General features: G+C 60.6%; 119 protein-coding genes and 1 pseudogene (2 of these 120 cut by a window edge). 58 read left to right on the plus strand and 62 right to left on the minus strand.

Annotated features, from left to right (window positions below):
- The 5 genes from MRBLRC7O_RS10020 to uppW all read right to left on the minus strand — a co-directional run.
- Window positions 1-242 carry the 5' portion of an ABC transporter permease gene (locus MRBLRC7O_RS10020; protein ID WP_003509452.1) on the minus strand. It extends 448 nt beyond the left edge of the window, so 242 of the gene's 690 nt are visible here — the first part of the coding sequence; the start codon lies at window positions 240-242; its stop codon lies beyond the left edge, outside the window.
- 12 nt (window positions 243-254) lie between these two features.
- Entirely contained in the window at window positions 255-977 is a 723-nt protein-coding gene (locus MRBLRC7O_RS10025; protein ID WP_080866384.1) for an ABC transporter permease, read from the minus strand.
- Window positions 978-999: 22 nt separating this feature from the next.
- Window positions 1,000-1,770, minus strand: coding sequence for a transporter substrate-binding domain-containing protein (locus tag MRBLRC7O_RS10030; protein ID WP_003509438.1), 771 nt, complete (start codon window positions 1,768-1,770; stop codon window positions 1,000-1,002).
- A gap of 40 nt (window positions 1,771-1,810) precedes the next feature.
- Entirely contained in the window at window positions 1,811-2,590 is a 780-nt protein-coding gene (locus MRBLRC7O_RS10035) for an ABC transporter ATP-binding protein (RefSeq protein ID WP_060725219.1), read from the minus strand.
- 174 nt (window positions 2,591-2,764) lie between these two features.
- Window positions 2,765-4,123 (minus strand): Wzy-type polysaccharide biosynthesis protein UppW, encoded by a 1,359-nt coding sequence (uppW, locus tag MRBLRC7O_RS10040; RefSeq protein WP_003509433.1) that lies wholly within the window; start codon window positions 4,121-4,123, stop codon window positions 2,765-2,767.
- Between the two features lie 544 nt (window positions 4,124-4,667).
- Here uppW and MRBLRC7O_RS10045 point away from each other — a divergent pair.
- Window positions 4,668-5,738, plus strand: a complete 1,071-nt coding sequence (locus MRBLRC7O_RS10045; protein WP_162690868.1) for a GNAT family N-acetyltransferase — start codon at window positions 4,668-4,670, stop codon at window positions 5,736-5,738.
- 48 nt (window positions 5,739-5,786) lie between these two features.
- Here MRBLRC7O_RS10045 and uppG read toward each other — a convergent pair whose 3' ends face one another.
- Together uppG and uppI are read right to left on the minus strand one after the other, a co-directional pair.
- The gene (gene uppG, locus MRBLRC7O_RS10050) at window positions 5,787-6,860 is read right to left on the minus strand and encodes a polysaccharide biosynthesis glycosyltransferase UppG (protein ID WP_060725221.1); all 1,074 of its coding nucleotides are present in this window, start codon (window positions 6,858-6,860) and stop codon (window positions 5,787-5,789) included.
- A 2-nt stretch (window positions 6,861-6,862) separates the two neighbouring features.
- Entirely contained in the window at window positions 6,863-7,933 is a 1,071-nt protein-coding gene (gene uppI, locus MRBLRC7O_RS10055) for a polysaccharide biosynthesis UDP-hexose transferase UppI (protein ID WP_003509427.1), read from the minus strand.
- A gap of 212 nt (window positions 7,934-8,145) precedes the next feature.
- Between uppI and uppH the strand changes: the two genes are divergently transcribed.
- Together uppH and uppJ are read left to right on the plus strand one after the other, a co-directional pair.
- Complete coding sequence (gene uppH / locus MRBLRC7O_RS10060) at window positions 8,146-9,057, plus strand: polysaccharide biosynthesis endo-1,4-beta-xylanase UppH (protein ID WP_236762497.1); 912 nt, start codon at window positions 8,146-8,148, stop codon at window positions 9,055-9,057.
- Window positions 9,058-9,065: 8 nt separating this feature from the next.
- A complete protein-coding gene (gene uppJ / locus MRBLRC7O_RS10065) occupies window positions 9,066-10,010 on the plus strand; it encodes a polysaccharide biosynthesis UDP-hexose transferase UppJ (RefSeq protein WP_080866387.1) in 945 nt (314 codons plus the stop codon).
- Window positions 10,011-10,032: 22 nt separating this feature from the next.
- On the opposite strand, the gene MRBLRC7O_RS10070 is transcribed toward uppJ, so the two are convergent.
- A complete protein-coding gene (locus tag MRBLRC7O_RS10070) occupies window positions 10,033-10,281 on the minus strand; it encodes a hypothetical protein (protein WP_060725224.1) in 249 nt (82 codons plus the stop codon).
- A 154-nt stretch (window positions 10,282-10,435) separates the two neighbouring features.
- Window positions 10,436-11,236 (minus strand): polysaccharide biosynthesis UDP-hexose transferase UppL, encoded by an 801-nt coding sequence (uppL, locus tag MRBLRC7O_RS10075; protein ID WP_031233874.1) that lies wholly within the window; start codon window positions 11,234-11,236, stop codon window positions 10,436-10,438.
- Window positions 11,237-11,481: 245 nt separating this feature from the next.
- On the opposite strand from uppL, the gene MRBLRC7O_RS10080 reads away from it, so the two are divergent.
- Window positions 11,482-11,691 (plus strand): hypothetical protein, encoded by a 210-nt coding sequence (locus MRBLRC7O_RS10080; protein WP_003509414.1) that lies wholly within the window; start codon window positions 11,482-11,484, stop codon window positions 11,689-11,691.
- A gap of 23 nt (window positions 11,692-11,714) precedes the next feature.
- On the opposite strand, the gene uppM is transcribed toward MRBLRC7O_RS10080, so the two are convergent.
- Window positions 11,715-13,337 (minus strand): polysaccharide biosynthesis protein UppM, encoded by a 1,623-nt coding sequence (uppM, locus tag MRBLRC7O_RS10085; protein ID WP_162690865.1) that lies wholly within the window; start codon window positions 13,335-13,337, stop codon window positions 11,715-11,717.
- A gap of 260 nt (window positions 13,338-13,597) precedes the next feature.
- Between uppM and uppO the strand changes: the two genes are divergently transcribed.
- The 5 genes from uppO (at window position 13,598) to MRBLRC7O_RS10110 (ending at window position 16,599) form a co-directional block, all read left to right on the plus strand.
- Entirely contained in the window at window positions 13,598-15,013 is a 1,416-nt protein-coding gene (gene uppO / locus MRBLRC7O_RS10090; protein WP_111821147.1) for a polysaccharide biosynthesis phosphomannomutase UppO, read from the plus strand.
- Between the two features lie 38 nt (window positions 15,014-15,051).
- Window positions 15,052-15,348 (plus strand): nucleotidyltransferase family protein, encoded by a 297-nt coding sequence (locus MRBLRC7O_RS10095; protein ID WP_035213477.1) that lies wholly within the window; start codon window positions 15,052-15,054, stop codon window positions 15,346-15,348.
- Window positions 15,348-15,701 carry a HepT-like ribonuclease domain-containing protein gene (locus MRBLRC7O_RS10100; protein ID WP_003509406.1) on the plus strand — a complete coding sequence of 118 codons (354 nt, stop codon included), beginning with the start codon at window positions 15,348-15,350 and terminating at the stop codon, window positions 15,699-15,701. Before MRBLRC7O_RS10095 ends, MRBLRC7O_RS10100 begins: the two co-directional genes overlap by 1 nt.
- 104 nt (window positions 15,702-15,805) lie before the next feature.
- Window positions 15,806-16,207, plus strand: coding sequence for a globin domain-containing protein (locus MRBLRC7O_RS10105; protein ID WP_060725227.1), 402 nt, complete (start codon window positions 15,806-15,808; stop codon window positions 16,205-16,207).
- Window positions 16,204-16,599, plus strand: coding sequence for a DUF423 domain-containing protein (locus tag MRBLRC7O_RS10110; protein ID WP_060725228.1), 396 nt, complete (start codon window positions 16,204-16,206; stop codon window positions 16,597-16,599). The genes MRBLRC7O_RS10105 and MRBLRC7O_RS10110 overlap by 4 nt, the downstream gene beginning before the upstream one ends.
- A gap of 9 nt (window positions 16,600-16,608) precedes the next feature.
- Here MRBLRC7O_RS10110 and MRBLRC7O_RS10115 read toward each other — a convergent pair whose 3' ends face one another.
- From MRBLRC7O_RS10115 to rutR, 3 genes and pseudogenes are all read right to left on the minus strand, one after another.
- Window positions 16,609-16,896, minus strand: coding sequence for a hypothetical protein (locus MRBLRC7O_RS10115; RefSeq protein WP_060725229.1), 288 nt, complete (start codon window positions 16,894-16,896; stop codon window positions 16,609-16,611).
- Window positions 16,877-17,200: pseudogene (locus MRBLRC7O_RS10120) on the minus strand (DUF2325 domain-containing protein); the annotation flags it as partial. The gene MRBLRC7O_RS10115 and the pseudogene MRBLRC7O_RS10120, both read right to left, overlap by 20 nt.
- 254 nt (window positions 17,201-17,454) lie before the next feature.
- Entirely contained in the window at window positions 17,455-18,096 is a 642-nt protein-coding gene (rutR, locus tag MRBLRC7O_RS10125; RefSeq protein WP_003509395.1) for an HTH-type transcriptional regulator RutR, read from the minus strand.
- Window positions 18,097-18,356: 260 nt separating this feature from the next.
- Between rutR and MRBLRC7O_RS10130 the strand changes: the two genes are divergently transcribed.
- From MRBLRC7O_RS10130 to MRBLRC7O_RS10175, 10 genes are all read left to right on the plus strand, one after another.
- A complete protein-coding gene (locus MRBLRC7O_RS10130) occupies window positions 18,357-19,604 on the plus strand; it encodes a Zn-dependent hydrolase (protein ID WP_162690866.1) in 1,248 nt (415 codons plus the stop codon).
- Entirely contained in the window at window positions 19,601-21,058 is a 1,458-nt protein-coding gene (gene hydA / locus MRBLRC7O_RS10135) for a dihydropyrimidinase (RefSeq protein ID WP_080866389.1), read from the plus strand. Before MRBLRC7O_RS10130 ends, hydA begins: the two co-directional genes overlap by 4 nt.
- Entirely contained in the window at window positions 21,055-21,498 is a 444-nt protein-coding gene (locus MRBLRC7O_RS10140) for an NUDIX hydrolase (RefSeq protein WP_162690867.1), read from the plus strand. The genes hydA and MRBLRC7O_RS10140 overlap by 4 nt, the downstream gene beginning before the upstream one ends.
- Window positions 21,495-22,289 carry an ABC transporter ATP-binding protein gene (locus MRBLRC7O_RS10145; RefSeq protein ID WP_020011573.1) on the plus strand — a complete coding sequence of 265 codons (795 nt, stop codon included), beginning with the start codon at window positions 21,495-21,497 and terminating at the stop codon, window positions 22,287-22,289. The genes MRBLRC7O_RS10140 and MRBLRC7O_RS10145 overlap by 4 nt, the downstream gene beginning before the upstream one ends.
- Window positions 22,290-22,511: 222 nt before the next feature.
- Window positions 22,512-23,387: an ABC transporter permease gene (locus MRBLRC7O_RS10150; RefSeq protein WP_367727420.1), complete on the plus strand. Its 876-nt coding sequence runs from the start codon at window positions 22,512-22,514 to the stop codon at window positions 23,385-23,387.
- Window positions 23,384-24,256: an ABC transporter permease gene (locus MRBLRC7O_RS10155; RefSeq protein WP_111821099.1), complete on the plus strand. Its 873-nt coding sequence runs from the start codon at window positions 23,384-23,386 to the stop codon at window positions 24,254-24,256. The genes MRBLRC7O_RS10150 and MRBLRC7O_RS10155 overlap by 4 nt, the downstream gene beginning before the upstream one ends.
- Before the next feature lie 21 nt (window positions 24,257-24,277).
- Entirely contained in the window at window positions 24,278-25,270 is a 993-nt protein-coding gene (locus tag MRBLRC7O_RS10160; RefSeq protein WP_080866391.1) for an ABC transporter substrate-binding protein, read from the plus strand.
- A 360-nt stretch (window positions 25,271-25,630) separates the two neighbouring features.
- A complete protein-coding gene (locus tag MRBLRC7O_RS10165; RefSeq protein ID WP_003510119.1) occupies window positions 25,631-26,824 on the plus strand; it encodes an efflux RND transporter periplasmic adaptor subunit in 1,194 nt (397 codons plus the stop codon).
- 13 nt (window positions 26,825-26,837) lie between these two features.
- Window positions 26,838-30,158, plus strand: coding sequence for an efflux RND transporter permease subunit (locus MRBLRC7O_RS10170; RefSeq protein WP_060725235.1), 3,321 nt, complete (start codon window positions 26,838-26,840; stop codon window positions 30,156-30,158).
- 382 nt (window positions 30,159-30,540) lie between these two features.
- A complete protein-coding gene (locus MRBLRC7O_RS10175; protein WP_003510124.1) occupies window positions 30,541-31,230 on the plus strand; it encodes a Crp/Fnr family transcriptional regulator in 690 nt (229 codons plus the stop codon).
- A gap of 72 nt (window positions 31,231-31,302) precedes the next feature.
- Here MRBLRC7O_RS10175 and aidB read toward each other — a convergent pair whose 3' ends face one another.
- From aidB to MRBLRC7O_RS10285, 22 genes are all read right to left on the minus strand, one after another.
- Window positions 31,303-32,127, minus strand: a complete 825-nt coding sequence (gene aidB / locus MRBLRC7O_RS10180) for an AidB family quorum-quenching N-acyl homoserine lactonase (protein WP_080866392.1) — start codon at window positions 32,125-32,127, stop codon at window positions 31,303-31,305.
- Window positions 32,128-32,130: 3 nt separating this feature from the next.
- Entirely contained in the window at window positions 32,131-32,742 is a 612-nt protein-coding gene (gene ureG / locus MRBLRC7O_RS10185; RefSeq protein WP_020813394.1) for an urease accessory protein UreG, read from the minus strand.
- A 148-nt stretch (window positions 32,743-32,890) separates the two neighbouring features.
- The gene (locus MRBLRC7O_RS10190; RefSeq protein WP_020813393.1) at window positions 32,891-33,562 is read right to left on the minus strand and encodes an urease accessory protein UreF; all 672 of its coding nucleotides are present in this window, start codon (window positions 33,560-33,562) and stop codon (window positions 32,891-32,893) included.
- 3 nt (window positions 33,563-33,565) lie between these two features.
- On the minus strand, window positions 33,566-34,051 hold the full coding sequence (gene ureE / locus MRBLRC7O_RS10195; protein ID WP_031234548.1) for an urease accessory protein UreE: 486 nt from the start codon (window positions 34,049-34,051) through the stop codon (window positions 33,566-33,568).
- 272 nt (window positions 34,052-34,323) lie between these two features.
- A complete protein-coding gene (locus tag MRBLRC7O_RS10200; protein ID WP_003510133.1) occupies window positions 34,324-34,860 on the minus strand; it encodes a peroxiredoxin in 537 nt (178 codons plus the stop codon).
- Window positions 34,861-35,003: 143 nt separating this feature from the next.
- Window positions 35,004-35,675, minus strand: a complete 672-nt coding sequence (locus MRBLRC7O_RS10205; RefSeq protein WP_020813391.1) for a TIGR02117 family protein — start codon at window positions 35,673-35,675, stop codon at window positions 35,004-35,006.
- A 9-nt stretch (window positions 35,676-35,684) separates the two neighbouring features.
- Window positions 35,685-37,394 (minus strand): urease subunit alpha, encoded by a 1,710-nt coding sequence (ureC, locus tag MRBLRC7O_RS10210; protein ID WP_020813390.1) that lies wholly within the window; start codon window positions 37,392-37,394, stop codon window positions 35,685-35,687.
- A gap of 4 nt (window positions 37,395-37,398) precedes the next feature.
- Entirely contained in the window at window positions 37,399-38,043 is a 645-nt protein-coding gene (locus tag MRBLRC7O_RS10215; RefSeq protein WP_080866394.1) for a Urease operon accessory protein, read from the minus strand.
- A 4-nt stretch (window positions 38,044-38,047) separates the two neighbouring features.
- Window positions 38,048-38,470, minus strand: a complete 423-nt coding sequence (locus tag MRBLRC7O_RS10220) for a lysozyme inhibitor LprI family protein (protein ID WP_080866395.1) — start codon at window positions 38,468-38,470, stop codon at window positions 38,048-38,050.
- Window positions 38,471-38,473: 3 nt separating this feature from the next.
- Window positions 38,474-38,830 (minus strand): GFA family protein, encoded by a 357-nt coding sequence (locus tag MRBLRC7O_RS10225; protein ID WP_080866396.1) that lies wholly within the window; start codon window positions 38,828-38,830, stop codon window positions 38,474-38,476.
- 1 nt (window position 38,831) lies between these two features.
- On the minus strand, window positions 38,832-39,137 hold the full coding sequence (locus MRBLRC7O_RS10230) for an urease subunit beta (RefSeq protein WP_003510142.1): 306 nt from the start codon (window positions 39,135-39,137) through the stop codon (window positions 38,832-38,834).
- A gap of 19 nt (window positions 39,138-39,156) precedes the next feature.
- Complete coding sequence (locus MRBLRC7O_RS10235) at window positions 39,157-39,414, minus strand: DUF1272 domain-containing protein (protein ID WP_003510145.1); 258 nt, start codon at window positions 39,412-39,414, stop codon at window positions 39,157-39,159.
- Between the two features lie 9 nt (window positions 39,415-39,423).
- Window positions 39,424-39,726, minus strand: a complete 303-nt coding sequence (locus MRBLRC7O_RS10240; protein WP_003510146.1) for an urease subunit gamma — start codon at window positions 39,724-39,726, stop codon at window positions 39,424-39,426.
- Window positions 39,727-39,835: 109 nt separating this feature from the next.
- Window positions 39,836-40,687, minus strand: a complete 852-nt coding sequence (locus tag MRBLRC7O_RS10245) for an urease accessory protein UreD (RefSeq protein ID WP_003510148.1) — start codon at window positions 40,685-40,687, stop codon at window positions 39,836-39,838.
- Window positions 40,594-41,847 carry a CE1 family esterase gene (locus tag MRBLRC7O_RS10250; protein WP_080866397.1) on the minus strand — a complete coding sequence of 418 codons (1,254 nt, stop codon included), beginning with the start codon at window positions 41,845-41,847 and terminating at the stop codon, window positions 40,594-40,596. Before MRBLRC7O_RS10250 ends, MRBLRC7O_RS10245 begins: the two co-directional genes overlap by 94 nt.
- Window positions 41,848-42,089: 242 nt before the next feature.
- Window positions 42,090-42,785 carry an urea ABC transporter ATP-binding subunit UrtE gene (urtE, locus tag MRBLRC7O_RS10255; RefSeq protein ID WP_003510152.1) on the minus strand — a complete coding sequence of 232 codons (696 nt, stop codon included), beginning with the start codon at window positions 42,783-42,785 and terminating at the stop codon, window positions 42,090-42,092.
- Between the two features lie 14 nt (window positions 42,786-42,799).
- Window positions 42,800-43,318: a hypothetical protein gene (locus MRBLRC7O_RS10260; protein ID WP_060725242.1), complete on the minus strand. Its 519-nt coding sequence runs from the start codon at window positions 43,316-43,318 to the stop codon at window positions 42,800-42,802.
- Window positions 43,319-43,394: 76 nt separating this feature from the next.
- The gene (gene urtD / locus MRBLRC7O_RS10265) at window positions 43,395-44,156 is read right to left on the minus strand and encodes an urea ABC transporter ATP-binding protein UrtD (protein WP_020011597.1); all 762 of its coding nucleotides are present in this window, start codon (window positions 44,154-44,156) and stop codon (window positions 43,395-43,397) included.
- Window positions 44,157-44,160: 4 nt separating this feature from the next.
- Window positions 44,161-45,333: an urea ABC transporter permease subunit UrtC gene (gene urtC / locus MRBLRC7O_RS10270; RefSeq protein ID WP_080866398.1), complete on the minus strand. Its 1,173-nt coding sequence runs from the start codon at window positions 45,331-45,333 to the stop codon at window positions 44,161-44,163.
- A complete protein-coding gene (gene urtB, locus MRBLRC7O_RS10275) occupies window positions 45,330-46,943 on the minus strand; it encodes an urea ABC transporter permease subunit UrtB (protein ID WP_080866399.1) in 1,614 nt (537 codons plus the stop codon). The genes urtC and urtB overlap by 4 nt, the downstream gene beginning before the upstream one ends.
- Before the next feature lie 157 nt (window positions 46,944-47,100).
- Window positions 47,101-48,390, minus strand: coding sequence for an urea ABC transporter substrate-binding protein (gene urtA, locus MRBLRC7O_RS10280; RefSeq protein ID WP_003510158.1), 1,290 nt, complete (start codon window positions 48,388-48,390; stop codon window positions 47,101-47,103).
- A 360-nt stretch (window positions 48,391-48,750) separates the two neighbouring features.
- Entirely contained in the window at window positions 48,751-48,957 is a 207-nt protein-coding gene (locus MRBLRC7O_RS10285) for a DUF2735 domain-containing protein (RefSeq protein WP_003510163.1), read from the minus strand.
- Between the two features lie 481 nt (window positions 48,958-49,438).
- On the opposite strand from MRBLRC7O_RS10285, the gene MRBLRC7O_RS10290 reads away from it, so the two are divergent.
- From MRBLRC7O_RS10290 to MRBLRC7O_RS10310, 5 genes are all read left to right on the plus strand, one after another.
- On the plus strand, window positions 49,439-50,473 hold the full coding sequence (locus MRBLRC7O_RS10290; protein ID WP_003510168.1) for a glutamine synthetase beta-grasp domain-containing protein: 1,035 nt from the start codon (window positions 49,439-49,441) through the stop codon (window positions 50,471-50,473).
- Window positions 50,474-50,689: 216 nt separating this feature from the next.
- Window positions 50,690-51,460 (plus strand): SDR family oxidoreductase, encoded by a 771-nt coding sequence (locus tag MRBLRC7O_RS10295; protein WP_080866400.1) that lies wholly within the window; start codon window positions 50,690-50,692, stop codon window positions 51,458-51,460.
- A gap of 97 nt (window positions 51,461-51,557) precedes the next feature.
- A complete protein-coding gene (locus MRBLRC7O_RS10300) occupies window positions 51,558-54,953 on the plus strand; it encodes a hybrid sensor histidine kinase/response regulator (protein ID WP_080866401.1) in 3,396 nt (1,131 codons plus the stop codon).
- Window positions 54,950-55,879 carry a response regulator gene (locus MRBLRC7O_RS10305; RefSeq protein ID WP_003510174.1) on the plus strand — a complete coding sequence of 310 codons (930 nt, stop codon included), beginning with the start codon at window positions 54,950-54,952 and terminating at the stop codon, window positions 55,877-55,879. The genes MRBLRC7O_RS10300 and MRBLRC7O_RS10305 overlap by 4 nt, the downstream gene beginning before the upstream one ends.
- A 283-nt stretch (window positions 55,880-56,162) precedes the next feature.
- Window positions 56,163-56,687, plus strand: a complete 525-nt coding sequence (locus MRBLRC7O_RS10310; protein WP_004430069.1) for an AAA family ATPase — start codon at window positions 56,163-56,165, stop codon at window positions 56,685-56,687.
- A 26-nt stretch (window positions 56,688-56,713) separates the two neighbouring features.
- Here the strand turns inward: MRBLRC7O_RS10310 and MRBLRC7O_RS10315 are convergent, their stop codons facing one another.
- The 7 genes from MRBLRC7O_RS10315 to MRBLRC7O_RS10345 form a co-directional block, all read right to left on the minus strand.
- Window positions 56,714-57,421, minus strand: a complete 708-nt coding sequence (locus tag MRBLRC7O_RS10315; protein ID WP_004430067.1) for a polysaccharide deacetylase family protein — start codon at window positions 57,419-57,421, stop codon at window positions 56,714-56,716.
- 131 nt (window positions 57,422-57,552) lie between these two features.
- The gene (locus MRBLRC7O_RS10320) at window positions 57,553-58,671 is read right to left on the minus strand and encodes a branched-chain amino acid ABC transporter substrate-binding protein (RefSeq protein ID WP_004430064.1); all 1,119 of its coding nucleotides are present in this window, start codon (window positions 58,669-58,671) and stop codon (window positions 57,553-57,555) included.
- Between the two features lie 119 nt (window positions 58,672-58,790).
- Entirely contained in the window at window positions 58,791-59,144 is a 354-nt protein-coding gene (locus tag MRBLRC7O_RS10325; RefSeq protein ID WP_004430061.1) for a DUF6867 family protein, read from the minus strand.
- A gap of 181 nt (window positions 59,145-59,325) precedes the next feature.
- Window positions 59,326-60,054: an ABC transporter ATP-binding protein gene (locus tag MRBLRC7O_RS10330; RefSeq protein WP_004430059.1), complete on the minus strand. Its 729-nt coding sequence runs from the start codon at window positions 60,052-60,054 to the stop codon at window positions 59,326-59,328.
- On the minus strand, window positions 60,054-60,932 hold the full coding sequence (locus MRBLRC7O_RS10335; RefSeq protein WP_004430053.1) for an ABC transporter ATP-binding protein: 879 nt from the start codon (window positions 60,930-60,932) through the stop codon (window positions 60,054-60,056). The genes MRBLRC7O_RS10330 and MRBLRC7O_RS10335 overlap by 1 nt, the downstream gene beginning before the upstream one ends.
- A complete protein-coding gene (livM, locus tag MRBLRC7O_RS10340; RefSeq protein ID WP_004430051.1) occupies window positions 60,932-62,329 on the minus strand; it encodes a high-affinity branched-chain amino acid ABC transporter permease LivM in 1,398 nt (465 codons plus the stop codon). The genes MRBLRC7O_RS10335 and livM overlap by 1 nt, the downstream gene beginning before the upstream one ends.
- A 4-nt stretch (window positions 62,330-62,333) precedes the next feature.
- Window positions 62,334-63,236 (minus strand): branched-chain amino acid ABC transporter permease, encoded by a 903-nt coding sequence (locus MRBLRC7O_RS10345; RefSeq protein WP_004430050.1) that lies wholly within the window; start codon window positions 63,234-63,236, stop codon window positions 62,334-62,336.
- 335 nt (window positions 63,237-63,571) lie between these two features.
- Here MRBLRC7O_RS10345 and cysQ point away from each other — a divergent pair, with 335 nt between their 5' ends.
- From cysQ to MRBLRC7O_RS10365, 4 genes are all read left to right on the plus strand, one after another.
- Entirely contained in the window at window positions 63,572-64,360 is a 789-nt protein-coding gene (cysQ, locus tag MRBLRC7O_RS10350) for a 3'(2'),5'-bisphosphate nucleotidase CysQ (RefSeq protein WP_080866402.1), read from the plus strand.
- 310 nt (window positions 64,361-64,670) lie between these two features.
- Complete coding sequence (locus tag MRBLRC7O_RS10355; RefSeq protein WP_080866403.1) at window positions 64,671-65,711, plus strand: DUF2793 domain-containing protein; 1,041 nt, start codon at window positions 64,671-64,673, stop codon at window positions 65,709-65,711.
- 191 nt (window positions 65,712-65,902) lie between these two features.
- On the plus strand, window positions 65,903-66,178 hold the full coding sequence (sciP, locus tag MRBLRC7O_RS10360; RefSeq protein ID WP_004430042.1) for a CtrA inhibitor SciP: 276 nt from the start codon (window positions 65,903-65,905) through the stop codon (window positions 66,176-66,178).
- A 222-nt stretch (window positions 66,179-66,400) separates the two neighbouring features.
- Window positions 66,401-66,682 carry a GNAT family N-acetyltransferase gene (locus tag MRBLRC7O_RS10365; RefSeq protein ID WP_003522924.1) on the plus strand — a complete coding sequence of 94 codons (282 nt, stop codon included), beginning with the start codon at window positions 66,401-66,403 and terminating at the stop codon, window positions 66,680-66,682.
- Window positions 66,683-66,892: 210 nt separating this feature from the next.
- On the opposite strand, the gene MRBLRC7O_RS10370 is transcribed toward MRBLRC7O_RS10365, so the two are convergent.
- On the minus strand, window positions 66,893-67,096 hold the full coding sequence (locus MRBLRC7O_RS10370) for a DUF1059 domain-containing protein (protein WP_004430026.1): 204 nt from the start codon (window positions 67,094-67,096) through the stop codon (window positions 66,893-66,895).
- A gap of 287 nt (window positions 67,097-67,383) precedes the next feature.
- Window positions 67,384-67,734, minus strand: coding sequence for a flagellar export protein FliJ (locus MRBLRC7O_RS10375; protein ID WP_003491821.1), 351 nt, complete (start codon window positions 67,732-67,734; stop codon window positions 67,384-67,386).
- A gap of 479 nt (window positions 67,735-68,213) precedes the next feature.
- On the opposite strand from MRBLRC7O_RS10375, the gene ctrA reads away from it, so the two are divergent.
- Together ctrA and MRBLRC7O_RS10385 are read left to right on the plus strand one after the other, a co-directional pair.
- Window positions 68,214-68,918, plus strand: coding sequence for a response regulator transcription factor CtrA (ctrA, locus tag MRBLRC7O_RS10380; protein WP_003522926.1), 705 nt, complete (start codon window positions 68,214-68,216; stop codon window positions 68,916-68,918).
- A 227-nt stretch (window positions 68,919-69,145) separates the two neighbouring features.
- Window positions 69,146-69,661 (plus strand): GNAT family N-acetyltransferase, encoded by a 516-nt coding sequence (locus MRBLRC7O_RS10385; protein WP_112540198.1) that lies wholly within the window; start codon window positions 69,146-69,148, stop codon window positions 69,659-69,661.
- A gap of 52 nt (window positions 69,662-69,713) precedes the next feature.
- On the opposite strand, the gene MRBLRC7O_RS10390 is transcribed toward MRBLRC7O_RS10385, so the two are convergent.
- From MRBLRC7O_RS10390 to chpT, 3 genes are all read right to left on the minus strand, one after another.
- Entirely contained in the window at window positions 69,714-70,760 is a 1,047-nt protein-coding gene (locus tag MRBLRC7O_RS10390) for an alpha/beta hydrolase family protein (RefSeq protein ID WP_004430005.1), read from the minus strand.
- A gap of 137 nt (window positions 70,761-70,897) precedes the next feature.
- Entirely contained in the window at window positions 70,898-71,425 is a 528-nt protein-coding gene (locus MRBLRC7O_RS10395; protein WP_004430003.1) for a GNAT family N-acetyltransferase, read from the minus strand.
- Between the two features lie 86 nt (window positions 71,426-71,511).
- Complete coding sequence (gene chpT / locus MRBLRC7O_RS10400; protein ID WP_004430002.1) at window positions 71,512-72,159, minus strand: histidine phosphotransferase ChpT; 648 nt, start codon at window positions 72,157-72,159, stop codon at window positions 71,512-71,514.
- Window positions 72,160-72,411: 252 nt separating this feature from the next.
- On the opposite strand from chpT, the gene MRBLRC7O_RS10405 reads away from it, so the two are divergent.
- Window positions 72,412-73,008 carry a DUF1134 domain-containing protein gene (locus MRBLRC7O_RS10405; RefSeq protein WP_020011624.1) on the plus strand — a complete coding sequence of 199 codons (597 nt, stop codon included), beginning with the start codon at window positions 72,412-72,414 and terminating at the stop codon, window positions 73,006-73,008.
- A gap of 143 nt (window positions 73,009-73,151) precedes the next feature.
- Window positions 73,152-74,381, plus strand: coding sequence for a coiled-coil domain-containing protein (locus MRBLRC7O_RS10410; RefSeq protein WP_004429998.1), 1,230 nt, complete (start codon window positions 73,152-73,154; stop codon window positions 74,379-74,381).
- 234 nt (window positions 74,382-74,615) lie between these two features.
- Here the strand turns inward: MRBLRC7O_RS10410 and MRBLRC7O_RS10415 are convergent, their stop codons facing one another.
- A complete protein-coding gene (locus MRBLRC7O_RS10415; RefSeq protein ID WP_004429996.1) occupies window positions 74,616-75,470 on the minus strand; it encodes a TrmH family RNA methyltransferase in 855 nt (284 codons plus the stop codon).
- Window positions 75,460-75,852: a hypothetical protein gene (locus tag MRBLRC7O_RS10420; protein WP_004429994.1), complete on the minus strand. Its 393-nt coding sequence runs from the start codon at window positions 75,850-75,852 to the stop codon at window positions 75,460-75,462. Before MRBLRC7O_RS10420 ends, MRBLRC7O_RS10415 begins: the two co-directional genes overlap by 11 nt.
- A 38-nt stretch (window positions 75,853-75,890) precedes the next feature.
- Between MRBLRC7O_RS10420 and MRBLRC7O_RS10425 the strand changes: the two genes are divergently transcribed.
- The 3 genes from MRBLRC7O_RS10425 (at window position 75,891) to rpoH (ending at window position 79,094) form a co-directional block, all read left to right on the plus strand.
- Entirely contained in the window at window positions 75,891-76,913 is a 1,023-nt protein-coding gene (locus MRBLRC7O_RS10425) for an RluA family pseudouridine synthase (RefSeq protein WP_080866404.1), read from the plus strand.
- Window positions 76,914-77,200: 287 nt separating this feature from the next.
- On the plus strand, window positions 77,201-78,025 hold the full coding sequence (locus tag MRBLRC7O_RS10430; protein WP_020811946.1) for a class I SAM-dependent methyltransferase: 825 nt from the start codon (window positions 77,201-77,203) through the stop codon (window positions 78,023-78,025).
- 166 nt (window positions 78,026-78,191) lie between these two features.
- Window positions 78,192-79,094: an RNA polymerase sigma factor RpoH gene (gene rpoH / locus MRBLRC7O_RS10435; protein ID WP_003491840.1), complete on the plus strand. Its 903-nt coding sequence runs from the start codon at window positions 78,192-78,194 to the stop codon at window positions 79,092-79,094.
- Between the two features lie 348 nt (window positions 79,095-79,442).
- Here rpoH and MRBLRC7O_RS10440 read toward each other — a convergent pair whose 3' ends face one another.
- Window positions 79,443-81,740, minus strand: a complete 2,298-nt coding sequence (locus MRBLRC7O_RS10440; RefSeq protein WP_367727422.1) for a hypothetical protein — start codon at window positions 81,738-81,740, stop codon at window positions 79,443-79,445.
- 70 nt (window positions 81,741-81,810) lie between these two features.
- A complete protein-coding gene (locus tag MRBLRC7O_RS10445) occupies window positions 81,811-83,109 on the minus strand; it encodes an adenylosuccinate synthase (RefSeq protein ID WP_004429984.1) in 1,299 nt (432 codons plus the stop codon).
- Window positions 83,110-83,350: 241 nt separating this feature from the next.
- Here MRBLRC7O_RS10445 and MRBLRC7O_RS10450 point away from each other — a divergent pair, with 241 nt between their 5' ends.
- Window positions 83,351-84,238: a DMT family transporter gene (locus MRBLRC7O_RS10450; protein WP_004429981.1), complete on the plus strand. Its 888-nt coding sequence runs from the start codon at window positions 83,351-83,353 to the stop codon at window positions 84,236-84,238.
- A 92-nt stretch (window positions 84,239-84,330) separates the two neighbouring features.
- Here MRBLRC7O_RS10450 and MRBLRC7O_RS10455 read toward each other — a convergent pair whose 3' ends face one another.
- On the minus strand, window positions 84,331-84,864 hold the full coding sequence (locus MRBLRC7O_RS10455) for a transglutaminase-like cysteine peptidase (protein ID WP_004429979.1): 534 nt from the start codon (window positions 84,862-84,864) through the stop codon (window positions 84,331-84,333).
- Between the two features lie 664 nt (window positions 84,865-85,528).
- Here MRBLRC7O_RS10455 and MRBLRC7O_RS10460 point away from each other — a divergent pair.
- Window positions 85,529-86,113 (plus strand): transglycosylase SLT domain-containing protein, encoded by a 585-nt coding sequence (locus tag MRBLRC7O_RS10460; protein WP_004429977.1) that lies wholly within the window; start codon window positions 85,529-85,531, stop codon window positions 86,111-86,113.
- 169 nt (window positions 86,114-86,282) lie between these two features.
- Here MRBLRC7O_RS10460 and MRBLRC7O_RS10465 read toward each other — a convergent pair whose 3' ends face one another.
- The 5 genes from MRBLRC7O_RS10465 to MRBLRC7O_RS10485 form a co-directional block, all read right to left on the minus strand.
- Window positions 86,283-86,897 carry an alpha/beta hydrolase gene (locus MRBLRC7O_RS10465; RefSeq protein ID WP_080866407.1) on the minus strand — a complete coding sequence of 205 codons (615 nt, stop codon included), beginning with the start codon at window positions 86,895-86,897 and terminating at the stop codon, window positions 86,283-86,285.
- Window positions 86,898-87,153: 256 nt separating this feature from the next.
- On the minus strand, window positions 87,154-88,098 hold the full coding sequence (locus tag MRBLRC7O_RS10470; RefSeq protein ID WP_004429973.1) for a VOC family protein: 945 nt from the start codon (window positions 88,096-88,098) through the stop codon (window positions 87,154-87,156).
- A gap of 163 nt (window positions 88,099-88,261) precedes the next feature.
- A complete protein-coding gene (locus MRBLRC7O_RS10475) occupies window positions 88,262-89,338 on the minus strand; it encodes a siderophore-interacting protein (RefSeq protein ID WP_080866408.1) in 1,077 nt (358 codons plus the stop codon).
- A gap of 71 nt (window positions 89,339-89,409) precedes the next feature.
- Window positions 89,410-90,123: a uracil-DNA glycosylase gene (gene ung, locus MRBLRC7O_RS10480; RefSeq protein WP_004429969.1), complete on the minus strand. Its 714-nt coding sequence runs from the start codon at window positions 90,121-90,123 to the stop codon at window positions 89,410-89,412.
- 18 nt (window positions 90,124-90,141) lie between these two features.
- Window positions 90,142-90,537, minus strand: coding sequence for a VOC family protein (locus MRBLRC7O_RS10485; RefSeq protein WP_004429967.1), 396 nt, complete (start codon window positions 90,535-90,537; stop codon window positions 90,142-90,144).
- Window positions 90,538-90,790: 253 nt separating this feature from the next.
- On the opposite strand from MRBLRC7O_RS10485, the gene MRBLRC7O_RS10490 reads away from it, so the two are divergent.
- Window positions 90,791-91,147 (plus strand): YbaN family protein, encoded by a 357-nt coding sequence (locus tag MRBLRC7O_RS10490; RefSeq protein ID WP_020809365.1) that lies wholly within the window; start codon window positions 90,791-90,793, stop codon window positions 91,145-91,147.
- A gap of 8 nt (window positions 91,148-91,155) precedes the next feature.
- On the opposite strand, the gene MRBLRC7O_RS10495 is transcribed toward MRBLRC7O_RS10490, so the two are convergent.
- From MRBLRC7O_RS10495 to MRBLRC7O_RS10505, 3 genes are read right to left on the minus strand one after another with little or no spacing between them, the layout of a single operon-like run.
- On the minus strand, window positions 91,156-91,938 hold the full coding sequence (locus MRBLRC7O_RS10495; protein WP_080866409.1) for a heme ABC transporter ATP-binding protein: 783 nt from the start codon (window positions 91,936-91,938) through the stop codon (window positions 91,156-91,158).
- On the minus strand, window positions 91,935-93,023 hold the full coding sequence (locus tag MRBLRC7O_RS10500) for a FecCD family ABC transporter permease (RefSeq protein WP_060723669.1): 1,089 nt from the start codon (window positions 93,021-93,023) through the stop codon (window positions 91,935-91,937). The genes MRBLRC7O_RS10495 and MRBLRC7O_RS10500 overlap by 4 nt, the downstream gene beginning before the upstream one ends.
- Window positions 93,020-93,913 (minus strand): heme/hemin ABC transporter substrate-binding protein, encoded by an 894-nt coding sequence (locus tag MRBLRC7O_RS10505; RefSeq protein WP_004429960.1) that lies wholly within the window; start codon window positions 93,911-93,913, stop codon window positions 93,020-93,022. The genes MRBLRC7O_RS10500 and MRBLRC7O_RS10505 overlap by 4 nt, the downstream gene beginning before the upstream one ends.
- A 186-nt stretch (window positions 93,914-94,099) precedes the next feature.
- Here MRBLRC7O_RS10505 and hmuQ point away from each other — a divergent pair, with 186 nt between their 5' ends.
- The 9 genes from hmuQ to MRBLRC7O_RS10550 all read left to right on the plus strand — a co-directional run bounded on the left by hmuQ (window position 94,100) and on the right by MRBLRC7O_RS10550 (window position 99,111).
- Window positions 94,100-94,447 carry a heme-degrading protein HmuQ gene (gene hmuQ, locus MRBLRC7O_RS10510; protein ID WP_020809369.1) on the plus strand — a complete coding sequence of 116 codons (348 nt, stop codon included), beginning with the start codon at window positions 94,100-94,102 and terminating at the stop codon, window positions 94,445-94,447.
- Between the two features lie 9 nt (window positions 94,448-94,456).
- Window positions 94,457-94,981 carry a heme utilization cystosolic carrier protein HutX gene (gene hutX, locus MRBLRC7O_RS10515; protein ID WP_020809370.1) on the plus strand — a complete coding sequence of 175 codons (525 nt, stop codon included), beginning with the start codon at window positions 94,457-94,459 and terminating at the stop codon, window positions 94,979-94,981.
- A gap of 184 nt (window positions 94,982-95,165) precedes the next feature.
- Window positions 95,166-95,555 (plus strand): hypothetical protein, encoded by a 390-nt coding sequence (locus MRBLRC7O_RS10520; RefSeq protein ID WP_233282764.1) that lies wholly within the window; start codon window positions 95,166-95,168, stop codon window positions 95,553-95,555.
- A gap of 151 nt (window positions 95,556-95,706) precedes the next feature.
- Window positions 95,707-96,246, plus strand: a complete 540-nt coding sequence (locus MRBLRC7O_RS10525) for a DUF2975 domain-containing protein (protein ID WP_004429935.1) — start codon at window positions 95,707-95,709, stop codon at window positions 96,244-96,246.
- 9 nt (window positions 96,247-96,255) lie between these two features.
- Window positions 96,256-96,498, plus strand: a complete 243-nt coding sequence (locus MRBLRC7O_RS10530; protein ID WP_080866411.1) for a helix-turn-helix domain-containing protein — start codon at window positions 96,256-96,258, stop codon at window positions 96,496-96,498.
- A 93-nt stretch (window positions 96,499-96,591) separates the two neighbouring features.
- Window positions 96,592-97,368 carry a YbaY family lipoprotein gene (locus MRBLRC7O_RS10535; protein WP_080866412.1) on the plus strand — a complete coding sequence of 259 codons (777 nt, stop codon included), beginning with the start codon at window positions 96,592-96,594 and terminating at the stop codon, window positions 97,366-97,368.
- 206 nt (window positions 97,369-97,574) lie between these two features.
- The gene (purU, locus tag MRBLRC7O_RS10540) at window positions 97,575-98,459 is read left to right on the plus strand and encodes a formyltetrahydrofolate deformylase (protein ID WP_004429922.1); all 885 of its coding nucleotides are present in this window, start codon (window positions 97,575-97,577) and stop codon (window positions 98,457-98,459) included.
- A 45-nt stretch (window positions 98,460-98,504) separates the two neighbouring features.
- Window positions 98,505-98,801, plus strand: coding sequence for a type II toxin-antitoxin system RelE/ParE family toxin (locus tag MRBLRC7O_RS10545; RefSeq protein ID WP_020011654.1), 297 nt, complete (start codon window positions 98,505-98,507; stop codon window positions 98,799-98,801).
- 4 nt (window positions 98,802-98,805) lie between these two features.
- The gene (locus MRBLRC7O_RS10550; protein ID WP_060723677.1) at window positions 98,806-99,111 is read left to right on the plus strand and encodes an addiction module antidote protein; all 306 of its coding nucleotides are present in this window, start codon (window positions 98,806-98,808) and stop codon (window positions 99,109-99,111) included.
- Between the two features lie 13 nt (window positions 99,112-99,124).
- Here MRBLRC7O_RS10550 and MRBLRC7O_RS10555 read toward each other — a convergent pair whose 3' ends face one another.
- On the minus strand, window positions 99,125-100,519 hold the full coding sequence (locus tag MRBLRC7O_RS10555; protein WP_080866413.1) for a sensor histidine kinase: 1,395 nt from the start codon (window positions 100,517-100,519) through the stop codon (window positions 99,125-99,127).
- On the minus strand, window positions 100,516-101,196 hold the full coding sequence (locus tag MRBLRC7O_RS10560; protein WP_003491888.1) for a response regulator: 681 nt from the start codon (window positions 101,194-101,196) through the stop codon (window positions 100,516-100,518). The genes MRBLRC7O_RS10555 and MRBLRC7O_RS10560 overlap by 4 nt, the downstream gene beginning before the upstream one ends.
- A gap of 51 nt (window positions 101,197-101,247) precedes the next feature.
- On the opposite strand from MRBLRC7O_RS10560, the gene MRBLRC7O_RS10565 reads away from it, so the two are divergent.
- The 11 genes from MRBLRC7O_RS10565 to MRBLRC7O_RS10615 all read left to right on the plus strand — a co-directional run.
- Window positions 101,248-102,345 (plus strand): ABC transporter substrate-binding protein, encoded by a 1,098-nt coding sequence (locus MRBLRC7O_RS10565; RefSeq protein WP_371412712.1) that lies wholly within the window; start codon window positions 101,248-101,250, stop codon window positions 102,343-102,345.
- A gap of 492 nt (window positions 102,346-102,837) precedes the next feature.
- Complete coding sequence (locus MRBLRC7O_RS10570; RefSeq protein ID WP_153315970.1) at window positions 102,838-103,746, plus strand: Bug family tripartite tricarboxylate transporter substrate binding protein; 909 nt, start codon at window positions 102,838-102,840, stop codon at window positions 103,744-103,746.
- Window positions 103,743-104,237: a tripartite tricarboxylate transporter TctB family protein gene (locus MRBLRC7O_RS10575; RefSeq protein WP_080866415.1), complete on the plus strand. Its 495-nt coding sequence runs from the start codon at window positions 103,743-103,745 to the stop codon at window positions 104,235-104,237. The genes MRBLRC7O_RS10570 and MRBLRC7O_RS10575 overlap by 4 nt, the downstream gene beginning before the upstream one ends.
- Window positions 104,238-104,331: 94 nt before the next feature.
- Complete coding sequence (locus MRBLRC7O_RS10580; RefSeq protein WP_080866416.1) at window positions 104,332-105,849, plus strand: tripartite tricarboxylate transporter permease; 1,518 nt, start codon at window positions 104,332-104,334, stop codon at window positions 105,847-105,849.
- 128 nt (window positions 105,850-105,977) lie between these two features.
- Complete coding sequence (locus MRBLRC7O_RS10585; protein ID WP_004429904.1) at window positions 105,978-106,238, plus strand: hypothetical protein; 261 nt, start codon at window positions 105,978-105,980, stop codon at window positions 106,236-106,238.
- Between the two features lie 292 nt (window positions 106,239-106,530).
- Window positions 106,531-107,469, plus strand: a complete 939-nt coding sequence (locus MRBLRC7O_RS10590) for a siderophore ABC transporter substrate-binding protein (RefSeq protein WP_004429902.1) — start codon at window positions 106,531-106,533, stop codon at window positions 107,467-107,469.
- 149 nt (window positions 107,470-107,618) lie between these two features.
- Window positions 107,619-108,584: an ABC transporter permease gene (locus MRBLRC7O_RS10595; RefSeq protein ID WP_004429900.1), complete on the plus strand. Its 966-nt coding sequence runs from the start codon at window positions 107,619-107,621 to the stop codon at window positions 108,582-108,584.
- A complete protein-coding gene (locus MRBLRC7O_RS10600) occupies window positions 108,577-109,545 on the plus strand; it encodes an iron chelate uptake ABC transporter family permease subunit (RefSeq protein ID WP_004429898.1) in 969 nt (322 codons plus the stop codon). Before MRBLRC7O_RS10595 ends, MRBLRC7O_RS10600 begins: the two co-directional genes overlap by 8 nt.
- Window positions 109,542-110,300 (plus strand): iron ABC transporter ATP-binding protein, encoded by a 759-nt coding sequence (locus tag MRBLRC7O_RS10605; protein ID WP_004429896.1) that lies wholly within the window; start codon window positions 109,542-109,544, stop codon window positions 110,298-110,300. Before MRBLRC7O_RS10600 ends, MRBLRC7O_RS10605 begins: the two co-directional genes overlap by 4 nt.
- Before the next feature lie 122 nt (window positions 110,301-110,422).
- Window positions 110,423-110,911 (plus strand): DNA starvation/stationary phase protection protein Dps, encoded by a 489-nt coding sequence (dps, locus tag MRBLRC7O_RS10610; RefSeq protein ID WP_004429894.1) that lies wholly within the window; start codon window positions 110,423-110,425, stop codon window positions 110,909-110,911.
- Window positions 110,912-110,948: 37 nt separating this feature from the next.
- Window positions 110,949-111,206, plus strand: the 5' portion of a protein-coding gene (locus MRBLRC7O_RS10615; RefSeq protein WP_174014737.1) for a hypothetical protein. 12 nt of this gene lie beyond the right edge of the window; 258 of the gene's 270 nt are visible here — the first part of the coding sequence; it begins with the start codon at window positions 110,949-110,951; the stop codon falls past the right edge of the window.

Here is a 111,206-nt window from a genome sequence, read left to right on the forward strand (position 1 = left end):
GGCAGAAGCGAGCCGACGCCATAATAAAGCAGCCAGAGCTGGATGAGCAGTGGCGTGCCCCGGAAGAAGGTGCAATAGGCCCGCGCCAGGATTTTCGTCATCCGCCCGCCGCTCACCTGTGCGAAGGCGAGCCCGATGGCCAGAAGAAACCCGATGCTGACGGAGATGACGAGCAGCGCCACCGTCTGCCATGCACCCGAAAGAAGAAGCGGCCAATATTTCGCGACCCATGAAAAATCCATGCCGTCCCCTCCTCAGGCCAGGGCCGGCTGGCCGCGCCGCACGCGGCGTTCGACCAGCAAAAAAACGAGGTTCGAAACGAGCGTGATGGCAAGGTAAAGCAGGGCGGCGGCAAGGAAGAACAGGAAATATTGCTTGGTGCTGGCCCCGGCCAGCCGCGTCGCGAGCGCCAGCTCCTGATAACCGACGACCGCCACCAATGCGCTGTCCTTGGTCACCGCAAGCCAGAGATTGCCAAGCCCCGGCAAGGCGTTGGGCAAAAGCGCCGGCAAGACCACCCGGCGGAACCGCAAGGCGGGTGACATGCCGAAGGCGCGCGCCGCCTCGATCTGCCCGCTCGGAATGGCAAGAATCGCACCGCGCAGCACCTCGGTCATATAGGCGCCCTGCACGAAACCCAGAACCGCAACGGCGGCAACGAAACCGTTGACCTCCAGCGGCGGCATACCAGCCAGCAGCAGCAGCCGGTTGAGACCGTCAGTACCGGCATAATAAAGCCCGACGATGAGGATCAGCTCGGGAACTGCGCGGATCGCGGTGGTGTAGAGGCTGAGCAGCAGGCCAAGCGGCCTGTTGCCCGAAAGCTTGCCGAGCGCCCCCGCCATGCCGATGGCAAGGCCGATCAGATAGGCGCCGGCGGAAATGGCAAGCGTCGATGCCGCACCCTTCAACAGGGTGCCGCCCCATCCCGGAGGATAGGGAGACAGAAGTTGCAACGTGGTTTCAAGGCTTGCCATATGCGTGACCGATCAGATCGAATTACTGCCCGTAAATATTGAAGCTGAAGTACTTCTTGCTGATCTCGTCATATTTGCCGCTGGCGCGTACGGCGGCGATTGCCGCATTCAGCTTGGCCTTGAGTTCGGTGTCTTCCTTACGCAGGCCGCCCGAAACGCCGAGACCGAGGATTTCCTTGTCGTCGGCGACATCGCCCATGTCGGCGCAGCAATCCTTGCCCGCATCACTCTTCACGAAAGCGTCGAGGACGATGGAATCGCCGAAGACATAGTCGATACGGCCAGCCGCGAGATCCTGAAACGCCTCGTCCAGCGTCTGGTAGGTCTTCTCATCGGCGACACCGGCGAAATATTTCTTGTAATATTCGGACTGGATCGTCGCCACCTGAATGCCGATGGTCTTGCCCTTGACGTCCTCGGCCGTCGCACCCGCCTTTTCACCCTTGGCGCCAATCAGCTTGCTCGGCGTGTTGTAATATTTGTCGGTGAAATCGATGATCTTCTGACGCTCTTCCGTGTTCGACATGGAGGACCAGATGACGTCGAATTTCTTCGTCTGCAGCGCCGGGATGAGACCATCCCAGGACAGTTCCACGATCGAGCATTTTTCCTTCATTTCGGCGCAGACGGCGTCCATGAGGTCGATTTCCCAGCCCTGCCACTTGCCGCTGGCATCCTTGGCGAAGAAGGGCGGATAGGCTTCGTTCATGATGCCGAAACGCACGTCGGCGCTGGCCGTGAAGGCGGAAAACGCAAATGCCGTTCCGGCAAGCAGCGTGGCGAAAAATTTCATTCAAGTCTCTCCTGTTAAAACGGACTGTCAGGCAAAAGGGTCAATTGGCCAGCGCGCCGGTGAATTCCCGGCAACGGGCGCTCGTGGGGTTGCCGAACACCTGCGCCGGCGGGCCCGCCTCCTCCACCCGGCCCTGATGCAAAAACACGACCTGGGAGGACACATCGCGCGCAAAGCGCATCTCGTGGGTGACGAGCAGCATGGTGCGGCCTTCCTCGGCCAGATCGCGGATGACCTTCAGAACCTCTCCCACCAGTTCCGGATCAAGCGCCGAGGTGGGTTCGTCGAACAGCATCACCGCCGGTTCCATGCAGAGAGCACGCGCAATGGCGGCGCGCTGCTGCTGTCCGCCGGACAGGAATGCCGGATAGGCGTTTTTCTTGTCGTAGAGCCCGACCTTGTTCAGCAGGGCTTCGGCCTTTTCAACCGCCTCCTGCCGCTTGACGCCGAGAACATGAACGGGCGCCTCGATGACGTTTTCCAGAACGGTGCGATGGGCCCAGAGATTGAAATTCTGGAACACCATGCCGAGACCGGTGCGCAATTTTTCCACCTGCCGCCAGCTTTTCGGCACGGCCTTGCCGTCGCGGCCGGTTTTTGTGGCGATTTCCTCGCCATTGATGATGACACGGCCGCGATCCGGCGTTTCGAGAAAATTCATGCAGCGCAGAAAGGTGCTTTTGCCGGAACCGGAAGACCCGATGATCGAGATGACATCGCCCTTATGGGCCTGCAACGAAACGCCCTTCAAAACTTCATGCGTGCCGAAGCTCTTGTGGATGTCATCCGCTTCGAGCGCGCAGGCGCCTGTATCTGCCATCGATTGACCTAGCCGATCCGTTTTTTAGTGCCGCCGCGTCGATACCCCCGGGGGTTGCGATGCGACTTGCACAATAACAAAGACTTGAGCCGCGCATGTTTAGCGAAAATAGCTGCAGACGCGCGCAACAATCGGCTCTTTTACATATTCGCAACGAAAAATCATTTCAAAATATCACCTGGAACGAACAACCGGGGAAACCTGCCGCCGTTGGGGTATCGGGGCCGCCCCAGTTCTGTCCGGTTCCCCCTCCGCCTCGTCCTCCACGAGGCTGGCATTGGCCTGCAGATGCAGGCCCATCACCGCCACGATGAGGAAGAACCAGACGAACCCGGTGCTGAGGAAAAACAGCGTTTCCAGAAAGCCGTAGAGCAGCACGTAAAGCCATACACCGACATAAAGCCGCGTCAGCGGACTGTTGCGCGTGGCGTCATTCATTTTGCCGAGATACTGCAGCGGCAGGAGATAGATCCACACCATCACCAGCATCAGACCCGGCACGCCGCCGGCCAGCAGAAGGTCGAAATAACCATTGTGCGAATCCGGCGCGGTCGTCGCCCAGGTATTGTTCTCGGTAAAACTCGACATCAGGGTGTCGCTGCGCCAGAAGGCCTGATAGCCATATCCGAGGAGCGGGCTTTGCCTGATATAGTCGATGGCGACGGTCCAGATATCCCTTCTGCCGGTAAAGCTGGCATCAAGCCCCAGCTTCGTCAGCATCTGCGAAAAGACAGGATCAACCGTGGTGCCGACGGTCACCAGCGCGAAGACCGCCAGAAACAGGGTTACGACCGGGTAGCGCCAGCGGGGCCAGCGCAGGATGAACCAGCCTGTCGCAATGATGATCGGCATCAGCCCAAGCGCGGTCTTGCCGCCGGACTTGACCAGAAAGACCAGCGACAGCAACAGCACCGACAGCCCGCCGATGAAAGACCAGCGCTTGCTGAGATAAATGCCGACGATGATCAACACCGCCATGACCGAGGCGGCCTCGTTCTTGTGGCGGAAAACCCCGCGCCAGTCTCCCGCCAGAAGCGGTTCCAGCGCATCGCTTGCCTGGTGGATCGAGCGCGAGGGCAGCACGGTGATTCCGAAATAGCACAGGAACAATATGATCAGCGCGCATGTGGCGAGCAGCGTCGTGAAATGCCGCTCCGTGCGCGGCAATTGCAGGAAACCGCCGGCAAGCACACAGATAATGGCGCACATGACAAGCCGCCTGAGCGAAAACAGCGGCGCTTCGCCCGCCACCGAAGTCAGGACAAACCAGCCGAAAATCGCCGCCATCAGCAGGCGCGGCATGAAGAGGATGGAAAACGACCGCTCCTTCGCCATGAAGGCCAGGAAACTGAAAAACAGGATGATCGCCGTCAACTGATTGAGCAGGTTGGACCCGGCCGCCATGGCGGAGCCCTGATAGGTCGATGAGAGCGAGATATAGGGCGAAAAGCCGACCGTGAAATACAGGAAAGTCACGTAAAACAACGCGTCCCGCCAATAGCCCCGCCGCTGTTCTTCATGCGCTGCATCCATAAGGGGTTTTTCTCTCCCTCTTTCCTGAAGCAACCCGCATTAAAACTCGTGCTTCTCATATTCGATAATACGAATATCCCCCGCAAATCCTATTTTTTAGTTATCCGTGATGCACGGGCAAATAGCACCGCGATCGTCCGCTTTTTTCTCAGGAAACCGAAAGCGGGAGGCAAAGGACAAGACAGTCATTTTTAAAAGTTAAACTTCAAAACCCAAAAAAGCGTCCGCGAAAATTGGTCCATATTTCATCCTTAGGTTGCTTAACTAAGTATATTTTGTTAACCTCAAATGAGGCAGGGCCAGCAAAGTAACAGGCTGATATAATAACATTTTATCTTAATACGAACATTTCCGGACCAAGTGGATTGCCGGTTTTATATCTATATTAATACATTCAAATATACGCTTCCTATGGTTGATTTCATCAATGCGCGAAAGCTGGAGGCCGAGGGTGGACGTTCCGATACACACCAATATGGGCGATGGCGATAGTGGGCAGTCGCCACAACGCCCGGTTCAGCCAGGTGTCTCCGGTGTTCGCCCCATGCGCAGGGACGACGTTCCCGCAGTCGAGGCCGTGCTCAACAGCGCTTTCAAGAAGAACGGGCAAGAACGGAACTTCAATTTCCGCTCCTATATCGAGAAACTGTTTTTCGGCAGTCCCGCCTTCAGCCCGGAGAACGGCAGCGTTGTCTACGACGCCGGGGAGAACAGGGTCACAAGCGTCATCCTCGCCGTGCCCATGCGTTTCGTCGCGAACGGGAAAACCATTACCGCAAGGCTGCTCTGCGCCTTCGCATCTGATGGGAAACAGGGTGCGCTCGGCGCGGCGCGCCTGTCTCGGGGCATGCGGGCATCCAAACACGACATGCTGTTCTCGGACACGGCTTCACCCGTTAGCGCCGATCACTGGGTGGCGACCGGGGGCAACATGTTGCCGATTGAAAGCCTGCAATGGCACAAGGCGCTCAAGCCCTTCTGCACCATTGCCCTGCGCATGCCGCGCCGTTCCAAACTGGCCAAAACCACACTTGCCCTGACCATGCTCGGTTTCGTGGATGGAATCCTCAGACGCTGGAAAAAGGGTCTGAGACCGCAGGAGGCGGCCGGCGCCACGGTAAAAACCGTTGACTACGAAACCTTCCGCCGCAGGGCGCTCACGATGATCGAGCGTTTTTCCATTCGCCCGGAATGGTCTCACGAGGAATTCCACTGGCTGATAGAGATGAGCAGGGCCAATGAAAGCCTCGGTGAACTGAAGGGCGTGATGATCGAGAATGCCGAAGGCCATGCCATGGGCGCCGCGCTGTTTTTCGGCCAGCGGGGACGAACGGCCTATGTGCTCAATCTCGTCTGCGATGCCGGCTGCGAAAACGATGTGCTCAACACCCTGTTCCGCCATTTCGATGACGAGAACTATGCCCATGTCACCGGCATGTCGCAGCCGTTTCTCATCAACGCGCTTTACCGCCAGAACCACATGAGCTTCCGCCATGACGGTTATTTCTGCATGGCGACCCGGGATGACGAGCTGAGGGAAAAAGCGCTGGCCGGCGATATCTATATTGGCGGGCTGTGCTCTGAAAGCTGGAGCAAGCTCATAACAGACTACTGAGGCCTCCACCCGGCAACGGGACGGAGCGCCGACTGGGCACCCTCAAGCCTAGCTGAACCGCCCGACGTTGGCCGAGATGAGATGGCGCAGCGCTTTCGCATAACGTTTGGAGCGCGTCTTGGCAGCCAGCGCGCTGGTCCAGTCCACCATCGATCCGTTGATATCGAAATCGCCGAGCTGTCCCTCGGGAATATCGCCCTTTTCGATGCGCTCGACGATGGACGCGAGTGCCGCATAAAATTCCGGCGAGCGATAGGGCGGATGCAGCGAATACATGCCCTTGCCCGTGCCGAGAAAATCGAGCCGGTGGACGCCGCTGCGCATCATGTTGGTGCTCAGCACTTCCTCGGCGGGCATGGAGACCGGCTGCTGGTTATAGGCATAGGAGCGGATGCGCCGTTTGACATCGGGCCGCAGCAACTCCAGCGAACCGATCCGCTTCGCAAAACGATCCATGTCGATCAAGAAAAGGCGGGTGGACACCGTGGCGAAACGCCAGGTGGGAATGCGTGACGGCAACTTGCGCGGCTCAGGGATGTTCTTCACGCCGGGCATGCCGACATGGCGGGAAATATCGAGATCGCCACGCACCGTCGGCGGCCCCGAAAAGGGCGTGATGCACAGCGCATCCGGATTGGCCTTCTGCAGCGCGATCGCCTCGGCGAACCAGCTCTGACTGCCGCCGCCGAACATCATGTCGCTGTCCATATGCAGCACATAACGGGCATTGGCGCGTTTGATACCATGGAAATAGACATGGAAGGGCCCGCCGTCGAAAGCCTTGGCGGGATAGGGAATGGGTGAGCGGGAAAAGAAGGTCTGCGTCACCGCGCTGCGCGCCGCATCGCTGTAATCGACGATATCCACATGCAGATGCGGATAGTTGGTCTGCATTTCCTCCAGCATGTCGAAGAGACGCTGGCGCGCCGCATCAAAACCGTTGCCCTTGTAGCGGCCTGCCCCCACCTGGCCCGTATCGACGGTCAGGAGAATGCGATCCACCTGTCCGCCCCAGACCCTGAGCTGATGCGGCAGGGTCAGGGCCGCATGCGGAGCATCGAAGGGATGGAGGTTGATTTGCAGCGCCTTTTGCACGGGAGGAAGCGGCATTTCAGCATTCATAGTCATGCACCACGGTTCCGGAATTCATTGATGACGGCCATCATGGGTTTTTCGTTGAAACTCCAGTCGAGCGGCAGCGGCCGGTTGGCGGTGCCGTCGCGGCGCGGATAGGCCCAGCGGATCCAGCTATATTGATCCGAAATGCCCCATGTGGTGATGGAGGAAAGCGGGCCGCCTGCAGAAGCTGCTTCCAGAAACTCGCGGACCTGGCCGGTGATCAGCATGTCGCGCTCGGCCTCCGGCGCCGGCAGCGTCTGGTCCATCACGTCAAGTTCCGTCACCAGAACGGCAAGACCGTAACTGCGCATTTCCGTCGTGAAGGCGGCAAGCTCGTCCTTGGCGATCGGCCAGCCGCCGCGCAAATGCCCCTGGAGGCCGATCGCGTTGATCGGCGCGCCCTTTTCGAGCAGTTCGAGGATGAGATTGCGGAAAGCGGCGCGTTTGGCCGGCGATTTCTCGGCGGCAAATTCGACGTCATATTCGTTGAGCACGAGCTGCGCCTTCGGATCGACCGCATGGGCGATCTCGAAAGCCTTCTTGATGGCATCAGGCCCCGCGCCATAATACCAGGCATCACGCCGCGCACGCACATTGCCCGGCACGTCGGGGATCGGTTCGTTGACCACGTCCCAGCTGTGGATCACGTCCTTGTATCGCTCCATCACGGTAACGATATGGGTCTCCATCAGCTTTTCGACCTTCATGCCGCCGCCGATGCTCGCAAGCCAGGGCGCGTTGGAGGCATACCAGATCAGCGGATGGCCATGCATGGAAAGCTTGTGCTGACGCGCGAAGTTGGCGATTGCATCCGCAGCGGTGAAATCGAACGCTTCAGCCGAAGGCCGCAGAACCTCCCATTTCATTTCGGTGACGGGGGTGATGCGCGAGCAATATTTCACCACCGCCTCGCCGATGCGGCTATCGGCGGTGAGGTCAGGCAGGTAGACGGCCGCGCCATAGGGGGCGGTTTTGATCGTGGCTTTCTTCTGCGCGGCAAAGGCCGGGCCGGCCACGGCATGCAGCAGGCCAGCGCTTGCCGCACCACCCAGAAAATTCCGCCGCCCGATCCGCATCAACCCGCCTCCGCAACCCCGGCGCATCGGCGTCCGGAAGGACGCACCGCGCTTTCATTCTCAAAACATAACATTCCAATCATGCCAAAAGGATATTAAAGATTTGCAAGGTTAACCGACGCTATACCACGTCATAATTGGTGAGCCCCGCTTAATGCGGTAGTAACTTCACTGTGAGAATGCTTGGGCCGCCCCTCATGGAGTTGAAAAGCTTGGTCTCCGTTTCGATTGTCATTCCCGTTCGCAATGGCGAGCGTTACATCGTGGAAGCGATCGAAAGCGTGTTGCTGCAGGGCGAGACCATCCGCGAAGTGCTTGTTGTCGATGACGGCTCCACCGACACCACCGCGCAAAAGGTGGAAGGTTTTTCCGATCCGCGCGTGAAACTTCTGGCCCGGCCGCAGGGAAGGCAGGGCGTTTCCGCCGTGCGCAATTTCGGCCTGTCGCAGGCGCGCGGCGAATGGACGATGTTTCTCGATGCCGACGACCGTCTGAAACCGGGCGCCATCGCAGCGCTTTGCGCCGGCATTTCCGGCCCTGAAGTCGTCGCCGTCTATGGCGATTACGAGCGCATCGATGAAAACGGCGTCAAGATCGGCCGGCGCAATCTCATTCGCCGCCGGGAAAAGCCTGACGGTTTTATTCTCCAGCCGCTGCTCGGCGGAAACTTCATCGTCAACGGCGGCATCATGCTGGTCAGGACCCGCATCTTTCAGGACTTTGGCGGTTTTGACGAGACCTTGCGTTATGCGGAAGACTGGTACGGCTGGTGCAGGCTCGCCGCCGCCGGCCGTTTTGCCTATCTGCCCGGCCGCCATGTGCTCGACTACCGGGTGCACAGGACGAGCGTGATGATGAACAGGCTTTTGACCTTCCGGGATTGTGAACCGGCCATCGAAGCCGTGTTTTCCGATCCCGCCATCATCGCAGCCGTCTCCCCGCAGGAACTGCGACGGCTTCGCCGCAAGTCGGAAAACCACATGAATGCCTATACCGTGGCGCAGGCCTTTCGCGCCCGCCGCTACCGCGAGGCCTTTTCGGCGCTTGCCGATACCTTCCTCAACCGCCCGCGCCAGAGCCTCAGGGCCGTCGTTTTTTCCGCCGCCGCACTTGCCGGAATTTAGGAGTTTCCATGTCCGAGATCATGCCGGAAGCGGTGGTGTGCATACCGAGTTTCCGCCGGCCGGAAGGCCTGAAGAAGACGCTCGCATCGCTCGCAGCCCAGAAGGTCGATTTTCCCTTCGCCGTCGTCGTTGTCGATAATGATGGCGCGGGCCAGCAGGGTCTCGCCGTCGCACGCGCCTTTTTCGCCGAGAGCGGCATGGCCGGTCAGGCGCTGGTGGAACCGACACAGGGCAATTGTTACGCCATCAACACGGCCTTCCGCACAGCCCGGCAAAGTTATGCTTCGGCCGAGTGGTTGCTGATGATCGATGACGACGAGGCCGCCTCCCCCCAATGGCTTGCCGAAATGGTTTCAGCGGCAAAGTCCTTCGGCGTCGATATCGTCGGCGGACCGGTCAACCGCGAATTCGACGCCCCGGCTTCGAAGGCGGTTTTATCCCATCCGCTGTTCGGCTCCATCGAGGCGCCGACCGGCCGGGTCGAGCAAATCCACGGATCGGGCAATTGCCTGATCTCCCGGCGGGTGTTCGAAACCCTGCCGAAACCGGAATTCGACGTGCAGTTCAACTTCCTCGGCGGCGGCGACATGGACTTCTTTACCCGCTGCCGCAAGGCCGGCTTTAAATTCGCCTGGAATGCGCAGGCCGTCATCATCGAATATGTGCCGGAAAGCCGCATGGCGCCGCGCTGGATCATGGAGCGCTCGCTCCGCACCGGTATCATCAATTACAGCATCGACCGCGCCCGCCGCCCCGGCCTGAAGGGCGGACTGCTGCTTGCCGCCAAAAACGCCGTCAGCCTGTGCCTATCGCTGGTCCGCGCCATTTCCGCAGGCTTGAAAACCGGCGCATTGCTGCCCGCCACCCATCCGCCGCTGATGTCCATCGGCCGCGTGATGGCGAGCCTCGGCATAACGCTGACGCCTTACAAGGCGCCGGCGAAGAAGACCTGAAGTCCAATCACTCCAGCCATGGTTAGCTCAGGGTCTTTTCCCTGCCGAGCGAGATTGTATTTATGAGCCGTTTCTGCAAACCGAACGACGAAAAGGCCGTCGCAAGGACGAGCAGCGGCACGAGCACCGGCCAGAAGAAACAAAGGACAATGCCGGTTACCCGATAAAAATCCCAGCTCTTATCGCGGCGGGCGCCTTCGATATAGGTCATGGCGAGAGAGGTAACGGTGCCAATTCCATATATGAAAAGAGAAATGGACGTAATCACCATTGGTGGCCTCGAAATATCTCTGATTCGAATAAATTTATAATATTTGTGCAGTGTAGCGCACCCGTTCGCAGTTGCAACGGGTTTCGGCGGCGAAGCGCATCGATTCAATATGTTAGAGAAATCTCAAATTATCGGGCGGGAGAGGCGCGATGCTCTAGCGATTTTGCCCCGACGCCCCGAAGCGGTACTTCAGCAGCGAATATATCGCAATCGGATTGGTCAGCAGGTAACGTTTTCCAAGACGCTTCGGCTCAAGCATCGCCCGGTAGAGCCATTCCAGCCCCATGTCCTGCATCCATTGCGGCGCCCGGCTGTTCTTGCCGGCGATGAAATCGAAAAGGCCGCCGCAGGTCTTGATGACAGCGATGCCGGAAAGCCTGTCCAGATTGCGCGAAACGAAACGCTGCTCCAGCGGTATGCCGAAACCAACCCAGAGAATATCGGTCCCGGACGCGGCGATATCCGCGAGGATCGTCTCTTCCTCGGCCCGGCTGAAATAACCGTTGCGCCGCCCGGAAAAGACGAGGCGCGGATAAAGTCTCTGCATTTCCTCGACCGCCGCACGGTTCACCTCTTCGGAGCCGCCGAGGAAATAAAACCGGCTGCCCGTCTCTTCGGCGCGCTTCGCCACCGCATGGACGAGATCAGTTGTCGCGACCCGTTCCCTCAATGCCCTAGGGCAGAATTTGCGGGAGAAGATAACCAGCGACATGCCATCGGCGTGAATCTGGTCCGCCTGCCGCAGCATGGCGTCGAATTCCCGATCGTGATGGCAGAGCGCAATGACCTGACCGTTTGCCGACGTCGAATAAAACGGTCTTGCACCGGCGGCGCGCGCCGTCGTCGCACGCAGGATGAAATCCCGCGCCGTTTCATCGATGGTCGCGTCAGTGATGGGTAACGCCGCAAGCGGAATAACCGGCCAGACCTGACCAGTCCCCTCCGCATCCGGCATCTCTCTCCCTGTCATGATCTGTCCGGTGTCCAAGATAGGCATCGTTTCATTGTTATATTCACGCTTATGCATAGGGTATAAGGCTTCAAACACTACGAAGAACTATCATTAATATTTTTATAAATCCCCGTATGCAGCAGGCATTTTACACGCCTGAAGGTTGTGCGCCACATTTTCTGCCTATTCCGGTTTTCCAGCCGATGGGTTAAGGGACGCGGAAATCAAACCACGGAAGGGCTCCGGCCATGGAAACAATCTCGATCGACAATCGCGGCGATTTCGGCCTCTGGGCGATAGAACGGGCAAAAGAAATCGTGGCCAACGAGGCCTCCGATCTTGCGATTTCGGTTCGCGACGGTGACGAGGCCGGCATTCGCGACGCCGGCAATGCGCTGGGTGCTGCCATCGCCGCCGCCCTGCTCGAAGTTTATGACGGTCTTATCTCGGAAGAATAACTCGGCACGAGCCGCCTTACGGCTTAACGCGCTGCGGCTTCCGCATGATCGTCCCGGCGCAGATAACCCCAGAGGCCGAGAGCCACGGCAATTCCGAGACCGAGGAACAGACCCCCGACGCCACCGGCAATCAGGAAGGTCAGCTTGCCGGGCGGCCAGCTTCTGGAATTGGGTGCGACCGGCTGCGAAATCACCCGCACATTGGTGGAATCGATCGATTGCTGTTCGGCCAGCTGGCGCGAGCGGGTCAGATAGGTCTCGTAGATCGCCGCGGCCGAGCGGGCGTCGCGATCAAGATCACGCAGCCGCACCTGAGCGTCATTGTCGGTAAAGACATTGGCGCGTTCCGCCACGGCCTTCAGCCTCAGCGCATCCAGCGAGGAGCGCGCTTCGGCGACATTGATCTTGGCCGCCTGCAGGATGCGGCGCGCCTCGTCCGCCATGCCGCGTTCCAGCATTGCCCGCTCCGCACCTGCGGTTGCAAGACGCGGATGGCGGGCGCCATAGGTCAGCGTCATCGCGCCGATCTGCTGCTGCAGGGTGCTGTATTGCGCGCGGATGGTGTTCATGGTCTGGCTGTCGAAGATGGCGTCGCTCTGGGTGCGGTTCTGGGCAATCGCCGCCTCCATCTGCTTGAGACGCGATTCTTCCTGAATGAGGCGCTGCTGGGTCGCAAGCACCTGCGCATTCAGCTCGCCGGATGCGAGATTGCTGACGAGCTGGCCGTTATTTTCCTGCAGGCCGTTCTCGCGGCGGAAATCGGCCACGCGCTTTTCGGCGATGGTGACATTCTCGCGCATTTCCTCGAGCCGCTTCTTGAGATCGTCGACGACGCGCTGGCTGCTGTCGGAGGTCGTCTGGAACAACTCGCTTTCGAAGGCCTTCACGATGGCCTTGGAAACCGTCACGGATTTTTCCGCATCATTGGTCCAGACCGAAAGCGTCACGACAAAGGAACGCGGGTCGCGTTCCGCCGCCACCCGGTCGCCGAGCGAACGAAGCGCACCGACCCGGTTGTCGCCATCGTCAGGCGCGGAAGAGAACATCGCCTTCAACCGGGCAAGCAGCGGTGGCGTTATGAATTCACGGTCCTGATCGAGCTTCAACTCGTCCACCACCCGCGCCAGCACGTTGCGTGAGGTGATGGTGCGCAGCTTGCTTTCCACCTCGAGGATCTGCGTGTCGCGCTGCTGGTTCGGTGAAAACACCCCGTCATTGACGACATTCAGATTGGAGGGATTAACGACGATATCCGTATAGGCCTTGTAGCGCGGCGGCGTCATATAGGCGTAGGTGAGTGCGCCGGCGACGCAGAAAACAATCGCCAGCACGATCCAGATGATGCCTTTGCGAAGCCAGAGGATGACGTCATCCACACCGATCCTGTCGATATGTTTCAGGCCAGGCAGCGCAGCCGCCAGACTGCCGCTCGGCGAAGCCGTCTTCACCGGCGTCTCGGCCGGAGCCGGCTCGGCAGCAGTCGCCGCCGGTTTCGGCTCAAGATGCTCCTTCAGCACCGTGCGCTCGAAAACCTCGTCCTCATCCACCAGATCGTCCAGCAGGGAACCATGGGGTTTCGCGGCGGGCGCCGTTTTTTCATCGAGCGGACGTGCCTGCTTATGTCCCGCCTTTTGAAGCCTGTACATCAGCCAATCCAACTCGAACGAACCACAAAAAAGGCTGGCAACACATGGTTCTCATCGTCGCCAGAGCCGCTATCGATGGATAAGTTTAAATATGACGGGTGAATTTTAGGTTACCCGCATTTGTTTGCACCATCATCGCCTATTCGCGGCCGCCATGAAAGGGATGATTGACTTGAATGGATCGATACGGTTCTTTCAGGCGTTATATTTTTACATTATCCATTTGACCCTCAAAAGATTTTATCGAAACGGAGTTTGGCATGAGCCTGAAATTTGGAACGAGCGGCCTTCGCGGCCTCTCTGTCGATCTGAAAGGAAAAGCCTCGGCCGTCTACGCCACGGCATTTGCAAGGCACCTTCTCACATCGGGTCAGGCAAAGGCGGGCGATCCCATTCTCGTCGGCCGCGATTTCCGCGATTCGAGCCCGGATGTTTCCGCCACCTGCATCGCCGCGCTGAAAAAAGCCGGCCTGACCCCGTTCGATTGCGGCACCGTGCCGACACCGGCGCTGGCGCTTTATGGCCTTTCGCTGAAGGCGGCAGCGCTGATGATAACAGGCTCACATATCCCGGCCGACCGCAACGGCATCAAGTTCTACCGCCCGGACGGCGAAATCGACAAGCAGGACGAGACGGCGATTGCCGCTCTCGCTGCTGAAATCGAGGCGGAGGGCGTAAGCGCCGAGGCGGCGACGTCGGAGGACCATTCCGCCATCGCAGCCGAACTATTCTACGAGCGCAACATCGCGCTGCTGCCTGAAAAAGCGCTCGCCGGCCTCAAGATCGGCGTTTATCAACACAGTACCGTGGCGCGCGATCTCTTTGTCGATGTGCTTGCCCACTATGGTGCGGATGTCGTTCCGCTCGGCCGCTCCGAAACCTTCATCCCCGTCGATACCGAAGCGGTTTCGCCGGAAACGCTGGCGCTTCTCAAAAAATGGTCGCCGGAGCACGGTCTCGACGCCATCGTTTCCGCAGACGGCGACGGCGACCGCCCGCTGCTGACCGATGAAAACGGCGTGCCGCTGCGCGGCGACCTCATCGGCCTGATCACCGCCAATTTCCTCGATGCCGGCGTGGTCGTCACCCCCGTGACCTCCAATTCGGGCATCGAGGCAAGCGGCTCCTTCGAGGTCATCCGCACCAAAGTCGGCTCGCCTTTCGTCATCGCCGGCATGACTGAGGCGCTCGCCGCCGGCAGGAACGGCGTCATGGGTTTTGAAGCCAATGGCGGCCTGCTGACGGCCTCGGCCTTCACACTCAACGGCAGGCCGCTTTCACCATTACCGACGCGGGACAGCTTCCTGCCGATCCTCGCCGTGCTGCTTCTCTCGGCCGAACAGAAAAAGCCGCTGTCGCAGATCGCCGCCGCCTATAATCTGCCGGTGGCCGCCGCCGACCGTCTTGAAAATTTCGCCCAGGAAAAAAGCGCCGCCCTGATGACGCATCTGCGCGCCTCACGGACCAATCTCGACGCTTTCCTCGCACCGGTCGGCACCGTCAAGGCGCTGAGCGACATTGACGGCCTGCGCGTGGCGTTGACCGATGGCAGCACCATCCATTTCCGCCCTTCCGGCAACGCGCCGGAAATGCGCTGCTACGTCGAAGCCGCCAATCAGGATGAGGCCGAAACGCTTCTGAACAAGGGGCTCGATCTCATCCGTAATTTCGGGTGAGAGTGGATGCCGCATGCGCGATGGTGTAAGCTGCGCGCATGAAGAGAATGGACGCCATCAGGAAACTCAAGCAACACGCCCATGCGGTGAAAAGCATGGGCGTGACGTCGCTTTATCTTTTTGGCTCGACGGCCCGCGATGAAGCCTTTGCGACAAGCGATCTGGATATCTTCATCGACTATGATCCGGGCCGCCGTTTCTCGTTGCTCGATCTCGTCGGCATCAAGCAGTTTCTGGAAGAGGAATTGGCGGTGGAAGTGGACGTGACGACACGTAACAGCCTCCACCCGCTGCTCCGGAATGACATCGAACAATCCGCTGTACGGATATTTTGATGGTCGGACGCAGGGTCGAGCCGGTTCTCGCCGAAATTCTGGAAGCCATAAACGGCATTGAAACCCACACCGCGGGTCTGTCACTTGCTGATTTCCAGCAAAATTGGCTCCTCAAACTCGCTGTGCAGCGCGCTCTGGAAATCGTTTCCGAGGCATCCCGCCACCTCCCCGAAGACTTGCTTGAGCTTACGCCTGATGTCCCGTGGAAACAGATTCGCGGTATCGGTAATATTCTGCGCCATGAGTACCACAAGATCGCCGACGACATCGTTTGGGCGGTTGTCACCGAACATTTAGCGCCACTCAAAATTGCAATTGAGACTATTCAACGCTCCGTCGAAAGTGAAACCTGAGCGCTTTGTCAGAATGGTGTCGCAAATGTCGCACCCCGCCAGTGCCCTGTTGCTCTTCCGGCTCTGCGGAGCGATAAGAACCGGAGGGCCACAAGAGGCGGATTATGAGCGGCGAGACCATTACCCTTTATGAAGCGATCGGTGGCGATGCGACCGTCAGGGCGCTCACCCGGCGCTTCTACGAATTGATGGATACCCTGCCGGAGGCAGCGCGCTGCCGCGCCATCCACCCTGCCGATCTCTCCGGCAGCGAGGCGAAGTTCTACGATTATCTGACGGGATATCTTGGCGGACCGCCCGTCTATGTCGAGAAACACGGCCATCCGATGTTGCGGCGACGCCATTTCGTCGCCCCCATCGGCCCCGCCGAGCGGGATGAATGGTTGCTCTGCTTCCGCCGCGCCATGGACGAAACCATCGAGAACGTGAAGCTGCGCGAGATCATCTGGACGCCGGTGGAACGGCTGGCCTTTCACATGCAGAACCAGGAGGCAGACAGCCAATGACCACGCAGAGCGCGACCATCGCAAGCGTTCCCCGTGAAAGATTGCGGGCCTTCATTCTGTTGCTGGGCGGCCTGCTGGGCGCGGCCGGGGTCATGCTTGCAGCCGCAGCCACCCATACCGGCGAAACCTATATGCTCGGCAATGCCTCGGCGATGGCGCTGGCCCATGCGCCGGTTCTGGTGGCGCTGCATATCGGTGCGGGTCGCATCAGAACCGCCATTCCGGCGGGCCTGATCCTCGGCCTCGGCACGGCGATCTTTGTCGGCGATCTCGTTGTCAGGCATTTTTCCGGCCACAGCCTGTTTCCCTACGCTGCACCCACGGGCGGCCTCGGCATGATCGTCGGGTGGCTGGTACTCTGCGCGGGAGCGTTTCTGAAGCCGAAGGGCTAGCTTTCAGCCCTAACGCCGCTTCCAGCGAAACGATAGAATATTGCGGCCCTCTTCAGCCGCCGCGCCGATCTCGAAGGACGGTGTTTCACCCGGCTGGCGGGTGCGCAGATGGGGAAAGGTCACAACATTGCCGCCGCTTCTGGCAACGCGGTTGCGTCTTTCCCGTTCACCGACGATTTCATAGATGTCCGTCAGGACGGGGTCGCCGGCCTGCTCGGCCATCTTGTGCAGTTCCACACGGCAGGCTTCTGCTACCGCGGGATCTTCATCGTGGAAATTACTGCGCTCGTCGCTCATCGCTGGAGGTCCGTTCATTCATCGTCTGCAGCGCCCGCTCCAGACTGGATTTGCTGCCATTGCGCAGCGGAATGAACGTCTTGCCGAATTTCTTGCAACCCGACTTCACCCGCAGACACGCATCGTGGCTGATACAGTCGATCGGGCAGAAAACGCAGTCGACGGAGGGAAGGACGGTATCGATGCGGGAGACGGCCTCGCGCAGGCCGCCATCATGATGAATGAGTTCCGCACCGAAATTGCTGGCGATCTGGCGAAGATGCGCAACCTGACAGTCACGGCCGCCGACATAAAGAAAGCTTTTCGGACCGGAAAGCTGCTGTTCGGCCACGTCCTTTTCGGTCTGTGGCGCGCCCTTGCCCTGCTTGCCGCCGCGTTCGGCCTTCTTCTTTTCCTTGCGTGCCATTCCCTCACCTGCCGGTTGATTTTTCAATGCCCCGGACGTTCGGGATGCCGGCACCATAATAAAGATGAGTTTTGGAGTAAAGTATAAAGGTGATAATTTTCCTCATGTTTTGACATAAAGAATCGATCACATATTCGCGAGAACGGTCCCGTTCAGCCGTTTATCCGCAATCCGCCCATGAAAAGCTGCTCCAGATGCCGGGCCGCATCTTCGAAACGGCCTTCGCCACCATTCTTGTCACCCAGCACCGCCCGTACCTGCACGTCGAAATCCGCATAATGCTGGGTGGTCGACCAGATCGAGAAAATCAGGTGGTAGGGATCACATTTGGCCATCCGTCCGGCCTTCACCCAGGCGCGGATGACCTCAGCCTTCTCATCCACCAGTTGTTTCAGCGGTCCTTTCAGCTCGTCCTCAATATGCGGCGCGCCCTGCAGGATCTCATTGGCGAACAGGCGGCTCTCACGCGGAAAATCGCGCGACATTTCCAGTTTGCGGCGAATATAGGAGCGGATCTCGCTTTCGGGATTGCCCTTGGCGTCGAAAGCCCTGAGCGGGTCGAGCCATGTATCAAGCACTCGCTCGATCAGCGCGCGATGCATCGCCTCCTTGGTGCGGAAATAATAAAGCACGTTCGGTTTCGACATGCCGGCGGCCTCGGCAATCTGGTCGATGGTGGAGCCGCGAAACCCGTTCGTGGAAAAAACACTGAGCGCGGCTTCAAGAATCGCTTCCTGCTTTTCTTCCTGAATGCGGGTCCGCTTCTGTGTTTTCGCTGCTCGCGGTATGGCCATTCTCAGCTCTCTGTTTCTTTTCAATGCAATTGCCGTTACAGTATGCTTAAAAAATAATCGTCGCGTACAGTTTAGGCAAAATTAGTGCGATTCGTCACGAATATCCCTTGCTGACGTCACCACGAATTTGCAATGTTTACCAGCCGGTCAATTTATCCCCCATCGCCATCACAAGGCAATGGCTGTTATCTTAACCGGCAAAAACGGGAACGGCACAAGCTTTGCTTCGATAAAAACAAAACAGGTGAGGACGACACTGCATGACGGCGGGTAAAAACTTGACGGTCAATGGCGACCGTCTGTGGGACAGTCTGATGGACATGGCGAAAATCGGCCCCGGCATCGCCGGCGGCAATAATCGCCGCACACTGACGGATGAGGATGCGGAAGGCCGCCGCCTGTTCCAGCGCTGGTGCGAGGCGGCGGGCCTGACGATGGGCGTCGACCGCATGGGAACCATGTTCGCCACGCGCCCCGGTGAGGACCCGGAGGCTTTGCCGGTCTATATCGGCAGCCATCTCGACACCCAGCCGACCGGCGGCAAGTTCGACGGCGTGCTCGGCGTGCTGGCCGGGCTGGAAGTGGTGCGTAGCCTGAACGACCTCAATATCAAAACCAGACATCCGATCACCGTCACCAACTGGTCCAATGAGGAAGGCGCACGCTTCGCGCCCGCCATGCTGGCCTCGGGCGTCTTCGCCGGCATTCACGATCTCGATTACGCCTATAGCCGCACCGATACTGACGGCAAGACCTATGGCGAAGAGCTGAAGCGCATCGGCTGGCTGGGCGAGGAAGAGGTGGGCGCGCGCAGGATGCACGCCTATTTCGAATATCACATCGAACAGGGGCCGATCCTTGAGGCCGAAGGCAAGCAGATCGGCGTCGTCACCCATGGCCAGGGCCTGTGGTGGCTGGAAGTGACGCTGACAGGCAAGGAGGCGCATACCGGCTCGACGCCGATGGCCATGCGCGTCAATGCCGGCTTGGCTGCCGCCCGCATCCTCGAAAAAGTGCAGGAAGTGGCGATGGCCCACCAGCCGGGCGCGGTCGCCGGCGTTGGCCAGATGATCTTCACGCCCAATTCCCGCAACGTGCTGCCCGGCAAGGTGGTTTTCACCATCGACCTCAGAACCCCCTCACAGGCGAAACTCGACAGCATGCGCGCCATCTTCGAGCGCGAGGTGCCGCAGATCGCCGAAGAACTCGGCGTCGGCTGCACGATCGAAGCGATCGGCCATTTCGATCCGGTTACCTTCGACGCCGTTCTGGTCGGCCGCGTGCGCGCCGCCGCCGAAAGACTGGGCTACAGCCACATGGATATCATCTCCGGCGCCGGCCACGATGCGTGCTGGACGGCAAGGGTCGCCCCCTCCACCATGATCTTCTGCCCCTGCGTGGACGGGCTTTCCCACAACGAGGCGGAGGAGATTTCGCCGGAATGGGCAGCCGCCGGCTGCGATGTGCTGCTGCATGCGGTGCTGGAGACTGCGGAGATTGTACAATGACCGCCACCATCATCAAGAACGGCATCATCGTCACCGCCGACCTCACCTACAAGGCCGATGTGAAGATCGAAGGCGGCAGGATCACCGAGATCGGGCCCGATCTGACCGACGGCACGGTGCTCGATGCCACGGGATGTTACGTCATGCCCGGCGGCATCGATCCGCATGTGCATCTGGAAATGCCCTTCATGGGCACCTATTCGGCCGATGACTTCGAGAGCGGCACGCGGGCGGCCCTTGCCGGTGGCACAACCATGGTGGTGGATTTCTGCCTGCCGGAGCCGGGCCAGTCGCTTCTGGACGCGCTGGCGCGATGGGACAACAAGGCGACCCGCGCCAATTGCGATTATTCCTTCCACATGGCCGTCACCTGGTGGGGCGAACAGGTCTTCGACGAAATGAAGACGGTGGTCCGGGAAAAGGGCATAAACTCCTTCAAACACTTCATGGCCTACAAAGGCGCGCTGATGGTGAATGACGACGAGATGTTCGCCTCGTTCTCGCGCTGCGCCGAGCTTGGCGCCATTCCTTTCGTGCATGCGGAGAACGGCGATATCGTCGCACAGATGCAGGAAAAGCTGATGGCGGAAGGCAATGTCGGACCGGAGGCGCATGCCTATTCCCGCCCGCCCTCGGTGGAGGGCGAGGCCACCAACCGCGCCATCATCATTGCCGATATGGCCGGTGCGCCGCTTTATGTCGTCCACACATCCTGTGAGCAGGCGCATGAAGCGATCCGCCGCGCCCGCCAGAACGGCATGCGGGTCTATGGCGAACCGCTGATCCAGCATCTGATCCTCGATGAAAGCGAATATGCCAACCCCGACTGGGATCACGCCGCCCGCCGCGTGATGTCGCCGCCCTTCCGCAACCGGCAGCATCAGGACAGCCTCTGGGCGGGTCTGGCTTCCGGCTCGCTGCAATGCGTGGCGACCGACCATTGCGCCTTCACCACCGAGCAGAAACGCTTCGGCCTCGGCGATTTCCGCAAGATACCGAACGGCACCGGCGGGCTGGAAGATCGCATGCCGCTGCTCTGGACCCATGGCGTAACCACCGGCCGCCTGACGATGAACGAATTCGTCGCCGTCACCTCCACCAACATCGCCAAGATCCTCAACATCTATCCGAAAAAGGGCGCGATCCTCGTCGGCAGCGATGCGGATATAGTCGTCTGGGATCCGCAGCTGGAAAAGACCATCAGCGCGGCAAGCCAGCAATCGGCCATCGATTACAACGTATTCGAAGGGCGGAAGGTCAAAGGCCTGCCGCGCTACACCCTGTCGCGCGGCCTCGTCAGCATCGAGGAGGCCACCATCGAAACGCAGCCGGGCCACGGCCAGTTCATTGCCCGCGACGCTTATCCAGCCGTCAGCCGGGCGCTTTCCACCTGGAAGGAACTCGTTTCGCCGCGCAAGGTGGAACGCGCAGGCATTCCGGCATCGGGTGTATGACCGTGAACACTGAGCCGAAACGCGAAATCGTCATCGCCGCAGCCGTTCTCCTCAACGAGCGGCGGCAGATGCTTGTCGTGCGCAAGCGCGGCACCACGCAGTTCATGCAGCCGGGCGGCAAGATCGATCCTGGCGAAACGCCGGAACAGGCGCTTCACCGCGAACTTGCCGAGGAAATCGGCCTGACGCTTCCCGAAAATGCCGTGCGTTACGAGGGCATCTTTCGCGAGGAAGCCGCCAATGAAACCGGCGCCGATGTCGTCGCCCATGCCTTCATCGCAAGGCTGTATGCCGATGTCACACCGCAGGCGGAGATAGAGGAAGTGCGCTGGCTCGATCTCGACCGCCACCCCGGCGTGATGATCGCCAGGCTTACGGAAACCCAAATGCTGCCGCTGGCGCGCGCGGTGCTCACGGAAAGCGACAAACAGCCAAGATGAACCAGGCCTCTCCTTATTCCGTCGTTTCCGCCAGAAAACTGGGCCTCACCTTCGAAACGGGGGATGGCCCGGTCCATGCATTGTCCGATGTCGATCTGGATGTGGGAAAGGGCGATTTCGTCTCCTTCATCGGCCCTTCCGGCTGCGGCAAGACCACTTTCCTGCGGGTCATCGCCGATCTTGAAAAACACACATCCGGCGAGATCACCGTCAACGGCACGACACCGGAAAACGCCCGCAAAGACCGCTCCTATGGGTATGTCTTTCAGGCCGCCGCGCTTTATCCATGGCGCAGCATCGAAAAGAACATCGCCCTGCCGCTTGAAATCATGGGCTATGGCAAGGCGGAACAGCGCGAGCGCATCGACCGCACACTCGATCTCGTCAACCTCAACGGTTTCGGCAAGAAATACCCCTGGCAGCTCTCGGGCGGCATGCAGCAGCGCGCCTCCATCGCCCGCGCGCTCGCCTTCGATGCCGACCTGCTGCTGATGGACGAGCCTTTCGGGGCGCTGGATGAGATCGTCCGCGATCACCTGAACGAACAGCTGCTGAAGCTGTGGGACAGGACCGGCAAGACCATCTGTTTCGTCACCCACTCCATTCCCGAAGCGGTCTATCTCTCGACGAAAATCGTCGTCATGTCGCCTCGGCCGGGGAGAGTGACTGACGTGATCGAATCCACCCTGCCGCGGGAAAGGCCGCTGGAGATCAGGGAGACGCCAGAGTTTCTGGCGATTGCGCACCGCGTGCGTGAAGGGTTGAAGGCGGGGCATGGCTATGAGGGGTGAGGTCAGCGCCAGCATTGCCCCCCTCTGCCCTGCCGGGCATCTCCCCCTCAAGGAGGGAGATCGGCAGGAGGCGCGATCACCGCTTCATTCGCAAACATTGAGATGGCTGAGACCCAACCGCGAGTCGATCTCCCCCCTTGAGGGGGAGATGCCCGGCAGGGCAGAGGGGGGTAAGCCGCACCCACGGAGTAAGCGTAAATCCCACCCACAGAGGGCTCCCCAATGACCCTCCTCCGCCACCGCATCCTCCCCATCCTCACCGTCCTCCTCGCCATCCTCATCCTCTGGCATCTCGCCGTCATCTACCTCAACATGCCCTTTGCCCGCGACCAGGCCACCCGCGCCGGTCAAAAGCCAAGCTTCTCCGAACTCCTGCCGCAAACCTTCGCGCAGGAACGTCCGGTCCTTCCCGCCCCGCACCAGATCGTCGCGGAACTCTGGGACACCACCGTCAACAAGGCCATCACCTCCAAGCGCAGCCTGATCTACCACGCCGGCGTCACGCTCTCCGCCACCCTGCTGGGTTTCGCCATCGGCGCTGTCCTCGGCATCCTGCTCGCCGTCGCGATCATTCATAACCGCGCCATGGACCGCTCCGTCATGCCGTGGATCATCGCCAGCCAGACCATCCCGATCCTCGCCATCGCGCCGATGATCATCGTCGTCCTGAATTCCATCGGCATTTCCGGGCTTTTGCCCAAGGCGCTGATCTCCACCTACCTTTCCTTCTTCCCCATCGTCGTCGGCATGGTGAAGGGCCTCCGAAGCCCGGAAACCCTCCAGCTGGACCTGATGCACACCTATAATGCCTCACCGGCGCAGATCTTCTGGAAGCTGCGCTGGCCCTCGGCGCTGCCCTATCTCTTCACCTCGCTGAAGATCGCCATCGCCATTGCGCTGGTCGGCGCCATCGTCGGCGAATTACCGACCGGGGCTGTCGCCGGGCTCGGCGCGCGCCTGCTTTCCGGCTCCTATTACGGCCAGACGGTGCAGATATGGGCGGCCCTGTTCATGGCCGCCGGCGTCGCGGCCCTGCTGGTGTCGATCATCGGCATCGCCCACGCAGCCGTCCTCAAGAGAATGGGAGCCCGGCCATGACGAATCCCTTCTGGTTTTCTGGCGCGACCCTGTTCTGGCTTGCCGCCTGGGCCTTCAACGAATGGCTGGTGCGCCACAGCTTCTCGTCACCGGCGGCAAAGCGCGTGAGCCGCATGGCGGTGCCGCTCCTCTTCGGGCTGGCCATTCTCGCCTTGTGGGAAGGCGTGGTGCGCGGTTTTGCCGTGCCGCCAATCCTCTTGCCGGCACCGAGCGCCATTCTTGCCCGCCTTCTTACCTCCCTGCCGATCCTCTGGGCCGATTTCCGCCAGACCTTCCTCAAATCGGTGCTGACAGGCTATGTGCTCGGCTGCGGTCTTGGCTTCATCGTCGCCATCCTCATCGACCGGTCTCCCTTCCTCCAGCGTGGGCTGCTGCCGATCGGCAATTTCGTCTCCGCTCTGCCTGTTGTCGGGATCGCGCCGATCATGGTCATGTGGTTCGGTTTCGACTGGCAGTCGAAAGTGGCCGTCGTCGTCATCATGACTTTCTTCCCGATGCTGGTGAACACGGTTCAGGGACTTGCCGCTTCCAGCCACATGGAACGCGACCTGATGCGCACCTATGCCGCCGGCTGGGGGCAGACGTTGATAAAACTGCGCCTGCCCGCCGCCTGGCCTTTCATCTTCAACGCGCTGAAGATCAATTCCACGCTGGCGCTGATCGGCGCCATCGTCGCGGAATTTTTCGGCACGCCGATCGTCGGCATGGGTTTCCGCATCTCGGCGGAAATGGGCCGCAGCAATGTCGATATGGTCTGGGCCGAAATCGCGGTCGCCGCGCTTGCAGGCTCCGGCTTTTACGGTCTGGTGGCGCTCGCGGAGCGTGCCGTCACCTTCTGGCATCCGTCCGTCCGTGGGGGACGAACGTAAATAACGAAAAAGGGAACAGCGATGAAAATGAAACTTGCATCCATGCTTCTTGCCGGCGCGTCACTTCTGACGGCAGTGAGCGCCGAGGCCGCCGACAAGATCACCCTGCAGCTGAAATGGGTGACCCAGGCGCAATTTGCCGGTTATTACGTCGCCAAGGACAAGGGCTTTTATGAAGCCGAAGGCCTCGACGTCGACATCAAGCCCGGCGGCCCTGATATTGCGCCGGCGCAGGTTCTGGCCGGCGGCGGCGCGGATGTCATCGTCGACTGGATGCCATCAGCACTTGCCACCCGCGAAAAGGGTGTTCCGCTCGTCAACATAGCCCAGCCGTTCAAATCGTCAGGCATGATGCTGACCTGCCTGAAAGAAACCGGCATCACCAAGCCGGAAGATTTCAAGGGCAAGACGCTCGGCGTCTGGTTCTTCGGCAACGAATATCCGTTCCTGTCTTGGATGGCGCACCTGAAAATCCCGACCACCGGCGGCGCGGATGGCGTTACCGTCCTCAAGCAGGGTTTCAACGTCGATCCGCTGCTGCAAAAGCAGGCCGCCTGCATTTCCACCATGACCTATAATGAATATTGGCAGGTCATCGATGCCGGCATCAAGCCGGAGGAACTCGTCACCTTCAAATACGAGGCGGAAGGCGTGGCAACGCTGGAGGACGGGCTTTACGTTCTCGAAGACAAGCTCAAGGACGCCAAATTCAAGGAAGACATGGTCAAATTTGTCCGCGCTTCCATGAAGGGCTGGAAATGGGCAGAAGAAAACCCAGACGATGCCGCCGATATCGTTCTTGAAAACGATGCTTCGGGCGCTCAGACCGAAAAGCACCAGAAGCGCATGATGGGCGAGGTCGCCAAGCTGACGGCCGGCTCGAAGGGCGCGCTGGACAAGGCGGATTACGAGCGCACCGTCAAGACGCTGCTCGGCGGCGGCTCCGATCCTGTCATCACCAAGGAGCCGACAGGCGCCTACACCACCGAAATCACCGATGCGGCGCTGAAGTAGTCGAATTTACCCTGGATGCATGGAACGCGCGGCACCGTCCGCGCGTTTTTTCACTGGTAACCCTTTTGATGAATTACAATATCCCGACCTATACAAAAATGTATATCAACCATCGCGGCTATGCGGATTGATTTGTACGACAACAAGAATTACAGTCCCGCCCACAAGACTGCCAAATTTGATCTTGTAAAGAAAGCACTCGGCAAAGGTGCTTGAGATTCGCGTTGAGGGGCGTTTGAATCGGGAGGATCGAAAAGGAAGTATTGTGATCCCTTGTTTCACATTCGCTATCGCATGACCTTCTAATATATGCCGCTAGGCTGCAGGACATGCGATCGAATATTGCGCGAGCCAAGACACATGCAGCATAAAGTCACGTTTAACCGCTTTGTATTCCTTCTTCTTTCCGCAACGGCGCTCCCCCTTTCCGCAGCAGCCGAGGGAGAGGCGCAGGCACCGGTCAAACAGCAGAACCTGCCTTCCATCGTCGTCGCACATGCCGCAAAACGCGATCTCGTCGACCGTATCATCGCGACAGGCACGATCCGCCCCGTGGACGAAATCTACGTCCAGCCGCTGGTCGATGGCCTGTCGATCGACACGCTGAACGTTGATATCGGCGACAGGGTGGAAGCGAATGCGGTTCTGGCCGTGCTTTCTTCCGACAGCCTCATCCTGCAGAAAAGCCAGCTGGAAGCCAACAAGGCAAAGGCAGAAGCTGCCGTCGCCCAGGCCAAGGCGCAGGTGCTGGAAGCCGAAGCGAGCGCGAGCGACGCGAACCGCCAGCGCGACCGCGCCGCAAAGCTCGGCCAGAGCGGCTCCGGTTCGGTTTCGCAGGTGGAACAGACCCAGGCACAGGCCGAAGTGGCCGCCGCCAAGCTCAACGCCGCCCGCCAGGCCGTCTCCGCCGGCGAGGCCGACATCAAGGTGGTTGACGCCCAGATCGCCGACATTGATCTGAAGCTGACGCGCACCGGTGTAAAAACCCCGGTCACCGGTATCGTCTCGGCCAAGAACGCCAAGGTCGGCGCGATTGCCAGCGGCGCCGGAAACCCGCTTTTCACCGTCATCAAGGACGGCGCGATCGAACTCGTCGCCGATCTGTCCGAGACCGATATCCAGAAGGTGAAGGTCGGCCAGAAAGCCTATTTGACGGTTGCCGGCGGAGCTGAGAAAATAGAGGGCAAGGTGCGCCTCGTTTCGCCCACCGTCGATCCGACGACGCGCCTCGGTTCCGTGCATGTCGTTCTGCCCGAAAACAGCCCGGCGCGCTCGGGCATGTATGCCAGCGCGGCGATCATCGTCGAGGAGACGAATGCGCTCGCTTTGCCGCTGTCGGCCGTCACCTCCGGGCGCGAAGGCTCGACCACCCGCAAGGTGGAAGGCGATATCGTCAAGCAGGTGAAGATCGAGACCGGCATTGAAGACGGCGGTTTTATCGAGATTGTCAGCGGTCTTGCTGCTGGAGACAAGGTTGTCGAGAAAGCTGGAGCATTCGTGCGTGATGGTGACCGGATAAGACCGGTGGAAGCCCCTGCGGCTGTGTCCAACTGACTGAGGGAATGAAATGAACTTCTCCGCATGGTCAATCCGTAACCCGATTGCGCCGCTGCTTGGCTTCGCGCTTTTGATGATCCTCGGCATGCAGGCGTTCAACACCCTGCCGATCACCCGTTTTCCGAACATCGACGTTCCCGTCGTGGCCGTCACCGTGACCCAGAGCGGCGCTTCGCCCTCCGAGCTGGAAATGCAGGTGACGAAGGAGATCGAAGACGCCGTCGCCGCCATCAGCGGCGTCGACGAAATCCAGTCCACCGTGGTCGACGGCCAGTCGACGACGACAGTTGTCTTCCGCATCGAAAAGCCGACGGAAGAAGCGGTTCAGGACACCAAGGACGCCATCGACAAGATCCGCAGCGATCTGCCTTCCGATATCGAAGTGCCCGTCGTCAGCAAGATCGACGTCGAGGGACAGGCGATCCAGACCTTTGCCGTCTCCTCACCGAACATGACGCTGGAAGAACTGTCCTGGTTTGTGGATGACACGATCAAGCGCTCGCTGCAGGGCCAGTCCGGCATCGGCAAGGTCGACCGCTATGGCGGCGCCGACCGCGAGGTGCGCGTTTCGCTGAGCCCCGAAAAGCTCGACGCCTATGGCATCACCGCAACCGAGGTGAACAGCCAGCTGCGCGGCACCAATATCGACCTCGGCTCCGGCCGCGGCCAGGTCGGTGGCAACGAGCAGACCATCCGCACGCTCGGCGACACACGCGATGTGAGCCAGCTTGCCAACACCACGATTGCGCTTTCCAACGGCCGTTTCGTCAAGCTTTCCGAGCTCGGCACGGTCACAGACACCTATGAGGAGCAGAAGTCCTTCTCGCGGTTCAACGGCAACCCCGCCGTCACCTTCGCGGTGTTCCGCTCCAAGGGCGCCAGCGAGGTCTCGGTCGCCGAAACCGTGGCGGCAAGCCTCGATCAGGTGCGCAAGAACCATCCTGATGTCTCGATCGAAATGGTCGATGACGCCGTCTATTTCACCTATGGCAACTACAAGGCGGCGCTCGACACGCTGATCGAAGGCGCTATCCTCGCCGTCATCGTGGTCCTGCTCTTCCTCCGCAACTGGCGCGCAACCCTGATTGCCGCCGTGGCGCTGCCGCTCTCCGCGATCCCGACCTTCTGGATCATGGATATCATGGGCTTCTCGCTCAACCTCGTCAGCTTCCTCGCGCTCACGCTCGCCACGGGTATTCTCGTGGACGACGCCATCGTGGAAATCGAGAACATTGCCCGCCACATCAAGATGGGCAAGACGCCCTATCGCGCGGCACTGGAAGCGGCGGACGAAATCGGCCTCGCCGTCATCGCCACCAGCTTCACCATCATCGCCGTCTTCGTGCCTGTCTCGTTCATGCCCGGCATTCCCGGCCAGTACTTCATCCAGTTCGGTCTGACGGTCGCCTTCTCGGTATTCTTCTCGCTCGCGGTCGCCCGTCTCATCACGCCGCTGATGGCGGCCTATCTGATGCGCGCCGAAGACGCGATGGACGATCACCACGACAATGACAGCCGGCTGATGAAGGCCTATACGCGCATGGTGACCGCCACCACCCGCAAATGGTGGGCGCGGTATCTGACGCTGCTCGGCGCGATCGCCTTCCTCGTCGCCTCCGTCATGCTGTTGAGCCAGGTACCCGGCAGCTTCCTGCCGCCGGACGACGCCTCACGCGTAACGCTTTCGGTGGAACTGCCGCCCAATGCGACGCTTGACGAGACAGATCGGACGACGACGCAGATCTATCACGCGCTGCGGGACATCAACGGCGTGGAAAGCGTCTTCATTCTTGGCGGCGCGTCGCCCAAGGGGGACCTGGAGCTTCGCCGCGCCACCGTTAACGTCATTCTGCAGCATATCGACCATTCGCTGCTCAAGCTGGTGGTCAACAAGGGGCTCGGCTCCATTCCGCTCATCGGCCAATATCTGCCGAAGGTGGAGGAAAAGGGCCGCGTACGTCCGCAATGGGATGTGGAACGGGATATTTTCGCGCAGGTTCGCGGCATTCCGGATGTCCGCATCATCAAGCTGAACGACCGTGCGGAACGCGAACTCTCCTTCAACTTCCTCTCCACCAATGAGAAGGACCTGAACGACGCCGTCGGCATTCTCGAAAGCCGCCTGCGCGCCTCGCCCATCCTTGCCAATGTCAGCTCGGAAGGTGCATTGCCCCGCCCCGAACTGCAGATCCGCCCGCGCAAGGACGAAATCGCCCGCCTCGGCATCACGCCGCAGCAGATTTCGCAGACGGTGCGTGTCGCCACCATCGGTGACATCGACGCCCAGCTGACGAAGATTTCGCTTGATGACCGGCAGATCCCGATCCGCGTGCAGGCCTCGCTCGATACACGTCGCGATCTCGCCACCATCCGCGCGCTGAAGATCAAGACCGCCTCCGGGTCGCTGGTGCCGCTCTACAGCGTTGCCGATATCGACTATTCGGAAGGTCCAAGCTCGATCAAGCGCAACGACCGCAACCGCGTGGTCTCCATCGGCTCCGACGTCCCGTTCGGCACGGCGCTGGATACCTCGACGGCTGAGTTCAAGCGCATCGTCTCGGAAACCGACCTGCCGGCAAGTGTTCGCCTTGCCGAAAGCGGCGACGCCAAGGTGCAGGGCGAAATGCAGCAGGGCTTCGTGAACGCCATGCTGCTTGGCCTGATGCTGGTGCTGGTCGTGCTCATCCTGCTGTTCAAGGATGTCATCCAGCCCTTCACCATCCTGTTCTCGCTGCCGCTTGCCATCGGCGGCGTGGCCGTCGCACTCATCATCACGCAGAACGCGCTCTCCATGCCCGTTCTCATCGGCATCCTGATGCTGATGGGCATCGTGACGAAGAACGCCATCCTGCTGGTGGATTTCGCCATCGAAATGCGCCGACACGGCATGGAACGGGTGCATGCCATGGTGGAGGCCGGCCGCAAGCGCGCCCGCCCGATCATCATGACCTCCATCGCCATGTCCGCGGGCATGTTGCCCTCGGCGCTCGGCGTCGGCGAAGGCGGTTCGTTCCGCGCGCCGATGGCGATTGCGGTGATCGGCGGCATCATCGTTTCGACGGTGCTGTCCCTGATCGTGGTCCCGGCCTTCTTCCTGATCATGGACGACCTGTCGCGCCTGCTCGCCCACCTCTTCGGCCGCTTCGTCGGCAAGAAGGAAGAGGAGGAAGAAGCGCTCTCCAACGAGAAACTCTCGGAGATCGCCCGCGAAAACAGCCTGGCTCTCTCCTCGCTGGAGGCACGGGTGGCCGGCATGGAAAAGGGCAGCGGCGACAAAGCCGGTGACAAGGGTAGCAATATATTGCGGCTGCCGCCGCTTGCTGCGGAGTGAAGTTTGCAGCGTAACGATTGAGACGCCGGGCCATGTGCCCGGCGTTTCTTTTTGGGTGGACGTTTAAGGGCAAAGCGCCGCCGCTTGTTTCTTCTCCCCGGCGGGGAGAAGAAATATGTGGCACTCGCTCGCTCCATATTCCTCCTCACATTCTTGAGCAGGAATGGCCTCGCCGCATTCCCGCTGTCCCAAATGACAACTCAAATCCTGTTTGATCGAAATCAATTCGCTTTCCAGGTGAACTGCTAATCTCCCTCGCATCGGGAATTGCCGGTCGAGGGATAATGCGATGAGTTCTGTGCAGATAGGCGTGAGGGAGAAGGAACTTCCCCGGTTTCGTATCGCTTCGGACAGCCCGGCAAAAGGTTTGAGCGGGAGCCGAATGGACGTGAACAAGACCGTGAAGCTGAGCAACAGGGACAGGAACATTCTGCTGCGCGCGCCCTTGATCGGGATAGCGGATGATGCAGCGGCGCTGAAGCTGATGGAAGCGGCGACCATCACCAATGTGAACGCCCGCCATGTGCTCTTCAAGGAAGGCGAGGCCGCGCAGCATTTCTACTGCGTGCTGTCGGGTTACATCAGGCTTTACCGGCTGGACAGGCACGGGCGCGAGGCGGATGTGCGCGTCAGCGGGCCCGGCGATACCTTCAACGAATGCCTGATTTTCGGCAGCGATACCTATCGTTACAGCGCGCAGGCGGCGGAAAGCTGCACCGTGGCGCGGTTCGAACTCACAAGAATCCGCAGCCTGATCGATCAGGAACCGGCAATCGCCAAGGCCGTCATGCGCTGCCTGTCCAACAGCCTGCTGGCCACCATGGACTGCATCGCCAATGACCGGTTGCAGACAGCGCCGCAGCGTGTCGCCCATTACCTCATCAATCAGGGACCGCGCGACGCCACATCCTTTTCGCTGCGGCTGCCGTTCCAGAAAAGCCTGCTTGCCGGCAAGCTTGGCCTTGCACCGGAAGCACTCTCACGCGCCTTCTCGGCACTGAAAAAAGCTGGCGTCACCGTGCGCGGCCGCATCGTGCAGGTCAATGATGTTGCGGCGCTGAAGCAGATCTGAAGACACCGGGAGAGGACGAAGGGCGGGATGCCTTAGGGTATTCCGCCCTTCTGCATGTCCGAAATCGAAAAATCAGTCCGGCTGCGACACAAAGCGGAAGCTGTCACCCTGCCGCTCGACACGGAAAAATCCACCGAGATGACCGCCGGAAACCAGCCAGCCGTGATCGGCGGCCTCGGCCAGCGCCTCAAGGCGTGTTTGGTAAGCAAGCGCAGAATCGATATCGTAGACGAAACCGACACCGGGATCCTTCACCTGCAAGTCGCTCACATGCAGAACATCGCCCCATAATAACAGCCGCTCATCACCATTGCCGATCAGGTACCCGGCATGTCCCGGTGTATGGCCGGGCATGGCGATGGCTTCCACGTCCTCGGCAATCCTGCCTGTCGGGATCGGCCGCAACGTCGGGCCACAAATGTCGAGCAGCCGCGCGGCAAGATCGAAGCCGCCCTGCCGGGCCGGCGGCAGGGTCTTGCGCGCCTCCGCACTGCTGAAAAATCCGAGATCGGCCTCGGGCACCCAGATATCGGCATTGGGAAAATAAGGCCGGTCGCCATCGATGAGGCCAAGCGCATGATCGCCATGGATATGGGTGAGGATGACCCGCCCTACATCGGCCGGCTGAATACCGGCGGCTACCATCGCCGCGCGGGCATAGCCATAAGCAGCACCCCAGGCGGTGCCGCAACCGGCATCGATCAGCCAGACGCCGTCAGGCCCGGACAGTGCGAAGCAGTTGACGTCCATATCCACCGTTTCGCCCTGATGGCCGGCAAGCGCTGCCGCCAGCGCTTCGGCACCCTGACGGTGGATGAGATGGCCGACCGGCGCCTTGTAGACACCGTCGACAAAACGGGAAACCTCATAAGCGCCGAACCGGCGGGACATTGCCATATTTCAGAGACCGCCCTGCTCTTTCAGGAAACCGACGATGCGCTCCACGCCATCGCCGCGTTTCATATCGGTGAAGACGAAAGGCATGGCGTTGCGCATGCGGGTCGCATCGCTGTCCATGACGGTCAGATCGGCCCCGACATAGGGCGCTAGGTCCTTCTTGTTGATGACCAGCAGGTCCGAGCGGGTGATGCCCGGCCCGCCCTTGCGCGGAATTTCCTCGCCCTGACAGACGGAGATGACATAGATGGTGATATCGGCAAGGTCGGGCGAAAAGGTCGCGGCGAGATTGTCGCCGCCGGATTCGATGAAGACCACGTCGAGATCGGGAAAGCGCGCATTAAGCCCGGCAATCGCCTGCAGATTGATCGTCGCATCCTCGCGGATGGCCGTATGCGGGCAACCGCCCGTTTCCACGCCGACGATACGCTCGGAAGGCAGCGCCTGCATGCGCACCAGCGCCTCGGCATCTTCCTTGGTATAGATATCGTTGGTGACGACGGCGACGGAATAATCGGCGCTCATCGCCTTGCAGAGCTTTTCCGTCAGCGCCGTCTTGCCCGAACCGACCGGCCCGCCAATACCGACGCGCAGCGGGCCATTGCCCGATTTCATGCCCGATTTCACCACTCTGTTCCCTTCGATATGCTTTGGTATTATTTCACCATAGTCCGCCAGCCGGACGCTTCAAGATATGCAAGGATCGTGCCGCTTGTTTCTTCTCCCCGCCTGGGAGAAGAAACTCGTGGCACCCGCTCGCTCGTCAGGACCGGAAAAGCCGGGTGCCCTGCGTTTCATGCCGCATGGCCGCCGTGTCAGCGATGATCGTCGCACTGCCGAGATCGTCGAGCGTGGACTGCATCGCCCGCGCCGCCATCTCCGCGATGATCGCTTCACTTGCAGCCAGAATGGCGACGCCATCCTTCTGTCCCGCGACCCCGAGGCGGATGCCCGCCGACACGATCTGCGAGACGCCGGCATGCAAAAAGGCGGCAATCGTGTCCCTGAGCGGCACCGCATGACCGGCGGCGACTGCCCCGACAGCGATGGGATAGGGAACGTCTTTGGGCAACACGTCCAGAACCGCATGCGGCCAGGCACCGGCGGCGGCAACGAAGGCATCGCCCAGAAGCACCGTCTCGCGGTATCGCTCCGCCGAACCGGCCAGCGCCCGCGCCAGATCGGCCGTTTCGCTCAAGACGGCGGCGTCCTCGGCATTGCGCCAGGCATGTGCCAGAAACACCGCATCGTTCCAAAGGCTGCCGCAGCGCAGAAGCGTTTCGAGCCAGTCGCGCAGAGCCGCCGCATCCCCGACGCGCCGATCCTCCACCGCCTTTTCAAGTCCACCGGAATAGGAAAAACCGCCAACCGGAAAGGCAGGCGACATCCAGGCCATGAGCCGCAGCAGCGCGGCAACGCCGCGATCTTCGCTCACGGCTCAGCCGTGATCGTGATGGCTGTGGCCGTGATCATGGCCGTGGGAATGACCGCCATGGGCATGATAAGCGCCGCGCGCCGGCTGGAAAGGCTCTTCGACATCACGCACGGTGGCGCCAAGACCTTCCAGCATGGCGCGGATGACGTGGTCACGCAGGATGAGAATACGCTCCTCCTCGATCTGCGCGGAAAGATGCCGGTTGCCCAGATGCCAGGCAAGCTCGATCAGGTGAAGGCGATCCTTCGCCTTGATTTCGAAGAGCTTTTCGTCAGCCGCGCGGACCTCGATCAGGTCGCCGTTTTCCACCACGAGAAGATCGCCATGGGCAAAAAGCACGGCTTCCTTCAGGTCGAGCATCACCATCTCGTCATTCTGCAGATGCAGCAGCTTGCGGCGAAGATGCCGCTGGTCATGCGCAAGAGTGACATAACCGGAAGGTTCGTCGGCGGGGGTTCCGGCCGGATGATAGGAGGTGACGCGCAGCATGGGATGATCCGTTTCAGAAACAGTCTTGGGGTTACGATTTTTGACGGATAGACGGGGGGATTTCAAGGCACGATTTTGGGACACATGGCCGCCAGAACGACAAAGCCCGGCGTTGCTGCCGGGCCAAGCGTAAACCTTTCTCCGCCTTCGACGTCATCCTCGGGCGCTTATGGATCCTCGCCTCAACGGCGAGGATAACGGAGGAGAGATTTTCGCCTCCTGCCGATAGCCCGAAGACACGACATCGCTGCCGGGCCTGCGCAAACCCACAATCAGGCCGCAGCGCGGCTCTTGAGGTTTTCCAGAATGTTCTGCGGCGCGGAAACGCCATAGGGGTCGGATTCGCAATTGTCCTGATAGCCCTCTTCCTCGAACCACTGCTCGACGACGCCATCATTGACGACGGCGGCGTAACGCCAGGAGCGCATGCCGAAACCGAGATTGTCCTTGGCGACCAGCATGCCCATCTTGCGGGTGAACTCGCCCGAGCCGTCAGGAATGACCTTGACGTTTTCGAGGTTCTGGCCCTTTGCCCAGGCATTCATGACGAAGGCGTCGTTGACCGACAGGCAATAGATTTCATCAACGCCGAGCGCCCGGAATTCCGGCGCCAGCTTTTCGAAATCGGGGAGCTGGTAGGTCGAGCATGTCGGCGTGAAAGCGCCGGGCAGCGAAAACAGAACGACCTTCTTGCCCTTGAAATAATCGTCGGAGGTCATGTCCTGCCAACGGAAGGGGTTCGGGCCACCAACGGCCTCATCACGAACGCGCGTGCGGAAGGTAACGGCGGGCACTTTTTTGCCGAGCATGTCTTGTCTCCTGTTCTGGCGTTTTACAGGGATCACTTGGGATCGATCCCTGCATAATTCTTTTGCCGTTTCCATAACGCAAGACACGCTGCGGTGCAGCATAAAAATAGGCTTTGTCAGAGGAAAACCACGGCTTGCGAGGATCAATCATGCAGCGCCACCGACCAGCGCAGAAACGGCGGCAATGGTGTCCACCAGCCGGTGCGAATGCCGGCCTCACGCAACATGGCAGCCGACCATGTATTGCAGCCGACAAGGGCGTTGAACCGGCCATTCGCCTCGAAAAACGCATCCGTCAGGCCATAAGCGACGCCCGGTATCAGCCGCACCTTGCCATTGTCGCGCGAAAAGCTGGCACGAATGGCCGCCACGAGGCGCTGATACCCGGCTTCGGAAATGCGAAGGCGCTTTACCCCGGCAAGATCGGCGGGAAAATCTCCCGTCACATCCACATGCATCACCGACTGGTCAAGCGTCAGCGAGCGCAAGACCGGCATGGGCTTCAGATCGGCCCAGGTGGGTGTCTCGGTATAAAACGACCGGCCGCCCCAGCCGAACACCAGATAAGCGGCCGCCGGATGGTTGACGGCAATGCCGTCCTCCTGCAATTCGGAAAAGACCCGCCGCAGATCGTTATCGATCGGCAGCGCAATATCGGTGTGGATCGGGTTGGATAACAGCAGGATTTCGCGGTCTTTCACGCCCCCGCTCACCTCATCGGCGAAAAACGGGCGCGGCAGGACAGTACCGAGCAGAAGGAGCAGGAGGAGCAGCAGCATGCCGCCGCCGATCCACCTTGTGATAAATCTCACCATGAAATGCCGTTAAAACAGGAAATAACGCTGCGCCATTGGCAGCACCGTGGCCGGCTCGCAGGTCAAAAGCTCGCCATCCGCCCTCACCTCATAGGTTTCCGGATCGACCTCGATATGCGGCGTCAGCGAATTATGGATCATCGACGCCTTGGAAATGCCGCCGCGTACATTCTTCACCGGCAGCAGCTTTTTCGCCACGCCGAGGCGTTGGGCAAGGCCGGCATCCAGCGACGCCTGCGAAACGAATGTGACCGAGGAATTGGTGCGCAGCTTGCCATAGGCGGCAAACATCGGCCGGTAATGCATCGGCTGCGGTGTGGGAATGGAGGCGTTCGGATCGCCCATCGGGGCCGCGGCAATGGAGCCGCCGAGCAGCACCATCTCCGGCTTCACGCCGAAAAAGGCCGGGTTCCACAATACCAGATCGGCGCGCTTGCCGACTTCGATCGAGCCGATCTCATGGCTGACGCCCTGGGCGATGGCCGGGTTGATGGTATATTTGGCGATGTAACGGCGGACACGGAAATTGTCGTTTTCGCCGGTCTCTTCCTTCAGGCGGCCGCGCTGGCGCTTCATCTTGTCGGCTGTCTGCCAGGTACGGATCGCCACCTCGCCGACACGGCCCATGGCTTGACTGTCGGACGAAATGATCGAAAACGCGCCGATATCGTGGAGAATATCCTCCGCCGCAATGGTTTCCTTGCGGATGCGGCTTTCGGCAAAGGCAATGTCTTCAGGGATTGACGGCGACAGGTGGTGGCACACCATCAGCATGTCGAGATGTTCGGCCAGCGTATTGACGGTATAGGGCCGCGTCGGATTGGTGGAGGACGGAATGACGTTCGGGTTGCCGCAGACCTTGATGATATCAGGCGCATGGCCGCCGCCCGCACCTTCGGTGTGGAAGGCATGGATAGTGCGACCTCTGATGGCGGCGACAGTGTCTTCCACGAAACCGCTTTCGTTCAGCGTATCGGTGTGGATCATCACCTGCACGTCGTATTCATCGGCCACCGTCAGGCAATTGTCGATGGCGGCAGGCGTCGTGCCCCAGTCCTCATGCAATTTCAGCGAGGAAGCGCCGGCAAGGATCATCTCTTCCAGAGGCGCTGGCAGCGAGGCATTGCCCTTGCCGGCGAGCGCGAGATTCATCGGGAAAGCATCGAAGCTTTCGATCATGCGCTCGATATGCCATGCGCCGGTGCAGGTGGTGGCGAGCGTGCCGTGCGCGGGGCCGGAACCGCCACCGAGCATGCAGGTGACGCCGCTCATCAGGGCTTCTTCGATCTGCTGCGGGCAGATGAAGTGAATATGCGCATCCATGCCGCCGGCGGTCAGGATCTTGCCTTCACCGGCAATCGCCTCCGTCGAGGGGCCGACGATGATCGTCACGCCCGGCTGCGTATCGGGGTTGCCCGCCTTGCCGATGGCGTGAATGCGGCCGTTCTTCAGGCCCACATCCGCCTTGTAGATGCCGCTATGGTCAACGATCACCACATTGGTGATGACGGTATCGACCGCCCCTTCGGCCCGCGTCGCCTGACTCTGGCCCATGCCGTCGCGAATGACTTTGCCGCCGCCGAATTTCACTTCCTCGCCATAGGTGGTGTGGTCCTTCTCGATCTCGATGAAGAGTTCGGTATCGGCAAGGCGCACCTTGTCGCCCACGGTCGGGCCGAACATGCCGGCATAGGCGGCGCGGGAAATCTTGTAAGGCATGGGCTCAGGCTCCTTCGGACGCGGAGAAAATCGATGTGGGAGAAATTCGTGTGAGCTGGCCCTCGCCCGCAAGGGCTTCTACCAGCTGTTGTTCGGCAGCAAATGGATGGCCGCTCCAGCCCTCATGGCCGAAGCCGGCAATCGCCACTTCGTCACCATCGCCGCTCACGTTCTCAAGAACATGGGCGATGGTGACAAGGCCTGTGCTGGGGCAGACATAGGGCGCGGGCGCATAGGCTTCGAGCGCAGCATCGAGCCTTTCATGCACGCCGCGCGGAATGACGATGTGGCTCTTGCCGGTCTCGCGGGCGATGGCGGCAAAGCTTTCGGTGTAATCGGCGCAGAAATCGGTCAGTTCCGGCCAGCGTGCGCGTATATCAGGTTCCATTTCGGAAAATTTTGCGGGATCCCGCACGGACCAGATGGCAGCGGCCTGCCGCACACCGTCGCTCTCGCGCCATTCGGCTCCCTCGGTCATTTCGAGGCCCGGCCGCCCGGTGTTGCACACGGCCACCACATCGGTGCGCGTACCGCCCAGCCCCAGCGACCGGCAATCATTGAAGCGGATGACGATGTCGGAACGGTCGATGAAATCAGCCACGCCCGGCGGCAGTTCCCCGTTTCCGACGATCGTGATCCGCCGCCCCATGCGTTCAGAAACCTTCCGACAGCTGACGCAGTTCTTCCGCCCGCTTGCCGCTAATATCGGCGAGGCAGGAGGAAATCAGCATCGGTTCCATCGAGCCGCCACGCGCCTGAAAGCCTGAAAGAGCACAATTGGCGTCACGAAACGCCACCCACGCGCGCTGGGCAGTCACCAGGGCGTCGGTCGCACCCTTGCCATCCGCCTCCGCCGTCTTGTCGCGCTCGGTGAGCAGCTTGCGCAGCTTCTGATATTCGGCGTTCAACTGCTTGTCGGCCTTTTCGTAATCCTTGCCGGCGCAGATGGTCATGTCCGCCTGCGTCTGCGGCGCCTTGCAGTCCGGCTCGCTCTGCGCTGCGGCCGGCGTGGAAAATCCGGCGGTCGCGCTGAGAAGCACGGCCGCCATGAAGACCTTGTTTCGGCTCATCTCCATCCCTCAGGCCGCCGCGCCGTCGAAAGCCTGCGGCTTCAGCGCCCGGGGATCAACACCATCAAGACAATTGGCGTTCACTGCCACCATCGGCGTTCCATCCGGCCCGTCGGCATAAGCAAAGCTCTCGATGCCGCAGGTGGAGCAGAAAAGATGACGGATCTTGTGTTTGTTGAAGAGATATTCCGCCAGCGTTTCCTCGCCGGAAAGAAGCGTGAACTTGTCACGCGGCGCGAAGGCGAGCGTGGAGCCAAGACGCTTGCAGCGCGAGCAATTGCAGACAACTGTGTGGTCGAGGTCGGCATCGACCTCGAAGCTGACGCTGCCGCACTGGCAGCTTCCGTGATAATGCGCCGTCGCCATTTCATAACCTCCCCATGACCTGTTGACGGAAACCATAAACCTCACGCTTGCCGGAAAGCGGCACCAGCGTCACTTCCCGCTTCTGGCCGGGTTCGAAACGAACCGCCGTGCCCGCGGGAATATCGAGACGCATGCCGCGCGCCCTGTCGCGGTCGAAGATGAGACCCGCATTGGTCTCGAAGAAATGATAATGGCTGCCCACCTGCACCGGCCGGTCGCCCGAATTGGCCACCTCGATCGTCACCGTCGGCTGGCCGGCATTGAGTTCGATGGTGCCTTCTGCGGCAATGATTTCGCCTGGTTTCATGGTGCTCCCCTTGTCTTTCTCACGCGGCCGTGGCTGCCGCGCAGCCTTCCGCCTTCAGCACCCGCTTCGTCGATGCCGGGTTGTTGATGAGCCTGGCCGCCGGACGAACGGGCCTGCGAACCAGCTCACCGCCGCAATTCGGGCAGGCGCCATCAAGCACGCCCGTCACGCAGTCGACGCAGAAAGTGCATTCGAACGAGCAGATCATCGCATCCCTGTTATCGGGCGCAAGATCGCGGTCGCAGCATTCGCAATTGGGCCGAAGTTCCAGCGCCATATCAACCCCTCAACGGATCGGTTCGTGAACGGTCACCAGCTTGGTGCCGTCAGGAAAGGTCGCTTCCACCTGCACATCATGGATCATCTCGGCGATACCATCCATCACCTGATCGCGGGTAATGACATGCGCGCCGGCTTCCATCAGGTCGGCCACAGCGCGACCATCGCGGGCGCCCTCGACCACGAAATCGGTAATCAGCGCAATCGCTTCGGGATAGTTGAGCTTCACGCCGCGTTCCAGCCGGCGGCGCGCCACCATGGCGGCCATGGAAATCAGCAGCTTGTCTTTTTCTCTTGGGCTAAGGTTCATCGTGGTCCCGCAGCTTGGCGCCTGCCCCGCAAACAGCGCGATTGCGGCAGGCAGATCCGACGTGTTGACAGACCCCGAAGGACGCCTGTCGCGGGGCAACCTTAAGGGTTTACAGATTCCAGACTTTCGGCACTGGCGCGCCGTTTCGCAAGAGCGAAATGATCGGAAAAAGCAATTTTCTCAAGGAGAAACCATCTTCGGCAGAGACGCGAACGACAAGCTTGCCCTGCCATTCGCTGGCGCCGCCGCTTTCACCGGCAATAGCCCGGATTTTAGGCAGAAGCGCCTCAGCCAGCGGCCCGATATAAAGAAGCGTGGCAAAGGCGACCTGACCAGCCAGAACCGCCGGTTTCGCCGTCAGCGCCGCCACCTCGCCCTGAAGCACAAGTTCTTCCGCATGCACCAGCCTGCCTCCATGGCGAATACGCCAGCGGTCACGAAAGAGACCATGCGTCATCGCCTCGCCCATGGCCTTACGGCCGAGCAGCACGGCTTCGACAGCGATGAATTCGGAGGATTGGTCGAGATCGGCTTCCAGCCGGCGGGTCAAGGAAGCACGGTCGAAGAGGATGGTCTCCTGCGGCAGCCAGTGCAGCTTCGCACCCGGCCCGGCGGAAACGCGGGCGGTCACGGCGGCGGTGCCTGATGATGCCTTATAGACCTTTTCGCAGGCCTGCGTGGTCACAACAAGCGAGGTGCCGGCACCGGCCGTGGCCTGCCATTCGATTTCGTCTCCGCCGGTCAGACCGCCAGAGGAATTGATGAGAATGGCTTCGGCTTCGTTCGAAAAAGTTTCCGGCAGGCGGATTTTCGCGCAGCCTTCCTGAAACAGCTCATCCAGCCGGCTGCGGCCTTCAACAGCCTTGGTTACAATGCGTCCTCTGCCACGGGCGCGTTGCTGCCGGACAGGTTGAGCGTCTTGGCGACCGGAAGGGCCGATGGCTTGCTGTTGCTGCTGCACGCGGTCTCCGAAACGGTTGCGGAAGCGGACGAGGTCTTGGCGCCGCAATCCTTCTTGACGACGGCATCCACGACAAGCTGCCCTTCCGTATTGCGGAAGAAATCCCACATTCTTTCGGCCGCATCAACCGTGCGTGTCACTTCGCCTGTGGGCATCTTGCGCTCCACGGCCGGTTCCGCCTTCGGTGTCTGCTCGCCGCCCGGCTTGCGGGTGACGACGGCGTTAGCCGCCAGAACCTCGGCCTTCATGGTGGCGCGCGGCCAGGCGTGGTCCCAGTCGTTGATGACATAGGACTGGATGCGTGCACCAGCCTTGCAGACATCATAGGAATTGACGGTGAAGCTTTCGCCCACCTTGCTTTTGGCAGCGCCCTTGCAGCCATCCATTTCGGCCCAGCGCTTCAACGCCGTTTCGCCGCCATATTGCCAATAGGACTTGCCGCCGCCCTGATAGGGATTGGCCGGGTCTTTCAGCCCGGCAAAGGCGATGATCGACATTGGCCGCACAGGCTGGCAGCTTGCCGCATCCGGTCCCCACTTGCCTTCCGTCTCCAGCGGATAACCGGCGCGCAGCGAAGCAACGAAGCCGGCAGCGTTAAAATCCGCGTTGCCGCTGCAGATGAATTGCGACAGCATGCGCCCGCCGCCGGAATAACCGGAGCCATAAAAACGCTCCTCATCCACGCAGAACTTGCCCTTCACCATGGTGATGGCATCGCGGATGAAACCGACTTCATCGAGCCCGCCCGGCCGCTTGGTGACGCCGGGAACATTCCAGGCATGGGTGCCCGGCAATTCGCCGCTCAGGCTGCCGGCCAGCGCCACGACCATGAGACCGTCACGCTCGGCAAGCTTGTCCCAGCCGCTGCGGTTCAGCTGACCATGCGGATTGCTGTTGGAGCCATGGAAATCGAACACGACCGGCAGCGGCTTATTTCCATCATAGGCCGATGGAACAAAATAGACGCCGTCGCGTTTTTCACCGTTGGAGAGAATGGAAAAATCGTGCCGACCCGGTTCCATGCCGGGGCCAATACCCTGACCGCAGGTCGATGCCGACGCTGCGGCCCCTGCGCTTGCGCTGATCACCAGCCCGAGGAACAGGCTGCGTGCGGAACGCACCAACCGGGAAGCCCGGCCCACTGCAAAGTCTTGAATCATTGACACGCCTTTATTGGCACAGTTTCCCGACGATACGTCGAGCGTGCGGGAAATGTAAGGGATCAACAGTCGCGGCGTGCGAATAGACTTCTTCTGTGTCTCGCATGCAGCATTTCATGCGCCCAATACCATAGGCTTTTACTTAATGAAACGCTAAAATTACGCATGAAAGCCATGCACAGGCGCATAGACTTTCAAAATATTAATCGGCCGTTTTTATGCCGTGATCGGCGCACGCAACATTACACCGTCAGATGCCGCCGCGCTTCCGGCGTATCCAGCGTTTCGGCCAGCCCCTCATGCACGATTTCACCGCGGTCCATGATGTAGACGTAATCGGCAAGCTCGCGGCAGAAATCCAGATATTGCTCGACCAGCAGGATCGCCATACCGGTGGAGTCGCGCAGATATTTGATCGCCCGGCCGATATCCTTGATGATCGACGGCTGGATGCCTTCCGTCGGCTCGTCGAGGACGAGGATTTTCGGCCGTGTCACCAGCGCCCGGCCGATCGCAAGCTGCTGCTGCTGGCCACCCGAGAGATCGCCGCCGCGCCGCGACAGCATGGTTTGCAGCACCGGAAACAGGCTGAAAATATCGTCCGGGATGAAACGCTCCCTACGCGGCAGCGGCGCATAACCGCTCTCCAGATTTTCCTGCACGCTGAGCAGCGGAAAGATTTCCCGTCCCTGCGGCACGTAACCCACCCCGCGCTTAGCCCGCTGGTAAGGTGCGAGCCCGTCGAGCGCCGCATCGCCGAAACGGATGGTGCCGGCGCTGGTGGCCTGCTGGCCGGTGACGGCACGCAAGAGTGAGCTTTTGCCGACGCCGTTGCGGCCGAGAACACAGGTGATCTTGCCCATCTCCGCTTTCAGCGACACGCCGCGCAGGGCCTGCGCCGCGCCATAGTGGAGGTTGATGTTTTCGACTGTCAGCATTTCACCCACCTGTTCTAATTCAATAATGTTCGTCGCAAGGCCTGCAGAGCGAGATCCTGCTCGGAGGTCTTGTCACCCCCCACTCGGCTAACCTCTTCGGCGATATCGATCAGTTGGCGTCTTTCATCGAAATCGAGCGTATTTGCCCATAAATCGCGAAACCTGCGAATTGGGTCTTCGGGATTAACGACATTTCTGGACGCCCACTCTCCAAAGACGATAACTTCCTCCATATCCGCTGGCGGGACGATGCCTTTCATCCTGTCGCGAACGACATTTTTGGCCATGTCGAGATACATCGGCTTTTCGTTCGCAAGGCACATGAAGAATGCCACCGCAGCGATAGCCGGATCGCGAATGGAGGCTATCGGAGCGACTTCGGCCTTCTTCCGAAACGATCTGCGCTTATAAGCGCCGCGCATTTTTTCGACGGTATCGATGATCTCGCTACCCGCCTCACGCGCCATTTTCAGCCGCCAATACCAGACAGCCGCACCGCCGATTGCCATAACCAGAATTCCGATCAACGCCATCAAATCAACTCCAGATCTTAAATTTTTCAACTTAAATCCGGTTATTATTACAGTCACAAGTAGAAGAACACTCTTTCTAACGCCCCAGATAATTCTCGATCACCTTCGGATCGCTGGACACAAAATCGATCGACCCTTCGGCCAGCACCGAGCCTTCGGCAAGACACGTCACCTTCACGCCCAGCTCGCGGATGAAGCCCATATCGTGCTCCACCACCACAACCGAACGGGTCTTCGCGATCTCCTTCAAAAGCACGGCGGTTTCCGCCGTTTCCGCATCCGTCATGCCGGCGACAGGCTCGTCCACCAGCAGCAGCTTCGGTTCCTGCGCGAGCAGCATGCCGATCTCAAGCCACTGTTTCTGGCCATGCGAAAGGTTGGCGGCGAGATCGCCGCGGCGGTGGCCGAGACGCACGGTGGCGAGAATTTCCTCGATGCGCGCCTTGTCCTCCTCCGTCAGCCGATAGAACAACGTCGCGAAGACGCCGCGCTTGCGGTTCAACGCCAGTTCCAGATTGTCCCAGACGGTATGGCTTTCAAACACCGTCGGCTTCTGGAACTTCCGCCCGATGCCGAGCTGGGCGATGTCAGCCTCGTCCTTTTTCGTGAGATCGATGCTGTCTTCGAACAACACCGTACCCGTGTCCGGCCGCGTCTTGCCGGTGATGATATCCATCATCGTCGTCTTGCCCGCGCCATTCGGGCCGATGATGGCGCGGAGTTCACCGGGCTCCACCACGAAGGAGAGCGAGTTGAGGGCCTTGAAACCATCGAAAGAGACGGAAACGCCATCGAGATAAAGCAGGCTCTTGGTTCTGTTTTCGGAAACCGTGTTCATGGGCTTACTCCGCCGCCTGTTGCGCAACCGCGCTGTCGTTGCCGGGCTGCTGGGCAGCGCCTGCCGCACGCGCGACCCGCTTTTCACGACGCCCGACGAGATAATGCTGCACGGTGCCGACAATGCCCTTCGGGAAGAACAGCGTTACCGCGATAAAGAGACCGCCCAGCGCAAACAGCCAGAATTCGGGAAAAGCGCCAGTGAAATAGCTCTTGCCGCCATTGACCAGAACAGCGCCGATGATCGGCCCGATCAGCGTGCCGCGCCCGCCCACCGCCGTCCACACCACCACTTCGATGGAGTTGGCGGGGGAGAATTCGCCGGGGTTGATGATGCCCACCTGCGGCACGAACAGCGCCCCGGCAATGCCCGCCATCATGGCTGACACGACGAAGGTGAAGAGCTTGATGTTCTCCACCCTAAACCCAAGGAAGCGCACCCGGCTTTCGGCATCGCGCACGCCCACCAGCACCTTGCCGAATTTGGAATTGACGATGCCCGATGCGACCAGCAGCGAAAGCGCCAACATCACCGCCGTCATGGCAAACAGCACGGCACGGGTGCCATCCGCCTGCACGGAAAAGCCGAGGATGTCCTTGAAATCGGTCAACCCATTATTGCCGCCAAAACCCATGTCGTTGCGGAAGAAGGCGAGCAACAGGGCATAGGTCATGGCCTGGGTGATGATCGAGAGATAAACACCATTGACGCGCGAGCGGAAGGCGAACCAGCCGAACACGAAGGCGAGCAGGCCCGGCACCACCAGCACCATCAACGCCGCAAACCAGAACATGTCGAAGCCGTGCCAGAACCACGGCAGTTCCTTCCAGTTGAGGAAGACCATGAAGTCAGGCAGCACGGGATGGCCATAGACCCCGCGCGTGCCGATCTGCCGCATCAGATACATGCCCATGGCATAACCGCCGAGCGCGAAGAAGGCGGCGTGGCCAAGCGAGAGAATGCCGCAATAACCCCAGACAAGATCAAGCGCCAGCGCAAGCAGCGCATAGGAGAGATATTTGCCGAGCATCGACATGATGTAAGTCGGGATGCGGAATGCGCTGTCTGCTGGCAAAAGCAGGTTGGAGGCGGGCACCAGCACGGCGATGGCCAGGATGATGCCGATGGCGATGGAAATGCGGCGATCGAGCGCGCGCAGGAGGAAGCCGGTAATCATGCTTCGATCGCCCTTCCCTTGAGTGCGAAGAGACCACGCGGCCGCTTCTGGATGAACAGGATGATGAGAACGAGCACGAGGATCTTGCCGAGCACGGCGCCCACCGTCGGCTCAAGGAACTTGTTGAGCACGCCGAGCGACAGCGCACCCACGAGCGTTCCCCAGAGATTGCCGACCCCGCCGAACACCACCACCATGAAACTGTCGATGATGTAGCTCTGGCCGAGATTGGGCGAGACATTGTCGATTTGCGACAGCGCTACCCCGGCAAGGCCGGCAACGCCGGAACCGAGCGCGAAGGTGAAGGCATCCACCCAGGGCGTGCGGATGCCCATGGAAGAGGCCATGCGGCGGTTCTGGGTCACAGCGCGCATCTGCAAGCCGAAGGCGGAGCGCTTCAAAAGCACCAGCAGCGCGAAGAAGACCGAGAGCGAGAAACAGACAATCCAGACCCGGTTCCAGGTGAAATTGAGATAACCGACGCTGAAGGAGCCGGACATCCAGCCGGGGCTGCCGACTTCCCGGTTGGTCGGGCCGAAGATGGAGCGCACGCCCTGTTGCAGGATGAGTGAAATGCCCCAGGTGGCCAGCAGCGTTTCCAGCGGCCGCCCGTAAAGGAAGCGGATGACGCCACGCTCCATGATGAGCCCGACGAAGGCCGTCACCAGAAAAGCAGCTGGCAGTGCGATGGCGAGCGACCAGTCGAACAGGCCGGGGAAATGGCTGCGGATCACCTCCTGCACCATGAAGGTGGAATAGGCGCCGATCATCACCATCTCGCCATGGGCCATGTTGATGATGCCCATCACGCCGAAGGTGATGGCAAGGCCGATGGCCGCGAGCAGCAGTACGGAGCCGAGCGACAGGCCGTACCATACATTCTGTGCGTAATCCCAGAAGGCGAGCGCGCTTTCGATGCTCGCAATGGCGTTGTCGATATCCGGCTTCAGGCTCTGATCCACCGACGAGGACGCCGCCATGAGGATGCTGATGGCATCGCGGCCACCAAGGTTCTTGATGGTGGCGATCGCTTCTTTCTTTACCTCGAGGGGGCGGTCGGAGGAGAGCAGCGAGACGGCCCGCGCCTCCTCCATCCGGGTCCGCACCTCATTATCGGCCTCCTTGGCGATGGCCGCTTCCAGCAATTCGAGATTTTCGGCGCTCGGCGCTTTCAAGACGGCATCGGCCGCCGAAAGCCGCACGGATTTTTCCGGGCTTAGCAGGGTCAGACCGCCGAGAGCGGCACGGATGACGCGGCGAAGATTGTTGTTGATCTTGATCTTAGAGACGGCGGCCTTGGGGGCCTCACCGGCGCTTTCGCCGCTCAGCGGATCGATCAACGTGAAGCTCGACCCTGCTGGTTTCGTCATGAACACCAGATTATCGGTCTTGCGCACGTAAAGATCACCCGCCGCGAAAGCCTCGAGCGCCGGCACGACCCGCGCATCGCCGGTGGCGGCGATCTGCCCGATCAGCGTTTCGGCCTGTTTGAAGTCCGCCGTGCCGAGCTGGTCGATCAGCGCCTTCGGATCGCTTTGCGCGAAGGATTGCGCCGCGATCCCGAGGGTGAGCCAGAGAAAGATGGCTCCGAGAAAAGAGCGGATCGTCATGTCGGGTTCCTTGGAGCGTTTCCGATAAAAGCGCCGTCTGTGGGTGCCGCCACCCCCCTCTGCCCTGCCGGGCAGAGGGGGGCATGCTTGTTCAGTTCGGGCGATAGGAGTGCAAAGTCACCGCCCCCGACAAGGGGGCGGCAACCAACCGTCGCTATCAGCTACCCTTGCCGCCGCACTTGCCGCTGGCCACATTGAAGTTGCCGCAAGACATCGGCTTCCTCCAATCCGAGATCAGATCCTTCGAGTCCGGCAGGTAATCCGACCATTCATCACCCACCACCTGCGGTGTCTGCTGCACGATCTCAAACTGCCCATCGGCCTGGATTTCGCCGATCAGCACCGGCTTGGTGATGTGGTGGTTCGGCATGACGGTGGAGTAACCGCCCGAAAGGTTCGGCACCGAAACGCCGATGATCGAGTCCAGGACCTTGTCCGTATCGGTCGTGCCGGCGGATTCGACGGCCTTTACCCAGGCGTTGAAACCGATATAGGCCGCTTCCATCGGGTCGTTGGTCACGCGCTTGTCGTTTTTCGTAAACGCGTGCCAGGTCTTGATGAACTCGGCATTGACCGGAGCATCGACAGACTGGAAGTAGTTCCAGGCGGCAAGGTGGCCGACGAGCGGTGCGGTATCGAGACCGGCAAGCTCTTCTTCGCCAACAGAGAAGGCGACGACCGGAATGTCTTCCGCCTTGATACCCTGGTTCGCCAGTTCTTTGTAGAACGGCACGTTGGCGTCGCCGTTGATGGTGGAGACCACGGCGGTCTTCTTGCCGGCCGAGCCGAACTTCTTGATGTCGGACACGATCGTCTGCCAGTCGGAATGACCGAATGGCGTGTAGTTGATCATGATGTCCTCTTCCTTGACGCCCTTCGACATCAGGTAGGCCTTCAGGATCTTGTTGGTGGTCTGCGGGTAGACATAGTCCGTGCCGGCCAGAACCCAGCGCTCCACACCTTCGGTGCTGGCGAGATAATCGACGGCCGGAATGGCCTGCTGGTTCGGTGCCGCACCCGTATAGAAGATGTTGCGCGAGGATTCCTCACCCTCGTACTGAACCGGGTAGAACAGGATCGAATTCAGCTCTTCGAAAACCGGCAGCACGGATTTGCGCGAGGAAGACGTCCAGCAGCCGAAGACGGCGGCGACCTTGTCCTGCGAAATCAGCTGGCGGGCCTTTTCGGCAAACAGCGGCCAATCGGAGGCCGGATCGACCACGACGGCTTCGAGCTTCTTGCCGAGAACGCCGCCCTTCTTGTTCTGCTCGTCGATGAGCATCAGCATGGCGTCTTTCAGCGTCGTCTCTGAAATCGCCATGGTACCGGAAAGCGAATGCAGCACGCCGACCTTGATCGTGTCATCAGCTGCAAACGCGCCGTGGAAGGCGGTGGTGGACAGGATCGCGCCAAGCAGCGCGGCACTAAGCGTCTTGCGGAACATCATCGGAAGAACCCCTCTCCTTGTTGGCCTCTCGTCGAGGCTCAGCGGCATCTGCGGCCGCTGCTGGGAGGGACTATCGATCTCGCGGACGCGAAACCGTATACGTCAATTGACGTAGGCGGGGTGGCGAAAGATGCTGGGAAGGAGATTTGGGAGAAAGCTCGGCTTAAACATCCGCCGGCTTTTATGTTCGACCGTCCCGCCTATTCGACGTCATCCTCGCCCTTGAGGCGAGGATCCATAGGCGCTCCCATCGTGAATCCACGGGTCAAGCCCGAGGTTGACGCAGAGTGGGCCTGAAGAGTTGAAGACGCAAACGTGGCTAGGCCCACCACAATCGGTAAAACTTCACAAGAAGCCAGATCAGGAATGCGGCTTGTCGTTCCGCTCTTCGTCGCGGATCGCATCATCGTGATACCAGGAACCGAAGTCGATATGCGGTTCCTGCGCCTGGCGCTCGAGGTCGTTCAGGCCGCTGCTGCGGAACTTCGAAAGACCCGCGCGCCCGCCGACCGGGAATTGATAGATCGTTGCCGTCTCGCGATGAATGCCAGTTGCCATTTCGATCATCTCACTTTGTTTGCATCGAAGCACTTTTTGTATGGAGCAAACCCGCAAGCGCCGGATTCGCTCCGTTTGATTAAAAAAAAATCACGCTGCGAAAAATATAGGCATTAATCGTCTCATCTACAAGAAAAACCATTCCGAAAGCGCCGGTTTTTGGGGCAAATGCCGATCCCTCGCGCGCAATTGAAATCATTGCACCGCAGCAGGGCATTTCCCCGCAAGACGTCGGCTATCTATCAGGATTCAATGATGAAACATGAGGGGTGAATTTGCCCGCCGCAGTGCAGCAGAAGCCGGCCGGGGCAATACCGCAGCCCCTGCATGACAGGGCCCCTGAAAGATTTTTCGAAGAATTCGCCCGATATCGCCAATCTGGCACGCGGCATGCATCTAACCCGTCAGCCCTTGAACGCGAATGCGCTTCCGGTGGTCAAAGCCACGGGAGGCCTCAAGGCTTCGCATTGTTACCTATGAGAGGTTCGTAATGACTAAGTTCAAACTCGAGTACATCTGGCTGGACGGATACAAGCCGGTCCCCAACCTGCGCGGCAAGACACAGGTCAAGGAATTCGACGAATTCCCGACGCTCGAGCAGCTGCCGCTTTGGGGTTTTGATGGCTCGTCCACCCAGCAGGCCGAAGGCCACTCGTCGGATTGCGTGCTGAAGCCCGTTGCGATCTATCCCGATCCGGCCCGCACCAACGGCGTACTCGTCATGTGCGAAGTCATGATGCCTGATGGCGTCACCCCGCATGCATCGAACAGCCGCGCGACCATCCTCGACGACGAGGACGCATGGTTCGGTTTCGAACAGGAATACTTCTTCTACCAGGACGGCCGTCCGCTCGGCTTCCCCGAGCAGGGCTACCCGGCTCCGCAGGGTCCGTATTACACCGGCGTCGGCTTCAAGAACGTTGGTTCGGTTGCCCGCGAAATCGTTGAAGAGCACCTCGACCTCTGCCTCGAAGCTGGCATCAACCACGAAGGCATCAATGCCGAAGTGGCCAAGGGCCAGTGGGAATTCCAGGTATTCGGCAAGGGCTCCAAGCGCGCCGCCGACCAGATCTGGATCGCCCGTTACCTGCTGCTGCGTCTTTGCGAACAGTACGGCATCGACGTCGAATTCCATTGCAAGCCGCTCGGCGATACCGACTGGAACGGTTCGGGCATGCATTGCAACTTCTCCACCAAGTTCATGCGTGAAGTTGGCGGCAAGGAGTATTTCGAAGCCCTCATGGCCGCTTTCGCCAAGAACTGGCAGGAGCACATCGACGTTTACGGTCCGGACAACCACCTGCGCCTGACCGGCAAGCACGAAACCGCTCCGTGGAACAAGTTCTCCTACGGCGTTGCCGACCGTGGCGCCTCGATCCGCGTTCCGCACTCCTTCGTCAACAACGGTTACCGTGGTTACCTCGAAGACCGTCGTCCGAACTCGCAGGGCTGCCCTTACCAGATCGCTTCCGTCGTTCTGAAGACGATCGCAGAAGTGCCGCTCGCAAAGTCGGCTGCTGCCTGATAAGCCAAGACATGGCGTCGCCCGAACCGGGCGACGCCATTTTTGTGTCCACCAAACGGCCGGACCGGACAGGGGACCTTTCGCCATCGCCGTGCGCGACATAGACTTTCTTATGCGCAAATTCAGAAATGTTGCGTGGCTTCGAGCAACTGCATCGGATTTTCCGAAAACCGCGACACAGCTTTCGTCCGATGCTCTAAAGCAAGAAAGTGAGCGATGGGCATTCTCCGCAAATTCTCTCTCGAAAACCGCATCGCCGTCATCACCGGCAGTGGCCGCGGCCTCGGTTTCGAAATCGCCAAGGCTTTCGCCGAAGCTGGTGCCCATGTGTGGCTGACCGGCCGCAATGCCGAGACGCTGGAAGAGGCGGCAGACACCCTTCGTAACGCCGGCGGAAAAGCCGATTATGCGGCCTTCGACATCGCTGATACGGCCGCCGGAAGCGCCCTTGTTCGCCGCATCATGGACGAATTCGGCCATCTCGATATTCTCGTCAACAATGTCGGCGCGCGCGACCGTCGCCCGCTTGCCGAATTCAGCGACGACGATGTGCTGGAGCTTATCCGCACCGACCTCACCTCCTCCGTCTCGCTGTCGCGGGATGCTGCGCAAGCCATGAATGCCAATGGTTACGGCCGCATCATCACCATCACCTCCATTCTCGGCCACATCGTCCGGCCGGGTGATGCGATCTACCCCGTCGCCAAGCAGGGCCTGACCGGGCTGATGCGCGCCATCGCCGTGGAATATGGCGCGCGTGGCATCACCAGCAACGCCATTGCGCCCGGCATGTTCGCCACGGAAACCAATGCAGCCCTTGCCGAAAACCCTGAGATGGTCGCCTTCGCCAAGCTGCGCGTGCCGCTGGAGCGCTGGGGCAGGCCGGATGAAATCGCCGGTGCGGCCCTGTTTCTGGCCAGCGACGCGGCCTCCTTCGTCAACGGCCATGTGCTGACGGTGGATGGCGGCATGTCGGTGCGGCTGTGAGAGACCTCCCGCAGCCATATCGTCCCGGCAAAACCGGGCCTCTGGCGGCGGGCGGCATGACGAAACATCCGTTACGGAAAGGGGCTGGATCGTAAGCATGGCCGCACGGCAACGCATCATCCCCGTCAGGCGCGAATATAACCGCTGGGTCGCCAACCAGACGCTGGAAGATTATGCGCTGCGCTTCACTGCCAAGAGCGCCCGGCAGTTTTCCTCCAACCGCATTTCCCACACCGCCATCGGCGCTATTTCCTTTCTGGCACTGGAAGCCATCGGCGGCGCGATCACGCTGTCATACGGCACCACCAACGCCTTTTACGCCATCATCGTCGCGGCCATTGCCATGCTTGCCGTCGGCCTGCCGATCAGCCGTTACGCCATCCGCCACGGCGTCGATATCGACCTCCTGACACGCGGCGCGAGCTTCGGTTACATCGGCTCCACCATCACCTCGCTGATCTACGCCGCCTTCACCTTCATGCTCTTCGCCATCGAGGCGTCGATCATGTCCGGCGCGCTGGAGCTGGCGCTCGGCATTCCCCTGTGGATCGGCTACATCATCTCCGCCGTCATGGTCATTCCGCTCGTCACCCATGGCGTGCGCCTCATCAGCCGTTTCCAGATCATCACCCAGCCCTTCTGGATCGTGCTGAACGTATTGCCCTTCATCTTCATCGCTTTGATGGACTGGGAAAAATACGATCTGTGGCGGGCGTTTTCCGGCATTCATCACGCCTCCGGTCCGCCGGGCACCGTGGCCCATTTCAATCTGGTGGAATTCGGCGCGGCGTCTGCCGTCATCCTCGCGCTGATGTCGCAGATCGGCGAACAGGTGGATTTCCTGCGCTTCCTGCCCGCCGAGGGACAGAGCCGTCTGCGCCATCGCATCGCGGTCTTTCTGGCCGGTGCTGGCTGGGTCGTCGTGGGCGTGCCGAAGCTGCTGGCCGGTTCCTTCCTCGTGGTCTTGACCTTCAGTTCCGGCGTCTCGGTGGACCGCGCCGCCGATCCGGCCCAGATGTACCTGACCGCCTTCGGCTACATGATCCCCAACCATACGGCGGCCATGCTGCTGATGGTCGCCTTCGTGGTGGTCTCGCAGCTGAAGATCAACGTCATGAACGCCTATGCGGGCTCGCTCGCCTGGTCCAACTTCTTTTCCCGCCTCACCCACAGCCACCCCGGCCGCGTGGTCTGGCTGGTCTTCAACGTAGTGATCGCGCTGCTGTTGATGGAACTCGGCATCTATCGCCTGCTGGAAGAAACGCTCGGCATTTTTTCCATCGTCGCCATGGCATGGCTCTGCACCATCTCGGCCGATCTGTTCATCAACAAGCCGCTCGGCCTTGCCCCACCGGGCATCGAGTTCAAGCGCGCCCATCTCTACGATATCAATCCCGTCGGCGTCGGCTCCATGGCGCTTTCGGCCACCATTGCGCTGATGGCGCATTTCGGCACCTTCGGCGCACTCGCTGCCTCGCTTGCGCCCTATCTCACCCTCATCGTCGCCTTCATCGCCTCGCCGCTGATCGCGTGGGGCACGAAGGGCAAATTCTATCTCGCTCGCAAGCCGCGCCAGAAATGGCGCGAGCTGAGCGCCATCACCTGCTCGATCTGCGAACACCCGTTCGAGCCGGAGGACATGGCATGGTGCCCGGCCTATGCGGCACCGATCTGTTCGCTCTGCTGCTCGCTGGACAGCCGCTGCCATGACATGTGCAAGCCGAAGGCCAAGCTCAACTATCAGGTCGCGACGGTCGCAAAATCTTTCCTGCCCCACCAACTGGTTGCAAAACTCGCCACACGGCTCGGACGTTATGGCATGGCGGCGGCCATCGCCGTCACCGCCATTGGCGGCATATTGGCGCTCATCGCCCATCAGGTCGGCACCGCCTCGCCGGCAACGGCTGACGTGGTCAACCGCACCATCCTCATCGTGTTTTTCGTCTTTGCCGTCATTGCCGGCATCGTCTGCTGGTTTCTGGTTCTTGCCCATGACAGCCGGGTGGTCGCGGAAGAGGAATCCTCACGCCAGAACACGCTGCTGTTGAAGGAAATCGCAGCCCACAAGAAGACCGACGCCGCCCTTCAGGACGCCAAGGAAACGGCGGAAGCCGCCAACCGCGCCAAGAGCCGCTACGTTGTGGGCCTCAGCCACGAATTGCGCACACCGCTTAATGCCGTTTTAGGTTACGCGCAGATCCTCGAACGCGACGAAACTATCCCTCCTCCCCGGCAATCGGCCATCAAGGTCATCCGCCGTTCCGCCGACCATCTGTCGGGCCTGATCGACGGGCTTCTGGATATTTCCAAGATCGAGGCGGGCCGGTTGCAGGTCTATTCCAACGAGATCAATATTCAGGATTTCCTCGACCAGATCGTCGATATGTTCCGCCCGCAGGCGCAGGCCAAGGGTCTGGAATTCCGGCATGAACGCGCCCATTCCCTGCCGCAATATGTGCGCACGGATGAAAAGCGTCTGCGCCAGATTCTCGTCAACCTGCTCTCCAACGCCATCAAATTCACCGACGAGGGCAGCGTCACCTTCGATGTCGCCTATCGCAGCCAGGTCGCAAGCTTCACGGTGTCGGATACCGGGCGCGGCATCGCCGAAAAAGATCTCGCCCGCATCTACGAGCCTTTCCAGCGCGGCGAGGCCGAAAGCGTGCGCCCCATGCCGGGCCTCGGCCTCGGGCTGACAATCACAAGGCTTCTGACCAACACGCTCGGCGGCGAGATTTCGGTCTCCAGCGAAAAGGATCAGGGTTCCACCTTCCGCGTCCGCCTCATGCTGTCTGCCGTGCACCGGCCAAGCACGGCGCCTGCGCCGGAAAAGACCATCCGCTCCTATTCCGGCCCACGCCGCACCATCGTGGTGGTTGATGACAACGAAGACCATCGCGAGCTGATGCGGCAGGTTCTGGTGCCGCTCGACTTTGTGGTGCTGACCGCCCAGAGCGGACCGGAATGCCTGACGCTGATCGAAGGTGTGAAGCCCGACCTTTTCCTCATCGATATCTCCATGCCCGGCATGACCGGCTGGCAGCTCGTGACGAAACTGCGCGAAGCCGGCCAGATCGCCCCGCTCATCATGCTCTCGGCCAATATCGGTGACGGAACCGTTGCGGGTGCGGGCGAAGATAACCACAACGACGCCATCGCCAAACCGGTCGATATCCGCCACCTGTGCGACAGGCTCGCCGTGCATCTCGGCCTCAAATGGATTTACGATACGGACTTGCCCCCACCGCCCGCGCCACAGCCGCCGGCGCAGATCGTTCATCCCGGCGCAATTCACATTCAAGATTTGCAGCGGCTCGGCGAAATAGGTTACATACGCGGCATAGAAGCGAAACTCGCCGATCTTGCCCGCAACACCGACAACCTGCCTTTCACGCAAGAGCTGGGGACCTATGTACAGGCTTTCGATCTGGCCGGTTACGCCCATTTTCTCAAACGGTTTTCAGATAGCGACAGGGGAGACGGTAAGGCATGAGCGGGCCAGGCGCAGCACTGCCGAGAGACATCGTATTGCTGGTGGATGACAGCCCGGAGGCGCTTGGTTTCTTGACCGATGCACTGGAACAATCAGGCTTTTCGGCGCTGATCGCCACCTCGGGTCAGGCCGCCCTCAACATTGCCGAGCGCATCACGCCCGATATCATCCTGCTCGATGCCGTCATGCCTTCGATGGACGGTTTCGAAACCTGCCGTCGCCTGAAGGCCAATGCCGCCGTGGCGCAGGTGCCTGTCATCTTCATGACCGGGCTGACGGAGACCGAACATGTGGTGCGAGCGCTCGAATCCGGCGGTGTCGATTATCTGACCAAGCCGATCAACATCGATGAGCTGCGCGCCCGCATCCGCGTGCACCTCTCCAATGCCCGCTCGGCCCAGAGCGCCCGCGTGGCGCTCGATGCCGCCGGCCGCCACCTGCTTGCCGTGCGCGCCAACGGCGCGATCCACTGGTCCACACCGCAGGCAACCCGGCTGGTCAACGCCGCCACCGGCCGTGATGATGGGCTGGAGATTGTCGTTGCCCATATTTCCGGCTGGCTGGCCGACAGGACAACAGTGGATTCCGCCCGCGATGCACCGCTGACGATCACCGAGGCCGGGCGGCCCGCTTTGCAGCTATCCTTCCTCGGCGCAATGGGACCGGACGAATATCTCTTCCGTCTGACAGCCGCCAATGAGAAATCCGACGACCACCTGCTGAAGGACCACTTTGCCCTGACAACGCGGGAATCGGAAGTTCTGCTGTGGATTGCCAAAGGCAAATCCAACCGCGATATCGGCGATATTCTCGGCCTTTCCGCCAGAACCGTGAACAAACATCTGGAACAGATCTATGTGAAGCTCGGCGTCGAAAACCGCGCTTCGGCGGCCGTCAAGGCGGCGCATATTTTGCATCAGGGCTGACGAGCACAATTAGTGCGGTAAGGTTCAGCAAACATATATTTTCTGCTTGAATGCAGAGTATCCGCTTCCGGCCGAGCGGTCGCCACTTGTTTCTTCTCCCCGCCGGGGAGAAGGTCGCGGCAGCGGGATGAGGGGGCGAGGGTCGAGATATTCGGAGAGCTTGCCCCCTCATCCGACCCTTCGGGCCACCTTCTCCCCGACGGGGAGAAGAAACCTGCCTCACCCCTGCCTGCCGAAAAATCACCACCCGATCCACCTGATCCCCAACACAGGAGAAACGCCCATGAACCGTTTCATCATCCTTTCCGGCTGCTCCGGCGGCGGAAAATCCACCCTCCTCGCAGAACTTGCCCGGCGCGGTTTCGTAACCGTCGAGGAGCCCGGTCGGCGCATCGTCATCGAAGAAACCCGCAATAACGGCACCGCCCTGCCCTGGATCGACATCGAGGCCTTCGCCCGCCGGGCGATCACCATGGCCCTGGAAGACCGGCAAAAGGCGCCAGCGGATGGCCTCGTCTTTTTCGATCGCGGCCTGATCGACGCCGCCTCTGCGCTACGCCATGTCGGCGGCGATGGCTTCATCGATACGCTGAAAAACACGCACCGCTATAACCCTCTGGTTTTCCTCACCCCGCCCTGGCCTGAAATCTATCGCGGCGACGATGAGCGCCGGCATGGTTTCGACGCGGCGGTCGAGGAGTATGAACGTCTTGTCCGGGACTATGAAGCACTTGGCTACGATAGTGTCGTGCTGCCAAAATCAGGCATCGAGGAACGTGCCGACTTTATCCTGGCGCGGATCGGCTGACAGCGACAGGTTCGGCCTCGGCGATATCAGAGCAATTGCGCAACGGTGACAAACTCAAACCCGCGTTGACGAAGGCCGTCTATGATCAGGGGCAAGGCCTGCCGGGATACCTCGCGGCTTCGATACATGACATGCATGATGATGATCGAGCCGTTTCTCGTTTGCTCGATGACGTGACTGGCGAGGGCGGCCGCATCGTCGGCGACATCGGGAAACGATTCCGGTTCGACATCCCACATGATGGTCTTCCGGTCATGCCGTGAAAGATACCAGGGCAAGGTGAGCAGCTTCTTGCCATAGGGCGGCCGGAACATGATCTCGCCTTCGTAGCCCGCAGCGCGAATAGCCGCATCGGTGCGCTCGATCTCCTCCCTGATCCGCGCCGGCCCCATGAACATCATGTTGGAATGCGTATAGCTATGGTTGCCGAGCTGATGCCCCTCGCTCACGATCATGCGCGCCTGCGGCAGGTTTTCTTCGGTCTCCTTACCGGTCAAAAAGAAAGTCGCTTTTACCCCGCGCTCCCTCAGGATCGTCAGGACATCAGGCGTAAAACGCACCGACGGCCCATCGTCGAAGGTCAGCGCCACCACCGGCCTTTCCGTTTCGACCCTTGCGATGATGCCACCAAATAATTGCGTCGTTCGGGATTTGCTGAAGAAATGCACGCCTATCAGCACCGCCGCCAGCCCAGCAAGAACAAGGAATAGAGACACGGTTCGCTTTATCGTCATTGCTACCCCTCATTGCAGTTTTCCCGAGAGGCTTTGTTTCCCGCCTTGTTGTCTCCAGTATGGCAAGCCGGACCACAAAAAGAAAAAGCCCGGCATCGCTGCCGGGCTTCGATAGGAAGTCACAGAAGAGCTTAGCTGCCCTGCTGGATGTAGGTGAACTTGCCGTCCGGACCCTTCTTCCATTCGTACATGACGTAGCCGGGAAGCTTCGGGTCGCCCTTCTCGTCGAAGGAGATGTCGCCAAGCGCGGTCGGGAAGGTGCCGGACTTCAGGGCCTCGGCAACCTTTTCCGGTTCCACGGAACCGGCAGCCTTCGCCGCACCGGCAATCGCCTGCATCGCGGCGTAGGAGTAGAGCGTGTAGGCTTCCGGGTTGAAGCCGGCGGCCTTGAACTTCTCTACCAGTTCCTTGTTTTCCGGGCGCAGCGTCGGATCGGGGCCGAAGGTGTTGAGCGTGCCTTCAACGGCGTCGCCGGCGATGGAAGCAAGTTCGTTCGAGACGATACCGTCTCCCGAAACGAGCTTCGCCTTCAGGCCCTGGTCAGCCGCCTGGCGGATGATGAGACCGGCTTCGGTGTGCAGGCCGCCCCAGTAAATGATGGAAACGCCGGCTTCCTTCATCTTGGAGATCAGCGCGGAGAAGTCCTTGTCGCCGACGTTGACGCCTTCATACATGACCTCAGTCACGCCGGCGGCATTGGCAGCCTTCTTGGTTTCATCGGCAAGGCCCTGACCATAAGGTGTCTTGTCGTGAATGATGGCGACCTTGGCGTCCTTGAAGTGGTCGGCCAGGTACTTGCCGGCGATGCCGCCCTGCTGGTCGTCACGGCCGCAGGTGCGGAAAGTGTTCCACAGGCCGCGTTCGGTGAAAACAGGGTTGGTTGCGGCAGGCGTGATTTCGAGAATGCCGTTTTCAGCGTAAACTTCAGAGGCCGGAATGGAAACGCCGGAGTTGAAGTGACCGACAACGAATTTCACGCCGTCAGCAACGAATTTGTTGGCAACCGAAATACCCTGCTTGGGGTCGGATACGTCGTCGCCCAGCACGATCTTGATCTGCTCGCCATTGATGCCGCCGGCGGCATTGATGTCTTTCGCAGCCTGTTCGGCACCCTTCTGGATCTGAGCGCCAAAAGCAGCATTCGGGCCGGTCAGCGGTGCGCCGACAGCGATCACGACATCGGCCCAGGCCGAACCGCCAAACGCGACCATGGCGGTCAGCGCAACAGCGGAAAGAAGAGACTTCTTCATTACTTTACTCCCAGTTCCTTTGGATGGGTTGATTGCAAGGACCTGTTCAGTACCCACCTTCACTGAACAGGAAACCGTTCCACTCTGACGAGCATTGTGCAGCCGGAAAAATCCGCCTGTCAATCTTTCTTCTTGTAGGAAAATGCCGACGTCCGGTCGTAGAGCCAATAGTAATTATTGACCATCTGGCTCGTCCTGCGCATGCGGAAACCGATGCTGGAAAAGACCAGAAGAAGAACGACGTCAAACACGTAATAGAAGCCGTTGATGAACGGCCCGTTGAAGAGCGCGTAATGCAGAAACCGCATGACGAGCCCCAGTGCGAGCGTATAGATCACCACCCGCGTATAACCGCCCCAGCCATCGGCCACCGATCTGCCCGTGCGCCACGCCGTCCAGAAACCCAAGAGAACAACCAGTGCGCGCAGAACATAACGCACGCCGTTATCGGTTTCGAAAAAAAGGCCCTGCATCTCTTTCCCCATCAGTGCCGGGCGGAAACGCCCTGGCCCTGCCTTGTCTGTCGTCCCGTCGTTTCCCGCCGGGCATTTTATTGTTTACGCCCCGCCAGGGATCCTTAAGGTTTGGCCGAAAGGACGGCAGGCCGCCGTTTGCAGTCTTGCGCCGCAAGATTTCCGGCGCAAGTAAAATCTTTCAGTGCCGTCCGCCTTCGAGATAGGCGGCGCGCACCTGCGGATCGGCGAGCAGTTCCCTGCCCGAACCACTCATCGTCACCTTGCCGTTGACCATCACATAAGCGCGGTCGGAAAGCTTCAGCGCGGCAAAGGCGTTCTGCTCCACGAGGAAGACGGTCAGCCCCTCTTCCTGGTTGAGTTTCTTGATCGCCTCGAAAATGCCCTTGACGATCAGCGGTGCAAGACCGAGTGACGGTTCATCAAGCAGCAGCAGCTTCGGACGCGCCATCAGCGCGCGGCCGATGGAGAGCATCTGCTGCTCGCCGCCGGAAAGCGTGCCGCCGCGCTGGCTCTGGCGCTCTTTCAGACGCGGGAACATCGTGAAGATCTTCTCGACGTCCTCTTTGAAATGCTTGAGATTATCGAGATTGGCGCCCATCTGCAGGTTTTCCAGCACCGTCATGCGCGGGAAAATCCGGCGGCCTTCGGGAGACTGGGCGATGCGCTTGCGGGCGATGAGATGCGTTGGCAGATGGGTAATGTCCTCACCGTCGAAGATCACCTGACCGGCGCGCGCCTGCGGGCTGCCGCAGATGGTCATCATCAGCGTCGACTTGCCGGCGCCATTGGCGCCGATCAGGCTGACGATCTCACCCTTGTTGACCTCGACATCGACACCGGCCAGAGCCCGGATATTGCCATAATAGGTTTCGACACCCTGGACTTTGAGAAGCGATTCACCGGGCATCAGGCCGCTCCTCCGTCGAGTTCTTCCGCAATCACGTCTTCCACTTCATCATCCTCGACACCCAGATAGGCGGCGATGACCTTCGGGTCGTTCTTCACATGGTCCGGCGAACCGTCGGAAATCTTCTGGCCATATTCCAGAACCACAACATGGTCAGAAATCTGCATGACCACGGACATGTCGTGCTCGATAAGAAGCAGCGACGTGCCTTCATCGCGGATGCCGCGCAGCAGCGCATTGAGCGCCAGCGATTCCTTCGGATTGAGACCGGCGGCCGGCTCATCGAGGCACAGAAGCTCCGGCCCCGTGCACATGGCGCGGGCGATTTCCAGACGGCGCTGGGCGCCATAGGGCAGATCGCCGGCCGGGTCGTCGGCGCGGTCGGTCAGATCGGCCTTGTCCAGCCAGTATTTGGCCTTTTCGATCGAGTCGTCCACCGCCCGCCGGTAAGCGGGCAGGCCGAGAAGACCGAGAATGGTGTAACCCGAGGCCTTCATCAGCGCATTGTGCTGCGCCACCAGCAGGTTTTCCAGAACCGTCAGACCCGAAAACAGGCGGATGTTCTGGAAGGTGCGCGCCACCTTTGCCTTCTTGGTGATCTCGAAATCCGGCAGGCGCTCGAGAAGATGCGCCTCGCCACTCTGCTGGCGCATGGTGATCATGCCCATGGTCGGCTTGTAGAAGCCGGTGATGCAGTTGAAGACCGTGGTCTTGCCCGCACCGTTGGGGCCGATCAGCGCCGTGATCTCGCCGCGCTTCGCCTCGAAGGAGAAGTCGTTGATGGCCATCAGGCCGCCGAAGCGCATCGAGAGATGTTCGACCTTGAGGATCGTATCGCCAGTGGTGTTTGGTGTCATGTTCGTCATTCCGGAAGCCATCAACCGTGACCTTCCTTGGTAAAGCTGCCGGAGACGGCCTTGCGTTCTTTAAGGAAGGCCGTGGGTTCACGCGAGCCGACGAAACCGCGCGGCTTGAACAGCATGACGATGACCATGGCGAGACCGAAGAGCAGCATGCGGTAAAGTTCCGGTGTGAAGTCAGGCCCGAAGACATGCTTCAGGAACTCCATCTCACGCAGAAGCTCGGTGCCGCCGACCATGACGAGCGCCGCAATGGCGATACCTGTCAGCGAGCCCATGCCGCCAAGTACGACGATGGCGAGGATGACGGCCGATTCCAGGAACACGAAGCTTTCCGGCGAAACGAAACCCTGCCGCGCGGCGAAGAACGAACCGGCGAAACCGCCGAACATCGCGCCCGTGGCAAAGGCGGTGAGCTTGGTGATGACGGTGTCGATGCCGAGCGAACGGCAGGCGATTTCGTCCTCGCGCAGCGCTTCCCATGCACGGCCGATCGGCATGCGGCGCAGCTTGATGGTGACGTAAGCCGTCAGCATGCACAGAAGCAGGATCACGTAGAACAGGAAGATCTTGTAATAGGCCGACGACATCGACAGGCCGAAGGCCTTGGCGAAATTGTTCGGCGCGGCGACATCGAAGGACCAGATGCCGAAGACCGAAGCCTTGGCGATGCCGGAAATGCCGAAGGTGCCCTTGGTGACGGCCGTCCAGTTCAAAAGCACGAGGCGGATGATCTCACCGAAGGCCAGCGTGACGATCGCCAGATAGTCGCCGCGAAGGCGCAGAACCGGGAAACCGAGAATGATGCCCCAGAAGCCGGCGAGAATGCCCGCCACCGGCAAAAGCACCCAGAAGGACAGGCCGAAATGGCTTGACAGCAGCGCGTAGGAATAGGCGCCGACCGCGTAAAAGGCCACATAACCGAGATCGAGCAGGCCGGCGAGGCCGACGACGATGTTCAGGCCCCAGGCCAGCATCACATAGATCAGGATCTGGATGCCGAAATTGTCGACGAATTTCAGCGAGCCCTGAAAGCCGAACAATTGCACGGCGATAACAGGATAAAGCAGCAGCAGGACGAGCGCCAGCTTCAGGAAGTGCTTGTGGAAAAATCCTTTTTCCTCGGAGATTTCCAGAATGCCACTTTTCGCCTTGGCAAGCCGGCGGCGGTCCAGCGACGGCTTGATGAAGCCGACCACGAGGAAGCGGCCGACCGCGGCAATGCCGACGAAGATCGCCAGAAGCCCCCAGCGGGTGCCCCAGATCAGCTGGTTGTTGATATCCTGATAGGTGACGATGCCGACATAAAGAATGAACATGCCGAACGAGATGAGGCCCGCAATCAGGCCCTCCTTCACGGCCGTCGCCATCAGGCTCGGGCTGGAAGCGGCGTTTTCGGAAGCGATATTGGTCATGGGATCACACCTTCTCGACTTCCGGACGACCGAGAATACCGGTCGGCTTGAAGATCAGCACGAAAGCCAGAATGCCGAATGCCGCGACATCCTTGTAGGCGATGGAGAAATAGGCCGACCACAGCGATTCAATGAGACCGATCAGCAGACCGCCGAGAACAGCGCCCGGAAGCGAGCCGATGCCGCCGAGAACGGCCGCGGTAAACGCCTTGACGCCGGGAATGAAGCCGTCGCTGAACGAGGCAACGCCATAATACATCAGATACATGGTGCCCGCGACCGCAGCCAGCGCCGCACCCATGATGAAGGTGATGGAGATGGTCTTGTCGACATCAACGCCGAGCAGTGCGGCCATCTTGCGGTCCTGTTCGGTGGCGCGCTGCGCCCGGCCGAGCGGGGTCTTGTTGACGATATACCAGAAGGCGAAGAGCAGCACCGAGGTGACGACCATGATGATCAGCTGCTTCAGCGAGACGGTAATGGCGCCGAAATGATAGCTTTCCGTCACCATGGACGGGATCGGCTTGTTGCGCGGACCCTGGGTGACCTGGATGAAGTTGGACAGCGCGATCGACATGCCGATGGCAGTGATCAGCGGTGCAAGACGGAACGAACCTCTGAGCGGGCGGTAGGCGACGCGCTCGATCACCCAGTTCCACAGGCCGGTCATCAGCATGGCGACGACCATCATCAGAAGCAGAAGAAGCGCCACCGGAATGCCGGCGACAAAAGATGTCACGATCAGGAAAACGATCAGCGCGGCGAAGCCGCCAAGCATGAAAATATCGCCATGGGCGAAGTTGATCATGCCGATGATGCCGTAAACCATCGTATAGCCGATAGCGATGAGGCCGTAGATCGATCCAAGAGTCAGCCCGTTGATGAGCTGCTGGATAAAATACTCCATGTCTTTCCCCCGGGCACGACCTCGAATGGGTCACGCCTCGTTATGTTAATTATAGGGGAAGCCTTTCAGGCAGACCCCCACCCTCAAAATGCATATCGTGTTCGTTAAAAATGTGAAGTCAAAAACGGGCGATCCTGCACAAAATTTGGAATTTCCACATGGACTGCCGCTTTCCCGGTCAAAAGAGCCATGATTTTGGCAGGAAGTGCTGAAAAAATGACGGTTGGATGCTTATTTTAGCATTGTCCAATGCCATTATTTGACGGGCAGCGGGCAAAGGAGTAGCGAATATCGGAACGGCGATATCCCGCAGACGGGATACAATTGGCAAAGAGATGATCGACATATTGACGAAAGCGGCGCTGGACGCCGGGCAGGCCATCATGGCGGTCCATCGCGCCGGCCCACATGTGTCATACAAGGACGACTGTTCGCCCGTGACCGAGGCCGACCAGCGTGCCGAGGTGATCATCCTTGCGGCGCTGGCCCTCCATTTTCCTGACATCCCCGTGGTGGCCGAAGAGGCTGTCTCAAACGGCATCCTGCCGGAAACCGGTGCGGAATTCTTTCTCGTCGATCCGCTTGACGGCACCAAGGAATTCATTGCCGGCAAGGACGATTTCACCGTCAACATCGCGCTCATCCGCAACGGCGCTCCGGTGGCCGGTGTGGTTTACGCCCCCTGCCGCGGACAGGCTTGGACGGGCGAGGACAATGCCGCCGAAAAGCTCGCCATTTCCGGCGAAGGCGTCATCCTTTCGCGCCACCCCATCCGTGCGCGCCAGCGCGGCGCCTCCCCCGTGGCACTGATCAGCCGTTCGCACTGCACGGCGAAAACGGAAGCCTTCGTGGCCGAACACGGGCTGAAGGACTGCATCTCCGTCGGCTCCTCGCTGAAATTCTGCATGCTGGCCGAGGGCGCTGCCGACATCTACCCCCGCTTCAGCCGCACCATGATGTGGGACACGGCCGCCGGCGATGCCGTGCTGCGCGCTGCGGGCGGCAGGACGCTCGATTGCGAGGGCAGGCCGCTTGCATATGCGGTGAGGGGCGATGGCGAGGATGCGCTGGCCAATCCGGATTTCATTGCCGAAGGGGCGATGGCGGTGGAGCACGCGGGGTAACGGACGCTTGGCGTTTGCTGCGGCCATTGGTGAGCTTCGGCGTATGCCGCTTCACCCCCTCTGCCCTGCCGGGCATCTCCCCCTCAAGGGGGGAGATCGGCAGGATGCGCTACCACCGCTTCATTTGCAAACGTCGTGATAGGCGAGACCTATCCACGAGTCGATCTCCCCCCTTGAGGGGGAGATGTCCGGCAGGACAGAGGGGGTGAAGCGGCATACGCCGAAGCCCCCCAAAAAATAATCCATCCCCACCCCACGCCACCGCCCCACAATGCCCCGCAACGAAACACCGCAGCGCGGAAGGCACATCATGACGGAACAGACGGCGAGACTTCGGCTTCCCTATATCCTCCCCTCGCAGGCACAGAAACACGTCACCCACAACGAAGCCCTGCAAAGGCTGGATGCGATCGTGCAACTGGTCATCAAGGCCATCGTCACCACACCGCCCGATAACGCTGCGGAAGGGGATTGTTTCCTCCTCTCCGCCGATGCCACGGGCGACTGGGCCGGCAAGGGCGGCAGGCTCGCCTTCCGGCAGGATGGCGCCTGGCTCTCTATCGCGCCGCAGCCCGGCTGGACGGCATGGTTTGCGGCCGAGAACAGATATCGCATCCTGCACGACGGCAACTGGCGCGACATGCCGCTGCCGGCCGCCGGGCGGCTGGAAAGGCTGGGCATCGGCACCGAGGCCGACGCCACCAACCGGCTGGCGCTCACCTCCCCCGCCAGCCTCTTCACCCATGCCGAAGAAGGCGGCAGCCACCGCATGACGATCAACAAGGCGGGCAAGGGCGATACCGCCTCGCTGCTGTTCCAGTCCGGCTGGAGCGGCCGGGCGGAAATGGGCCTTGCCGGCAATGACGGGTTTTCGATCAAGACCAGCAAGGATGGCGCCTCATGGCACACCGCACTTCTCTGCAGCGGGGACGGTCGAGTCTCGATGCCGAACCGCCCGCTCGCCGTCGCCGGCCTGCCGGCGGGCACGACGAAACCCGCCAATGGCGCGGCGGCAGGTTTTTCCGTGCTCTCCATCGCCGAGGGCGGATTTGCGCTCGGCGATGCGGTGAGCGGCGGCGGACGTGAACTCGTGGTTCCGGCAAAGGGCCCTTATCTGGCGGCCCTGACGCTCGCCGTGGCCTCCTCCTCCGGCCACCGGGTGACGCTTTTCATCAACGGTGCGGCGGCCAGTTTCGGCATGACAGGAAATGCATCGACCTCAGGCACACAGCAGTCGGCAACATCGATCCTTCCGCTCGATGCCGGCGACCGCCTGCGGCTGCAGCATGAGGGAACGGCGGAATTTACCCAGGGCAGCGGGAAAACGTGCCTTTCGCTTGCGGCACTCTGACGGAAACAACCGATGAGAGAGAAAAAATGCGATTTTTGGAAAAATTTTTTCCCGGCAAAATAAGGCGACTCGAACAAATCAGGCGAAACCGTTCAAATTCTTAATAAATTGTCACGAGCTGCTTAGGCAATTTTTAAAGGTACCGGGATAGAGTTCCCGTCATATGGTCTTGAGTTTGTATAGAGTGTCCAATGACCGAAATGATACGCCCACGAGTTAAATATGTCATCGGCCCCGATGGCAGCCCTCTGACGATTGCGGATCTTCCGCCTGCCAATACCCGTCGCTGGGTCATTCGCAGAAAGGCGGAGGTGGTTGCCGCGGTACGCGGAGGACTGCTGAGCCTCGAGGAAGCCTGCGAGCGTTATACGCTCACCGTTGAAGAATTCCTGTCCTGGCAGTCCTCGATCTCCGATCATGGCCTCGCCGGTCTGCGCACCACGCGCATTCAGCAATATCGCCACTAAACAGTGCGCCGGCGCGGTAACGCGCCCCAAACCGAATTCCAGAACGCCCCGCCGGATCATCGACGGGGCTTTCGGTTTGATTTCGGATTTCTCCTGAAAACTGCCCGACAGAGCCGGTGATTGTCGCCGGTTTGTGTCCGCTGCGTTCGCTATCGCGCTGTTTCAATTCAGGCGCAAGCCGTTAGAGTGGCGAAAACGAACAGCAATGCGGAGGCAGAGACCATGGACATCAAGACCACCGAAACCGGATCGCACGGCGAATATTCGGCGACCATCGACGGCCACAAGGCGGAGATGACCTATTCGCGCACCTCCCCTTCCCTCATCATCATCGACCATACCGGTGTGCCCGATGCGCTGCGCGGCAAGGGTGTCGGCCAGGCGCTCGCCGCCCATGCGATTGATGAAGCCCGCAAGGGCGGCTGGAAGATCATTCCGCTCTGCCCCTTCTTCAAGGCCCAGACATTGCGCCATGCCGAATGGGCGGATGTGATCCAGGGGTAAAAGGGTAGACATAAAGAGCGTTATGGCAGCTATCTACGGGTGTTTTGGCCAAAACGGAGCATCCACACTCCGTCACCCCGGCCTTGAGCCGGGGTCCAGCAAGCTCAGTCATTGAGCTGAAAAGACTCTTCTCGTTGCGCAGGCGCGCGTCGGCTGGATGCCGGATCAAGTCCGGCATGACGGCGGAGAGATTTTCAGGTGTGCCAGCAATCACGCCACCTTCAACGGCGGCGTCCCGGCATGCATGCTCCGGCGGACTTCTTCACGGAATTCCAGCGTATCCTCTGCGCCATGCACCGCCACGGCATGTTGCACGGCCGCTTCCATAAGCTCTTCTTGAGAATCGGCGGAAATGGCAACGGTGCATCTGCTGTCACTGGGGAATTCACGGCAATCGATATATTGGCGGGCCATTTTTTCCTCCCTGCAATAGCCGCCCGCGCCTGCACGGGGCGCGTGCGCGTAAAAGCCTCCGGCTCACGGTCGGAACCCCCGTAAAATACGCCTTTCCCAACTTCCGGACAATCGAAATCGGGCATGACCGTCCCGGCGGGAAACACCGGCGACGACGCAAGACAAAAGGCCGCCCTTAAGGAGCGGCCTTTTAAAAAAATGCACGGCGTCCCGTCATTGAAAGCCGCCTCCTGATCCACCGGCAGCCGTCAATGAGGACGATCATTCGTCAGCTTTTGCGCCTGTGGTCAGGCGCGGGCGCGGATGGCTCCGTCGCGGTTTTCCAGTGCGGCGGCCTTTTCATATTCGGCCTGCACCTCTTCCAGCGAAGCCTCGGCGGCCTCCTGCTGGGCCTTCAGCTCCCGGATCGAGACCTGGAGATTATCCGCCCGCTGGCGCGCGGCCTTGGCGAAGGTCGGATAGGCGAAATGTGTCGGATCGGTAATGCCCGACTTGCTCTCTTCCAGAGAGATCTGATGCACCAGTTCCTTTGCCATCCGCTCAAACTCGGACATCATCTGCTGCAGCTGGTTAAGCTGCCGGCGTTTTTCATTGACCTGAAATTCCTTCAGGCGAACCAGGCTGTCACGCGACTTCATACGCAATACTCCATGGATAGCGAGACCCGGATCAAAAAGGCACTATGCCCCCTGACCGGCCCGTTTAACCCGCCCGTTTTTCCGTAAGGGTTGACCCCTGTCCCGGAATGATTCCCAAAAGTTACCCGACGTTAATAAAAAACCGCCGTCGTTAACCTTTCGTTTACGGGCATCGTTAATGATAAACACGATCATTTAAGGGTCGGTAAATGCCAGGTCCAAAAAAACGGGCCAGACGATGTAAGAGTCGATTGAATCACTTAGCGGGAAATCCTCACGTTGAGCTTCAATTTTGGCGATGGTGGATTCACGTGCAAAAACAGCGAAATGCCTTCTTTGCTTAATAAATTCGATACACCTTGCCAAAGGCAATTAGAATTTGTTAACCATTTGGTGGCAGCCTGCAAATCAGGCAACGTCTGGATCCGCATCGCGCGAGGCAATGATTTACCGGTTCGCGGGCGGCAAAGGGGATAATTATGCGGGTTCTACTTATTGAAGACGACAGCGCGACAGCGCAGAGCATTGAACTGATGCTCAAGTCGGAAAGCTTTAACGTCTACACGACCGACCTCGGCGAGGAAGGCGTGGACCTCGGCAAGCTCTACGATTACGATATTATTCTTCTCGACCTCAACCTGCCCGACATGTCGGGTTACGAGGTTCTGAGAACGCTTCGCCTCTCCAAGGTCAAGACGCCGATCCTCATCCTGTCCGGCATGGCCGGCATCGAGGACAAGGTTCGCGGCCTCGGCTTCGGCGCAGACGATTACATGACGAAGCCGTTCCACAAGGACGAGCTTGTTGCCCGCATTCATGCCATCGTCCGCCGTTCCAAGGGCCATGCGCAGTCGGTCATCGCCACCGGCGAGCTGATCGTCAATCTCGATGCCAAGACGGTTGAAGTGGGCGGCCAGCGCGTTCACCTGACCGGCAAGGAATATCAGATGCTTGAGCTGCTTTCGCTGCGCAAGGGCACGACGCTGACCAAGGAAATGTTCCTGAACCACCTCTATGGCGGCATGGACGAACCGGAACTGAAGATCATCGACGTCTTCATCTGCAAGCTGCGCAAGAAGCTCGCAAACGCCGCCGGCGGCGCAAACTACATCGAAACCGTCTGGGGCCGCGGCTATGTTCTGCGCGAGCCTGACGGCGCCACGGAATTCCTCGAAACCGCCTGATCCAATCCGGAACAGGACAGTTTTTAAAAGACCCGCTGGAAACGGCGGGTTTTTTGTTGCGATTTTCTCTCCCTCATTGCTGTGCCTGTCACAGGAATCCAGCCATCCCAAGTCCTTGGGTTGAAAGGACTCTCCGCCGCGCAGACGCGCGTCGACCGAATTCCTGTGACAGGCACAGCAATGAGGAGAGAAAGACATGGCCACGCATCGCCAAAGGACGCCGGCATATGAACCACGCCATCCCAACCCTCAAGACGGATCGCCTGACGCTGCGCCCGCTGACCATGGCGCATTTCCCCGCCTATCGGAACTTCATGACGTCGCCGCGCTCCATCGGTGTCGGCGGACCATACGACCTGCCCTCAACATGGGGCGTGTTCTGCCACGATCTCGCCAACTGGTACTTTTTCGGCCATGGCGCGCTAATGATCGAGCTTGGCAAAACGGGGGAATGTATCGGCCAGGTCGGCATCAATCACGGTCCGCTGTTTCCGGAAAAGGAACTGGGCTGGCTGCTTTACGAGGGCCATGAGGGGCGCGGTTATGCCGCTGAAGCCGCCTCGGCGCTGCGCGACTGGGCCTTTGAAACCCCGAACCTGCCCACGCTTGTCAGCTACGTCTCGCCGCAAAACCGCAAATCAGCGGCCGTCGCCGAACGAATCGGCGGAAGGCTCGATCCGGCAGCACCTCGTTCCGATCCCGAAGACCTCGTTTATCGGCACTATCAGGTAAACCCCGTTTGAAAGAGGGACGCCTTGCGGCCATTACGGTCGCGAGGCGTCCCGAAAATCCAACTTAGCGCATTTCCACTTTCAGAAAGCCGAGGATTGCCTCCGTGATCTGCGCATGGATGGCCATGCGGTCCCTGCCGCTGCCATCCCGGCAGACGAAACCCTCACCCGGTGAAAGCTCCTCCACGATCTTTTCGCCGTTCGGCTTGCAAATCTGCATGAAGCTGAAATGGCTGGCATCCGGTATGTCCCGATAAACCGTCGTCGCCTTTGGCAAATGCCGGGCGATGTATTCGGAATCGGCCTTGATGGCGGCGATCTCTGGTGTCTCCACACCTGCCGCCAGAACCAGAACCGGTACGCTGACGGCCTGCAGCGTTTCCGGCAGGAAACCCGCGGCCGGCCCGAGATCCAGCGCGATGGCGGCGCGGATGCGGGTATCCTTCAAATCCATCGAAAGGCGCGGATCGGCCTTGCCGTCACCGACAACCCCGACTTTGGCGAGCAGCCGGGGAGCCTTGCATTGCGGCGGGCGCTTCTCTGCGCCGCAATCCCTCAGGGCAAGATCGGCGCTGTATCGCGCGCCAACCAGTTCCATCGCGGTCCAGCCGCCGAGGGAATGGCCGATAACCGCGATGCGCGTCCCATCGATCCTGCCGGCGAATCGATCATCGCCAAGCAAGGCCGTCAGCGTTCTGCTGATGTCGCGCGGCCGTTCCCACAATGGAACGATCTCGGTCGCATTTTCTTCGGTAAATGATTCGCCGCCGTGATCCGGAGCGGCCACGACATAACCTTCCCGAACAAGCTCGCCGGCAATCCAGTTCAGGTTGCGCCAGCTACCGCCAAAACCGTGCGACAGCAACACGAGCGGACGGGAACCGTTAAGGAAAGAGGCGCCCGGTTGAACCTCAAGACCGTAAAAGGCGGCATTTTCGCCGACGATCTCGCTTTTGCCCGAGGGCGCGGCCGGGTACCATAATGAAACGGCAAGCGTTCTCGCGCCCCCCTCATCCGGCAATTCGATCTGTTTAAAGCCTATACCGCTTTCCGCCCTTGCGGCCTGAGCAGTGGAAAAGATGACGAGTATCGCCAGAATGAAATAGCGCATGGGATGCTCCAGGAGTTGATATGGACCAACCCTTGGTTCAAACCGCCGCCTGCCGAGACCTCAAACAGGTTTCAGGTCGTCCTGAAACGCAATCGAGACAGCGACTCGCTCGCAAACGCTTCCTGTTATGCCGAGCGCTAGATATCCGCGATCCGCTCGAAAAGCCGCACGGGACTGTCGCGGAAGGTCGTTTCCCGGAAAGGACAGAAGCCGAAACGGGCGGCGATCGCGAGCGACGGCGCATTCAGCGGATCGATCATGCAGACGATCCGGTTCGATATGCCCTTGGCATCAAACCAGCCAAGGGCGGCCTGTACCGCTTCGCTGGCCACACCCTTGCCGGTCAGATCCCTGTCAATCTTCCACATGGCCTCCGGCGCGGTGTCGAAATCCGCGCCATGTCCACGGCGCATATGGGCCAGCCCCACCTCGCCCACGATTCGTCCCGTGGCGGTTTCCTCCACAACGAAGGGGCCGAAACCGAAGACGGACCAGTGGCCGATGAAACGCAGAAGCCGCGCGAAAGCGAGTTCGGGATCGAGCGGCGCGATCGAGCTCACGCCCGGGATCGGATGAACATCCGCGCTCCAGAAGGAGCAATAACGTGCTTCGTCCTCGATGGCATGCGGCCGCAGCAGGAGACGCGCGGTTTCGACACGGATCATGAGACCTCCTCCTCTGAAAAGAAAAAGGCCGGGCACTGGCAAAAGCCGGCCCGACCCCTGATGGCGTCACTGTCGCATCGAAACGATCACTCCGTAATCGTCTTCGCCGTAAACACAATGCGATCGTCATGCACCTTGTATTCCACCGCCATATTGGCCTCTTCGGCCAGAAGCAGCGTGTAATAAGGCTGAACGGAATGGGCGTCGACCGCCTCTTCCAACCTGCCTTCGTAAATTTCCACGAACTTGGCCGGCACGCGCATCATCCGGCCCTTGACGGTGATTTCGAACCTGGCGTCGCCGTCAGGGCTTTCCAGCAGCACATCCACATTGCCGCCGCGCGGAATGGCGCCGTAAGACACGAGGAAGAGGTTGAGCAGAAGTTTGACACGATTCTTCGCAACGATGGCGCGCGGGCCGTTCCAGCTCACTTCCGCCTTCTTTTCGGCGGCGGCGAAATCCTGGGCGGCTTTTTCGGCCTCGCCGGTGTCGATCGACGCGCCGGCGGAGCCGGAAGCACCGAAAGCAAGGCGGGCGAACTTCAGCCGCACGGATGCGTTAAGGGCTGACGTGCGGATGAGATCGAGCGCATCGTCATCCGTGCCGCCCTCGTCCAGAAGTTCGAGGCCGTTATTGATGGCGCCGACAGGAGAAATAACGTCATGGCACACACGGCTGCACAGAAGAGCCGCCAGATCGGGACCGGACAGCGTGATATTGAGTTTGCTGGTCATAAAATTCTCTCCTGCGCAAGGGAGGCGCGGACGGTGTGGAAATTGTTAAGCCATAATGACACCATATTTGGTAAACCGATTGTTAATAGGATGGTTTCAAAATGCCAAATGCCTTAACAGGCCACACTGGAGCCCCGTGTATCCGCAAGGATGCGCGAAACATGCTGTAGAACTTTGACTCTGCGCGACCGGCCCTTTCGAAAACCGATTCGGATTTTCGGGCTTATGCGCTAACGAAACAGACGGACGGACATGACGATGCGCCTTACGAAAACCCGCACCATTGCACGCCTCGGACTGGGAAAGATTGTCGCGCTCCTTGCGAGCCTCTTGATGTGGGTCGCACCGGCCTCGGCCCAGAACAGCGATCAATATTCGTTCCAGGAAGTCGTGGATGCAGGCCACGGATTCTTCGGTGAAACCACCGGCGGCCTTGCCAAGGTGGTGGAGCGCGCCTTCCAGCAATACGGTCTTCCGAACGGTTACATTCTCGGGCAGGAAGGCTCCGGCGCTTTCGTCGCGGGCCTCACCTATGGCGAAGGCACGCTTTACACCAAGAATGCCGGCCAGCACCCGGTCTTCTGGCAGGGCCCGTCGCTCGGCCTCGATTACGGCGGCCAGGGCACCCGCGCCATGATGCTGGTCTACAACCTGCCCTCCGTCGATGCGCTTTACCGCCGCTATGGTGGCGTGAGCGGTTCCGCCTTCATCGTCGCCGGCGTCGGCATGACCTATCTGAAGAGCAGCGACGTGACCCTCGCACCGATCCGCACCGGCATCGGCGCGCGCCTCGGCATCAATGTCGGCTACCTGAAGCTTACCCAGCAGCCGACCTGGAACCCCTTCTGATTCGCTAAAGCCGGAGCGGGAGGAAATAACGGGCCGGTTTTGACGGTGCGACACCCCTCCCCACGGTTGCAATAATAGCGTAACGTGCTTTCGCGCCCCTCTTTCCGAATGCGCGCGTATCTGAGTTTCGGAGACTGTCCCGCGTGATCGAATATGCCATTCTCTTCGGATTGGGTTTTCTCACCGCAACCCTGCTGGCCCTGCTGATCGCACCCGCGATCCATCGCCGCATCGTCGCCTATACGGAAAACCGCATACGCGCGACGATGCCGATCAGCCCGCAGGAAGTCCGCGCCCAGAAGGACATGGCGCGTGCGCTCTACGCCGCCGAAAACGCCAAGGTCCGCCAGGAACTGGATACGGAACGGGAAAAGAACACCTCGCTGCGCCTCGCCAACGAAGCCGCTTCCAGCGATGCCTATCGCCTTGGCGAGCAGAACCGCAGCTTCTCCCTGAAAATCGAGGAGCTGACGCTGGAAATCGGCGAATTGCGCGCAGCGCTTGATGCCAGCGAAGAACGCGCCGGCATCATACAGGCGAACCTCGCACAGCAGGAGCAGGCCGCCAACGAGCGCGCCAGCCAGATGTCCGATCTCACCGCCCGCCTCACCAATCTGACGCGCGAGCTGGATGATTCGAAAATCCTCGCCGCCACCCGCGATCTGGAGGCAGAACAGGCCAAGCAGAGCGCCACGCGCTTCCGCAAGGAAGGCGAGACGGCGACCCGTGAACTGCAGGACGTGGCGGCCCGTAACAAGGAAGCCATGACGGCGGTTGCGCGCGAAAGCCGCAAGGTCACCCGGCTGGAAGAACAGGTCGCTACGCTCATGGCGAAAAACGCCGATCTCGACACGATGCTGACGCTGCGCAACCAGGAAGCCGCCCGTCTCAAGGAACAGCTTGCCGCAACCGGCGGCCGCGCCAACGATATGATCATCCGCCTGCCGAACCCGGCCGTGCCGGTGGAAACGGCGGTAAACCCGCCGCCACAGCCGGCCCCAGCCGCCGCGCTTGAAGTCGTACCCGTCACCGAAGAAGAGGCGACACCCGCGGTTGTCGCCGAGGAGGCAGCGATCTCGCCGGTTGAGGAGCCAGCGGCGCCGGCATCAGAAGGTCTGGAACAGGAAATCGAGGATATCCGCAATCAGGGCACCGCGCTCACCGAGCGCCTGCTGAATGTGCGCGGCACCGGCAATGACGAACCGATCCGCCGCGAAATCGCCCGCATCGCCGCTGAGATGATCGCGCTCACGGCGGCGCAGGAGGGCGAGACATCGCCCATTCCAGGGCTGCTTGCCAAGGCCTCCGGCTCATCGGGGCGGGACAGCCTTGCGAAGCGGGCGAAGGTGGTGATGGAGAAGCGGAAACATTAGGCCTTCGGTGGGTGTGGTTTACCCCGCGTTGAGTGTGCGGCTTACCCCCCTCTGCCCTGCCGGGCATCTCCCCCTCAGGGGGGAGATCGGCAAGAAGCACTAACATCACTTCATTCTCAAACGTCGAGATGGCCGAAACCTGGCCGCTTGTCGATCTCCCCCCTTGAGGGGGAGATGTCCGGCAGGACAGAGGGGGGTAAGCCACGTACGCCGAAGCGATAAAGTGGCACTGACCTAAACCCGCCCGATCACTCCCGCCATCTGATAAAGCGCCAGCCCCGAAGCCGTCCCCGCATTCAAGCTATCCAGCTGCGGCGACTGCGCAATCCGCGCCGTATGAAACCGCGAGAGCACCGATTGCGGCAACCCCTCGCCTTCCGTGCCGATGACAAGCGCCATGCGCTCGGAGCGGGGAATATTGCGGATCTCGGTCTCGCCACCAGGCGAAAGGCTCCAGATCGCAAACCCGGCCTCAGAAAGCCGCTCCAGCATCTCCACCGCACCGCCGCCGCGATGATAGGGAACCGAAAGAACTGATCCGACGGAAACACGCAGCGCCTTGCGATAGAGCGGATCGCAGCAGGTCTCGTCGAGAAACACCGCATCGGCATAAAAGGCCGCCGCATTGCGGAACATCGCCCCGAGATTATCGTGATTGGAAATGCCGCAGCCCACGAGCACCAGTGAAGACGGAGGAAGCGCCGCCGTCATTTCGGTGAGCCCGCGATCCTGAACCCGGCGGCCGAGCGCCAGAATGCCGCGATGCAGGTGAAAACCGACAATGCCATCAAGCACCGGCGCTTCGGCCACGTAAACCGGCACATCATCAGGAAAATCGGCAAGAATATCCGCAACGCCGGAAAGCCGGTTGCGCAGGATCAGGATGCTTTCCGCCGCAAAATCACCACCCGCCTTGTGGGCGGCTGCCAGCATGCGCAGCACCACCGTGCCTTCGGCAATGAAACGCCCCTGCCGGCCGGTGAGGTCGCGCTCGCGAATATCGCGAAAGGCGGCGATGCGCGGATCGGCGGGATCCCCGACCGGGATCAGCGCCCGCCCGTCCAGCAGGTCACTGCCCTCACTGGCCATCAACAGTCACATCGGCAAGGAACCGGCCGGCCGCGACGTTGAAGACCAGCGCCTTGCGCGTGCCGTTGGCGAGCCGGCCGTAAAACAGCATGTCGCCGCCGGAATAGCTGACATTGTCGATCGTGAAGCCCTGCGGCAGGCTGGCGGTGACGGCAAGCGGGCCATTACCGGTCGGGACGGCGAGGTTTGGCGCTTCCGCCTGGGTCTGAACCGCTTTCGACGGCCCCATCGCCTTGTAGACAACCGCACCGAAGACGGCCATAAGGCTGATAAACATCACGGAGCCCGACACGATCTGCAAACGGATCATCTTGCGGCGAACTTTTTCCATGGCCGGATCAAGCGGCTTGTCTTCCTGTTCGTCTTGCTCGATCTGCGTCATCGGGTTCCCTGAAATGCTGATGGATCGGAAAAATAAGAATGAACGACCCCTTTAAACAAGGCGGAGACGCAAGGAAAGTCCTGATTGCCGGGGAAGACGCCGAAGGCCGCCTCGATTCCTGGCTGGCGGGCGAGGTGAGCGGCGACTTCTCCCGCAGCCGCCTGAAGGCCCTGATCGAGCAGGGCGCGGTTTCTCTCAACGGCCAGCCGGTGACGGAGCCGAAAAAGAAGGTGAATCCCGGCGATCGCATCGAGATCGTGATGCCGGAACCGGAAGACCCGGAACCCAAGGGCGAGGACATTCCGCTCGACGTGGAATATGAGGATGAAGACCTGATCGTGCTCATCAAGCCCGCCGGGCTCGTCGTGCATCCGGGCGCCGGCAACTGGACGGGAACGCTGGTCAACGCCCTCATCCACCATTGCGGCGACAGCCTCTCCGGCATTGGCGGCGTCAAGCGGCCGGGCATCGTGCACCGGCTGGACAAGGAAACGTCAGGCGTCATGGTCGTGGCGAAGAACGACAATGCCCACCGGCATCTCGCCGCGCAATTTGCCGATCACGGCCGCACCGGACCTTTGGAGCGGGCCTACAAGGCCATCGTCTGGGGCCGCCCGCGCACCCTGCGCGGCACCATCGACGCAGCACTCGGCCGCAGTGCCGACCGCACCAAACGCGCCGTCAAACACGAGGATTCGGATGACGCCCGCGAGGCGATCACCCATTATGAGGTGATGGAGCGTTACCATGAACGACCGGACGCCACCTGCCTCGCCTCGATGGTGGAATGCCGCCTGGAAACCGGCCGCACCCACCAGATCCGCGTGCACATGGCCCATATCGGCAATCCGCTGATCGGTGATCCCGAATATGGCGCCGCCTTCCGCACCAAGGCGAACCTGCTGGAAGAACCGGCAAAAAGCACCGTTGGCCGCTTTCCGCGCCAGGCGCTGCATGCCTATCTGCTCGCCTTCGAACATCCCCGTACAGGCGAGGTGATGGAGTTCGAAACCGACCTGCCGGATGACATGGAAGCGCTGCTCGCCGCATTGCGCGGCTGAAAAACCCGCATGGCGCGGTCAAAAAAACTGCGCCATGTATTTCGCCGGAAGCCCCGGATAATAAAAAAAGATTAGCGGATAGCGATATTCCGCAGTCGGTCCTTTTTATAGACCGCCCCAATTTCGCTTCAATCGTCACACCTCCTCGGCCCCCGCAAAGCTTGAAACCGCCGCCGTGAAAACCGTGGCCGCACAAGAGCTTGGCGACCACTGACGCCGCAGGAAACGCCGAACGTTCAATTCGCCTCCCTCGAACGGAACCGGCATGATGACGGGATCTCTCGCGAATGAATATCGAAGACCGCCAGTTTATATTTCAGGAGTTGCGCAGCGTCGAAGGCTATATCGATCCGCCCGATGCGCTTGTCTTCAAGGCGCTGCTGCAGGCGCAGACGAGCCGGGGTCTCGATGGCGGCATGGCGGAAATCGGTGTTTATTACGGCCGCTCCTATTTCCTGCTGCGCAAATTCGCCCAGGCACAGGAAAAGGTGCTGGGCGTCGACCTGTTCGATCTCGACCCACCCGAAGATGGCAGCCTCGACCAATATGAGCGCCTGATGGAAAACGGCCGCCGGCTGGGTTTTGCGATGGATGAGGAACTGATCATCAGGGGCGACAGCACGCGGCTGGCACCCGCCGACATCACCTCGAAGATCGGCCCGGCCCGTTTCTTCAGCATCGATGGCGGCCACCACCTGCACCATGTGCTGGCCGATGCGAAACTGGCGATGGAGGTGATCGCGCCGCACGGCGTCATCGTCTTCGACGACACCTTCAACCCCGCTTGGCCGGAGGTGACGGTGGGCGTCGCCGATTTCCTTCGCACCCATGGCCATAACCTCGTCTGCTTCGGCATGACCAAATACAAGACCTATGTCTGCCGGCGGGAATTTCACGCGACCTATGCCGGCGCGATTGCCGCCGATCCCGATCTGCAGGGGTTGGGCCATGTCGAGACGCAGTTCCTCGGCTCGAAGGTGATTCGCCTGCACAATCCCATGCGCCGGCGGGTCATGTATGAGCTGATGGTGCGCTCCGGCCTTGGCGGTTTTTCGGAACGAATCTACCGTTCGAAAGTTAAACAGGTCAAAGAGGGTGTCGCCTCAACATAACGCATGTGTGAACGCAGCGTTCGCTTGAAACGCGGCGGGCGCGTACATATCTGTCACATGGGTTCGTGCGGGGTCGGTAACGACCCGCAGCTTACGGTGCGCCTCCGGTGGGTTAATCGCCGACCAAAGAGGGTGCCGTTCCAGACCATAGATAAGGGGGTGCTTTATGGCCCGCAATAGTTTGCCTACGATTACAGCCGGCGAAGCCGGTCTCAATAGATATCTCGACGAAATCCGCAAATTTCCGATGCTGGAGCCGCAGGAAGAATACATGCTTGGCAAGCGTTACGCCGAGCATGGTGACCGCGATGCCGCCCACAAGCTTGTCACCAGCCATCTGCGTCTCGTCGCCAAGATCGCCATGGGTTACCGCGGTTACGGCCTGCCGATCGGCGAAGTCGTGTCCGAAGGCAATGTCGGTCTGATGCAGGCGGTCAAGAAGTTCGATCCGGAACGTGGTTTCCGTCTGGCCACCTATGCCATGTGGTGGATCAAGGCTTCGATCCAGGAATATATCCTGCGCTCGTGGTCGCTGGTGAAGATGGGCACGACGGCCAACCAGAAACGCCTGTTCTTCAACCTGCGCCGGCTGAAAGGCCGCATCCAGGCGATCGACGACGGCGATCTGAAGCCGGAACACGTCAAGGAAATCGCCACCAAGCTGCAGGTTTCCGAGGAAGAAGTCATCTCGATGAACCGCCGCCTGCATGGCGACGCGTCGCTGAATGCGCCGATCAAGGCGTCCGAGGGCGAATCCGGCCAATGGCAGGATTGGCTGGTGGATGACCATGAAAGCCAGGAAGCCGTGCTGATCGAGCAGGACGAACTGGAAACCCGCCGCCGCATGCTGGCCAAGGCCATGGGCGTGCTGAACGACCGCGAACGCCGCATCTTCGAGGCCCGCCGGCTTGCCGAAGACCCGGTGACGCTGGAAGAACTCTCCTCCGAGTTCGACATCAGCCGCGAACGCGTGCGTCAGATCGAGGTTCGCGCCTTCGAGAAGGTGCAGGAAGCGGTGCAGAAGGAAGCGCTGGAAGCCGCGCGTGCTTTGCGCGTGGTGGATGCTTAAGGCGACACTCTCTTAAGGAGAGCACGCCATCCACGAACGACATCATCCTCGGCCCTCGGCCGAGGATTTTTTATGTGTGAAAGCCAAACGGGGATAAATGTCCGGCAAACGCCCCTTGCCAACCGTTGAGTCCTCACCATGACAACCCATCGACCGTCATACCGGCCTTGAGCCGGAATCCAGCCGACGCGCGTCCGCGCGGCGAGAAGAGTCCTTTCAGCCCAAGGGCTAGGGCTGGCTGGATACCGGCTCAAGGCCGGTATGACGGAAGAGGGAATCTCGCCGGGCAATAAGCCAGTGCTTGGATATGTTGAAATGTTAAGGGCGGCCTGAGCCGCCCTTAAATCATCACTGTCCGGTCGCCGGCGCTGCCGCCGCCCATTCGCTGAGCGCCTTGTCGAAGGCGGCGATGCCGTCATTGCCCTTTTGCAGGGTCAGCAGCGCACGCCGGCCATTACGATACGACACCGGAATATCGATCCAGTTGCGGCTCTTCAGAAGCTCCAGATTGGTCTTCATCGCATCCGGGAAGTCGTTGAGCGCGATCATGTGGAAATCATCGGTGATCTTGGCCGGAACCGCGATCAGCGCGTTGCCGCGATCCTGCTCGGTGCTCTTCATCGCAATGCGCTGGACGCTGTCGATGGCGCCGCCTTCGAAGCCGGGCGAAACCGAGAAGACGATCTCGATCAGATGGCTCGCCGGCAGCGACGGATCGGTATTGCGCTTGAAGGTGATGAGCGCGCTGAGGCCACGGCCGGGAACCGTGATCTGGCCCTGCACGGTGGGCGAAGGTTTGCCTTCGCCGTCACTTTCCTGCTGCAGCGACCAGGAAACACTGCCCTGAATGGCGGTCGGCACCGTCTGGCCCAGCACTTCCTCATAAAGGAACATGCGGTCGCCGGTGGCGGCAGCGGCAGGCTGCTGTGCCGGCGGCGTGCCAGCCGGGGTTCCGGCGGGCGCACCGGCATTATTGGCCGGAGCCTCGCCCGCGGGCGGCGGCGCGACATTCTGCTCATAGACCGACTGGCCTTCGGCCGTCACCGGCTGGCCGTTCGCACCGGCGGCAGGTCCCTCGTCACGCTCGGTGCCATCGGCCAGAAGCCGCTGGGTAAACTTGGTGCCGGTGACGGAGCCGTCATCACCATGGGTCGGGGTCTGATGGTTGGTCGGGGTTGTCGGCTGCTGCCCGGTGGCGGGCGGCGGCTGGGTCGCCGGCGGTGTCGGCGTCTGCGCCTCGCCCGTGCCGTTCGAAGAGGTCTGGGTGTTGCCGCCGTTCTGTGCGGAACTGACCAGCCCGCCGACCATATCGTTCAGCGCATCGCGGTTCATCCACACGGCATAACCGCCGCCGGCAAGCAGCGCCACGCCGACAAGGGCAAGCACCAGCGGCGCATAGTTGCGGCGCGGCTTCTTCTTGACCATATAGGCGGGCGTCGCGGCGGCAGCGCCCACGCCATTCGTTTCGTCCGAAGCCTGACGGGTGGACGGCGACGCGCCGTCATAACCGATCAGCTCGTCCAGATCGTCCCAGGGTGTGCGTTCCTTATTGTCCTTTGCCGCGGCCTGATCACCGAAGGGATCGTTATCCGCGCGCGGCAGCGCCGGCGCGTCCTTGGCGGGAATGGCAATATCCGCATCCTGGAAGTAAGACGAGAAATCCTCGACCACGGCTGTCTTTTTCGGAGCCTGCTCTTCCGTCTGGCGATGTTCGTCAAAATCGTGCCGACCACCAAAGGCGGGCGCGTGCTCCACGGCGGCAGGGCCCAAATGGTCGTCCGCCTCGCGACGCTCATCGTCTTCGTAAGGGGCCGGCTCGAAGCTTACTTCCGGTTCCTGGTAATGCTGCGCAGCGTAACCGGCAACGAGCGGACGTTCGTCGGTCTCGTTGCGAACCTCTTCATATTCCTCGGCGGCCGGACGCAGATCGTCATCCCGCGCTTCATCGAGCTTGCGCCAGTCATCCTCATCCACCGGCTGTGCCCAATGGGAAGGAACGGAATCATCGGCGGGGCCGGGCGCCGTTTCAGGCTCCGGCTGTTGAGCCGGCTCTTCATCCGCCCGCGTGAAATAGGTGCCAACGGCCTCGTCGGAAACGTGTGCCGGGGCCGGAGCGGCATGAACCGTTTCCGGCGCATCATAAAGCTCTTCCGGCTCGTGTTCGCCGTGACGCTGCTCCTCATCGGCAACGGCTTCGACGTGCCGGGGCTCTTCCTCTTCGGCCGGTTCTTCGTAAACCGGCTCCGGCTGTGCAGGCTCGGCGGGTGCGGGCTCTTCATAGACCGGCTCGTGCCGTTCCTCTTCCTGCTCAGCCTGTTCCACAGGTTCGGCGGCGCGGGCCTCGTCTGCGTCGGCAGCATCCTGCTGGTAGTAGGATGCCGCCGTCTCTTCGGCTGCCGGGGAGATAGCGTCATCATCCTCAAGCGCGGGAAGCGCCTCGGCATATTCGCTGTCGACCTCGGCAATGGCGGCGTCCAGCTTGGCGATCTGCCGGCGCAACAATTCTTCCGGCGGACGTGGCTTCATATTCTCGAGTTGGCGCACAACCGCACTGCGCGCCTTGTCGTAAACCTTCGCCCGGTTTTCGGGAGTATTGTTCGCCAAGCCATCCACGGCCTTGCGAATGACTGCTACAAAATCCGCCATAAGCACTTTCTCGTCGTGACCGGCGACGTACCGGCCCGATATGGTTTATGAATCTAGATCGCCGAGGACATTAATCCTCAAACGGATCAGTCACAAGTATGGTGTCGTCACGCTCCGGACTTGTCGACAGAAGCGCGACAGGCGCCCCGATCAATTCCTCGACCTGACGGACATATTTGATTGCCTGAGCAGGCAAATCCGCCCATTTTCGGGCACCGACGGTAGATTCTTTCCAGCCTTCCAGCGTGACGTAGATCGGCTCGACGCGCGCCTGCGCGCCCTGGCTTGCCGGAAGATGATCGATTTCCTGGCCGTCGAGCTTGTAGCCGACGCAGATTTTCAGCTCGTCGAGACCGTCGAGAACGTCAAGCTTGGTGAGTGCGATGCCGGTAATACCATTGGTGGCGACCGACTGGCGCACCAGTGCGGCGTCGAACCAGCCGCAGCGGCGCTTGCGGCCGGTGACGGTGCCGAATTCATGACCCTTTTCGCCCAGGAACTGGCCGATCTCGTCATTCAGTTCGGTCGGGAACGGGCCTTCGCCAACACGGGTGGTGTAAGCCTTGGTGATGCCGAGAATGTAACCCAGCGAACCCGGCCCCATGCCCGAACCGGCAGCGGCCTGGCCGGCAACCGTGTTGGAAGAGGTCACATAAGGGTATGTGCCATGGTCGATATCGAGCAGCGAGCCCTGCGCACCTTCAAACAGGATGCGCGCACCGGCGCGGCGCTTCTTGTCGAGCAGCAGCCACACGGTTTCGCTGAACGGCAGGATGCGCTCGGCGATAGAGCCCAGCTCTTCCATAATCGTCTCATGCGAGACTTCGGCCGCGCCGAAACCACGACGAAGCGCATTGTGATGCGTCAGGATACGATCGACCTTGGCGGAAAGCGCCTCCATGTCGGCGAGATCCATGACGCGGATGGCGCGACGGCCAACCTTGTCTTCATAGGCCGGGCCGATGCCGCGGCGGGTGGTGCCGATCTTGGTGCCGCTGTTGGAGGCGGCGTCTTCGCGCATACCGTCCAGCTCGCGGTGCAGCGAAAGAATGAGGGTGGCATTGTCGGCGATACGCAGGTTTTCCGGTGTCACCTTGACGCCCTGCGCTTCCAGACGGCCGATTTCAGCGATCAGCGCATGCGGATCAACGACGACGCCATTGCCGATGACGGCAAGCTTGCCGGGACGCACGACGCCGGACGGCAGAAGCGAAAGCTTGTAGCTGACACCGTCGATGACAAGTGTATGGCCGGCATTATGACCGCCCTGATACCGTACGACGACATCTGCCCGCTCGGACAGCCAGTCGACAATCTTGCCTTTGCCTTCGTCGCCCCATTGCGAGCCGACCACCACAACATTCGTCATTTCTTGCTTTCCTGCTCATGGCGCTTGCGCGCCCGATAACCCGATGGGAAACCCAAACCCGCGAATGTATACTGTGTTGTTTTACGGAAAGCGACCCTGTTTCTTATGGAGAATTTTGCTTTTTCCGTGACAAGGCGCGGATTTCCCGCATTATCTCGCCCCGTGGGGGCCAAGCGCGGGCGCAAGACCGCCATTCACCCCTTAGCCGTTTTCCCGCCCCGTGAAGAAGCGAAACATCAGCGTGCCCTCCAAAGCCTATATCGCCCTCATCATCGCCACGCTCTGCTGGGGCGGCAACACCGTTGCCGGCAAGCTCGCCGTCGGCCACATCAGCCCCATGGCCTTCACCTTCCTGCGCTGGGTCTTTGCCGTCGCCATCATCTTCGCCATTTCCGTGCCGCAGCTCATCAAGGACTGGCCGGTGGTGAAAAAGCGCCTGCCCTATTTCCTCGTGCTCGGCAGCGTCGGTTACACAGCCTTCAACGTGTTTCTCTACACGGCCCTGCAGCACACCTCGGCCATCAACGCCGCCGTCATCCAGGCCGGCATTCCCATGGTTATCTTCGTGCTGAACTTCATCCTGTTCCGCACCCGCGTGCTGTTCGGCCAGATCGCCGGTTTCTGCCTCACCATTTCAGGCGTGGCGCTGCTCGCCTCGCATGGCGATCCGGTCTCGCTGCTGCAGCTGGAAATGAATGCCGGCGACGCCGTCATGCTGCTCGCGGTTCTGGTCTATGCCATCTACACCGTCATTCTGCGCTGGAAACCCACGGTTGACTGGCGCACGCTGATGGCCATCCCCGCCTTTTTTGCCCTTCTCACCTCCGTCCCGCTGGTTTTCTGGGAAATGTCGCGCGACAGCGTCATCTGGCCGGATCAAAAGGGCTGGGTGCTGGTGGTCTATGCCGCCATTTTTGCGTCGCTCATCGCGCAGATCCTCTACATCAAGGGTGTGGAACAGATCGGCGCCAACCGCGCCGGCCTCTTCATCAACCTCGTGCCCGTCTTCGGCACGTTGCTGTCCGTCTTCGTGCTCAGCGAAACCCTGCACACCTATCAGATCATGGCGCTCATCATGGCGCTGGCCGGCATTGCCGTGGCGGAACGAAAAAAATCGCCGGTTTCCTGAACCCATACGGGTCAGGAAAACCGGCGTAGTCTGGCAGGCATGAAAGAATGGAGCATCGGATCGAAAACTGTTTCCGATGCTCAAACGAGAGGTCAGAGCGCGGTTTCGCGCTCAGCCGGAGAAAGGACGGCGTTGCCGAGGACGATATCGCCCTTGTCGGTGGTAACGATCAGCACTTTTTCGAGCGATCCGTCATTGTTCAGCGAAAAGGCAAGGCGCAGGGCGCTCGAAGACCAGCCGGCGCCGGCGAGCGCAGCACGCTTGATCCCGGCGCAATCACCGCAATCGCCAAGGCTTAACGACGGCGTTGCCGGAACATCGGCGGCAAAACCGGAAAAATAATCATCGAGCGCGCCCATTGTGGCGTTCACATCGCGGTTGACGCGCAGCAGTTCCTCGCGGCGCTCGCCGGTCAGCGGCGCGGCGATGGTGGAAACGCATTGGCCAGCGGAAAGAACGCAGCCATCAAAACCGCCCGGCGCGGAAATGCCGATCTGTGTCACGGCGGACTTCTCGACGGCGGCAAAACCACGGGCAAAACCGGCAGCACCGGCCGCATCGGCATGGGTGGACATGGAAGCAACGGCAATTCCGCAGATGGCGGCAGCAATAATCTTCTTCAGCATTTCATACCCCGTTTTGCGATCCGCCGGCTTGTGCCGGTCTCGATTTCTGTTTCGTGGAAGCGTCTCTTTCAAAGGCCGCTCCCCGTCTGTGATCCCACAATGGCACACGACTGTTTTCAGCCGCTTTAAGCCGATTGCTACAATTTTATCGGTTTTCATTTTTGTACAGAGAACGCTTTTTTTCGAATATGCGCCGGTATCGTTGCCGCGAATTCCGGGGCAACGTCGGGAAGCGATAAAGGGGCCGCATCGCTGCGGGGGGTATCAAAGGGTAGTGCAGGGTTTTGCAGACGATGCGGCCCCGGCTTCACATATGACCCGCCCGCCAAACCGGTTCCTGTTTGGAGGATGGGCATATGCCGGCCGCCTCAACCGTGACATCGGGAAACTCCCCGGTTTCGGCCGCCTGCCCCGCCCATCCTGCGCCGCGCGCACGCCTGATGACCGGGATGGGCCGAGTATAGCCGGGCCGGCGGGACCGGGGATGCGCGGGGATAAACGCATCTTGAAAAAGGCGCTCGGGAGGCGGTTTCGCCCCATCCCGGACACAGGAATTTTCAGCGGGTTAACAGGCCCTTGATCGGCGGCATTTGAATTAACCTTGTCTTAAAACCCGACGTTAATGGTTAGCAATTTAAGAATAGCGGAACGAAAGGGTTCCGTTATGCGTGGCGTATCTGCCGTTGTTTTCCTGATGCTCGTTCTCGCCGGCTGCGCCACCGCACCGTCGCAGGTGACCAATGCCTGTGCGATTTTCGAGCAGCGGAACGGCATCTTCAACAATTGGCGGCGCGACGCGAAAGCGGCCGAGCGGGAGTTCGGCGTGCCCGTGCCTGTCATGATGGCGACGATCTACACCGAATCCGCCTTCCGCCCCTATGCGCGGCCGCCCCGCACCAAGCTTCTCGGTTTTATTCCGTGGAAACGCCAGTCTACGGCCTATGGTTACGCGCAGGCGCTTGATGGCACATGGAGTGTTTACCAGCGTGAAACAGGCCGCTGGTCGGCAAGCCGCACCGATTTCACCGACGCCATCCACTTCGTCGGCTGGTATCACGCCAAGAGCCGTCGCGAAAACGGCATTTCGCTGAACGACCCCTACAATCTCTACCTCGCTTATTATTCCGGCCATGGCGGTTATGCGAAGGGCAGCTGGCGCAACAATTCCGCGGTCCAGAAGGCCGCCCGCCGCTCCGCCAACATGGCGATGCGTTACGAGGCGCAGCTGCAGCAATGTGGATATCGCTGAGGCTGGGGCGGGAATAGCCCAGCCTGCGGTTGCTAGTGCCCAAACCTCTCCTCCGTCATCCTCGGATCAAGCCCGAGGATGACGTCGAGTTTATGCGACACTTTGTCAGGAAACTGACATGCGCCTGAGTTCCCCACCTGAGGGGGAAAGCCGATAGTAGCGGCGCACTTTACGCCCCGTAAACCGCCAGAAAACCCCTGACCGCATCGATCTCGCCGGAGCGGATTTCATGCCCGCCCGGGTGCCACACGGTTTCCACCGTGCCGCCCTGCGCCTTGAGGCTCTGTTCCAGCGCCTTCGTCAGCGGCACCGGGCAAATCGGATCGCGTTCACCGGCCGTGATCAGCACCCGGCGCGTGGCTTTGGCGGGGGAGATCTTCGGCTCGAACGGGATGAGCGGATGCATCAGCACCGCAGCGTCGAAAAGCTCGGGCTGTTCGATCAGCACATTGGCAAGAATATTCGCGCCATTGGAAAAACCGAGGCCGATGACCGGACCGGCCTGATAATGCTCCCGGTTCGCCTTGACGAAATCGGCGAGCTTTTCGGTTGCGCGCTGAAGGTCGGCCATGTCGTAGACGCCCTCGCCCGTACGCCGGAAAAACCGCGCCGCGCCGTGTTCGGAAACATCGCCGACCGGCGAGAGAATGGTGGCCTCAGGCAACAGACGCGAGCCGAAATCGAAGAACTGGTTTTCATCACCGCCGGTGCCGTGCAGCAAGACGAAAAGCGGAGCACTCGCAACGCCGGCGCGGGATTTGTGGAAATAGCTGTCCTTGGTCATGGGAGAATCCTTTCTGAAAGGAGGAGATTCAACGGCTTCCGCGCGGCCTCTTCGGCCAGGCGGAGCGATCAGATGGAGCAAACGGATGCGGCTTGTTTCTTCTCCCCGCCGGGGAGAAGGTCGCGGCAGCGGGATGAAGGGGGCAAGGGTGCGGTCTGTAGCTGACGTTGCCTCCTCATCCGACCCTTCGGGCCACCTTCTCCCCAAACGGGGAGAAGAAATACGTGGCAATGTCCTGCCAAACGCTATCGAGCGGTTAAACCGCCTTCTCGTCGCCCAGCGGCTCCAGATGCTCTTCCAGCACGGAGCGCAGATGCGCATGCTGGGTCGGCAGCTTCAGCGCCTCGCCGAGATGGGCGGTGTCCTCGTCGCGGTCGAAACCGGGCTCGTTGGTGGCCACCTCGAACAGCACGCCGCCCGGGGTGCGGAAATAGATCGCCCAGAAATAATCGCGGTCGATGACAGGCGTCACCTGATAGCCGGTATCCATCAGCGCTTTGCGCACCTCCAGCTGCTTTTCGCGGTTTTCGACCGCAAAGGCGATGTGGTGCACGGACCCTGCACCCAACCGCGCGCCAGAGATATTCGGCATGGTTTCGATGTCGATAAAGTCAGCACCGTTACCGCCGGGCATACCGAGGCGCAGAACGCCGTCCTGGCGATCCACTTCCTGATAGCCCATGAATTTCAATAGCTCGGCCGTCGCACCTTCATCGCGAAGTCGCAACGAGGCACCCTGAAAGCCGTGGATCGCCTGATCCGCGCCGACGCCGTTGCCGATCCACTGCGCACGATTGTCGTCCCTGACTTCAACCAGCGCAAAACCGTCTCCATCGGGACCTGCGAAATGCAGGCGCTTGTTGCCAAAGGCTTCATCGGCCTTCAGGCCATCCACGCCGGCCTTGGAAAGACGGTCCTGCCAGTAGCCGAGCGATCCCTCGGGAACGGAAAACAGCGTCGTGCCCACTTCACCGGTGCCGGGACGGCCACGAGCGATATGCGGGAACGGGAAATAGGTCATGACGGAGCCGGGCGTGCCGACTTCATCACCATAATACAGGTGATAGACGTCAGGCGCGTCGAAATTGACCGTCTTCTTCACCCGGCGCAGGCCGAGCGTATCGGTGAAAAAACTGTTGTTCTGACGCGCGCTCGCCGCCATCGACGTGACGTGGTGCAGGCCCTTGATCTGGTTGAGCATGATAAACCCCTTTTTGCCTGGCGAGCCTCATGGTTGGGCCTGCCCTGTTCATGGCGTAAAGATGGGGTAACAGCGCTCTCAGGCATAGAGTGGACAACGGGAACGGATTGTTCCCGAATGGTGAACGATAAAACCGACTGTTCAACGAGCCCGATGGGGCAGTTCAATGATCGTCGGCAACGCCCAGGGTCCAGTAGCCGACGGCGCGCAGCGACGCTTTCGGGAAAGAAATCTCGTCGGTGAGGAAGGATTTTGCCGCCCTCGCCTCGGATTTTTCGCAGGCGACAAAGACGTGCAGGCCTTCATGATCCGCGCTCCAGGCATGGTCGCGCAACGCCTTTTCAATGAGGCCGGCGGTGCCGGCGGGTTTGCCGCGGCGATAAAGCCATGTCCACTCGACATTCGCCGCGCAGACGATCTCCTGCCGCTCGGCTTCGTCATCGACTTCAGCATAGACGTTGAGCTTTTTCCCGGCCGGCATTTCGGCTGCCATGCGCAGCATCACCGGCAGCGCCGTCTCGTCACCGGCGAAGACATAACGCTCGGCTTCCGGGCAAACACCGCTCGGGCCGATGATGCCGAGAACATCGCCGGGCTTCGCCGTCGCACCGAAGGTCGCGCCCGGCATGTGGTCGCCCTCATGCATGACGAAGTCGATATCGACTTCACCACGCGCGATATCGCCAGAACGGATGGTGTAGACGCGCCGTGTGAGAAGATCATCGCCCGCCGGCCAGACGATCGCCCCGGTGGGCGCAAGATAAGGCCAGACCGGTGCGCGGGCCTGATCCGGCACCAGAAGCAGGCGCACATGCATGCCGCCGGTCAGCAGCCTTTCGATGCCGCTTTCGACCGATACCACCAGCCGGCGCATATGCGGTGTCAGATTATAGGCGCGGGCGACCTTGCCGACGAAAAGATTGGGCAGTTCACGCTGCTGCGCGCCATGGCCGCTCCAGCGGAAATCCAGCCCCGTCTCGCCGGAAAATTCGACGATATGCTCGGCCACCATGGCCTTTACCGACATCAATATATGTTCGGAAATGCAGCTGACCCTTGCAGCGAAATGGCCGCCTTCGGCGCTGAAGCTGCCATGGCCATATTCGGTCTTGAACCGCACTGTCGCACCGTCGCGTTCCATCTCCATATGCTCGGAAAAACGATCCTCAAAAGCATCGACGATCGACAGCGGATCGGACAGCGAGACGGAGGTTTCGGCAGACAGGAGAGACACGGGCATAATCCTTCACTTTGTAGTCCGGTTATCTTTAATCCCGACAACCGCAAAGCGTAAAGACATTTTATGAGTATCTAGAGAAGGTTTTTGTCACTGCCCGCCGTTTCAGGCAATTGCCAGTCGATCGGCTGGCGGCCATGGGAGACGAGAAAGGCGTTTGCCTTGGAAAAATGGCCATTGCCGAAAAAGCCGTTATGGGCCGAAAGCGGGGACGGATGCGGCGAGCGCAGCACGAGGTGCTTGCGCTGGTCCACGAAGGCCGCCTTCTTCTGGGCATAGGAGCCCCAGAGCAGGAAGACGACATGGTCGCATTCGTCGTTGACAGCGCGGATGACGGCGTCGGTGAATTTTTCCCAGCCCTGCCCCTGATGCGAGGCGGCGCGGGACTCTTCCACCGTCAGCACGCTGTTGAGCAGAAGCACGCCCTGTTTCGCCCAGCTTTCCAGAAAGCCGTGACCCACCGGGCGAATGCCGAGATCGCTCTGCAATTCCTTGTAGATATTGACGAGCGAGGGCGGAATGCGCACGCCTGGCTGGACGGAAAAGCACAGCCCATGCGCCTGGCCAAGCCCGTGATAGGGATCCTGACCCAAAATGACGACCTTCACCTCATCGAGAGGCGTGAGATCGAGAGCGCGGAAATATTCCGCGCCCTTCGGGAAGATGCGCTTGCCGGCGGTCTTTTCGGCAAGCAGGAACTCTTTCAGCTTGAGCATGTAGGGGCTGGCGAATTCGCCGGAAAGAACGCGCTTCCAGCTGTCTTCGAGTTTGACGCCTGCCTCTGCCATGCCCGCCTCCATCAGAGCTTATTTGAACCGGTTGCCGCGCTGCAGCACTTCGATCTTGTAACCATCGGGATCGCAGATGAAAAAGTATTTTGCGAAAGGCTGGCCCTTATAATCGGCCTCGATGATCTTGCCGGGAGAAAGGCCCACCTCGATGAAGCGCTGGTGTTCGGCGTCCACATCGGCAACGCTGACAGCAAGGTGGCCATAACCGTCGCCCAGCGCATAGGGCACTTCGCGGCCACGGTTGACGGTCAGTTCCAGCTCGAAATCGCCCTCGGCATTGCTGAGATAGATCAGCGTGAAATTCTCGAACTCGGCGCGTTCCGCAATTTCAAGGCCGAAAGCCTGTTTGTAAAATTCCACCGAACGCTTTTCGTCCAGCACCCGGACCATCGAGTGGATCAGCTTGGCCATGGTGTTTTCCTTCTTCTTCCTGTTGACGGCCCGGTTATGCTCCGGGCATCGCGGCCCAAGGGGATAAAGACTGAGCGTCGCGCTTTCAACCCTAAAGGCACTCTGCGACAGGACGTAGCGGCCCGATCACGGCAAATGTGATGGCAAAAACCCCTTGGTTTTTCAGGTGCGGCCGGAACCTGCGGCAACGGGACCGCATGGTTTTGGGCCCGCCGCTCTATCCTGAGTGCTGAACTCATGATACCGGCTAGGCATGCGCCTTTTATACCTCTGTCTTGGCTGGCTAATGGTCGCGACCGGCATTGTCGGCGCGTTTCTTCCCGTTTTGCCCACCACGCCGTTCCTGCTTCTGGCGCTCTGGTGTTTTTCGCGCTCTTCGCCAAAACTCGAGGCGTGGCTGCTGGCCCACCCCAGATTCGGCCCTTCCCTGCAGCGATGGCGCGAACGCGGCGCTATCGCCCGCAACGCCAAGATCGCGGCGCTTTCGGCCATGTCCGTCAGCTACGCCGCTTTCTGGTTTCTGAGCGAGCCGCCGCCGCTACGGGCAGCCATCGTCGCCGCCGTCATGCTGGGCTCTGCGCTCTTCATCGCCACGCGCCCGGAAAGCTAAGAGCGCTCCTAACGATGCCGCGACTGCGGCAGCACGTAGGGAATATGCCGCGCGGGCAACCGGCCGACGACGCCGCCAATGCCATAGACCCTGGCGATGGTCTCGTCGCTGATCGTTTCCAGCGAAGGACCGCTCGCCGTCACCCGGCCGCCATGCATGACGATAAGTTGATCGGCAAATTCCGCCGCAAGATTGAGATCGTGCAGGATGGCGAGCACCAACCCACCGCCGCTTGCAAAGTCGCGCGCCGTTTCCAGCACGGCGATCTGGTGGCCGATATCGAGGCTGGCCGTCGGCTCGTCGAGGAAGAGCGCCCGCGCCTCACCATTTTCCACCGGAAAAGGCACCTGCGCCAGCGCCCGGGCAAACTGCACCCGCTGCTGCTCGCCGCCTGAGAGCATGTTGTAGGACCGCTGCTCGAAACCGCGCAGCCCGGCCTTGGCAAGCGCCCGGCGGGCCTGCTCTTCCGGCGCGCGCGACCCCTGTGCGACAGCCCCCATGCGCACGATTTCGAGCGCCGTGAAAGGAAAAGCAAGCTGGGTGCTCTGCGGCAGCACGGCTCTGAGACGCGCAAGCTGGACCGGCGTGAAGGCCGGCAGGTCGATGTCATTATAGGCCACCGAGCCGCTCTCGGCGCGCATCTCGCCCGAGAGAACCTTCATCAGCGTGGATTTGCCGGCACCGTTGGGGCCGATGATGACATTGACCTTGCCGGGCTTCAGATCGACGCTGACCGTGTCGAGCAGCCGGCGGCCGGAGCGGATGAGGGTGAGGTTTTCGGCCCGGATCATGACATGTTCCGCATGGAAAAGCCGCCGCGTCCCAAGAGCAGGAACAGGAAGACCGGCGCGCCGATGAGCGCCGTGACGACGCCGATCGGCAGTTCCGCAGGTGCGGCCACCGTGCGGGCGAAACTGTCGGCCAGCAGCAGAAGCGCCGCCCCGCCAAGTGCCGACGCCGGCAGCAAAAAGCGGTGCGACGGGCCAATGGCAAGGCGAAGCAGATGCGGCACGACGATGCCGACGAAGCCGATGGAACCGGCCGCCGCCACACTCGCCCCGCAGGCGGCGGCAACGGCCAGAATGACGATCCGTTTTAGCCGCTGCACCGGAATGCCCATGTGAAAGGCGGCCGCATCCCCGAGGATCAGCGCATCGAGCCCGCGGGCAACGAAGGGAATGATGGCGAGAACGACGATGATGAAAGGCAGGGTCGCGAGCACCTTGGCGGGCGTTGCACCGCCGAGCGAACCGAGCGACCAGAAGGTGATGTCGCGCAGCGCCCGGTCATCCGCCACGAAAATCATCAACCCGGTCAGCGCGCCGCTGATTGCCGCCACCGCAATGCCGGCAAGAATGAGCGTGGTGGTGGAGGTCGCGCCGTCCTTGGTGGCGATCAGGTAAAGCACCCAGGTGTTCAGCAGCCCGCCGAAGAATGCCATGATGGGCAGGAAATGCGGGCCGAAAAACACCGCCACCGTGGCAAGCGCGCCTTCCCCAAGGGAAATCGCCGCGACCGCAAACAGCGCCGCACCCGAGGTGACGCCGACAATGCCGGGATCGGCCAATGGATTGCGGAACAGGCCCTGCATCATCGCCCCTGAAACGGCAAGCCCGGCGCCGATCAACATGCCGAGCGCGGTGCGCGGCAGGCGCACGGCCTCGAGAATGATCCTGTCGCGCGCATCAAGCTGATCCGCGCCGCCGGTAAGATAGGCAATGAGTTCTGAAATGCCGACGCCCGTGGGTCCGCTGACAAGCGACACGCCACAGGCAAACAGCAGGATGCCGACGAGCACGGCAAGGGCGACAACCCCCTGGCGGGATCTGTCGCCGGCAACGCCGCCCTCGGTGGAACTCAAGATCGCAAGGCTCACGGCTTCACCACGTCAGGGTAGAGCTTGTTTGCCAACTCGCGACCTGCTGCAGGCGTGCGCGGGCCGAAACCGATGAGATAAAGCCCATCCATGCTGATGAGAGCCTTGCTTGCGGCGGCAGGCGTGGACTGGAAAGCGGGAAGCGCGAAAGTCTCATCCGCCTTGGCGGCGTGGTCGCCGCGCGCCATGGTCAGCACCACGTCGGGTGCCGCAGCAATGACCGCCTCATCCGTCAGCGGCTTGTAACCCGTGATCTCCTGAGCCGCATTGATACCGCCCGCCATTTCGATGATCGCCGCCGCTTCGGTATCCTTGCCCGCCGCCATGATGCGGCCGCCGGCGGTGGAGAGCACGAAGAGAACACGCTTCCTGCCCTTTTCCGGGATGGCGGAGACATCCTTGGCGAGTGCATCGAGCCCAGCCCTGGTCTCGGCAGCCAGCGCCTTCGCCTTGTCCGAGAGACCCACGGCCGCGCCGACATCCTCGATCTTCTTGGGAATGGCATCGCCGCTCGGCGGCGTATCGACGGTGACGAAAGGCACGGCACTTGCCTTCAGGATGGCGATGACATCGGCCGGGCCGGAGCCGTCTTCCGAAAGAATGAGATCCGGCTTCTGCGACAGGATGCCTTCCGACGACAGCGCTCGCATGTAACCGATGTCAGGCTTGGCGAGCGCATCGGCCGGATAGCTGCTGGTGCTATCGCGCGCCACGATACGATCTCCTGCACCCAGCGCATAAAGGATTTCCGTCACCGTGCCGCCCACTGCGACGATGCGTTTCGCCTCCGGATTACCCTTGTCCGAAGCCATGGCAGCCGGCGCGGCAAAGGTGATTGCGGCGGGCACGAGGGCGGCGAGAACGAAGGAACGAAGGCGGGAATTCAACATGGCGTTATCCTGAAACACGACCCGGCGCCGGTTTGCCCGCGCCACTAATCTTGAGTTCTTTACACATGTTTATACACCGCGCAATCGATAAGTGGAGTAAATTTGTTCGCTTTGTCGTGAACCCCTTCCCAACCCCATCCGGGCCGGATATCCTGACTGAAACAGGAAACTTAAAGGGAGACTTTCATGTTTATCGCAATGAACCGCTTTCGTGTCGTGCCGGGTTATGAAGACACCTTCGAATCCATCTGGCGCGAGCGCAAATCGCACCTCAGCGAACTGCCGGGCTATATCGAATTTCACATGCTGAAAGGCCCGAAGGCGGACGACCATACGCTTTACGCCTCGCACACCGTCTGGGCCACCAAGGATGACTTCCTTGCCTGGACGAAATCCGAACAGTTCCGCGCCGCCCACGCCAAGGCCGGCGAAAACCGCGGAAAGGTGGAATATCTCTCCGGCCCGCATTTCGAAGGCTTCGACGTCATCATCCATGAAGACAAGAATGGCGACCGCCGTTCGATTGCCGCCTGAGGCCATCAGATGAGCATTGCAGCCCAGAAGACCGATGACGACAGGCAGGCCCGCGCCGCATCAGCCCTTGCCGAAAAGCCCGATGGCATCGTGGAGGCCATTGCCGCCAAGGCCGAGGTGACGCCTGCCGAAATCCTGGCGATCCTGCCCGAAGGTGCGGCCGTTTCCGCCGCCGCCGACCAGTTCGACGCCATCTGGAACGAGATGCGCGGATGGGGCGAAGTCCTGATGATCGTGCAGACCGGCGACATCGTGCTGGAAGTGCCCGGCCACCTGCCGGAAGGCAGCGAAAGCCATGGCTGGTTCAACATCCACGGCGACAGCCCCATCGGTGGTCACATCAAGAAGGACAATTGCGCCGGCATCACCTTCGTCGATCGCGGCTTCCACGGTCGTCGCTCCTGTTCCGTCTGGTTCATGAACGCCGCCGGCGGCGCCATGTTCAAGATTTTCGTCCGCCGCGACGAGAACAAGGAACTGCTGGCCGGGCAACTCGCGAAGTTCGAAGCGCTGCGGAACGGTTTCCGCGGCTGAGCAGGCGCAGGGCTGCCACGGCAAAGTGGCAGCCTCTTCCGAGGTCGATTATCCACCGGCGGAATGAAACTGCTTCAAAATAAATAATTATCGTTTTACGATAAAAAATGTTGAAAAATCGATGTTCCTGATTGAGATTGGCCGCCGTCGGCCGATCCAGCCGTCATTTGAAAAAGGAACCTCGATGATGAAGAAATTATTCACCGCCGCCGTGGTGAGCGTGGTGCTGCAGGCCTGCCTTGTCTCACTCCCCGCGCAGGCAGCGGGCGGTCAGGACCCGGCCTCCGCGGAACGCACACTCAGAACCGTTCTCGAGGAAGCACGCAGCGGCAACCTCAACCTCTCGCGCTTCGAAGATGACATCGTCGCCGATGTCCGGGCCAATGCGGGCGCGGTTTCGGATGAAATCAGACGCCGTGGCAAGGTGACGGCCATGCAATATCTCGGAAGACAGGCGACCGAGGCGGGTGATCTTCACAGATTCAAGGTCACCTTCGAAAAGGGCCAGATGCGCTGGTCGCTCATTCTCAACACGCGCGGCCAGATCGCCAATATCGACATGGAAGCCCCCTGACCCCTTTTTCGTGTGCCGGTGGGATGCAAAGCGCGCCCGCCGGCAGGCATGAGCGGCATCATCAGCCCAGCAAGATGGCCTGCGGTCTCGATTGACGTTATAAATTTATCGTCTTACAGGAATTGAAGAGCAAAAACCACCGGATCACCTGATGACAGACCCATCCATCAGCCGCCGCATCGCCCGTGTCAGCCGTATCCTGATATGGCTTTCCTTCGTTTTTGCAGGCACCCTCATCGCCGCTTATGTCGCCATATGGGCCGATACGGAAACCCTGCGGACGGTGATTGAAGGGCAGATCCTGCCGCCTGCCACACCTTACCTGCTCACCGACGCCGTGCGTGTCACCGGTTTTGTCGTCGGGCTTCTGCCGCTTCTGGCCGTGCTTAGCGGGCTCTGGTTTGCCGTCCTTCTTTTCCGGCTTTTCGAAAGGGGCGAGGTCTTTACGCAGACGTCAGGCAAAAGGCTGATCCAGGTCGGTGTCGCGCTTGCCGCATTGCTGCCGGCGCAGATCGTCATGACCGGCTCTGCTTCCTTTCTGCTGACGGTGGGCAATCCCGTTCCGAGCATCTCCTTTTCTTTTGAGAGCACGCAGATGCTTGTGGGCTTTGCCGGCGGGTTGATGATTGTCGTTGGCTGGGTGCTGGGGGAAGCGACGCGCATCGCCGACGAAAACCGCGAATTCATCTAGGAAACGACCGTGCCGATCATCGTCAATCTGGATGTCATGCTTGCAAAACGGAAGATGCGATCAAAGGAGCTCGCGGCCCGTATCGGCATTACCGAACAGAATCTTTCAATCCTGAAATCCGGCAGGGCGAAAGGCGTGCGCTTCGAAACCCTCGAAAAGATCTGCGAGGCGCTGGACTGCCAGCCCGGAGACCTTCTCGAATACAGGCACGGCCCCTCTGTCGTCACCGAGGAGGTGACGGACGAAACCTGAAAGCGACGGGCAGTCCCGTCGGTTCATCGCCCGTTCAGTGCCGTTTTCTATCATCCGTTGAAATTCGAACGGAACCAGCACGGAGCAAGCACCATGACCGACCACCGACCTCTTCTTTCGCGCCGCAGTTTCGCCGGGCTTGTCGCGCTTGCGCCGCTGTTTGCGGCAAGTGGTGCGGCTGCCGCGCCGGCAAGTCTGCGTGGCAGCGTCTCCTATCGCGAGCGCATCGCCCTGCCGCCGGGCGCGACCGTCACCGTGCGCCTGATCGATGTTTCGCTGGCGGATGCCCCGTCGCAGACGATTGCCGAAACCACCATCCGCCCGCGTGGCCAGGTGCCGGTGCCCTTCGTGCTGCGTTATGACGACCGCGACATCCGTGGCCGCCGCTCCTATGCGCTGAGCGCCGAAATCCGCGACCGCGACCGGCTGCTCTTCACCACCACCCGCCGTTACTCCGTCCTGACCGGCGGTCGCGACGATACCGATCTCGTGCTGGAGCGTGTCGGCGCGGGTCCGGGCAGGCCGGAGCCGGAAGCCGGCATCGACGGACGCTGGCTGGTGCAGGAGATCCGCGGCGAACGGATTCGCGGCCGCCGCCAGGCGACACTGGAAATTACCCGCGAGGGCCGCGTTTCCGGCAATGCCGGCTGTAACGGCATCGGCGGCGAGGTGAAGATCAGCCGCAACCGCGTCGATTTCGGCCGGATGATCTCCACCCAGATGGCCTGCGCGCCCGACATCATGCGCCAGGAGCGGCAGTTCATCGAAGCTCTGGAAGGCGCGCGCTCCTTCCGGCTGGAACCGCGTCGCGGCACGCTGGAACTGATCGACGGCCGCGGCCGCCCGGCCATGCGCCTGCGCCGCGCCTGAGGCCAGCAACGGCAGCACTGAAACAGCCGACGCCGCCGTGCTGGCCATGGAACATTCCATGTCGCTTCCGGCACGGCGCGCGCCCGTTTCCCGCCCTATGACTTTGGCTACGTCGCCTTGGCGCTTTGCTCCGCCGCCAAGCTGCGCTATGGAACGCGCCGAACTGTGCCGGCCGATGCCGGCGTGAAGTCTTTGAGGGAAAACGAATGACATCCTATGTTCTGACCGTAGCCTGCAAATCGACCCGTGGCATCGTCGCCGCGATTTCCGGTTATCTGGCGGAAAAGGGCTGCAACATCGTCGACAGTTCGCAGTTCGACGACCTCGAGACCGGCAAGTTCTTCATGCGCGTTTCCTTCATTTCGGAAGAAGGCGCCTCCCTTGAGGCCATCACCGAAGGCTTTCAGCCGGTGGCGAAAAAATTCGGCATGGAGGCGGAGATCTACCCGGACGGCCAGCGCATGAAGGCAATGCTGATGGTGTCGCGTTTCGGCCATTGCCTCAATGACCTCCTCTATCGCTGGAAGATCGGCGCGCTGCCGATCGATATCGTCGGCGTCGTCTCCAACCATTTCGATTACCAGAAAGTGGTGGTCAACCACGACATTCCCTTCCACCACATCAAGGTGACGAAGGAGAACAAGCCGAAGGCCGAAGCGCAGCTGATGGACCTGGTCGAAACGAGCGGCACGGAACTCGTGGTGCTGGCCCGTTACATGCAGGTTCTGTCCGATGACCTCTGCCGCAAGATGTCGGGCAAGATCATCAACATCCACCACTCCTTCCTGCCGAGCTTCAAGGGCGCAAACCCCTACAAGCAGGCCTATGAGCGCGGCGTGAAGCTTATCGGCGCAACGGCGCATTACGTCACCGCCGATCTCGACGAAGGCCCGATCATCGAGCAGGACACGGTGCGCATCACCCATGCACAATCGGCCGACGACTATGTCTCGCTTGGCCGCGACGTGGAAAGCCAGGTGCTGGCTCGCGCCATCCACGCCCATATCCACCACCGCACCTTCATCAACGGCAACCGCACGGTCGTCTTCCCGCCGAGCCCCGGCAGCTATGCTTCGGAGCGGATGGGGTGAAACCTTCGTCATTGACGAAATGACAACCACAGTTTACATTGCACCATGCTCACGATCCGGGAAACAAGCGAGTTTGCCGACTGGCTGGCGGGTCTGCGCGATGTGCAGGCGCGCGCCCGCATCGCACGCCGCATTTACCGGCTGGCGGACGGCAATCCCGGAGACGTGAAACCGGTTGGCGAAGGCGTCAGCGAACTCAGGATCGACCTTGGACCCGGATATCGGGTCTATTTTGTCCGGCACGGCGATGTCGTCATCATATTGCTGTGTGGCGGCGACAAGGCATCGCAACCCCGCGACATAGCCAGAGCCAAGAAACTGGCCAGAGCGCTCAAGGAGTGAGACCATGCCACTTGTGACACGCGATTACGATGCTGCCCGCTACCTTGATAGTGACGAAGCGCTTGCCGCTTACATCGCCGACGCCACAGAGAGCGGCGATGCACAGGAGCTCGCCCATGCGCTGGGCGTCGTGGCGCGGGCCAAGGGTATGACTGACCTTTCGAGACAAACCGGCCTTCCCCGCCAGACCTTGTACAAGGCGCTGAGCGGCGAGGGAAATCCGGAACTGGCGACGATTGCCAAGGTCGCCGACGCGCTGGGCTACAGGCTCTCGCTGGTGGCGAAACCGCCTGCAGACACGGCCGCCTGATAAACCCGGCGGGCTACGGCGCCTTTTCCACGCCACCAAACACCACCCGCGCCCTCAACCCGCGCCCGCCCGCGCCGTCCTCCAGCGTCAGTCGCCCGCCGAACAGCCCGGCGATCTCCTCGATGATCGCAAGGCCGAGGCCGGCGCCGGGGGCAGCGTTGGCTTCGCCGCGGGCGAAGCGCTGGCGCACCATGGCGCGTTTTTCCGGGGGTATGCCGGGGCCGTTATCTTCCACTTCCAGCCAGACAGCGCCCGTCTCCTTGCCAACGCGCACGGTGACTTCCGCCCCGCGCCCGGCATAATTGATGGCATTGGAAACGAGATTGCCGATCAGTTCGCCGATGAGGAGCGGCTCGGCGGGAATTGTCGCTTCGCCCTCGCCTTCGAAACCGAGATCGATGCCGGCGTCGGCCGCGCGCGGCACGAAATCGGCGGTTACGTTCTGCGCGACGGCCACCAGGTCTATCGCGGAAAAATCATGTTTTTCGCTCGAACCGGCGGCATCGATATTGGCCATGCGCAGCAGCTGGGCAAGGATATGTTCGGCATGCGCCACCGAAGCGCCGCCCTTCAGCGCCGCCGCCTGCGCCTCTTCAAGGCTTGCGGCGCGGGCGGAAAGGGCCAGCTGGGTGCTGATGATGGCGAGCGGCGTGCGCAGCTGATGGCTGGCATTGCCGGTGAAATGCCGGAGCGCATCGAGCGCCGATTGCAGCCGCACCATAAAGGAATTGACCGTCTCAACCAGATTTTCCACCTCCACCGGCACGGATTGGCGGATGGGGTGCAGGTCGTTCGGGCTGCGCTCGGCAATGGCTTCGCTGAGCCGGTAAAGCGGCCGGAGCGAAATCGTCACCGCGATCCAGACGATGATCGCAGCCCCCACGATCATCAGGAGCAGGCGGAGCGCAGACCGCAGGATGATCGCCTGCGCCAGCTGGCTGCGGGCAATCGTGGTTTCGGCAACGGTGACGGAAAAGGGCACGGAATTGATGCCGGTGGAGGCGAAACGCCTGATAGCAGCGATGCGGATCGGTTCATCGCGGAACACGGCATCGCGATAGGCGGGCGTATCACCCGCCGGGTTCGCAACGGTCGGCAGGTTCTGGTAACCCGTGAGGAATTGCCCGTTCGGCCCATCGACGCGGTAAAATACCCGGTCCTGCGCCGCCGATGTCAACATCTCCAGCGCGACATAGGGAATGTCGACTTCCAGCGAGCCGTCTTCTGCCACCACCACCCGCTCGGCAATGGCCAGAGCCGAACCAGAGAGCACGCGATCGGAGACGACATTGGCGGTGTTGACCGCCTCCCGCCATGTATCGGTGAGCGCAACGCAGCCGATAATGGCGGTGGAGATGAGAAGCCAGCCTAGAAGTCGCCGCCTGAGCGAATAGGCGGCCTGTATCATTCAGCCATCTCCGGCAGCTTTTCCAGATAATAGCCGATGCCGCGTGCCGTCTTAACCGTCAGCCCGTGGGGCGCGAGCCGCTTGCGCAGGCGGCTGACATATTGCTCGATGGCATTGGCGGAAATATCGTCGTCGAAGCCGGTCAGCGACTGCACGATCGCCTCCTTGGCGACAACCTTGCCGGCCCGCATGAACAGCACCTCAAGCAGCGCCACCTCGCGCGCCGGAATATCGAGCGGACGCCCATCTGCGGAAAAGGTGCGGGAATTGAGATCGAAAAGCACCTTGCCGAAACTGAGGGCGGAGGAACGCAAGCCGGCATTGCGGCGCAGCAGCACCCGCACACGGGCCTCGAATTCCGTGATGTCGAACGGCTTGATCATGTAGTCGTCGGCGCCGAGATCGAGCCCCTTGACCTTTTCTTCCGGCGTACCGCGCGCCGTCAGGATCAGCACCGCCGCCTTGTCCTGGCGCGAACGCATGGAGCGCAGCACCTCGATGCCATCCATTTCCGGCAGGTTGAGATCGAGAATGACGAGGTCGAAACTTTCCGCTGCAATCGCCGCATCGGCGGAAGCGCCATCGGAAACCACGTCCACCGCATAACCGCTGCCGCGCAGAAGTGCGGAAAGCCCTTCCGACAGCACCTGATTGTCCTCGACCAGCAAAATACGCAAATCTTCCCTCCCGCAATCCGCCGAATTTAACCAAGCCCTTGCCGCTTGTGAATGGCAAGCGCGTGCGGCATGATCTTTTCCATGCGTATCTGCCTTTTTCTCTGCCTCTGTCTTTGCATGGCCTCGCCCGCGCTTGCGCAGGTCGCCATTTTTCCCGCCCCATCAGGCAAGGCGGGTGCGGAAACGCTGGTGGTCTATTCCTCGCTCGATGAGCCTCTGGCGACGCCGATGATTGAAGGTTTCCAGAAGGCCAATCCCGATATTGCCGTCCATTATGAGGATATGCTGACCGGCGAAATCTACGACCGCATCGTAAAAGAAACCGATGCGGGCAAGAAGACCGCCGATTTCGCCTTTTCCTCCGCCATGGATCTGCAGGTGAAGTTGAGCAATGACGGTTATGCGCAGCGCTCCGATCTTGCCATGAGCGCCCGCTGGCCTGCCTGGGCGAACTGGCGCAACACCGCCTATGCGCTGACCTTCGAGCCGGCGGTCTTCGTCTATCACAAGCCGAGCTTCACCACGGAAAAGCCGCCCGCCACCCGCGCCGAATTTGTCGATTATCTCGAACGCCACGCCAGGCAAGTGCATGGCCGCATCGCAACTTACGACATCGAACGCTCCGGCGTCGGCTTCCTGTTCATGTCACGCGATCAGGAGCAGTTCGGCGATATATGGAACGTCATCAAGGCCATGGGCGCGGCGGGCGTGAAGGTCTACTCCACCTCCTCCGCCATTCTGGAGCGGGTCTCCGACGGCCGCTTCGTGCTGGGATACAACATTCTTGGCTCTTATGCGGCCGACTGGGCCTCGCGCCACCCCGATGTCGGCATCGTGCTGCCGAAAGACTATACCGTGGTCATGTCGCGTATCGGGCTGGTGCCGGAAGCCGCCGCCAACCCGGCGCTCGGGCGTCGTTATCTCGAGTTCTTCATGTCCAAGGAAGGCCAGACGATCATGGCCCGGCAATTGCAGATTCCCGCCGTCAGCCCTGAGGTGGCGGGCGAAAACACCGCCAATACCATGCAGGCCATCCACGGCGCACAATTGCGCCCGGTTCCCGTCAGCCCCGGCCTGATGGTCTATCTGGATCAGGTGAAACGCAGCCGCCTGATCGAGCGCTGGAACGAGGCGTTGAGGTCGCAGTAGGGTTGCGCCCGCAAACCAATCCGGGTGCCGTAACTCTCCCTCATCCCTGTGCTTGTCACAGGGATCCAGCCAGCCCAAGTCCTTGGGCTGAAAGGAGTCCTTCCGCCGCGCCGACGCGCATCGGCTGGATTCCCGTGACAGGCACGGGAATGAGGGTGGAGCAAGCTTCAAAAGCGCAAAACAAAGTCGCCCACACACGCCACAGTAGACGCCCGACGGAAATTAATAGAGAGTAAATGAGCAAGGACTTGCGTAGCGTCAGTTAGATGACAGCTTTTTGTGATGCTCTGCAATCCTTCTTCATTCCGTGGAGGCGGAAGAAGATGCGGGAGGAAATCCAGGACGATTGCCAAGGCACACGCTGACTATTCAGCGCTGGCACAGACGCGTCCTGAAAGCCCCCCGCATAAACGAAAAACGACGCCCAAAAAGGGCATCCTGAGGAGGGTTTTCTACGTGAAACATTTTCTTATCGGCACATTTCTGGCGGGCATGATCGCTCTTCCGGCCACTGCAGCGGATTATACCATCATTGCCCCGGCCAATCCCGGCGGCGGCTGGGACCAGACCGCGCGCTCGCTGCAGACGGTGCTGCAGGAAGAAGGCATTTCCAAGAGCGTTCAGGTACAGAACGTACCGGGCGCCGGCGGCACCATCGGTCTTGCGCAGTTCGCCAGCCAGCAGAAGGGCAACCCGAACGCCCTCATCGTCGGCGGTTACGTGATGGTCGGCGCGATCCTCACCAACAATGCGCCCGTCACCCTCAAGGAAGTGACGCCGATCGCCCGCCTGACCGGTGAATATGAAGCCATCGTCGTTCCGGCATCCTCGCCGCTGAAGACCATCGGCGACCTCGTCGACCAGCTCAAGAAGGACCCGGGCAGCGTTTCCTGGGGCGGCGGTTCCGCCGGCGGCACCGACCATATCGCCGTTGGCCTGATCGCCAAGGCGGCCGGCGTCGATCCGACCAAGATCAACTACATCGCTTACTCCGGCGGCGGCGAAGCGCTTGCCTCGATCCTCGGTTCGCAGGTAACGGCCGGCATTTCGAGCTACGGCGAATTCGAAAGCCAGGTGAAGGCCGGCACGCTGCGCCTGCTCGCGGTTTCCAGCGAAGAGAAGCTGGAAGGTGTCGACGCACCGACCTTGAAGGAAAGCGGCCTTGATGTCGTCGTCCAGAACTGGCGCATGGTCGCCGCTCCTCCCGGCCTGACGCCGGAACAGGAAAAGGCCGTTAATGCGGACATCGAGAAGCTGGTGAAATCCGCCAAGTGGCAGGAAACCCTGAAGACCAAGAGCTGGATGGACACCTATCTTGCCGGTGACGAATTCAAGGCGCAGCTCGCCAAGGATACCGACGCCACCGCCGCCATCCTCAAAGACATCGGACTGGTAAAATGAGCCAGGGTTCCAACCCTTCTGAGCATCAAAAGCGCCGCCCTGACTGGGCGGCGCTGGCGATCGCCATCTTCCTCGTCCTCATCGCAAGCGTGATCTTCTGGGACAGCGCCCGTCTCGCCAACGTCACCGGTTATTCGCCGGTCGGCCCGGCAACCGTGCCTTACGCCATCGGCTTCTGTCTCATCGGCCTGGCGCTCTGGACGGCCATCGAAGCATGGCGCGGCGATTTTCCCGAACGCGACAGGCAGGAAATTGCCCCTGTTATCTGGGTTGTCGCCGGTCTTGCCGCGCAGATGCTGCTGCTGAAGGTGGCGGGTTTCTCCATTGCCACCGGCCTGCTTTTTGCCTTCACGGCGCGCGCCTTCGGCAAACGCAAGCTCTGGTATTCGATCCCCATCGGCATCGCCCTGAGCTTCGTCATCTGGTTTATTTTCGCGCGGCTGCTGCAGCTTTCGCTGCCCGCCGGGCCTCTGGAACGGCTGTTCTTCTGACGGCCATTCCGACCAAAATTCGAGATCACAGGAAACCGCAGGCGCGCGATGACGCATACGCCAGCCGTTCCGCCCGACAGGGGGACATCTGTCCATGAGTACCTTTGAATTCCTGCTGCACGGTCTTGAGGTTGCCGCCCAACCCATGAACCTGCTCTATGCGCTGATCGGCGTCACACTCGGCACCGCCGTCGGCGTTCTGCCCGGCATCGGGCCGGCGCTGACCGTCGCGCTGCTTCTGCCCGTCACCTACAGGCTCGATCCCGCTGGCTCGCTCATCATGTTCGCCGGCATCTATTACGGCGGCATGTATGGCGGATCGACCACCTCGATCCTGCTCAACACGCCGGGCGAAAGCGCCTCGATCGTCACCGCGCTCGAAGGCAACAAGATGGCCCGCAAGGGCAGAGGCGGCCCGGCCCTCGCCACCGCCGCCATCGGCTCCTTCGTCGCCGGCCTCATCGCCACCATCGCGCTCGCGTTTATCGCACCATACATCGTCAAGCTGGCGCTGGTCTTCGGCCCGCGTGAATATTTCGCGCTGATGGTGCTCGCCTTCGTCACCGTTTCCTCCGCCTTCGGGGATTCGGCGTTGCGCGGCCTCACCTCGCTGTTCATCGGCTTTGCCCTTGCCATCGTCGGCATCGACCAGCTGACCGGCCAGACCCGCATGAGCTTCGGCATTCCCGATCTGCTTGACGGCGTGGAAGTAACGACGCTTGCGGTGGCCATGTTCGCCATCGGCGAAACACTGTTCATCGTCGCGCAGGGCAGCACCGGCCCGGACAAGGTCGAGGCCGTCAAGGGTTCGGTCTGGATGAGCGCGCAGGACTGGGCGCGTTCCTGGAAAGCCTGGCTGCGCGGCACGCTGATCGGCTTTCCTATCGGCGCCATGCCGGCGGGCGGTGCTGAAATCGGCACCTTCCTGTCCTATGCCACCGAAAAGAAGCTGACCAAATATCCGGAAGAATTCGGCCATGGCGCCATTGAAGGCGTGGCCGGTCCGGAAGCCGCCAACAACGCGTCTGCCGCCGGTACGCTGGTGCCGCTGCTGACGCTCGGCCTGCCGACAACGGCGACGGCCGCCATCATGCTCGCCGGCTTCCAGCAATATGGCCTTCAGCCCGGCCCGCTGCTGTTTGCCACCAATCCGCAGCTGGTCTGGGGCCTGATCGCCAGCCTCTTCATCGCCAACCTGATGCTGCTGGTGCTCAACCTGCCGCTCGTCGGCCTGTGGGTGAAGCTGCTGACCATTCCGAAGCCATGGCTCTATGCGGGTATTCTGTTGTTCGCGACGCTCGGCACCATCGGCGCCAACCCGTCCGTGTTCGAACTCGGCATGCTGCTCGCCTTCGGTATCCTCGGTTACATCATGCGCATCTTCGGTTATCCGATTGCGCCTGCGGTGGTCGGTCTCATCCTCGGCCCGCTTGCGGAACAGCAGCTGCGCCGCGCGCTCGCCATCGGCCAGGGCGACCCAACGGTGCTGTTCACCTCACCGATTGCCGTTGGCCTTTTCCTTGTCGCGGCAGCCGCCTTCATCATTCCGCTGATCATGCGTATTCGCGGCCGCGGCGAGGTGCTGGCGCAGCTTGCCGCCAACGAGGACTGATAAACCGGAAACCTGCCAGGGCAACTGGCCCCGTATCTTCGGATGCGGGGCTTTTTTATTCACACCAACGGGATGTGTGGCGCAGACGCGGCCATGATATGATTCCGCTCCAAACGCAGGAGAAAAACATGCGCAAGATCGCGATCTTGATGGTTCTGGCCCTCGCCGGCTGCGCCACCGCCGCACCCGACGTGGAGCCCATTCCCGGCAGCATCACCTATGGCGGACAGCCCCGCACCAAATTGACCAAATCTCCCATCGGCAGCACGCTCAGTAATGAATTCGTCATGGGCGACGGACGGCTGGCAATTGAGACATACCGAATACAGCCAGACCGCTCCCTGAAGCTGGAGAGACGCGAAATCGTTGGTGACTGGCCGCCAGAGTGAGCGCGGCTATCGTGATGGGTAAAACACAGACGGATAAAAGGGCACCCACGACATTGGCCCCGGCCTCTCCTCACCCTCAACGTCATCCTCGGGCTTGACCCGAGGATGACCGGGAAGAGGTTTGAGCAAATGTTTCACTGTCCCCACATTTCCCGCTCACCGCAATTCAGAACCGTTCTAAAACATATTTTTGATTTCCGCATACCTTGCCAATAAAGCTGATAGCGAACATCAAGTTAACCCTGCGGGAGCACTTCCGCCGGTTCAGAACCATATTGCAAGGGACATATAAGTGGCCATCAACTTCACCTTCCCCGTTCGACTGCTGGCGGCAGCGGCCTTCAGCCTTGGCGCGATGACTGCGGGCGCTGAGGAAATGACGATCAAGCACGCGCAGGGCGAGACCGTGCTGAAGGCGGCGCCGAAGAAGGTTCTGGTTCTCGATATTCCCTCGCTCGACAATCTCGATGCGCTCGGCGTCGAGCCAACAGGCGTCGTCGGCTCCAACCTGCCGACCTACCTGCAGAAATATGCCGACGGCAAATATCTGAAGGTCGGCACGCTGTTCGAACCCGACTACGAGGCTATCAATGCGGCGGAAGCCGATCTCGTCATCGTCGGCGGCCGTTCGCGGGCGAAATATCCTGACGTTGCGAAGATCACGCCCGCCATCGACATGTCGATCGATTCCAAGGAATTCATCAACAGCGTCAAAGGCAACATCACCAAGCTCGGCGATATCTTCGGCAAGCAGGAAGAAGCAAAGAAGCTGGATGCCGTCATCGATGAGAAGGTCGCGAAGCTGAAGGAGATCGCTCCCAACTCCGGCACGGCGATGATCCTCGTCACCAATGCCGGCAAGGTCGGCGTTTACGGTCCAACCTCGCGCACCGGCTGGCTGCACACCGAAATCGGCTTCAAGCCGGTCGCCGCCGATATTGACGACCGCTTCGACCGCGGCGACGTCGTGTCCTTCGAATATCTGGCCGAGGTCAACCCCGAATGGCTGTTCGTGATCGACCGCGATGCCGGCATCGGCCGCGCCACCGATCCGGGCAAGGCAGCCGCGCAGGTGCTGGATAACGAGCTGGTGCACCAGACCAATGCGTGGAAGAAAAAGCAGATCGTCTATCTCGACCCGCAGGCCGCCTATATCGTCAGCAGCGGTTATACCGCGCTCACCACCCTGCTCGATCAGGTCTACAAGGCCGTTTCCGAGAAGAAGTCGTAAAAATTGCTGGGCATCCGCTCCTGAAGGCTGCTCCACACTCCCCGTCATCCTCGGGCTTGACCCGAGTATGACCAAGGAGAGGTCGGACGCCTGTTTCGGCAGCCTGCCAAGCCACCGGGAGCTTTCGCTATTTTCGAAAAACCACCAACGTGAAATCCCTGTCTCTCATCCTTGCCCTTCTTCTGGCGCTGACACTCGCAATCGTCAGCCTGTTCGTCGGTGTGAGCAACGTTTCGCTGGCTACGCTTTTTGCACCTGACACAAGCACGGATGCACTGCGCGTGCTGCTCGTCAGCCGCATTCCGCGCACGCTGGCGCTGATACTGGCCGGAAGCTCGATGGCGATTGCCGGTCTCATCATGCAGATGCTGGTGCGCAACCGTTTCGTGGAGCCTTCGACGGCGGGCACCACCGAATCCGCCGGTCTCGGCCTGCTCACCGTCACCCTGATTGCACCCGACACGCCGATCTTCGGCAAGATGCTGGTGGCCGCCGTTTTCGCGCTCGCCGGCACCGCGCTGTTCCTGCGTATCCTGAGACAAGTGCCATTGCGGGACGTGCTGCTGGTGCCGCTGATCGGCATCATGCTGGGCGGCGTCATCTCCGCCGTCACCACCTTCTTCGCTTATCGTTTCGATCTCTTGCAATCGCTCGGCGCATGGATGACGGGGGATTTTTCCGGCGTGCTGCGCGGCCGCTATGAATTGCTCTGGGTCGGTTTCCTCTTCGCCATTGCCGCCTATCTCGCCGCGGACCGGTTTACGGTGGCTGGCATGGGGCGCGACTTCACCACCAATCTCGGCCTCAACTATCGCCGGGTGATGGCGCTCGGCCTCACCATCGTCTCGCTGGTCAGCGCCGTTGTCGTCGTCACCGTCGGCATGATCCCCTTTCTCGGGCTGATCGTGCCGAACGTCGTCAGCCTGATGATCGGCGACAATATGCGCCGCTCGGTTCCATGGGTAGCGACGCTTGGCGCAGTCTTCGTTCTCTCCTGCGACATCATCGGCCGAACCGTGCGCGCGCCTTATGAAATACCGATCGGAACCGTGGTCGGCGTCATCGGCAGCGTGCTGTTCCTTTATCTCCTGCTGCGGAAACGCCACCATGCGTGAGAGAAACCCCGAAAGGCGCGCAAAAACCGTTCTGCTCGTGCTTGCGGCATTCGCGCTCATCTCCATGGCCGCCTTCATGACGCTCGGCGCAAAGGGAAGCTGGAGCTTCGTGCTGCCGTTTCGCGGCATCAAGCTTCTGTCGCTGTTGCTGGTGGCCTATGCCATCGCGGTCTCCACCGTACTGTTCCAGACGGTCACCAATAATCGCATCCTCACCCCTTCGGTCATGGGCTTCGATTCGCTTTACGTGCTGATGCAGACGGGGCTGATTTTCGTCTTCGGCTCGGCAACCGTCGTGATGATCGATCCGCAACTGAAGTTTCTCGTCGAAACCGGGCTGCTCGTCGCCTTTTCCGCCCTGCTCTATCGCTGGCTGTTCGTCGGCGCGGAACGCAGCCTGCATCTTCTCGTACTGGTCGGCATCGTCTTCGGCGTGTTTTTCCGCAGCCTCTCGGGCTTCATGCAGCGCGTGCTCGACCCCAATGAGTATACGGTGCTGCAGGACGTGCTGTTCGCCAGCTTCAATTCTATCGATCCGACGCTTCTCATGGTCTCCGCCGTTATCATCGGCGTGGTGACCATCATCGGGCTGAGGCTCATGCACACGCTCGATGTCCTCTCGCTCGGCCGTGCGACGGCCATCAGCCTCGGCGTCGAATACAAGCGCACGGTCACCATCATCCTCGTTCTGGTCTCCGTGCTCGTTGCCGTCTCCACCGCGCTTGTCGGCCCGGTCATGTTCTTCGGGCTGCTGGTTGCGGCCCTTGCCCATTATCTCACCGGCAATGGCAAGCACGCATATGTGCTGCCGGCCGCGATCCTCATCGCCGTGATCTGCCTCGTGGGCGGTCAGGTGGTGCTGGAGCGGATATTCGCCTTCGATACGGCGCTCTCGATCATCATCGAATTTCTGGGCGGCATCGTCTTTATCGGTCTTATTCTGAAACGAGGTGCGCGATGATCATCGCCAATCAGATCAGCAAATCCTATGGCGACACGGTTGTGATAGACGGCGTCTCCGTCTCCATTCCGGCAGGCGGCGTCACCTCCATCATCGGGCCGAACGGGGCGGGAAAATCGACGCTGCTTTCCATCGTGGCGCGGCTGATGTCGATGGATGCCGGGACCGTCACGGTCGACGGGCTCGATGTCACGAAAACCGCTTCCGACACGCTGGCGAAGCGGCTTTCTATCCTGCGGCAGGACAACCACATCTCCTCGCGCCTGACGGTGCGCGACCTCGTCGGTTTCGGCCGCTACCCCTATTCAAAGGGCCGCCCCACCATCGAGGACAAGGTCCATATCGACCGGGCGTTGGAATATCTGCATCTCGAACCCTTGGCCGGGCGGTTTCTGGATGAGCTTTCCGGCGGCCAGCGCCAGCGCGCCTTCGTGGCCATGGTGCTGTGTCAGGATACGGATTATGTGCTGCTCGACGAACCGCTCAACAATCTCGACATGAAACACGCCTCCAGCATGATGAAGATCATGCGCAAGGCCGCCGACGAGCTGAAAAAGACCGTGGTTCTGGTGCTGCACGACATCAACTTCGCCTCCTGGTATTCCGACACGATCATCGCCATGCGCGAGGGCCGCATCTGCCATCACGGACCTGCAGAAGAGATCATCCGCCCCGAGATTCTCCAGGAAATCTACGACATGCCGATCCGCGTCAATGAGATAGACGGCCGGCGCATCTGCCTGTTTTACGAATGACATGATGATTGTGCAGGATTTTTACTGTCCCAGTGCTTAGCATGGAACAGGGCCACAGGCCCGGACGTTAAACGACGGACTTTTCCAAAGCGGCATTCCGTCCGCAACTTCAGGAGACATCGATGAAGACGCACAAGACGAAGAACGACCTGCCTTCCAACGCCAAGTCGACCGTAATCGGCATTCTGAATGAATCGCTCGCTTCCGTCATCGACCTTGCGCTCATCACCAAGCAGGCGCACTGGAACCTCAAGGGCCCGCAATTCATCGCCGTCCATGAACTTCTCGATACGTTCCGCACACAACTCGACAATCACGGCGACACGATTGCCGAGCGCGTCGTCCAGCTTGGCGGCACGGCGCTTGGCAGCCTGCAATCCGTCTCCTCGACGACCAAGCTCAAGGCCTATCCGACCGATATCTACAAGATCCACGACCATCTGGATGCGCTGATCGAGCGTTATGGCGACGTGGCGAACATGATCCGCAAGGCCATCGACGATTCAGACGAGGCCGGTGATCCGACGACGGCCGACATCTTCACCGCCGCCTCGCGCGATCTCGACAAGTCGCTTTGGTTCCTGGAAGCGCATGTGCAGGAAAAGAGCTGAGCGGAAAAATCCGCCACCCCAACAACAAAGCGCCCGGATGATCCGGGCGCTTTTTTCTCGTATTCAAGCGTCAGTGGCGCCGCAGAACGGCAAGCCCGATGTCCCGCAGCATCTCGTGATCGAGAATGCCCCGCTGGGCGCTGCGGATAAGAACCGCTGCGCACTCATTGGCAACGTGGCTACTGCGATCTTGAAAACACTCGAAACATACGCCATCGAAAATATTCTGCAGATCGGTAATCTGCTCCGGCGACAATTGTGCGCCAACCCGTTCAAAAGCTGCGTACGACAAGGC

It is taken from the genome of Agrobacterium radiobacter (assembly GCF_040801995.1).
Taxonomy (GTDB): Bacteria; Pseudomonadota; Alphaproteobacteria; order Rhizobiales; family Rhizobiaceae; genus Agrobacterium; species Agrobacterium radiobacter.

Coding starts and splice junctions, on each gene's coding strand:
- MRBLRC7O_RS10025 (WP_080866384.1), bottom strand. CDS start 977: ATGGCAAGCCTTGAAACCACGTTGCAACTTCTGTCTCCCTATCCTCCG.
- MRBLRC7O_RS10030 (WP_003509438.1), bottom strand. CDS start 1,770: ATGAAATTTTTCGCCACGCTGCTTGCCGGAACGGCATTTGCGTTTTCC.
- MRBLRC7O_RS10035 (WP_060725219.1), bottom strand. CDS start 2,590: ATGGCAGATACAGGCGCCTGCGCGCTCGAAGCGGATGACATCCACAAG.
- uppW (WP_003509433.1), bottom strand. CDS start 4,123: ATGGATGCAGCGCATGAAGAACAGCGGCGGGGCTATTGGCGGGACGCG.
- MRBLRC7O_RS10045 (WP_162690868.1), top strand. CDS start 4,668: ATGCGCAGGGACGACGTTCCCGCAGTCGAGGCCGTGCTCAACAGCGCT.
- uppG (WP_060725221.1), bottom strand. CDS start 6,860: ATGAATGCTGAAATGCCGCTTCCTCCCGTGCAAAAGGCGCTGCAAATC.
- uppI (WP_003509427.1), bottom strand. CDS start 7,933: ATGCGGATCGGGCGGCGGAATTTTCTGGGTGGTGCGGCAAGCGCTGGC.
- uppJ (WP_080866387.1), top strand. CDS start 9,066: ATGTCCGAGATCATGCCGGAAGCGGTGGTGTGCATACCGAGTTTCCGC.
- MRBLRC7O_RS10070 (WP_060725224.1), bottom strand. CDS start 10,281: ATGGTGATTACGTCCATTTCTCTTTTCATATATGGAATTGGCACCGTT.
- uppL (WP_031233874.1), bottom strand. CDS start 11,236: ATGCCGGATGCGGAGGGGACTGGTCAGGTCTGGCCGGTTATTCCGCTT.
- MRBLRC7O_RS10080 (WP_003509414.1), top strand. CDS start 11,482: ATGGAAACAATCTCGATCGACAATCGCGGCGATTTCGGCCTCTGGGCG.
- uppM (WP_162690865.1), bottom strand. CDS start 13,337: ATGTACAGGCTTCAAAAGGCGGGACATAAGCAGGCACGTCCGCTCGAT.
- uppO (WP_111821147.1), top strand. CDS start 13,598: ATGAGCCTGAAATTTGGAACGAGCGGCCTTCGCGGCCTCTCTGTCGAT.
- MRBLRC7O_RS10095 (WP_035213477.1), top strand. CDS start 15,052: ATGAAGAGAATGGACGCCATCAGGAAACTCAAGCAACACGCCCATGCG.
- MRBLRC7O_RS10100 (WP_003509406.1), top strand. CDS start 15,348: ATGGTCGGACGCAGGGTCGAGCCGGTTCTCGCCGAAATTCTGGAAGCC.
- MRBLRC7O_RS10105 (WP_060725227.1), top strand. CDS start 15,806: ATGAGCGGCGAGACCATTACCCTTTATGAAGCGATCGGTGGCGATGCG.
- MRBLRC7O_RS10110 (WP_060725228.1), top strand. CDS start 16,204: ATGACCACGCAGAGCGCGACCATCGCAAGCGTTCCCCGTGAAAGATTG.
- MRBLRC7O_RS10115 (WP_060725229.1), bottom strand. CDS start 16,896: ATGAGCGACGAGCGCAGTAATTTCCACGATGAAGATCCCGCGGTAGCA.
- rutR (WP_003509395.1), bottom strand. CDS start 18,096: ATGGCCATACCGCGAGCAGCGAAAACACAGAAGCGGACCCGCATTCAG.
- MRBLRC7O_RS10130 (WP_162690866.1), top strand. CDS start 18,357: ATGACGGCGGGTAAAAACTTGACGGTCAATGGCGACCGTCTGTGGGAC.
- hydA (WP_080866389.1), top strand. CDS start 19,601: ATGACCGCCACCATCATCAAGAACGGCATCATCGTCACCGCCGACCTC.
- MRBLRC7O_RS10140 (WP_162690867.1), top strand. CDS start 21,055: ATGACCGTGAACACTGAGCCGAAACGCGAAATCGTCATCGCCGCAGCC.
- MRBLRC7O_RS10145 (WP_020011573.1), top strand. CDS start 21,495: ATGAACCAGGCCTCTCCTTATTCCGTCGTTTCCGCCAGAAAACTGGGC.
- MRBLRC7O_RS10150 (WP_367727420.1), top strand. CDS start 22,512: ATGACCCTCCTCCGCCACCGCATCCTCCCCATCCTCACCGTCCTCCTC.
- MRBLRC7O_RS10155 (WP_111821099.1), top strand. CDS start 23,384: ATGACGAATCCCTTCTGGTTTTCTGGCGCGACCCTGTTCTGGCTTGCC.
- MRBLRC7O_RS10160 (WP_080866391.1), top strand. CDS start 24,278: ATGAAAATGAAACTTGCATCCATGCTTCTTGCCGGCGCGTCACTTCTG.
- MRBLRC7O_RS10165 (WP_003510119.1), top strand. CDS start 25,631: ATGCAGCATAAAGTCACGTTTAACCGCTTTGTATTCCTTCTTCTTTCC.
- MRBLRC7O_RS10170 (WP_060725235.1), top strand. CDS start 26,838: ATGAACTTCTCCGCATGGTCAATCCGTAACCCGATTGCGCCGCTGCTT.
- MRBLRC7O_RS10175 (WP_003510124.1), top strand. CDS start 30,541: ATGGACGTGAACAAGACCGTGAAGCTGAGCAACAGGGACAGGAACATT.
- aidB (WP_080866392.1), bottom strand. CDS start 32,127: ATGGCAATGTCCCGCCGGTTCGGCGCTTATGAGGTTTCCCGTTTTGTC.
- ureG (WP_020813394.1), bottom strand. CDS start 32,742: ATGAAATCGGGCAATGGCCCGCTGCGCGTCGGTATTGGCGGGCCGGTC.
- ureE (WP_031234548.1), bottom strand. CDS start 34,051: ATGCTGCGCGTCACCTCCTATCATCCGGCCGGAACCCCCGCCGACGAA.
- MRBLRC7O_RS10200 (WP_003510133.1), bottom strand. CDS start 34,860: ATGCTCGGCAAAAAAGTGCCCGCCGTTACCTTCCGCACGCGCGTTCGT.
- MRBLRC7O_RS10205 (WP_020813391.1), bottom strand. CDS start 35,675: ATGGTGAGATTTATCACAAGGTGGATCGGCGGCGGCATGCTGCTGCTC.
- ureC (WP_020813390.1), bottom strand. CDS start 37,394: ATGCCTTACAAGATTTCCCGCGCCGCCTATGCCGGCATGTTCGGCCCG.
- MRBLRC7O_RS10215 (WP_080866394.1), bottom strand. CDS start 38,043: ATGGGGCGGCGGATCACGATCGTCGGAAACGGGGAACTGCCGCCGGGC.
- MRBLRC7O_RS10220 (WP_080866395.1), bottom strand. CDS start 38,470: ATGGAGATGAGCCGAAACAAGGTCTTCATGGCGGCCGTGCTTCTCAGC.
- MRBLRC7O_RS10225 (WP_080866396.1), bottom strand. CDS start 38,830: ATGGCGACGGCGCATTATCACGGAAGCTGCCAGTGCGGCAGCGTCAGC.
- MRBLRC7O_RS10230 (WP_003510142.1), bottom strand. CDS start 39,137: ATGAAACCAGGCGAAATCATTGCCGCAGAAGGCACCATCGAACTCAAT.
- MRBLRC7O_RS10235 (WP_003510145.1), bottom strand. CDS start 39,414: ATGGCGCTGGAACTTCGGCCCAATTGCGAATGCTGCGACCGCGATCTT.
- MRBLRC7O_RS10240 (WP_003510146.1), bottom strand. CDS start 39,726: ATGAACCTTAGCCCAAGAGAAAAAGACAAGCTGCTGATTTCCATGGCC.
- MRBLRC7O_RS10250 (WP_080866397.1), bottom strand. CDS start 41,847: ATGATTCAAGACTTTGCAGTGGGCCGGGCTTCCCGGTTGGTGCGTTCC.
- urtE (WP_003510152.1), bottom strand. CDS start 42,785: ATGCTGACAGTCGAAAACATCAACCTCCACTATGGCGCGGCGCAGGCC.
- MRBLRC7O_RS10260 (WP_060725242.1), bottom strand. CDS start 43,318: ATGGCGTTGATCGGAATTCTGGTTATGGCAATCGGCGGTGCGGCTGTC.
- urtD (WP_020011597.1), bottom strand. CDS start 44,156: ATGAACACGGTTTCCGAAAACAGAACCAAGAGCCTGCTTTATCTCGAT.
- urtC (WP_080866398.1), bottom strand. CDS start 45,333: ATGATTACCGGCTTCCTCCTGCGCGCGCTCGATCGCCGCATTTCCATC.
- urtB (WP_080866399.1), bottom strand. CDS start 46,943: ATGACGATCCGCTCTTTTCTCGGAGCCATCTTTCTCTGGCTCACCCTC.
- urtA (WP_003510158.1), bottom strand. CDS start 48,390: ATGATGTTCCGCAAGACGCTTAGTGCCGCGCTGCTTGGCGCGATCCTG.
- MRBLRC7O_RS10285 (WP_003510163.1), bottom strand. CDS start 48,957: ATGATCGAAATGGCAACTGGCATTCATCGCGAGACGGCAACGATCTAT.
- MRBLRC7O_RS10290 (WP_003510168.1), top strand. CDS start 49,439: ATGACTAAGTTCAAACTCGAGTACATCTGGCTGGACGGATACAAGCCG.
- MRBLRC7O_RS10295 (WP_080866400.1), top strand. CDS start 50,690: ATGGGCATTCTCCGCAAATTCTCTCTCGAAAACCGCATCGCCGTCATC.
- MRBLRC7O_RS10300 (WP_080866401.1), top strand. CDS start 51,558: ATGGCCGCACGGCAACGCATCATCCCCGTCAGGCGCGAATATAACCGC.
- MRBLRC7O_RS10305 (WP_003510174.1), top strand. CDS start 54,950: ATGAGCGGGCCAGGCGCAGCACTGCCGAGAGACATCGTATTGCTGGTG.
- MRBLRC7O_RS10310 (WP_004430069.1), top strand. CDS start 56,163: ATGAACCGTTTCATCATCCTTTCCGGCTGCTCCGGCGGCGGAAAATCC.
- MRBLRC7O_RS10315 (WP_004430067.1), bottom strand. CDS start 57,421: ATGACGATAAAGCGAACCGTGTCTCTATTCCTTGTTCTTGCTGGGCTG.
- MRBLRC7O_RS10320 (WP_004430064.1), bottom strand. CDS start 58,671: ATGAAGAAGTCTCTTCTTTCCGCTGTTGCGCTGACCGCCATGGTCGCG.
- MRBLRC7O_RS10325 (WP_004430061.1), bottom strand. CDS start 59,144: ATGCAGGGCCTTTTTTTCGAAACCGATAACGGCGTGCGTTATGTTCTG.
- MRBLRC7O_RS10330 (WP_004430059.1), bottom strand. CDS start 60,054: ATGCCCGGTGAATCGCTTCTCAAAGTCCAGGGTGTCGAAACCTATTAT.
- MRBLRC7O_RS10335 (WP_004430053.1), bottom strand. CDS start 60,932: ATGGCTTCCGGAATGACGAACATGACACCAAACACCACTGGCGATACG.
- livM (WP_004430051.1), bottom strand. CDS start 62,329: ATGACCAATATCGCTTCCGAAAACGCCGCTTCCAGCCCGAGCCTGATG.
- MRBLRC7O_RS10345 (WP_004430050.1), bottom strand. CDS start 63,236: ATGGAGTATTTTATCCAGCAGCTCATCAACGGGCTGACTCTTGGATCG.
- cysQ (WP_080866402.1), top strand. CDS start 63,572: ATGATCGACATATTGACGAAAGCGGCGCTGGACGCCGGGCAGGCCATC.
- MRBLRC7O_RS10355 (WP_080866403.1), top strand. CDS start 64,671: ATGACGGAACAGACGGCGAGACTTCGGCTTCCCTATATCCTCCCCTCG.
- sciP (WP_004430042.1), top strand. CDS start 65,903: ATGACCGAAATGATACGCCCACGAGTTAAATATGTCATCGGCCCCGAT.
- MRBLRC7O_RS10365 (WP_003522924.1), top strand. CDS start 66,401: ATGGACATCAAGACCACCGAAACCGGATCGCACGGCGAATATTCGGCG.
- MRBLRC7O_RS10370 (WP_004430026.1), bottom strand. CDS start 67,096: ATGGCCCGCCAATATATCGATTGCCGTGAATTCCCCAGTGACAGCAGA.
- MRBLRC7O_RS10375 (WP_003491821.1), bottom strand. CDS start 67,734: ATGAAGTCGCGTGACAGCCTGGTTCGCCTGAAGGAATTTCAGGTCAAT.
- ctrA (WP_003522926.1), top strand. CDS start 68,214: ATGCGGGTTCTACTTATTGAAGACGACAGCGCGACAGCGCAGAGCATT.
- MRBLRC7O_RS10385 (WP_112540198.1), top strand. CDS start 69,146: ATGAACCACGCCATCCCAACCCTCAAGACGGATCGCCTGACGCTGCGC.
- MRBLRC7O_RS10390 (WP_004430005.1), bottom strand. CDS start 70,760: ATGCGCTATTTCATTCTGGCGATACTCGTCATCTTTTCCACTGCTCAG.
- MRBLRC7O_RS10395 (WP_004430003.1), bottom strand. CDS start 71,425: ATGATCCGTGTCGAAACCGCGCGTCTCCTGCTGCGGCCGCATGCCATC.
- chpT (WP_004430002.1), bottom strand. CDS start 72,159: ATGACCAGCAAACTCAATATCACGCTGTCCGGTCCCGATCTGGCGGCT.
- MRBLRC7O_RS10405 (WP_020011624.1), top strand. CDS start 72,412: ATGACGATGCGCCTTACGAAAACCCGCACCATTGCACGCCTCGGACTG.
- MRBLRC7O_RS10415 (WP_004429996.1), bottom strand. CDS start 75,470: ATGGCCAGTGAGGGCAGTGACCTGCTGGACGGGCGGGCGCTGATCCCG.
- MRBLRC7O_RS10420 (WP_004429994.1), bottom strand. CDS start 75,852: ATGACGCAGATCGAGCAAGACGAACAGGAAGACAAGCCGCTTGATCCG.
- MRBLRC7O_RS10425 (WP_080866404.1), top strand. CDS start 75,891: ATGAACGACCCCTTTAAACAAGGCGGAGACGCAAGGAAAGTCCTGATT.
- MRBLRC7O_RS10430 (WP_020811946.1), top strand. CDS start 77,201: ATGAATATCGAAGACCGCCAGTTTATATTTCAGGAGTTGCGCAGCGTC.
- rpoH (WP_003491840.1), top strand. CDS start 78,192: ATGGCCCGCAATAGTTTGCCTACGATTACAGCCGGCGAAGCCGGTCTC.
- MRBLRC7O_RS10440 (WP_367727422.1), bottom strand. CDS start 81,740: ATGGCGGATTTTGTAGCAGTCATTCGCAAGGCCGTGGATGGCTTGGCG.
- MRBLRC7O_RS10445 (WP_004429984.1), bottom strand. CDS start 83,109: ATGACGAATGTTGTGGTGGTCGGCTCGCAATGGGGCGACGAAGGCAAA.
- MRBLRC7O_RS10455 (WP_004429979.1), bottom strand. CDS start 84,864: ATGCTGAAGAAGATTATTGCTGCCGCCATCTGCGGAATTGCCGTTGCT.
- MRBLRC7O_RS10460 (WP_004429977.1), top strand. CDS start 85,529: ATGCGTGGCGTATCTGCCGTTGTTTTCCTGATGCTCGTTCTCGCCGGC.
- MRBLRC7O_RS10465 (WP_080866407.1), bottom strand. CDS start 86,897: ATGACCAAGGACAGCTATTTCCACAAATCCCGCGCCGGCGTTGCGAGT.
- MRBLRC7O_RS10470 (WP_004429973.1), bottom strand. CDS start 88,098: ATGCTCAACCAGATCAAGGGCCTGCACCACGTCACGTCGATGGCGGCG.
- MRBLRC7O_RS10475 (WP_080866408.1), bottom strand. CDS start 89,338: ATGCCCGTGTCTCTCCTGTCTGCCGAAACCTCCGTCTCGCTGTCCGAT.
- ung (WP_004429969.1), bottom strand. CDS start 90,123: ATGGCAGAGGCAGGCGTCAAACTCGAAGACAGCTGGAAGCGCGTTCTT.
- MRBLRC7O_RS10485 (WP_004429967.1), bottom strand. CDS start 90,537: ATGGCCAAGCTGATCCACTCGATGGTCCGGGTGCTGGACGAAAAGCGT.
- MRBLRC7O_RS10490 (WP_020809365.1), top strand. CDS start 90,791: ATGCGCCTTTTATACCTCTGTCTTGGCTGGCTAATGGTCGCGACCGGC.
- MRBLRC7O_RS10495 (WP_080866409.1), bottom strand. CDS start 91,938: ATGATCCGGGCCGAAAACCTCACCCTCATCCGCTCCGGCCGCCGGCTG.
- MRBLRC7O_RS10505 (WP_004429960.1), bottom strand. CDS start 93,913: ATGTTGAATTCCCGCCTTCGTTCCTTCGTTCTCGCCGCCCTCGTGCCC.
- hmuQ (WP_020809369.1), top strand. CDS start 94,100: ATGTTTATCGCAATGAACCGCTTTCGTGTCGTGCCGGGTTATGAAGAC.
- hutX (WP_020809370.1), top strand. CDS start 94,457: ATGAGCATTGCAGCCCAGAAGACCGATGACGACAGGCAGGCCCGCGCC.
- MRBLRC7O_RS10520 (WP_233282764.1), top strand. CDS start 95,166: ATGATGAAGAAATTATTCACCGCCGCCGTGGTGAGCGTGGTGCTGCAG.
- MRBLRC7O_RS10525 (WP_004429935.1), top strand. CDS start 95,707: ATGACAGACCCATCCATCAGCCGCCGCATCGCCCGTGTCAGCCGTATC.
- MRBLRC7O_RS10535 (WP_080866412.1), top strand. CDS start 96,592: ATGACCGACCACCGACCTCTTCTTTCGCGCCGCAGTTTCGCCGGGCTT.
- purU (WP_004429922.1), top strand. CDS start 97,575: ATGACATCCTATGTTCTGACCGTAGCCTGCAAATCGACCCGTGGCATC.
- MRBLRC7O_RS10545 (WP_020011654.1), top strand. CDS start 98,505: ATGCTCACGATCCGGGAAACAAGCGAGTTTGCCGACTGGCTGGCGGGT.
- MRBLRC7O_RS10550 (WP_060723677.1), top strand. CDS start 98,806: ATGCCACTTGTGACACGCGATTACGATGCTGCCCGCTACCTTGATAGT.
- MRBLRC7O_RS10555 (WP_080866413.1), bottom strand. CDS start 100,519: ATGATACAGGCCGCCTATTCGCTCAGGCGGCGACTTCTAGGCTGGCTT.
- MRBLRC7O_RS10565 (WP_371412712.1), top strand. CDS start 101,248: ATGGCAAGCGCGTGCGGCATGATCTTTTCCATGCGTATCTGCCTTTTT.
- MRBLRC7O_RS10570 (WP_153315970.1), top strand. CDS start 102,838: ATGATCGCTCTTCCGGCCACTGCAGCGGATTATACCATCATTGCCCCG.
- MRBLRC7O_RS10575 (WP_080866415.1), top strand. CDS start 103,743: ATGAGCCAGGGTTCCAACCCTTCTGAGCATCAAAAGCGCCGCCCTGAC.
- MRBLRC7O_RS10580 (WP_080866416.1), top strand. CDS start 104,332: ATGAGTACCTTTGAATTCCTGCTGCACGGTCTTGAGGTTGCCGCCCAA.
- MRBLRC7O_RS10585 (WP_004429904.1), top strand. CDS start 105,978: ATGCGCAAGATCGCGATCTTGATGGTTCTGGCCCTCGCCGGCTGCGCC.
- MRBLRC7O_RS10600 (WP_004429898.1), top strand. CDS start 108,577: ATGCGTGAGAGAAACCCCGAAAGGCGCGCAAAAACCGTTCTGCTCGTG.
- MRBLRC7O_RS10605 (WP_004429896.1), top strand. CDS start 109,542: ATGATCATCGCCAATCAGATCAGCAAATCCTATGGCGACACGGTTGTG.
- dps (WP_004429894.1), top strand. CDS start 110,423: ATGAAGACGCACAAGACGAAGAACGACCTGCCTTCCAACGCCAAGTCG.